Source organism: Halalkalibacillus halophilus DSM 18494 (assembly GCF_000423105.1).
Lineage (GTDB): Bacteria > Bacillota > Bacilli > Bacillales > Alkalibacillaceae > Halalkalibacillus > Halalkalibacillus halophilus.
Map to the genome: position 1 here is coordinate 336793 of NZ_KE383978.1, position 100416 is coordinate 437208.

Below are 100416 nucleotides of genomic sequence, written 5' to 3' on the forward strand. Positions count from 1 at the left end.
ATATTATTACGTATTACTTCCCACATACGGAGCATGTAGAGCGTTCTTATTTGTTTTTTGATTTTGATAGTGTACTAGATGCCCTACAAAAACGGCAGGTTAATAGTGTCGAATTAGAAAGTACGCCAACTGGAAAATTATACGGGAAGAGATTTATTGTCTCAGGAGAAGTTCAAGGTGTTGGATACCGTGCGTGGGTAAGAAGACAAGCCCTAGTAAGAGATTTGCATGGTTATGCGGAAAACTTGGATGACGGTACAGTCGAAGTGGTCGTTATGGGAACAGATGAAGATATCGTTAATGATTTTAAATTTGTTTGTTATAACGGATCCAAACGTTCTGAAGTAAAAGATGTTGAAGAATACGAGTGGACAAAGCCAGTGAAAATAAGTTTTGAGATTATAAGACCTGAGAAAAACATGTCAGTCGACGATATTCGCAAGTTACAATATGAAATAGAACAGCTAGAAGAACAGAAACAAAAATTAATAGAGCGTCATGAACGTCTGATTAATCGTAGAACATGGAGATATACTGAGCCGTTTAGGAAAGCTACGAAAAAATTATTGAGAAAATAAGGATAAAAACGGTTAATTTAGGGTAAATCTAAGTAAAGTGTCTGCAATCTTTACTTAAGCTAAATTAATCGTTTTTTGCATCAGGGGGCAAATAAAATGCGAGAAAACAATCAATGGTTAAATCATCTAATTAATGCAGTACCAGAACATGGAGTTGGCAACAGATTAAGCATGTTTTTAATTGCCTTAGAAGCATGGAGACGTGGAGTTACCGTTAAGTTTTATACAATAGACAATGAAGAAAACAAAACTTTAATAAGATGCTCGCTTTCTTACAATGGAAGGGAGCACCATTTTGAATCGTCAAAAGGTGACCTTCTATCTAAAGAGGCGTTTGATATTTGTGAAGATAAGGATATAACGAAGTCACATTTAGCTAGTGGTGGAGTAAGAGTACCAAAAGGCATTCGAATGAACGAAGAATCGGACCGACAAGAGATTATTGATTTTGCGAATTCTATTGGTTTTCCTGTTGTACTAAAGCCAATAAGTGAGAATGCGGGCCAAGGTGTTTTTTCAAATATCCAAAATGAGGATGATTTAATAAACACAATAGAATACTTACACACTACTTTAAACTATGAAGAATTAATTCTTGAAGAATTCATAGAAGGTAATGAATATAGAATCCTTGTCATCAATGGAGAGGTAGTAGGTGCAGTAAACAGATTGCCTGCTAATGTGATCGGAGATGGAGAAAGTACGATCGAACAACTCATCAAAGAGAAGAATCAATCCAAACGAACGAACCCTACTTTATCTAAAAAGAAAATACAATTAGACCGTGAAGTAACAGACAGACTAGAATTATTAAATCTAACAACAAGTGATGTCCTTGAGTCTGGAGAAAGATTATTTCTTCGAACAAAAACCAATGCGTCAACTGGTGGAGATCCAATTGATGTGCTAGATGACTTAGATGAGGAAACGTTAAATATGGCTAGGGACGCTGCAAAATCAATTCCTGGTCTTGATATTGCTGGTATGGATTTCATCATAAACGAGGAAACAGGAGCAAAGTCAATTATAGAGATTAATACGAAACCAATGATCGGACTTCATGTCTTCCCAATTGAAGGGAAAGCTAGAGACGTTGTAAAGCCGATTGTTGATTTCTATTTCCCAGAAACTGTCGGACAAAAACAAAACGATTTACTTTATTTTGATTTTATTGCTGCGATTGCACCACTTGATAATATAACGACGAAAGAAGTATACGTTCACCCAGTACCTATAACTGAATACATCGCTACAAAATTCGTAGTAGAGAGTGAACAATTAATTGGTGGAGAGTTGTCTGAAATTCGGTTGAGTGCATTAGGTAGCGGGTTGCATGGGTCTGTTCGAAAAGTAGGTCTTAGTCGAATTGAAATATTAGCAGTAGGAAACGACGCAAAAAAAATAGAAATTTTCAAAAAAGAATTATCAGAAATTTTAGATGGCGAGGAAGCATTCACGATCACGGAAGAGCAAATTCAGACTCCTGTTAGAGTAGGTTTTCATATTGAGCGAGATTCCGAAGAGGAACTAAGAGACAGATTATATGAGAATCGAAAAAAACGAGAAGAATTAAAAGGAAAAATCAATCAATATAAAAAAGACTACAGAAAAACATTGAAGAAAATCGAACAGTATAAAGTAAGAGAAGAAAAGTTGAATGAAAAAAATGATATTTTAAAGAAAGATCTGCGCTTTGCTAAGAAAGCATTCAACATTATTGAGTCCTATAAATACGAGCTCAAAAATGAAAAACGAGAAGTAGAAAAAGAGCGAGATTATTACAAAAAGGAACTAAATAAATTAATAACAAGTAGTTCTTGGAGAGTAACCTACCCACTTCGAAAAGTAGTAGGGAAGGTGAAAGGAAAGTAGTTCAAAGAGGTGAAAAGGATCGTGAGTAGAACATTTTATTTAACGATTGCAGGCCAAGTGAACGTAAAAGAAGAGCAAGATCTATTAGGTCAAAACATTAGTTTGATAAAGAAATTAACGGAAAACAGTGATTTCTTCCTACTGAATTTGAATTCTACACTTACCAAACATACTCCTAGTGAAGAAGTTGATGAAGATGTAAATGATCAAGCTGGGAAAATCAAAGATGTAGCGAAGAATTTAGAAGAGTTAAATGTTAATGCTGTAGCAACGGCAAATGAATATACGTTCTCGACGGGCCATGAAAACTGGAGCAAGATAGAGAAGAAACTTGCTAAGCGAGGAATTCAAACTGTCGGTTCTGGTAAAAACAAAAAACAAGCTTCTAAACCACTGGAACTTGTAATTAAAGGTGAAAATCAAGATCAAAAAGTATTCTTTTTTAATGGGATGAATTCTGTTCCAGATTTTCGTGAAAAAAGTATGTATGCAGAGCAAAAGGAAGAAGGAGTTAATTCCTTAGCTCCTAATATGTTAGAGAAGGAAATCGAACTTCTACGAGAAAAAGAACCTGATAGTGTCATTTTGGTTATGCCGTATTGGTATAGTAAATTAGATCATTACTATTCCCACCAAGATAATATTAGAGAAAAATATAATAGCATACTATATGCAGGTGCTGACTATGTGTTTGGCTTAGGTTCCCCATTTGCACAGGGTGTAGACCGTACAGGTAAAGGTACAGTTGCCTACTCTTTAGGCGATGTATTTCCTAATAAAAATAAAGATTCGTATGCAAATCCTTATAGTTTAGTAGCAAATATAAAATTCATAGAATCGGAAAATGGGTGGCAAGTTATTCCTGAAATTTTCCCGATTAAAAGAGTTGAATCAGAACATGGAGCGGAAATACAACCCTTAACAGCTATAGATTGTGCAGACATGGAAGAACAATTTAGTGAACAAAAGCCTCTCAAAAAAGATTTGTATGATTATAGTTTCAGAGAGTCAGAAAATGGATATTACTTTGTAAAAGATTTTAAAAAGAGTGTTCTTGAAGATGTAGGTATGCCGGTTAACCGGTCCTTATATAGAAGGTTCAAGCATGCTGGGTTGTTACAAACGATAGATTTTGAGTTCATTCAAGAAGTTCAAGATTATTGGCATAATATTTATCAACAACAAATAGACCCAATAATACATGTAGCACATTTAAATATGTATGGTAAGAATGAAAAACGAATAATTCCTACTCGTGTGTGGAAAGATGACCTGGAGCCATATTTGAATTTTTCTAAAAATAAAGGTTTGTATTCAGATAAGAATATCTATGATTTATTAATTGCAACAGACCAAATGCCAGAAACAATAATTAAAAGGGTAAGAGATCAATATTTTAATAGTTCTTATGTTGCTTTAAATGAAGATTCAGCTTGGGAAACCATGATTTCAGTAGAACAAGATTTGGTGATCAAGCCTTCGACTACAAACAATGGCGAAAGTATAAAAAAGTTAACGTATCATAATGGTTCCTTGTTATTAAATGGCCAACCAACTTCGATACAACAACTAGAGTTTATGTATGGTTCGAATTTTATTGTACAAAAGAAAATAAAACAACACCCAATTATGGCAGCGCCCCACGAAGAGTCTGTGAATACAATTCGTTTAGTTACTCTCAGATGGAAAGAAGAGATTCATTTTCTATTTGGAGTCGCACGTTTTGGTGCAAATGGTTATGTGAATGACAATTCTCACGTAGGTGGAGTCTCATTCGGTCTCGATTCAGAGGGTCGTTTGAAGTATGACCCGTTAGATGAAAGTGCTAACGTTAGAAAAATTCATCCTACTACAGGGTTTAAGTTTGATGAGAATTTTCAAGTTCCAAACTATGAAGCTTGTAAGGAATTTGTAAAAGAGCTGCATAAATATATGTTGTTCCATGACTTTATTAATTGGGACATTGCTATTGATGAAGAAGGTAAACCAATATTTATTGAGAATAATTTCACTAAGATTGTCTGGATCTTTCAATTAGAACTCTCAGAACCATTGCTTGGTGATTTTACGGAAGAAATAGTGAAGACAGTTAGAAAAGAGATTGATCGTGGCAACCCAAAAAGGGATTTCGACCCAATTGAAAAAGAGTAAACTAGTACGATAAGCTTATCATGGTTAAAAGATGATAAGCTTTTCTGTTTATTTTTCCTAGATTTTCATTGTTTATTTTAAATTCAAGAGTATGATGGAAATAGAAACAAAAAATCTAAAAGGAGTATATATTATGACTGGTTTTTACAAGATAGGATTTATGGGGTACATACAAAATGGTAGAGATAACGACAAACCAATTCGATTTTCCAACGAATTACTAGACCTTTTAAATGAACAACATTATAACTTTGGGAATATTAATTTGGATCAAAAAGAGTCATTAGAAAGCGGACTCATACAATCGAATGAATGGAATATAAATAAGATTAGTTTAGCTAATAATAGTTTACTAAATAGAAACCAAAAACTTCTTCATACATTAAAAAATATAGAAAAGAAATTCAATGCAGAGATCTTCGGTGTTGGAGCAGATTTTGATCAAGCATCACACCCAGTGAAAATAACTCTTAGCGGTGAACATAATATTCAAGAGGTCTTTGTACTTACTGGGTTGGAGCATGAAGGACAGCCGAAGAATAAAATATTTAGAAGGAAAAGCCTGATTGTAAATCAATTCGATTTAAATGAAATGAAAAACAATATAAAGTCACTACGCAAAGAACATCCTGAATCAATTATTATTGTTTATCCACTATTACAATTTAAGGATAGCAATTCATACGAAAGAGAATTATTTCAACTAATTGATAATGGCGCAGACTACGTATTCGGTACTGGGAATGATAAACAACTACCCATCGAAAGAAATGAAAAGGGTACGGTTATTCAATCTTTAGGTAACATACCTAGTAAAGCAGAAGAAGATCCAGAGGATAATTATAATTTATTTGTAAGTTTGGATTTTAAGGAAAACGAAAATGGATGGGAAGTTTCACCTCAATACGTTCCACTTGTTCAAGATAAAGAAATAAATTCTGTAACCATACGTACGGCGAAGAAAGATGAATGTAGAAAATTAGAAGAGAGCTTTGAGGAACTTGAATTTGATAATGATTTATTTGATTATGGATTTACTGCCACGTTCTTTGGAGGATATTTTACAAAAGAACATAAAGTAAGCACACTAAAAAAGTTTGGATTATATCCAGAAAAATCCTCTTACAAGAAATTAAAATACGCAAACTTACTTAATGAGATTGACTTTAATTTTTTAAGAGAAGTTCAACATTATTGGAAAACTAACTATGATAAAAAGATTGATACACGACTTCATGTTGCTTTTCATAATATGCACGGAATAAAAGACGTGAAGATCATTCCAGGTGATATTATGCGAAAACAATTGCTAGAATATTTTAATTTGAGTCGTGAAAAAAATATGTATAAGGATAAAAACACCTATGACAAACTAATTAGTACGGACAAAGTACCAGCCACAATTTTAAAAAGAGTACGTAATAATTATTTTGATGCAAATAATAACTACCTGTCACAAGAGGAAGCATATGAATATTTAAAGCAACTTAAAGAAGATTGTATCATCAAACCAAGTAACACGAATAATGGGATTAGTATTGAAAAGTTAGCTGTAAGTGAAGATAAGCTTGAAATTAAAGGAAAAGAAATAAGCATGAAAAAAATTGAAAACATTTTTGGTTCTAATTTCATTATTCAAGAAATTATCAAACAGCACCCTGAAATGAAAAGACCACATGCCCCGTCCATTAATACGCTTCGAATGGTAACGATGAGGTGGCAAGGAGAAATTAGGTATATGCTTACTTTTGCGAGGTTTGGAGCAAACAATAGCGTGAATGATAATGCTGGTACTGGTGGTGTTTGTGTTGGGGTAGATGATAATGGATACTTAATGGATTCAGCAATTGATGAACATGCTAATGTGCATACTCATCACCCTACTACTGGATTTAATTTTAGTGATGATTTGAGAGTTCCGAACTTTGAAGCATGTAAGGAATTTGTGAAAGAACTTCATAAAGATATACTGCACCATGACTATATCTCATGGGATATTGCAATTAGTGAGCAAGCTGAACCAATATTTATTGAGGCAAACTTCAGTGGTGCAACGTGGATTTACCAACTAGCCTCCCAACGTGGATGCTTTGGAGAAATTACAGAAGATGTATTAAGTCACGTCAGAGAAGAATTTAGAAAAAATATAAAAACAAGAAGTAAAAAACCTGGCTATTTCAAAAAGAAATAACAAAAACAGGAGAGTAGAATTACTCTCCTGTTTTGTTTTTTAATATCTTGTATAAGCCGATGCAGCTAGAAATGTTATGCTGTGTAAAATCATTTCTTAATTCAATCGATTTGAATTTGTTATGAAAGGCACCTAGTGTTAATCTCTTATTCGGGAAATACATTACTTTCTCAGGTTTTAATTGCATTTGTAGGGCAAACTTCACAGAATGAGTAATAGTGTCTAATAGATCACTTGCTAATTGGTCATCCTTGTATTTCTTAGCAAGATGATAAACATTACATAAGCCTTCTGTTTTACAAGATACAGGTACTGACTTTGGTAAAGTTCCAACTTGTGGAGGAAATCCACCAATCCATTCAGTAGGATGCTCTTCTGATCGATATTGGCTATCCATAATTGAACGAGCCATCATTACTGCATGAGCATAATATTTAGAATCGTTTATATGCGGGTCAATGTTTTTAATACCATACAGTAACCAATGATCGTGATGGATCGTATCTGGAGTGGCATCTTTATTTTTGTCTAACACCATAAAATCAGTGGCTTTCTCTGCAACTTCGAGCCAGTCTTTGTTTTGGTCAAGTTCATACAATCTGATTAGTCCTAAAATAGCTTCTCCATTATAAAAATCGGACCTGAAATCAGTCACTTCTTTAGTTGAGAAGATTTGTTTGTGAATACTGAAGTCACCACTTTCGTTTTGGACTGCTTTAATCCATGTAGCGAGTTCCTGCATTAATGGAATATAGACTTCATCTTTTGTGATGGTCGTATATTTTGCTAGTGCGACAATTGCTAATGCATTTCCACCAAGCTTATTAACGTCCCTTTCGACAAGAACTTTAGCTTGAACTCCATTAATTTCTGTCGACTCCACACTATTTGCAAGGAAATCAGCTGCTAGCTTGATTTTTTCTAATAATTTTTCACCTGGTGTTATTTCATACGTCTCAAGCATGGAGTACATCGTACCAGCATGTCTTAAGATATTGTATCTGCTTTCCTTTTCATCAATTGCAGGCAAGTAATTATAATTAAATTTACCTTTTTTATTAACAACTTTACGGAAGTAATTGTTCTTTGTTAATTTTAATGATTCTAGGATTTCCTTTTTAGATAGTGACTCAGGTGCATGATTACCTCGATACAATTCTTTGTAATGTTCCCCGTCATAGTAATAGGAATCAGTAGTGAATTTATATAGATTGTCAATTTCTAAACCTTTTTCCACATTAGTAATTTCGGAATCTAGTTGGTTAGATAATGCTTCGTTTAGTCGACTTCTCTTAATTCTTCTGTTTTCGACGACACCATAACATTCTACTTCTTGAGGGGAGAATACAAGCTCAAAGTCTTCTCCAAACATTAAACCATTTACTCCAGAATTATAAATTACTTTTCCTTTTGAGAAATCGAATGAACTATTCTTTTCGTTTACTCCTGCAAATTCAGTAATAACATCAAGTTTTATATCTTTAGCTTCATGATCAGAAGGTTTATGATTTAAATAATTTTCTACAGCCGTTTTTATTGCTTCTGAGACATTCGTTCCTTTTCCTTTTGTTACTTTCGCTCTAGTTTCAAAATCTGATACGGATAAAAAGACATAAGATGTATCAGCTTTAGAGGAAACTTGTAACTCATCTAGTACGGATGAGTTTTTTTTCTGAATAGCTTGGAAAACCAATTCCATTGCGTTTTTCATAAATTATACCTCAACTTTTTTATAATTATTTTGTTAGTTTCTTCATAATTAACTATACCCAAATATTTTACCATATACCCATCTTTATTAGATAACAATTAACTGGCTAAATCGACTCATTTTTCAGAAATTATTGTAATTATTGGTAGATTTGTCGATAATAGAGGTAGGAGGTGGGAAAGGAAAAGTGAAAAAACTATTATTATACTTTTCTCTAGCATTTGTTTTAGTATTGTCTCAGGCGTTCTTACATAGTACCGTTTCAGGTGAAGAAGATGCAGATTCAAATGAAGAAGACCCTACATATGAAGAAGTAGATGAAGTAGAAGACGAAGAATCACAGGAAGAACAATCAGAGGATGAGGAAAATTCAGATTCTGGAACTTCTACCGATGAAACGGAACAAGAAGAAACCGATCATACAGAAGAAGATGCAACAGAGGAAAGTGACGCAGAAGACACAGAGGAATCGGATGAATCTCATGAAGAGACCGAATCAAATGAGGAAGAATCCGATGCAAAGGAAGAAGAATCGGAATCTAGTGAAGAAGAGACTGAGGAACTAGAGGAAGAAGAGCAGGAAGAGCAAGAAAAAGAAGAGGAAGAAAATGAGGAAGAAGCTCAAACTTTCGGAACGCAATCTGTGCAAGAGCAATACACGATTGGTGATGAAGGGGACCATGTTGTAGAGATGAAGCAAAAGCTTGTCGACATGGGCTTTGTTAGTTGGAATCCTCCTTCAAGGTTCTATGGTTCAATCACTGCAAGTTACGTGGAAGAATTTCAAGCATATTATGGAATGGACGTAACAGGTGTTGCGGATGAAGCGACTCGGAACAAAATGGATGAGGTGTTGAATGCACCTTATAAAAATGGTGACCGTGGAGTACCAGTAGTTGAGCTAAAAGAAAAATTAGTAGAATTAGAATTTGCTGGCTGGTCTAGTCCAAGTCAATTCTACGGTTCCATTACCGCCGGAGTTGTAGAAGACTTTCAAGCAGCTTATAACTTGGAAGTAACTGGAGTGGCTGATCAAAATACATTAGCAACGATTGAGCAGGCCTTAACTCGATTTACACCAGGTGATGAAGGGGAACATGTTGTCGAAATGAAGCAGAAGCTTGTTGATATGGGCTTTGTTAGCTGGAATCCACCATCTAGACACTATGGATCGATTACAGCAAGTTATGTATCTGAGTTTCAAGAGTATTATAATTTACCTGTAACTGGAAATGCTGATCGTACCACAAGAGAAAAAATGGACGAGGTTCTGAGTTCTCCTTATCAAGATGGTGATCGCGGAGAACCAGTTGTTGTTTTAAAGGAAAAATTAGTTGAGTTAGGGTTTGCAAACTGGTCAAGTCCAAGTCAATTCTATGGTTCCATCACTTCTGGTGTCGTAGCAGACTTCCAAAGTTATTACGGTTTATCTGCGACAGGTGTTGCTGATGGCCAAACATTAAATAAATTAGACGATGTGTTAAATAGCCAATACAGTATAGGTGATCGCGGGCAACATGTAGTTGAATTGAAAGAGAAGTTAGTAACATTAGGATTTGCTAATTGGAGCAGTCCTTCTGCAAGCTACGGTCCAATTACGGCTGGAGTAGTGGAAGATTTCCAACAAGCTTATGGACTACCTGTGAGTGGGATAGCCGATCCTTTAACTCGTGAAACCATGGAAGATAATATTGTAAAAATCTTTATTGATCCTGGACACGGGGGCCGAGATCCTGGTGCGATTGGGTTTGGTTTAACTGAGAAATATGTAAATCTAGATATTTCTCTAAAAATGAAACAATTTTTAGAAAATAAATACCGTGGAGCAGATATTATGCTCACAAGAACAACGGATGAATATCATGCACTTGAATCACGTTCAGTGATGGCAAATGAATGGGGTGCAGACTATTTCGTAGGTGTTCATAATAATGCTTTTAATGGAAATATGCACGGGTTCGAAACGTTTATCCATAACGGTTCTGTCTCTTCAGAAACTGTACAACACCAGCGCAATATCCATACACATGTATACAATGAAATGAGAAGTGATGGCATCTCTGATCGTGGAATGAAACGCTCTAACTTTAATGTCCTGCGTAATACAGACATGCCAGCGATTTTATTTGAATACTTGTTTATCGATAACCGTTCGGAATATGAATTACTTAGAAATAGCAGCTATCGTACCCACTTAGCTGAAATCACAGCAGATGCAATCGCCAATTCATTTAACTTAAGTAGAAAATAATATTTGGAGCACTTCGCCTAGTTAAGGTGGGGTGCTTTATTTATTTAGGAGAGGTGAGATGTTGCCGGCGTGGAGGGATCAGATTCGGGCGGAAGATTGATTATGCTGGCAAAGCGGGACTCTATTCAGGTGAGGAGAACTGGATGCCGGCATAGGGCAAGACCTTTCAGGTGAGAACCACCGCTTGCCGGCAAAGAAAAGCTTCATGCCGGCAAGCGTCTCTTTATGCCGGCAAAACAGCCCCGACCAACCTCAGATAACAGAAAGATTCTGTAACAAATTCATAAACTATTTGTAAAATTCACTGCTTTTGGCCTAGTGATTTTGTCGAAATGCTGTTGAAATTTAATGGAAAATGATAGATAATGAGTGAATAAGAGGAGGTGAAAAATTGAAGAAGATTATATTAAATGTAATCTTCATTTTCACTCTTGTGCTATTTGGTTCTGTATTCAGTAATGTAACCTATGCAGAAGAGAATAACGAAGAACAAGATGTAGAAGAGAACGAATCTAGCGATACATATGAAGAACCTGAGAGTGAAAATGAGGATGAGGATCATTCGGACTCTGAGGAAACAGAAGAAGCTAGGGAGTCAGAAGATAAGAATCAGGAAGATGAATCTGAGGAAAAATCTGACGAACAATCTAGCGAAGAATCTACTGAAGAAGACTCAACGGAATCTGAAGAGCAATCTAAGGAGGAAGAGGAGAATTTAGAAGAATCGGAGAATGAAGAATCCGAAGCGAATGAAAAAGAAGAAGAACAAGAAGAGCAAGAAGAGGTTGAAGAAGAAACCGAAACTGATGAATCTGAGGAGCAAGAATCTGAAGAGGAATCAGAGAGTATGTCTTTTTCAATTTCGAATGTAGAGCAGTACACAGTAGGTGACGAAGGGGATCATGTCGTTGAGATGAAGCAGAAGCTTGTCGATATGGGGTTTGTTAGTTGGAACCCACCTTCACAGTACTATGGTGATATAACTGCAAGGTACGTTTCAGAGTTCCAGGAGTATTACGGCTTACCAGAAACAGGGGAAGCTGATCAAGCTACACGCGACAAAATGGATCAGGTGCTGAATGTACCATATGCTTCAGGTGATCGCGGGGATCCAGTTGTTTCGTTAAAAGAAAAATTAGTTGAATTAGGTTTTGCTGGATGGTCCAATCCAAGTCAATTCTATGGATCTATCACAGCAGGTGTAGTTGCTGATTTTCAAGAAGCATACGGTTTAACTCCTAATGGTGTAGCAGACACAGAGACTATCAACAGAATCAACGCAGCACTTCAAGAAGCATCGATGTATCAAATTGGTGCGGAAGGTGAACATGTTGTTGAAATGAAACAAAAACTTGTTGATATGGGCTTTGTAGGGTGGAATCCTCCATCTAGGTTCTACGGTTCAATTACAGCTAGTTATGTAAGTGAATTTCAAGAATATTACGGGCTTGCTGTAACTGGTGAAGCTGACGCGCAGACGAGAGCGAAAATGGATGAAGTGTTAAATCCTCCATATCGTGATGGTGACCGTGGTCAACCAGTAGTTGAATTAAAAGAAAAATTAGTTGAATTAGGCTTTGCCGGCTGGTCTAGTCCAAGTCAATTCTATGGTCCAATCACTTCTGGTGTAGTAGAAGACTTCCAACAGGCACACGGTTTAACTGTTAACGGGGTGGCTGACCTTCAAACTTTAGCTAAGTTAGATGAACTAGTTGCTGAATCCAAAATGTATCAACTTGGAGATTCTGGTGAACATGTTCGTCTATTGAAAGAAAACTTAGTTCGTGTAGGTGTAGCTAATTGGAATAATCCATCTACCTCTTATGATGAAGACACGGTAGCTGCCGTGGAAGAATTCCAAGAGTATTATGAGATGGAAGTTACCGGAAATGCTAACGATTCAACAAGAGAAAAATTAGAAGAAGTTCTAAACTTACCTTACGTTGATGGTGATCGTGGTCAGCCAGTTGTTCAACTAAAAGAAAAACTAGTTGAATTAGGATTCGCTGGTTGGTCCAGCCCAAGTCAGTTTTATGGTCCAATCACTTCGGGTGTAGTAAAAGACTTTCAACGTGCATATGGTTTACCTGTTACGGGAATTGTCGATGAACAAACGTTTAATGAATTAGATACACTTTCTAATGCAGACAGGTATCATCGCGGCGACCGTGGAAGCCATATTGTAGACTTGAAAGAAGATCTGGAACTTCTAGGTTTCGTTGAATGGGATTCTATAAATGAATTTTATGATAACGAATTAGAAGCATTAGTTTCAGAGTTTCAAATGTATTACATGCTATCTGCAACGGGTGTAGCAAACGAACAGACGCTGAATAAAATGGCAGAAGTTCTAAGCGCTCCTTATCAAGATGGAGACCGCGGGCAACCAGTTGTTCAATTAAAAGAAAAATTAGTTGAATTAGGTTTTGCTGACTGGTCTGACCCGAGTCAGTTCTATGGTCCAATTACTTCTGGCACAGTAAGCGATTTTCAACGCGAATATGGTTTAAATGTGACAGGTACAGCGGATCAAAACACATTGGACGAGCTAGAGAGAGTTTTAAACAACAAAGCTAACTTCCAACGTGGTGACTACGGGGAACATGTAATCGGAATTAAAGAACAATTAGTGGAACTTGGAATCGCAGACTGGGATGAACTCACAAAGTTTTATGGAGATGATCTAGTAGCTGCTGTTTCAGAGTTTCAAGAGTATTACAGTATGTCAGTAACAGGGCACGCTGATTCAGACACTCGTTCCAAAATGGCGTCTGTTTTAGTCCCACCTTATCAAGATGGGGATCGTGGACAACCTGTTGTGACATTGAAAGAAAAATTAGTTGAGTTAGGTTTCGCTGGTTGGAGTTCTCCAAGTCAGTTTTATGGAAGCATTACTTCTGATGTTGTTAGTGACTTTCAAAGTTATTATGGATTGACCGCGAATGGAATTGCGAACCAAACAACACTAAACAAAATGGATGAAATTCTTAATTCCCCATATTCAATTGGGAATAGAGGTCAACATGTAGTAGATATGAAAACAGATTTAGTAGAACTTGGTTATGCAAGTTGGTCAAGCCCAAGTGCTAGTTATGGAGAAATCACTGCTAGTGTTGTGCGAGACTTTCAGGCAGATAATAACTTAATTGTTAACGGAATTGCAGATGAAGTTACTTTGGAAATGATTGAAAGATTACTAAACACTGCTCAAGTAACAGAGTACGGTCTTACTTTCAATCGTGCTTTAGAAATCCAAATGAACAGTGGTTGGCCAAAGTATGATGGAGCAGGTAATATTGATGCGGATGAAGCTAATGTTCGTTATTACTTGAACCCGTCGAACTTTTTAGAGGGTACAGCAAGTTTCTTACAATTTTTATTATTAGATGAATCTACTAATCTATCAGCAAGAGAATTAAACGATAGTTTCCTTCGTAATGTTGGAACATTATCTGGTACAGGTGCTGCATTTATCCAAGCTGGTGATCGCTACAACATTAATGAACTTTATTTAATGGCACACGCATTACATGAAACTGGAAATGGAACATCAACATTAGCTCGAGGAATCGGGGTTGATGGCTCAGGGAATGTAATTCGAGATAGTAGTGGAAATGTAGTTAGGGATATTGATGATAGTCGTGTTCAACATATTGTTTATAATATGTACGGCTATGGTGCTCATGATAATAATCCGATTGGTGGAGGAGCGATGTATGCATTCGAAAGAGAATGGTTCTCTCCAGAAGCTGCAGTAATCGGTGGAGCATCACAAATTTCTAATAATTATATTAGTCAAGGTCAAAATACACTTTACAAAATGAAGTGGGATCCAGAATATGCTTCAGATAACAACGCACGTGGGAAACAGTATGCTACTCACATTATGTGGCCGATTTTACAAGCTAACAAAATGTATAGTATGTTAGGTGACGATGTCCACAATTACAGATTGTTATATGATATTCCTCAATATATAAATCAACCAGGACCGGATGGCTCTGTACCACCACCGCCATCGACAGGACCAGTTGAACCGGAAGAACCAGAGTTGAGAGAATATCCAGAAGGAGTTATTGGAGAAATCACAACGAATCTAAACTTCAGAGAAGGTCCATCCACAGGTTATGATCGAATTGCTACAATTCCACAAGGGACAATTGTCGATTTGATTGGAACAAGTGATTCTGGATGGTTAAATGTTCGTTACGATGGTGATGAAGGTTGGGTATCAGGAGATTATGTAGATACACTGAACCTATCTATCGTTACCGGAACTAGCGTGCGTTATCGTACAGAGCCAGGTGGTAGTAACATTGGAGGAAGCTTATCTGAAAATGATTTAGTAACCTTAAGTCTTGATAGTGATAATCTAGTTGTATCAGAAGAAGCGGAATTAAGCGGAACAAATTACAACTGGTATCGCATTAAGGTAGATGGAAACGACTACTGGATGGCAAGTGAATTTTTAGAGAGAGTAGAATAAGAAAGACTTTTTGAGTGGCCCATACTTTTGGGTCACTTTTTTTTGGTTTAGAAGAGAATGGATGAAAAATTTTTGCGAAATCTGTATAATACAAGATATGTTAACTAATGAAAGTAGGTATACAGGATGAAATTGTTTGAACAAATTAAAGCAGGTAATGAAAAGATATCTATAATTGGACTAGGGTACGTAGGTCTTCCTTTAGCAATTGAACTCGCAAAGCACTATAATGTAGTTGGCTTAGATGTAAATGCCGATAAAATTAAGAAGTATAAAGATGGATACGATATTACGAAAGAAGTTGGAGATGAGGCTGTCCAAAATACTTCGATGCAGTTTACAGACAAGCCTGAGGATATTCAGTCATGTAAGTTTCATATAGTATCTGTTCCAACGCCGATTAACTCGGACAAAACTCCGGATTTAAACCCAGTAATTGGAGCGAGCAGAACAATCGGACAGAACTTGACGAAAGACTCTATCGTAGTTTACGAATCAACAGTGTACCCAGGGACTACGGAAGAAGTCTGTATCCCGATTCTAGAAGAAGAGTCTGGTTTGAAGTTCGGAGAGGATTTCAAAGTAGGTTATTCCCCAGAAAGAATCAATCCTGGCGATAAAGAGAACACATTGACCAAAATTATCAAGATTGTGTCGGGTTCCGATGCGGAAGCCCTGAAAGAGATTTCTGCTCTATATGCGTCGATTATTGAAGCTGGAGTGCATGAGGCTGAATCCATTAAAGTTGCAGAAGCGGCTAAAGTGATTGAAAACTCTCAACGTGACATAAATATCGCGTTTATGAACGAGCTATCAATGGTGTTTGATCGTATGAACATTCCAACGAAAGCTGTCCTCGAAGCAGCCGGCACAAAGTGGAATTTCTTGAAGTTTTCACCGGGCTTAGTTGGTGGCCACTGTATAGGAGTCGACCCGTATTACTTCACATATAAAGCAGAGCAACTCGGATATCACTCTCAGATCATTTTGTCAGGTCGTAAAATAAATGACGGCATGGGGAAACATGTCGCATCTAGTACGATTAAGAAAATGATCCAAGCAGGCCAAAATCTAACCGAAGCAAAAGTGGCTGTCCTCGGTGTGACATTTAAAGAAAATTGCCAGGATGTGCGTAATACAAAAATTATCGATATCATTAAAGAGTTAAGAGAATACAACTTGAATGTCGTTGCTCACGATCCAGAAGCAGATGCAGAAGATTTCAAACGCGAATACGGAATCGAACTCGTATCAGAACAAGAGTTGGATGAATTGGATGCAGCGGTTATAGCAGTAGGCCACAAACAATTTAAAGAAAACCTAACGATAGAGAAACTGAACGGCTTCTACAAAGCATCCGATCAAAAAGTACTGATCGATGTCAAAGAACTACTCGATCGCAAAAAATGTGAACAAGACGGCTTCTATTATTGGAGCTTATAAAGAGGAAAGGGTGGCTTAGGCCGCCCTTTTTCATTTGGATTCAGATTTAATGATTCCGTTTTATAATCTTTTTTAAAACTCTAAGTGGTGAGGTTAATCGCCAACTAATGCTTGATCTCAAATACTCGTTCTGTAATTTAACCGAATTTAACTCGTTCATAATACCTGCATTTTTATTAGTCAGCTTTTTATTCTTCTTCTTAAGTTTTCTAGTTTGATTCTTATACGATTCAATAGAATTTTTTAACTCATCAATTTCACTAGATTGGCGTTTAATAGTTCTTTGAGGAATTTCAGTTGGACCGATTGTGTTAATAGCATTAATACGTTTTAAAATATCAATAGTAAGATTGCCAAATAAGGGCTTTTGAGTTGTAAGTTGATATAACCAAGTTGCACCAAAGAAATTGGATTCAATAAATACTGGTTCTCCCTCTTTATCAATTGTAATGTCCCAGGATATAAAATCATGATGAAGAATCCTTTTATGAAGAGACTTTGCAAAAGAAATGCATTTATCATAATTGGGTATTTGTTTTAAATCGCTAAATGAAAAGTCTGTAGATGGGTGTTTATAGTAAACTTTTGCATTCTTATCTAATGCGAATTCATAAAAGCTTCCATCATCATTCACCCCAATACAGACGCCACCTCCTCCAGCATTGTCCTTAACATTGTTATTAGTACCGAATCTAGCAAAAGTTAATAAATGATGGATTATACCATCCCATCTTAAAGTAACAATTCTTAGTGTATTTACAGAATTAGGATGTGGCTCGGCTAATACTGGATGCTGTGAGATCAGCTCTTGAATAATATAGTTTTTATTGTAAATTCGATCTATATCGTTAATTGTATAATCTTTTTCATTCAGATAAAGGATTCCATTCTTTATGGTTAATTTCTCTATTCCTTCTCCGTCATCTGTTTGACTAGGTTTAATTATATATTCAGCATCTTCCTTTAATAATAGATTAGCTGCCTCCTCCTTAATTAATGGTGAATCACTAGAATTAAAGAACCTTCCATTAATATTCTTAATGATAGGAGATGGAGTTTTGTCTTTTTCAATTAAGTTATTGTATAAGTTCTTATCACTATAAGCACTCACCATATTCATGTCATTTAAATATGGGATGATTTTTTTGCGCATAACGTCATGAGGGACTACCCAAGGATCACGTTTATTGGTTAAATTATAAAAAGCGACTGGTAAAGAAGGTTCTACATCAAAACTTAAGTGGTCCTTCCAGAATGATTTCACCTCATTAATGAACACGTAATCAAGGCTTTCTAACAACCCTGCTTCCTTATAACGTTTGAATCTACCTTGCTTTGTCTTAAAACCTAATTCATTATAATTATGCTCCACGTTTTGAACACATCCTCATCCAGATTTACATAATTATTTTATCATAAGAAATAATATCATTATAATTTAATTTAGCTTTCTATTGCGCAAAAAAATTGAGGCGATTATAGATTGGGTAGAGCGTCTTTTGCCGGCACAGCAACCCGATATACCGGTGAACCACAGCCCGAATCAGGTGAAAGAATGCTTATGCCGGCATTGAGTGCTGGATGCAGGCAAACGACGAACTTCTAAAATCCCATGAAGATACAAAAAAGCCACGACACTCTCAAAAGTGGCATGGCCTCATGAATTTAATAACTATTATTAGCTTCTTCATCTTCAGAAGTAATCACATCTGCATCATGTTCAACATGTGTACTATCTTCCAGTTGCAAGTGTTCTTTAAGTTCGCTACGAGCATTTTCTAGTGATTCATCTCGAGCGATTTGAAAACTTACACCATCGATCATTTCGTGGTAGGTATCAAGCTCGACGGTTTCCATATTGTCGCGATCAAAGTTATTTAGATTACGAAACATTGGAATACCTTCTGACACTTTCACATTGGTGGTTACATGATCGCCAATTACTTTACTTATGTCATCAACCTTCGTAACGGTTTGGAATGACATTGCTTCATCTGCTAGTGCTTTCATGAATTCTTGTTGGCGGTCGACACGTCCGAGATCACCACGAGGGTCTTCCTTACGCATTCTTACATAAGCGAGGGCTTCCTCACCATTTACGTGTTGTTCCCCTTCAAAAAATTCTACGTAGTAAGAGTTTGGTGCCATGGTTTTCTGTTCGAAGTCAAAGGGTACATTAACAGTAACTCCACCTAGAACGTCAACCATTTCTATAAATGCGTCAAAGTTTACAGATGCGTAATAATCAATTGGTATATCAAGAAATCCTTCAACAGTATTAATCGTCATTTCTTTTTCCCCGTATGCATACGCGTGATTAATTTTATCTCTACGATCCATGCCAACGAAATCAACTAACGTGTCACGTGGAATACTTAGTATTTTAGATGACTGTTCTTCCGGGTCAAACGTAACAACCATTAATGTATCTGTGCGACCAGTTTGGCCTTCTGACTCATAATCTTCCACACCCATAATCAAAATGGAAAATGGATCGGAACTAATGGAGACGGCTTCATCTCGCAGTTCTGATTTCTCTCGTCCGTCTAAATCATCGTATGAATTGTTTGCTGCTTGCAGTGTTTGGTATATTAAATAAGAACCGAACCCAATGACAACTAAAAATACAGCCAAGGCTGAAAATAGAATTCTCCGGTTTCTTCTTTTTTTTCGTTGTTTCTTTAATTCTGTTCGGCGCATATGCTTCCCCTTTTAAAACATAATAATAACTCTATAAATTATAAAGTTTTTTGAAAGAAAAGGCAATCAATTTCAGACAATTATCGCCGTGATTTTTATTTATTTACAAGTATTTCTGTGCTAAGATGGTGGGGTATAGACTAAGAACTGAGGGATTCTGAATGGATTATTCAACACTAATTGGCGGTTTTTTTATCGCGTTAGTTGTTTCAATTATAGCTACACCTTTTATGAGAAAGTTAGCATTTAAATATAAAATAGTGGATTGTCCCGATGAACGGAAAATTCACGAGACAGAAAAACCATATTTAGGCGGAGTAGCAATTTTTATTGGTGTTACTGCTGCTTACTTAATCTTTTGGCCAACACATGAGCATCAACTAGCGATTATCGTTGGAGCGCTGATTATGCTGATGACCGGTTTATTTGATGATCTTGTAAACCTCAGACCAGTATACAAACTGGCTGGTCAGAGTGCAGCGGCTTTAATTATAGTGTCGTCTGGTTTACTGATTGAAAGAATCAATATTCCCTTATTTGGAGAAATAGAACTTAATAATTTAAGTATAATCATTACGTTTATTTGGATATTAGCTGTGTCGAACGCAATAAACTTAATCGATGGATTGGACGGGCTTGCTGCTGGGGTAACAAGCATTGCACTAACAAGTATTCTTGCGATGTCGATCATTGACGGCCATATGGCAGCAGCCTTTTTATGTGCGATTTTAATTGGAGCAAATGTAGGGTTTCTATATTTCAACTTCAATCCAGCCAAAATATATATGGGCGACTCAGGCTCCTTATTTCTAGGGTATGCTGTCGCGATTATCTCCATGCTCGGCTTATTTAAAAACGTAGCACTATTCAGTTTCGTCTTACCTGTACTCGTGATCGCCGTCCCAATTGTAGACACAACATTTACAATCATACGAAGACTTCGAAGTGGTGAGAGCATCATGCAGCCAGACCGCAAGCATTTTCACCATCAACTTATCGATGCAGGTTTGACTCACCGTGGCGCCGTAGTCATTATTTATATCTTCAGTGCCATGTTCGGTGTGTTATCGGTGTTATTAGGTTATTCCACATTAGGTGCGACAGTCTTATTCGCCTTCATTACTGCATTACTAATCCACATCATTGCTGAAATCGTAGGAATGGTGGGTGGAGGAAAACAGCCGGTACTTAATGCGATTAAGAAAGTATCGAAGCCACCGAATCAACGACCGAAGAAACGGTAGATATAAAGGTTGAATCTATCTAATGAAGTAACAATCTCTAAACTGTGAATACCTGAAGAAAATCCAGTCCTAGTGACTGGATTTTTTAATTATATAAAATAAGTGAAAGCTTTCCTTTCATGTGACCGCCCTCTCAAGGTATGGTATCATGGTTTGCAAAATTAGTTATATGTTCAATCAAAGGGGATGGTAGATTGAAAGATTTAGTTAATGAAATTCATGAAGAAGCTTTTATTATTGATGCTCATTTCGATTTGCTTTTTGATGTGGTAAAACAGCGGGAGACAGGTCGGACAAAGGTCATTGAAACCGACCACGTACCGAATTTTAGAAAGAGCGGCTTTAATTTGATTATTTCTTCTATTTTTGTAGATGATGCATTTAATCCTGAAATGGTTCTTCATAAGGCTTTAAATCAGGTGAGTGCCTTATACGCGGAAATCGATGAGTCGCCTGATGAAATCATGCTGTGCAAGAGTTATGAAGATGTGATGGAAGCCAAGCGAACTGGAAAAGTTGGTATTATGCTCTCTTTTGAAGGTGTCGAACCTCTTTATAACGATTTGTCATTATTGCGTGTTTTTTATGAGTTAGGTGTTAGGTTCGTTGGTTTAACATGGAGTCGTCGTAACTTCGCTGCTGATGGTTGTCATTTTACGATGGAGGAAGAGGATCGTGGTGGAGGGCTGACAAAGTTTGGTGAAGCTTTAGTTACAGAAGCGGAGCGACTCGGAATGATTATAGATGTAACGCATATTAATGACCGCGGTTTTGAGGACGTGTTTAGGTTTAACAATGGTACGATTATAGCTTCACATTCAGATGCGCGAGAAGTTACTGAAACCCCGAGGAATTTGACAGACAATCAGTTGAAGAGGATTGCTAGCAGAGGCGGCGTAGCAGGAATTAACGTTGTGAGTCTGATTGCTTCTGGAGATGCCAACAAGGGGGATGTTAATATATTGGTCGATCATATTGAACACATGAAAAAAACAGTCGGGATCGATTATATTGGACTAGGACTTGATTGTTGTGATGCACTTTACAAATACTTAACTGATGCAATGCTAAATCAAATGGAAGATAGACCATTTGATATTATTAGCCATGCTGAATTGAAGACGTTGACAGAGAAGTTGTTGGAGAGAGGGTTTGAAAAAGAAGAGATCATCCAAATATATGGTGGAAATTACTTGAGAGTGTATGGAGAAGTACTGAGGGGGTAACTTTAGAAAACCCTCGCTTAGCCCAAAAGCGATGGGAGTATATCCCACCAAACAAACAAAAAAGGCCGGTCATCTCCATGATGACCGACCTTTTACATTCCTTAAAAAATCCCTAATAACTTTTTTTTCTTCACTTCCACTGGTGGATCTACAATCACTTGCTCATTGTTCATAACTAACTCTGCGTTTTCTTGTAGGATGTCAGTTAGTTCTTGGCCGAAGCGATCTGTAATCACATCGTATGCTTCTTTCATGTGAAAACTACGTCCGCCTGTTGAGCGGTGCGCATCAGAGGCGATAAAGTGAACTAAATTAGACTCTAACAGTTGAAAACTAAAGTTTTGAATCTTCTTCCCGAAAACTCCGGCAACACTAGAAGCAGTTAGCTGAGTCAACGATCCGCGCTTTACGAATTCAAATAATAAGTGCGAATGCTTTAAGAAAGCGCCATTTCGTTCTGGATGAACGATAATAGGTTTCACTTGATTCATCTGTAAATCAAATAACGTATGTTTGGAAAACCTTGGTACGGAACTAGAAGGAAACTCTATTAAAGCATAGTTGGTATTTCCTCCAAGCGTCATGGCTGTATCATTATGTAAGTGTTCAATTGCTTCTCCGTTAATACGGATTTCCTGCCCGGGTAATACAGTTAAAGGAATTAGTTCTTTCTCGATTGCTTTTTGAAGTTTTTTTACTTCTTTTACGACGAGCTCTTGTTCGTTTTCATATCTTCCGTTTAAATGGTGAGGAGTAGCATAGATGGTTGAGATTCCTGCTTCTACCGCAGCTCTTGCCATGTCTAAACTATCTTCCATTGTTTGAGCGCCATCATCGACACCAGGTAAGATATGACTGTGTATGTCGATCATCTTACTCCTCCTTTCAAAAATTATAAAAAACCACATGGTAATCATACCATGTGGTTCATAAAATGCAAGGTAGCTTTCATTAATTTCCGTAATAATAGAAATACTCGCCTTCTTTGGTATCTTTGTCATTTAGGACAACACCTAGGACGTTCGCCTTCGCTTGAACTAATAATTCTTTTGCACGAGAAGCGGCATCTTTTTCCGTTTTCTTACTACGAACAACTAGTAAAACTCCATCTGTATGGTTAGCTAATACTTGAGAATCCGTAACAGCTAAAACAGGTGGCGAGTCGAAAATAACCATATCATAGCTTTCTTTTGCAGTGTCAATCAACTTTTGCATCGAACGAGAACCTAATAACTCAGAAGGATTTGGTGGAACAGGTCCACATGGTAATATATCTAAGTTATCCACTTTTGAATTCGTAACGCAATCTTCAAGTGTATGTTCCCCAATCAACAAATTACTCAAGCCAAATGTATTATTGATTCGAAAAGTATAGTGTACAGTTGGCTTACGTAAATCGGCGTCAATAAGTAGGACACTCTTACCTTGTTGCGCAAATGCTACGGCCAGATTCGCTGTTGTTAAACTCTTCCCTTCAGAAGGGCTACTTGATGTAATGACGATCGAACGCAATTCTGTATCAACTGCGGAGAATTGCAAGTTCGTTCGTAATGTTCTGTATTGTTCAGAAATAGGTGATTTTGGTTCTTCGTGTGTGATTAACTGACGTTGGTGATTCACACGTTGTACAGTATTCTTTCTTGCCATAGGTAACCCTCCTTATCGGTTTCTTTTTGATGAATACGATTCACGATCTGTTTGGAATGTCGAAATAACACCCATAACAGGTAAGTCTAAAGCCTTCTCAATATCTTCTTCATTCTTAATGGACGTATCAAGATATTCTAGTAGAAATGCTAAACCAATACCAATCATTAATCCTAACACTAACGCAATCGCAACATTCAAAGTGGGATTAGGACTAACCTGTGATGGGTTAGCGTCATGAGCAGCTTCGGATAACACTCCAACATTATCTACATTCATATAATTAGGGATGTCTTCACGAAATACATCCACTGTTGTATTTGCGATCTCAACTGCTAAAGCATGATCAGCGTCTACTACTTGTACGTTAACTACCTGTGAATTCTCAGCGTTACTAACATTGATTTTATTAGCTAATTGACCACTACTCATTTCCAACCCTAACTCTTCAACAACAACATTTAAAATTGCAGGACTCTGCAGTACTACGTTATATGTATTAATCAATTCAACGTTCGTCCGTATATCACCTTGTGTAATTTGTTGTTCTGATTGAACTTCTTCGTTGACGATAAATTGTGAATTTGCTTCATATTGAGGAGTCATCACAAAAGTAGTTACAATAAAACTGATCAACATAGCAGTAATCGTAATTAAAATAATAAGATTAAGGCGTTTTTTAATTATCTGCCAAATCTCTTGAAGTGAAATTGTTTCTTCCATTCCCTTTCCCCCGATAGACTTATATTTTGATAAATACCGACAATAGTATACCATAAATTACAATTAAACAGAAAATGAATTTGATTTTTTCCAATATAGGGAGTATTATCATATATATTAGAAGAACATTTTTATACAAATATTCTTATAAAAAAATGACGAAATATGTTGTTTGTATGCGTCTAGTCTGATAGTATTATTTCCAGTCGAATATTTCCAAGGAAAAATAAGAGAAAACAGCGTCGAATACAACAAACTTGGAATTAGGCACTACATTAAAATACATAGATAGAAAAAGAAAAGGATGTTCAGATTGACATACCAGAAGAGATTGACCAGCTTAATAGCCTTAGACACGCTGATTGTGCTATCGTCCATCTACTTAAGTTCGTTTATTCTCTACAACACATTCTCAACCAATTCAAACGCCATTATAGCCACTTCTATTATTCTACTCATTACACACCACTTTCTAGCACTTTATTTTGGTTTATATCGTAAAGCTTGGGAATATGCTAGTATCGGAGAATTAGTTGCCATTTTTAATGTGGTTACGATTTCTGTAGCTGTTGCCGCAGTATTTCAGTATACAGCATACGGGAATTTATTCCTAAGAGCGATGGCAGTCACTTGGATGCTTCATATCTTGTTAATTGGAGGGTCTCGTTTCGCTTGGCGTGTATTTAGAGACCAATTATTGGGTTCGATTAAGGGACAGAAGCGGACATTGATTATAGGTGCAGGTGCAGCAGGCGCAATCGTAACTCGTCAACTAATGCAGAGCACCGAGAGTGAATTACGCCCTGTTGCTTTCTTAGATGACGATAAAACTAAAGAGAAAATGCAAATCCATGGGGTTCCAGTTGTAGGTAAACTGAAGCATTTAAAAGAAGTTGCTGAGAACCATGAAATAGAACATATCATTATTGCAATTCCGTCCCTTGGAAGAGATGACTTAAACCGAGTTTACAGTAAATGTGCTGAAGTAAAAGTGAAAACACAAATCATCCCTAAATTTGAGGACTTAGCTACTGGAAAAGTATCAACGAGTCAGATAAGAGATGTGGAAGTGGAAGACTTGCTTGGACGAGACCCAGTTGAACTAGATATTGAAGGGATTTCAAGTTATATCACAGACAAAACAGTTCTTATCACTGGTGCGGGTGGTTCAATTGGCTCGGAAATTTGCAAGCAAATTGCGACATTTGAACCAGAGCATATCATTTTATTAGGTCATGGTGAAAATAGCATTTATCATATTCATCGTTATTTACTAGCACGTTACCATCGCCGTTATGAAATCACACCGGTGATTGCAGATGTCCAAGATCGTGATCGTATTATGGAAGTAATGCAAGAATATAAACCAGATGTTGTCTATCATGCGGCAGCTCATAAACATGTACCATTAATGGAGTTTAACCCAAGAGAAGCAGTTAAAAACAATGTGTTTGGTACGAAGAATGTAGCAGAAGCTTCAGATAATGCTGGAGTTGATAGTTTTGTACTCGTTTCTACAGATAAAGCCGTAAATCCCACAAACGTAATGGGAGCAACAAAGCGTGTGGCAGAAATGATTGTACAAAACATGGCCCAAAAGAGCAAAACGAAATTTATTGCCGTAAGATTTGGCAATGTACTAGGAAGTCGTGGAAGTGTTATCCCATTATTTAAGGATCAAATTCGTAAAGGTGGACCAGTTACGGTAACACATCCAGAAATGACTCGTTATTTCATGACGATTCCAGAAGCTAGTCAACTCGTTATCCAGGCTGGTTCGATTGCTCGTGGTGGAGAAATATTTGTATTAGACATGGGTGAACCAGTTAAGATTGTGGATCTAGCGAAAAACTTGATCAGGTTATCAGGCTATTCATTAGAAGAAATAGATATAGAATATTCTGGAATTAGACCTGGGGAAAAGATGTATGAGGAGTTACTAGGGGAAGATGAAATTTCTAAGAAACAAGTTTTCCCTAAAATTCATATTGGAAAAAGCACTCATGAAAATGTTGCATCGATTCACGATGATATTAGTAACCTGAAGGAAATTGAAGTCAATCACTTAAAAGATGAACTTTTTGAACTTATAAATACAGAAAAAAAAGACAAACAACAAGTCAGCGAATTAGCATAGGGGGATTCACTAGTGAGTAAAGTGAAAAAAGCAATTATACCAGCAGCAGGATTAGGGACACGATTCCTTCCTGCTACAAAAGCATTACCAAAGGAAATGCTACCAATCGTAGATAAACCAACCATTCAATATATTGTAGAGGAAGCAATTGAATCTGGTATTGAAGATATAATTATTGTTACAGGTAAAGGTAAGAGAGCGATTGAAGATCATTTTGATCGTTCATATGAACTAGAAGATACACTAGAAGCAAAAGGAAAAGACGATATTTTAGCTAAGGTAAATCAGTCCTCAAACGTCGATTTACACTATATTCGTCAAAAGGAACCTAAAGGACTTGGTCATGCTGTTTGGACTGCCCGAAAATTCATTGGAAATGAGCCCTTTGCGGTTTTACTTGGTGACGATATTGTCCGAGCTGAAACACCAGGACTTAAACAGTTAATAAATGAATATGACAAAACAGAAAAATCCATTATTGGTGTTCAAACGGTACCTGATGGGGAAACGAATCGATACGGAATTATTGATCCATTAAAACAAGATGGGCGACTTTATCAAGTCAATAATTTTGTTGAGAAACCAGAACTCGGTCAAGAACCTTCCAATTTGGCTATCATGGGTAGGTATATTTTAAATCCAGAAATAATGGACTTCCTTGGGGAGCACAAAATTGGTGCTGGCAATGAGATTCAGTTAACTGATGCTATCCAAATGCTTAATGAGTTACAATCTGTATTTGCATATGATTTTGAAGGTAGACGTTATGATGTTGGAGAGATTAATGGATTCTTAAAGACTATGATTGAGATGTCATTGGAAAGAGATGATCTAAAAGATGAAATTTTAAGTTTTATGGATAAAATTGTGAGTTCAAATTATTATAACGTTTCTAATTAATGGAAAAATCTAAAGAATAAGCATGCGGAGTGTAAAAAATTTGAACTTGGAAGGTATAAAGATCGGTAATAGCTTTTATGCAATCTTAGGTAATTTAATGTTAGCTTTTTCACAATGGTTTATTATTTGGGGAATTGCTAGGACGTCTAGTTTAGAAATGTTAGGTATATATACATTTAGTGTAGCAATATGTGCACCTTTAATTTTGTTTTCTTCACTACAAATGAGGAATGTATATGTAACAGATGCAAAAGATGAAAACTCAATTAATGAATACTTAGTTACAAGACTTCTAACATCTATATTCAGTTTAGTACCTATAACTCTTATTATGATTAGTTTACAATTGGATAAATTAGAAATTCAATTATTGTATCTAGTATTCTTTTTGTACACCTTAGATTCGATTTCTGATATATTTTACGGGGTCTTTCAAAAAGTCAATTTAATGAAATACCTTGCAACTTCACAAATTTTAAGAGCAGCTATATTAATATTATCACTCTTAATCTATTATCTATTAGATATCAGTATAATAGTATTTTTAACTTTACTTGTATTCACCACAGCTATGCGTGTTATGTTTTATGATTTGAAAAAGGCAAAAAAAATAGAACAGATTAATGTTAATTCAGTTTCTATTGAGAAGATAAAAGGGATTTTGATTTTATCTTTACCTTTGGGTGTTGTGTCCTTATTAGTATCATTAAATATACAAATACCTCGTTATTATTTAGAATATTTCACTACAATAGAGCAAGTTGGAATATTTGCAGCTATATTCCAACTTGCTAATATTGGATTGATTTTGGTGAATTCGATAGGGCAGTTAGTCGCACCAAAGTTGGCGTTATATTTTAAAGATAATATAAAAAAATTTGTTAAGTTTTCACTTATAACAATGATCCTCATCAGTATATTTTCTGGAATAATTTTACTTATAGTTTATTTATTTGGCAATAATATTATTCATATTATCTATGGATCGAATTTTTCTGATGCCGGGAATATTTTTTTTGTAATAATGTTAGCCACATCAGTAGGTTATCTAAGTACAATTTTAGGAATTATTACTACAACTACTAGGAATTTTTCAAAACAATATATTTATACTTATATATCTTTTTTTTCAACGTTGATCTTTGGATGGTTTTTAATACCTATTTATGGTTTGGAAGGAGCAGCATATACTTTAATGATTTCATATATGCTTAAAATATTTTTTAACATCAAAGTCTTATATAAAATTATTATTACTAAGAGGGAAGGGTTATCTTGAAGATTGTACATATATTACCTTTATATAAAAGAGCAGGAGCAGAGGTTTTATTTATTAATAACCTTGTAAACCATAATAAAAATAATAAATTCGAAAATTATGTAATTGGTCTTGGTATATCTGAAGAGTTTAAGTTTTTATTGCAAGACCAAAATATTAAATATATAGATATAGGGAAAAATAAAAAACAATATATACCTAATTTATTCAAAATATTGAATTTTATAAAGTCAAATAAAGCTGATGTTATTTATGGACAAAACTTGAGCGGAAATATTTTGGCTACATTTCTGGGTAAATTCATGCTAAAGAAGAAAGTTATTTGTCATGAACGTGGAGGGGCTTGGTTAATACGCAAACCCGTTTCCAAAATATTAGTAAAATTTTGGGTTCTTTTTTCCGACAAGATATTTTGCAATTCTAATGCTTCGAAAAGAATTTTAGAGTTGAAATATGGAGCTGACAAAAATAAAATAAAAATTATACACAATGGGGCGTATATGCCAAATTCAACAGTTAAAGATGTAAATAAAAAGAAAAAAATAGTATTTGTAGGTAGACTGGAAAAATTAAAGTCTCCAGCAACTGTAATAGAAGTGATAAATATTTTGAAAAAGGAACACGGTATCAAGTACGAGTGTGACATTATTGGTGATGGCCCTTTGAAGAAAGAACTTGAAAGTTTAAAAAACAGCTATGAGTTGGACAATATCAGGTTATTAGGAAGTGTTAATAACGTAAAGGATTATTTGGAAGATGCAAGGTACATGATACTTCCATCAATAAGGGAACCCTTTGGTAATGTATTAGTTGAATCAGCATTAAATAACGTTATACCTTTAGCAACTAAAATAGATGGAATCCCTGAAGTTGTAAAGGATGGAGAAACCGGTATTCTTTTTGAACCTCAAATTGCAATCTATGATAAAGACTTGCCTGAAGTAGTTTATAATCCTATGACTGATTCTTTAGTTAAACCCATGGAAATTGATCCATACTTGATAGTAAGAGAAATCTTAAATTTAGACAGCAATTTTTTGAAAAGAGAAGCCATCATTCAATCGGGTTATAAGCGAGCTTATGAGAATTTCACAATTTCTTCTTACAATGAGAGGTTAAATTATGCAATTGAACAGTGTTTTAAATAGTACTAAAACCAGCAAAGGATTTTTAATTGTATTAATTATAATTTTTACTGTAAACTTACGCTGGACACAAGAGAACTACTTAATAAACAATGGTACATTGCTTATTGTTTTGATGTTATCGTTAGCTCTAATAAAAAACATAATCAATTCAGATAAGAAGATTCACATTAATTTTTTATTACTATTACTTGGTATATTTGTTTATTATCTATATTTGTTTTTAATTAACAGTGTTTACACATTTGGTTATCAAGAATTTAATATCGAAAATAACATTCACTTACTCTCAATGTTAATAATTTCACTTGTATTTTTAATTTATATATATACACAAAATTTCTATAGATCTTTTTACTTTTTTTCAAAATTTATATTTTACTCTATGTCTATTTTATCTCTTTATGGAATTATAGTATTTATGTTTGGGAGTATCTCGCAAGAGGATAATATAGTTATTCAATCAATAAACCTGTTCGGATTCTCATTTAGCCAAGTACTAGTTGAAGGTAGAATGTCCTCTTTGGCAGGGAATTCGAACACTATGGGTAGTTGGCTGATGATATCGATATTATTATCAATATATTTGTATAAAAACAACAAATCTTCAAACTATTTAATTGGGATATTATTACAAATTATAGCTTTATATTTGAGTTTTTCTAGAACTTCTATTTTAGCACTGTTATTAGGGGTAATTGTACTTTTTGCCTTAGTTTTATTATATAAAAAGAAGTTATTAATTAAATTAAGGTTTATTATTTTTATTATAATACCATTAGCAATTTCCTCTGTGTGGATTGGAGCTATAACATTCAGCGATTTAACTGGAAGACAGGATTTTTGGTACTGGGGTATTACAGAGCTAATTAATTCAAACCCTATAATTGGTCAAGGATATGGATCTTCGGAGGCATTACTCAGGGGTTATGGATCTGACTCTACACTCCACAATTATTATTTAACTGTATTATATGAAGGTGGAATTTTAGGGCTAGCATTAATAGTTTTTATTTTATTAATGATTTACATAAACTTATATAAACTATTCAATAATGATGATTATATTTTTAGCAAAATAATAATATTTTCGATTTTTATAACAATTACTGTTCATCAGTTTTTTGAAACAACTATTTTCAACTTAACATTATTACATTTTTGTTGGTTAATAATAGTAACAAATATTTATAAAATAGGAGAAATCAGTCGTTATGAAAAAAATAGGTTTAATGGACGAAACTGTAGCGAATCTAAAAAGCGGACCAAAAGTATTTATGAGTAGATTAAGGAGTATAATTGATGAGAAAGGTAAATTTGATAACGAAAACTTTGACACCTGGATAAATTTATCATTTAAACCAATACCTAATTTTGTTAGAAATAAAAAGAGCGCTAGTGGTACAAAAATAGTTGTGAGATTTGATGGTATTTATAATATGAGGTTACTACCAAGCAATTCGCCTCTACCAAAAGCAATAATAAGTAAAATTAATAACTTATTCCTTTTATATAAAAATAATATACTAATTAAGAATTATAATTATGCTGACAAGGTGATATACCAAAGTGAATACTCAAAATTTTTAATAGAGGAATTTTTATTTAAAAGAAATAATATAGAAAGAAAAGAAAGTACAATCATTAAAAATGGAGTAGATTTAAAGCGATTTAAACCTAAAGAAAGAATAAAACAAAATGATGAATTAAACATACTAGTTTCTCATAGGATGGTTCCACCTAAGCGAGTACATTTAATTCCAGAAATATCTCGAGAGCTTAATTATATGGGAATTAATCATAAAATACATGTAGTGGGAAGTGGGGTAAAAAACCCATGGGATAAATTTATTGATACCGAACAACGTATTCAAAATAATATATTAAAAACAAATACCCAATCTAATTTTATTTTCCATGGTTATGTAGATCCAGATGAGTTACCACAATTTTATTCTGAATGCGATTTAATGTTAAATCTTTCATACGCCGATCCATGCCCTAACGTAGTTGTAGAAGCAATGGCTTGTGGTTTACCAGTGATAGCCCCAAATTCAGGAGGGATTAGAGAATTGGTACCATCCAAAGAATTGTTGGTTAATGAGTTTGATAACATAAACCCCAAGTGGGTTTCATGGAACTATAATGATTTGCCAATTATCGGGCCGAAATTGTATGCTGATAAAATTCAAAATGTAATGGCAAACCTAAGATTATATAAGGAACTAACTATCAAGAATGTTATAGAAGAACACGATATTGTAGAGGTCACTCAAAAATATATGACATTTGTAGAGGGAGACTAAGGAATGAAGCGAATTAAATCTTTAATAAAAACTTTTTTGTTAAATTTTTACAAGAACAAAGGTGTAGAAATTGGTGAGAACACTGAAATTATGGGATTTCCTAAATTCGGCCCAGAGCCGTATTTAATCAAGTTGGGTGAAAATGTAACTATATCAAGTAATGTTACATTTTTAACACATGATGGTGCTACCAGAGTGTTAAATTATGGTGAAAAAAAATATATGAAATTTGGATATATTATAATAGACAATAACTGTTTTATTGGCGCTAACGCAATACTAATGCCGGGTATACATATTGGTGAAAATGCAATTATTGGTGCTGGATCAGTAGTAACTAAAGATGTGCCAATGAATGCAATAGTAGCAGGAAATCCTGCAAAAGTTATCTCTAATATTCAAAAGTTTGAAGATAAAATGAATAGTTTAGAATTGAAATTGGATTACAAAAAAATGAAATTAAACAAAAAAGAGTATTTAATTAAACATGTAATGAAGAGTTAGATAATCTATATATAAGTCGAACATGAGATAATGCAAAAATATTGAAATTTTATTTAATGTTTTTTTACATTACCTTATCTGTAAATTTAATTCCATTTTAAATTCAGCATATTTAAACAAACACTTTTCTTTAGATGGTTGTGATTAATGTTGATGTTTGTTTAATAAACTAAACTTAAAAATCTAAGCTATTTATTAGTAAGTTATGAATTTTGTTTTGGATAAATGTCGAATTAAAATTGGTAATAATGAGTATTGTACTTATCTTTCACTAAACATAGAAAAATAAATACAAACCGGAGGTACAAATGGATATTAATAGAATAAAAGAAGAAATAGATTTAAATGACTTTATACAAATTAATACAACATCAAGGAAATCGGAAGAGTTTAAAATTCTACCCCAAAAAGTTATTGGCGGGAAGACAATACATTGTTTTTTAATTACCTCAGAGATTCATCTTAAAAAAATATTAGAAACTTTTGATGGTTTGGTAGAAAAGTTTTTTATAGATGTTGAACGCAAGCAAGAATTAAATTTAGCTACTTTAGCAAAAAAATATGTAAAAAAAACTAATATTATTTATATAAAAACTAATGATTTAACAGTTGAATCTACAGATATATTAGTAAGCAACTATTTTAAAAATGAGATTTTTGGAAAAAAAATTTTGATATATGGTTACGGAAATATTGCCAGTAAGGTTGCCCTCAGATTAGCTGAAAAAGGATGTAATGTATATATAACTGGTAGAAATATTGAGAGAATAGAAACTATTATAGAAGGTCTTAATTGTATATTACCTAAATATAATAATACCAAGATTAGTAGATTTCAAAATCTTGAAATCTATGAAAATACCTTCGATGCTTTAATATCTTTCGTTTCAGTAGACAATGTCATAACATCTGACTATGTAAAATTATTAAAAAATAATTCAATATCTCTGGATGGAGGAATTAATAACTTTAGTGATAATTTCATAAGTGAATGTTTAAAAGAAAACAAATATTTATTGCGTTTAGACGTAAGAGTTGCGTCTAATTATTTATTTTTAAGTACTCATAAAGATGTAAAATATTTTTTTAACAAAGTGATTGGAAGAAAATATTTAAATGGATTAAGTGCAGTTGCTGGCGGTGTTTTAGGTGAAGAGGGAGAAATAGTTTTAAATAATATAGATAATCCAACACAGGTTATTGGAATAGCAAATGGGATAGGTGGTCTAAAGGATGAGGCAGAATTCGATCAAAGGGATAAACAAAAAGTTAATGAAGCCCAAAAATGGTTTATTAATTAAAAAAAAAGTTCTTGACATTTTTTTAAGTTTATTAATTATAGTAATAATCAGTCCTATTCTAATTTTGATGTCGCTCATTGTTTTTATAGTTGATGGAAAGCCAATTATGTTTAAACAGGATAGGGTTGGCATTAATGAAGAAATTTTTAAAGTGTATAAATTTCGAACAATGAAGAGAATTAATGAACAGCAGAAAGAAAACAATTATGATTATGAGTGGGAAGAAGGTGTTCCTTCTAGTTTCGTATTTAAGTCCTCCTCCAGTAATCCGAACATTACAAAAAGTGGATATTTTATGAGGAAATATAGTATAGATGAGTTACCTCAATTCTTCAATGTTTTAAAAGGTGAAATGTCTATTGTAGGACCAAGACCAGAGATTCCGGATCTAACTAAATACTATAATCATTACCAAAAACAAAGATTATTAGTAAAGCCTGGCATAACAGGGTTAGCACAAGTCCGAGGAAGGTCTGAAATTTCACATGGTGAAAAAATTGAATATGATTTAGAATACATTAGAAACATGAATATAAAAAGGGATTTAAGGATTGTATACAGTACAATAATTCAAGCTATTTTTGGAAAAGGATCATTTTAAAGAGGATGTGTATAATTTGACTATTCTTATTACCGGTGCATCAGGTTTTATTGGTATGCATCTATCGAAAAGATTATTGGAAATGGAATACAATGTAGTTGGTTATGACAATATTAATAATTATTATAACCCAATGTTAAAAAAGTCGAGATTAGATGAGTTAAATAAATATGAAAACTTTAATTTTTATAAAGCTGATTTGATAAATTATAATACACTAGAAAGTGTGTTCAACAAATATGGTGATATAAATGTTGTAATCAATCTCGCCGCACAAGCAGGCGTTCGTTACAGCATTGAAAAACCACAAGCATATATTGACTCAAATCTTAAGGGATTTGGTAATATCTTAGAAGCTTGCAGAAATTATGATGTAAAACACTTGATTTATGCATCCTCAAGTTCGGTTTACGGGGCTAATACAAAGATGCCATTTTCTACAAAGGATGAAGTGGATCACCCTGTTAGTCTTTATGCTGCAACAAAAAAATCAAATGAGTTAATGGCTCATTCCTATAGCCATTTATATGGAATACCAACAACTGGTCTTCGGTTCTTTACCGTCTATGGTCCATACGGTCGACCAGATATGGCTTATTATTCTTTTACTAAAGACATTATTGAAGGCAATACGATTAAGATCTTTAATAATGGAGAGATGATGCGTGATTTTACGTACATAGATGATATTGTAGATGGTATTGTAAGATTAATCGATCAACCACCACAGCCAGACCCGGATTGGGACCGTGAAAATCCAACTCCTGAATCTAGTTATGCACCATATAAGATTTATAATATAGGTAACAATCAACCAGTTAAGTTAATGGATTTTATTGAAACTTTAGAAAAGCATATAGGTAAAAAAGCTAAGAAAGAGTACCTACCAATGCAACCAGGTGATGTACAAGCAACCTATGCGGATATTGATGATTTAACAGAAGCGACTGGTTTTAAACCAACAACTACAATTGATGAAGGCTTGAAGAAGTTTGTTGATTGGTACATGGACTATTATAAAGTAGGTGGAAAATAATGAAAATAACCATCGCAGGAACAGGCTACGTCGGCTTATCCAACGCCGTACTTTTAGCCCAACACAACGAAGTAACAGCACTAGATATCATTCAAGAAAAAGTAGACTTAATCAATAACAAAAAATCTCCAATTCAAGATGATGAAATTGAGCGGTTTTTAGTTGAAAAAGAGTTGAACTTAAAAGCCACCACTGACCAAAAAGAAGCACTTTCAAGCGCGGAATACGTAATTATTTCTACTCCAACGAACTACGAACCAGAATCCGGTTATTTTGATACAAGTACGGTGGAGACTGTCATTGAAAATACAATGAAGTATAATTCTGATGCAGTCATGATTATTAAATCAACGATTCCAGTAGGTTTCACAGAAGAAATGCGTAAACGTTATGAAACGGACCGCATTATCTTTTCTCCTGAGTTTCTAAGAGAAGGGCAAGCGCTATACGATAATTTATATCCTTCTCGTATTATTGTAGGAGAAAAATCTGAACGAGCTGAAGTCTTCGCTAATCTTCTGGCTGAAGGTGCAATCAAAGAAGATATACCTATCCTATTCACACATTCGACAGAAGCAGAGGCAATCAAATTATTCGCGAACACGTATTTAGCTATGCGTGTATCCTTCTTTAATGAATTGGATACGTATACAGAAGTAGAAGGACTTAACACAAAACAAATCGTAGAGGGCGTTAGTCTCGATCCACGTATTGGCAACCATTACAATAACCCTTCCTTTGGGTATGGCGGCTACTGTCTACCAAAAGACACAAAACAATTACGTGCAAACTTCGAAGGGATTCCTAACGATATAATAAGTGCCATCGTCGACTCCAATAGTACACGTATGACACATGTTGCGAATCAAATTATGAATCGTGGACCTAAAGTTGTCGGTATTTATCGATTAACCATGAAAACAGATTCAGATAACTTTAGACAATCAGCGATTCAAGGTGTGATTGAACGTTTACCAGAAGGTGTAGAGATTGTGATTTATGAACCATCCTTAGAAGAAGAGACATTCGATGGTTACCGAGTCATAAATCAATTCGATACTTTCGCAAGCGAAGCAGAAGTCATTGTTGCGAACCGTTTGTCAGATGAACTTGATCGCGTCAAAGAAAAAGTGTACACAAGAGATCTTTATAGTCGGGACTAATTATGAAGCAAAGAGGGATAACATGAACTGGCAAGATTCTTATAACAGATGGAATCAATTTGATGCGTTAGAACCGAACCTTAAGCAAAATCTAGTAGAAATCAAAGAAGATACGAATCGTTTAGAAGATGCCTTTTATCAAACATTAGCTTTTGGGACAGGTGGTATGCGGGGAATCCTAGGTGCAGGTACGAATCGTATGAACATTTATACCGTTCGTAAGGCCGCAAAAGGGATTGCAACTTATCTAGAATCAAAAGGGCAAGCATGGAAGAAGCGTGGAGTAGTCGTTGCTTATGACTGTAGACATATGTCTGAGGAGTTTGCGCTTGAAACAGCTAAAGCATTAGGTGTACATGATATCCCTACTTATGTATTTACGTCTTTAAGACCAACTCCTGAGTTGTCTTTTGCTGTGCGTCATTTAGGGTCGGCGGTTGGGGTCATGATTACTGCAAGCCATAACCCACCTGAGTACAACGGGTATAAAGTGTATAACGAAACTGGTGGGCAAATGCCACCGGAACAAGCGGACCTGCTAATCGGTTATGTGAATGAAGTGGAAGATGAACTACAAGTGGAAGTATTAAAAGAAGAAGCTTTACAAGAAAAGGGCTTATTAACATGGATTGACGAGTCTGTTGACGAAGCTTACTTAGAAGCTATTAAAAAAGTTACCCTTCAGTCTAATATAATCGCTTCTGAATCTGATTTTCAAATCGTGTTTTCTCCATTACATGGAACGGCGGAAGGTCTAACTCAAAAAGCACTTAAACAGGCTGGATTTAAGCATGTCCATACAGTGGAAGTGCAAGCAAATGCTGATCCAGAGTTCTCTACAGTGGAATCTCCTAATCCTGAAGAGCACCAAGCTTTTGAATTGGTAATGGATAAGGGAGAAGCTACAAGTGCAGATGTGTTAATAGCAACAGATCCGGACGCAGATCGTTTAGGTGTAGCAGCGATCAATACAAAAGGAGATTATCAAGTATTAACAGGAAATCAATTAGGAGCTTTACTACTTGATTACTTATTAACACATCGTGAAAGTGTACCTGTTAACGGAATGATGATTAAAACAATCGTTACTTCTGAGCTAGGTAAAGCTATTGCAGAGTATCATGGGATAAAGTCGATGGATGTATTGACTGGCTTTAAATATATTAGTGAAAAGATTGAGTCATTCGAACAAACTGGAGAGCATACCTTTCTATTTGGTTACGAAGAGAGCTATGGCTTTTTAATTGAGCCATTTTCAAGAGATAAAGATGCCATCCAAGCTACTGTTCTCGCCTGCGAAATGGGCGCTTACTGGAAGTCGGAAGGCAAGACTTTGTTCGAAGCGTTGGATGCACTATTTGACCAACATGGTGTCTACTTAGAAGACTTGCACTCCATGAAATTAGAAGGATTAGACGGGGCGAAACAAATCCAGAACATCATGGAAGACTTCCGCTGTAAACCAGTTAATAATGTTAAAGGACTAAAGCTAGAAGCAGTAGAAGACTATCTAATTGGCAAACGCACATGGATGCAATCAGGTGAATCAGAAGAAATAGGTTTACCATCAGCAAACGTGGTTAAATTTAAGTTATCCGATGATTGCTGGTGCTGCTTACGACCATCTGGAACAGAGCCGAAGATCAAGTTTTACTTTGGAGTTCGTGGGGATGATCGGAAACAGGCAGAAGAGCGGTTGGAGAAGTTGAAGAGTAGTGTTTTAGAAAGACTTTAAGACAATATTTTATAAATTTAAAGTTACTTCTGTAAAGGAGTATCTTTTTTTGTGCTTAAATATGTCAGATTTCATTATGTTGAGTCTAAAGTCATGGTAATCTTTCTATAAATACATACAGTTAAACTAATTTATGGAAGGTGATTCAGTGTATTGTGAAAAATGTGGTTACCAAGTGACCAGGCAAAACTTTTGTGAAAATTGTGGAGCACCTATAGAAGGTGAAGGAGTAACTCAAACTCTCAAGAACAATAATGAAACAAAGGTAAGGGAATCAGGAAACAATTATTTCATCTACCTTATGAATCTATTAAAGAATCCAACCAATGCTGTTACTACCAATGAAAGTTCATTGGTCTTTGGAGTATTGGCGTTAGTGTTACTTACATTTACTTTCACACTCGGCCAATACTTTTTACTAGATAGGATGTATAGTAGAATGTCCAGTGGCTTTACAGATGAGTCATGGCCACTATTGGGTCTGTCTACTAGGATATTTATCGGTGGACTGTTAATTGTTGGATCCGGTCTTCTAGCATTAATATTAACGCTGAAAGTTGGGAAAGTAGACCTTTCTCTTCAACGTATAGTTGCACAAGCTGGAGCACTAGCGGTACCTTTTATCGTTGTAACTTTATTATCTATGGTAACAGGATTAGCATATTCTGCAGGATTGACGACATTTTTAGGGTTAGGTGGATTAATTGCCTATGCTTGTTTGTCAGCTGTGATACTAAGCCTTTATCACCTGGTAAAAGAAAACAAGACGGAACATTTTATTTCTCTAAGCTTAGGGAGTTTTGCATTAACTGCAGTTTTTATTTATCTAACGTTTGAAATATATTTCGGAAGAATGGTAGAAGATTTGATGTCGATTTTTTAGTTTTGAAGATAAGTTGATTTCATAAGTCTTTTTTAGATTCAAAGTCTAATATAAAGTTGGTACTAAGCTACGTATCGACTCTAGTTATTAATTTACAAACAACAATTAATTCCCTTATGCTATAATGTGATAAACAATTTTCACACTAACTAGGAGATCATAAGGAGAATTCTATGCATTATTTAAAAAAGATTTTAATAGAAACAAAAAATTACAAAATTACTTATCATGAAAATAAATCAACTCCAAGTAATAAATGTGTTATCACATTTGGCGAAGTGGACTCTCCCTTAGATGAAACAGGATTTGCTGACAAACTAATTATGGATCAAGGGTTTGATTACATTTATGTCGCTCAGAAGAAATTTACTCATTACCAATTCCTATCTGCCGAAAAGTTTAAAAACGTAGTCCACAAATATGTTAAGAATAAAGAAGTTTATACATATGGCTCGAGTTTAGGTGCCTATTCCGCCATTTATTATGGTGGTATGATAAACGCAAACATTTTAGCCATGAGCCCTCGGATTCCTGCCCATCCAGTCATTGATAATTTAATGGATCAGAGATTTAAAAATCGTGGATTTAAACATAAAGATCTTAGTGATTTAGATAAATCCAATAAAAACGTTTGCATATTTTATGATGAAAAGAATCATATTGATTCCTATTATGTGAACTTTTTTATTAAGGAAGCTTATCCAAATGCAAGCTATTATAATTTAGAGGCTGCTGGACATTACACAGCTAGAGCCCTGTTATTATCTGGTGAACTAAAAAATGTTGCGCTGTCATTTTTCAGTGATCAAGAAATAGATTTTGAGTTGGATTATCAGGCTATATATGAGTGGCAATATAGTAAGGCAAAGAGTAGGATAAGAAAAGGAAAGCTAGGCCATGCAGAAGAAAATATTTCTGCTCTTCTTTCCAATGATTTTGCAAAATCTGAAGATGTACAAAATTTAATCACAGAATATAAAGCAAAATTGTTAGCTAAATCTATAAAGAAGTCCAAAGATAAAACTAAAAAAATCCACCCTATTATGACTCAACAAGAAAAAGATAAAATCAATCAAGCTGTTATCATATCGTATGTTGGTGATTTAATTTTACTTAGAGATCAAGTCTTGAATTCTTATAATTTTGAAACGAATCAATATGAATTTGATGAAATGTTCACTCACGTAAAGAAATATTTGAGTATTTCAGATTTTAATATGGGCGTTTTTGAAGGTGTTACAGCTGGGGATGGATTAGAGTATAGTACTAGTGATTATAAGGACAATATACCTGTGAAATTAAATTTTCCTGATCGTTTTGCATATGCAATAAAACAGGCTGGATTTGATTTTGTAACTACTGCTCAGAACCATTTCTTAGATTACGGGGTTGATGGGGCTAGACGAACCTTGGATACCCTAGATAAAGTTGGCTTAAACCATCGTGGTTCGTACCGTAATCAAGAGGAAAAAGATCAGCTACCGATTTATCATATTAAAGGTTTGAAAGTAGCAATCTTAACTTATACGAGAAATAGTAATGGATATAAAAATAGTTTCTTTCTAGATAATGAAAACAAACATTTGACTTCTCTAATAGTCTCCCCTAAAGATGAAAATTTTGAGAAGGTTAAGCAAGATGTGATTTCTGATTTTGAAAGAGTTAAAAAAGAAAATCCTGATTGTATTATTGTTCATTCTCATATAGGTAAACAATTCGTACATGAACCTGACAAATCCCAAAAGATTTGGGCTGATATTTTTGTAGACGCAGGAGCAAACGTTGTATTGAATGATCATGCACATGCGGTTCAGCCTTATGAATGGAGAAAGAGTCCGAAAGATGGCTCTTCTGTTTTAATACTTCATTGTCCAGGTAATTTTGTTAATTCTTATATTGATAAAAATGGGGATGCATCTGCATTATCACAGATATATTTGGATCCTAAAACTGGTAAACCATTTAGTGTAGGGTGTGTACCATTGTGGGCACATGCTTATATAGATGGAAACTATCGAGCACTCCCGGTTCATGACGTTATGAATGATAGGGAATTGAGAAAAACGATAAGTGTATATGAATTTAATAGAATAAAAGAAGTACAAGAGCTTGTAACTGGGACCATGTTAGGTGAGAAAATTAGTATTGATCAAATGCAAGAACAATATTATTTAATGGCAGAACGAGCTAATAAAACTAATAAAGGTTATGTACGCTCTAATGTTCAGCCTTTAGAGCTTTCAAAAGAAGTGAAAAAGAATAAAATCTACAATTTGATGAAGAAATCGAAGAAGGTTACCTTTGTAGGAGATTCTCTAACAGAAGGTACGAAAAATGGTGGTTATGGATGGTTTGAACCTTTGATAGAAAACTTTAAAGAAGTTGAATATAATCGCTTTTCAAAGGATGGATTAACAGCAAAATCCTTAGTGAAATATGCAGGTGAGGTAGCAGAGAATGAATCTGATTTATTTGTTATTGCTATTGGAGCGAATGATGTAAGATATAGAGATCCGAAACTCTGTACAATGACGAAGGAAGAATATATCAAGAATATAGACCAACTCGTTTCTGCAATTCAAACTAAAAACAAAAAGGCTAAATTTGTATTTATTGCTCCTTGGACTACTGATAATTTTGATAAGCTATCAAAGCTACCAAAAGTAGAACGATTTAAGATGCTTAAGGAATACAGTGATGAGTTAAAAGCATACGCTAACTCTATTAATTCACACTATATAAATCCTAATGTATATATCAAAAATCGAATTAAGACTAGAAATCCTAAAACTTGGCTGCTAGATTCCATTCACCCAAATGCTGGGGAAGGAATTAAGCTATACAGTGAAGCTGTTATAGAAGCTTCTTCAAAAGAAAGTGCTTTTATTAGGAGAGCAATTAAGAAAGTTATTCGTTAAAATTATCGCTATTTAAAAATCCGAACCTTCATTCGAAAAGGTTCGGATTTTTAAATTTCACTAAATTATAATGGAATATCATTATTTCTCAATTTAACTTTAATTTCTTTTCCAGCATAATCTATGAATTCTGCAATGTTATCGACTAGTGACTCATGGTATTTTTCACCCTTGGAAGCATTCGCCTTGGTAGAGTCTCCCATCATTCCTGTTCCTTTAGTTTTCTCTTTATATGTTGAAACATCACTTGCTGTAATAAAATGATCACCTTCAACTAAAGGATCATGTTTTAACAAACGGTGGCTAGCAGGGATATTCTTAGAAGATTTTGAAGCGTCGCACAAATCCGGTAATAGATAGTACATTTGCGAAGTTTCAAGTTCTTCCGCATGACCAATCCCGCCAGGTTCCACCTCATTTAATTCTTTTCCTTTTTCATGATTAATATAGAAGGGGTCTGCTATAGCAAGGAAAGCAGCAGTTTTATTTCTTAATCTAGTCATCGCAATTCTGATTGGTGCCAAGTTAGCCTCACGGTGACCATTAATAATTATTATTTTCTCAAAACCATGGTGAATTAAACTCGCACAAGTATCTTCAACAACACTGGTCAATGTTTCAGGTCTCAGTGTAATCGTACCTTTATATGCCATGTGATGTGGTGCCCATCCAGTCCATATAGGTGGCGCGATTAATGTGTTCGTTTTTTTTGCTACATCTTCTGCGACTTTCTGTGAAATATACGCATCCGTTCCCAATGGTAAGTGTAAAGCATGTTGCTCTACACTGCCACATGGAACAATAATCGTTTTATTATCTTTCAAATAATCCTCTACATCTTGCCATTTATTTTCTTGTAACCATAAATTCATTTCCATCACCTCTTTATATTTATTACTCTGTCTGGCTAGTCATTCTTGCCATTTCATTTTCATCTAAATAAGTCCAACGATTCTTGGCATACACCACATACCATATCGTTAGTAATATTAACCAAGAGACCCCAATATATATGGCTAAAGGATCAATATAAGTCAGTATCCAAATACATGCAATTGCTGCAAAGATAGCTAATATTGGAATACCTTTTATATTGATTGGATATTTAAAAGTTGGATTCAGATCTTTTCTTTTCACTCTCACAATGACTAGCGCTATATTCATGAGTGCCATCATCAACCAGTTAGCAAAAACTGCTGCAGAGACTAATAGACCAATGGCATTTGCATAACCAAATGCGCTTGTAAACGTTGCAAGTAAAGCAATAATTCCCGTGAAAATTATTGCATTATTAGGTACTCCAGATTTCTCACCTACCTTGGCAAAAATCTTAGGAAATGCATTTTCTCTTGCCCCTGCATATAGCATTCTGGATGAACCTAGCAAACAACCAATAGTTGAAGTGCCCGTAGCTGTAAGTGCAGCAATGGCAATTAGGACTGCTCCCAGCCCAGGTAAAAGTGACTCGATTGCTAAAGATAAAGGAGCACTTGACTCAGCTAAATCAACAGGATTTGCGGAAGAGACAACGCCATAACCCGTTATAATATATAAAACAACAGTCGTTACTAGAGCAGATATCTGTGCTAAAGGTAAATTTCTTCGTGGTTTTTTAGCTTCTTCACCTAATGTAAGAACAGCTTCCACTTGCATTTGTCCAAATGCAATTAATGCAGTGGCGGCAAATACACCTGTCCAACCGTTTGGCATAAAACTTGAATACTCAAAAGGTCCGACGGGGTTTGCGGAAATTGCAATGATAGCAATAGAAAATAAAGCAATCACCTGAATTATTGAGAATACCGTATTTACTTTTCCGGTTAATTTGATTCCTACTAAAAGAAGTAATGTTATTAAAATAGAAACTATTGGCGCAACTATTGCTGGAGGTAGGCCAGGAAAAATAAAATTAAAATAACCTGCGAAACCTAGATTTACTGCACCTGCTGCAAAGGCAAAAGATAGAAAATATAAACCAGCGCACCAAAGTGCAATTAATTTACCTAGGTGTTGCGATATACTACCAAATGCAAATTTTGAGTATGCATAAGATGCCCCTTGGTATGGCCAATTAGAAGCAAGCTCTGCATAACTCATTGACGATAATATGGCAACAATACCGGCAATGATAAAAGCAATAAAAAGCGCAGGTCCTGCCTCAGCCACTGCAGGTCCAATTACCGTGAATATTCCACCACCGATAAGCGCTCCTACTCCGATACTCCACAAATCAACAAAACCTAACCCTCTTTTTAAATTTTTAGAGTCGTTCGTCACTACTGTATCCATCGGAATCCTCCATTCCATATTGTGAAATTAATAATCCACTATATAGAATTTTGACACAAGAAGTCGAAATTCCTGCAAAATATCAATTATTTTTTAAATTATCTGTAATTTCTTTAGAAGTCTCTTTTAAAAGTTTTATCAAATGAGATTCTGATTGATCAAAATCTTTTTCTAATCCTACAACACTTAACGAAGCAATAACTTCAGTTGAATTTGGCCAATATATAGGTACGGCATAAGCTATAGTTTCTTCAATTAGCTCACCCTTGCTGATACTATACCCTTGAGTTTTAATTTGGTTTAATTTTTTATTTACTACTTGTATATTTAGTGGGGTAGAATTCGTAAAAGACTTGAATTCCGTATTTTGAAGAATCCAATCTCGATCAGTAGAATTCATGTACGCCAGCAGTACTCTTGGGCAAGCAGCTGTATATAGTGGTGCTCTTCTACCTATAGCAGGGTATAGACGAATTTGTCGCCAAGATTGAAACTGTTCTATGTAAATAGCCTCTTGATTGTCAAGCACTGCCAATTGGACGTTTAGGTTTAATTGATTTCTTAATACTTTCATATATTCTCTTGCATATTCTCTTACATCAATATTACTTCTAATAATCGAACCTTTTTCTAGAAAGGAATAACCTAAGGAATACCATGTCTTATTATTTATTTTATGCTTTTTTATGTAGCCGAAGTTTTCTAAGGAAGTGATGATTCTAAAAGAGGAAGATTTCGGTATAGAAGTTTCTTTTACAATTTCATCTAATGTGAGTTGGTATTTTCTTTCTGAAAAACAATCTAAAATGGACAAGGCTTTATCTATACTTGTGTTTTTTTCCATTATTATGAAGACCTCCATTTAGCTATGGTTAATATTTTATAATTTTATCATAGATTTATTTAGTGGTAGTAGGGAGAATTAGCTGGGGGTTATTTACTCCATTTTTATACAATCAAAAAAGTAATTCTATTAATATGCTAGAATTATTAACAAGAAAGTAAATTCTATTTTTACATATGTGAGATTTAGGAGGAAGCAAATGAATAATAACAATTGGAAAAACTCCGTCGTCTACCAGATCTACCCACGAAGCTTCAACGATTCAAATGGGGATGGGATCGGCGACTTACAAGGTATTATCAAAAAACTAGATTATTTAGCTGATTTAGGTATAGATGTAATTTGGTTAAGTCCAATCTATGATTCTCCGAATGATGATAATGGATACGATATTCGGGATTATTATTCTATTATGCAAGAGTTTGGTACGATGGATGATTTTAATCTTTTGCTAGAAGGGATTCATTCTCGTGGTATGAAGTTGATGATGGATGTGGTGGTTAATCATACTTCAGATGAACATGAGTGGTTTCGTGAGCATCCTGAATATTATTTTTGGCGAGAGGAGCCAAATAACTGGGGATCTGTATTTGGTGGTTCTGCTTGGGAATATGATTCGGATCGGTCGCAGTATTACCTGCATTTATTTTCAAAAAAACAGCCGGATTTGAATTGGGAAAATCCTGAGCTTCGTGAACGTGTGTACGAGATAATGCGGTATTGGCTCGAGAAGGGTGTAGATGGTTTCCGCTTGGATGTTATTAATTTTATTTCGAAGGATCCTGCGTTACCTGATGATCCGGAAGGCGATGGGACTGCTTATTTTATGAATGGTCCAAGGGTGCATGAGTTTTTACATGAAATGCACGAGGAAGTGTTGAAGCATTATGATGTGATGACTGTTGGGGAAATGCCTGGTGCAACTCCTGATGATGCGGTGAAATATACGGCCCCTGAGCGTGAGGAACTGAATATGATTTTCACCTTTGAACATATGGATTTGGATCAAGTAGGAGGAGAAAAATGGAACGTAAAGCCACTTGATTTGGTGGATTTGAAGGAGAATTTGGAGAAGTGGCAGCATGCGCTTTATGGGCGTGGTTGGAATAGCCTTTATTGGAATAACCATGATCAGCCGCGCGTTGTTTCTCGTTTTGGAGATGACAAGGAATATCGTGTGGACTCGGCGAAAATGCTTGCAGCCTGCTTACATATGATGCAGGGGACGCCTTATATTTATCAAGGGGAAGAAATTGGCATGACGAATGTGCAGTTTGATTCGTTGGATGAATATGAGGATTTAGAAACGTTAAACATGTATGATGAGAAACGTGCGGAAGGTTGGTCGCATGAACGAATCATGCAGGCGATTTATTGGAAAGGACGCGACAATGCGCGAACACCGATGCAATGGTCGAATGAGCTGAACAGTGGGTTTACTGAAGGGGAGCCATGGTTGAAAGTGAACCCGAATTATCCTGAGGTTAATGTGGAGAAGGATTTAGCGAGTGAAGATTCGATTTACCGATATTATCAAGCGTTGATTAAGCTTCGAAAGAATTATGAGGTTATCACACATGGGAATTTTTCGTTATTTGACCGAGACCACCCCAGCGTGTTTGCTTATAAACGGAACTGGAATGGAGAGTCGTTGACGGTTTACTGTAATTTTTCTTCAGAGGAATTTCGTTATGAACGACCAGCAGGGAAAGTGTTAGTATCTAGTGGACAAGTGGTTGAGGATCATGAGTATGTGAATTTGGGTGCTTATAGTTCTATTGTGTTTTATGATAATTAAGTTAGTGGCGGTCACAGGGGCAAATTCCTGTGATCGTTTTTTTATGACCAAAAGTGGTACAACTTTTATTCTTAAAGCCAGTTTACCTTCATATGTTCTAATAGAGACATGCAAATTTTTAGACCGAAGAAGAGTCATGAGGAGGAATTTTTAAATGGCTAATAAAAAATGCCCTAAATGTTCGAAGATGCAATTAGGTGGTAATTTTTGCGAAAAGTGTGGAACCCCTTTGCCGAACGGTGCACCACAAGTTAACACGAAACAGGGACAAGCATCTTATCCAAGTAGGCGTGATGCTCAAGGACAAGAAACTGGGAATAAGGAAAGTTCAAATTATTTTTCATACCTACAATCGACCCTTCAAAATCCCACTCAATTATTTACTTTTAATCAAAATAAAATGAGTAATGGTGTTATCTCTATCCTATTATTGTTAATAACTTTTACTTTAGGTTTATATTTTTTAGCGAATAGTTTATTATCTCCGAATGAACAATCCCTACCATTTTTCGAAATCTCTAGCCGATTGTTTTTTAGTGGGTTTCTGGTTGTGGTAAGTGGATTTATAGCATCACTTGTGGTGTTAAAGTTTGTGAAGGTAGAGTTGTCTGTTAAAACGTTGATTGCACAGATGGGAGCATTTGCTGTTCCGTTTTTAGCATTAACCAGTGTTTCTGTAATCACCGGACTTTCCAAATCGGTAGGACTCACGTTAGTACTTGCTATTGGAGGGTTGTTTGTTTTTATATTCGTTAGTAGTGTTGTGATCACCATGTATCACTCAATGAAAACAAATGAGAGTGGACAATTTGTTTATCATGCGATTTGTAGCTTTGTGTTGACGGTTGTGTTCCTATACATTGTGTTTCGTCTATATGTAGGGGGAATTGTTGGTGAGTTGGAAGGGTTGTTTGTTTGGTAGATAGTAAATTTTTAAATGAAATTTATACTTAAGACATTGCCTGTGAGGTAATGTCTTTTTATGTTGGTTGAATAATTTATATAGTGATATAAAATCATAAAAAAATATCGCAACTTATATAAATTTCTATCTTGTGATATAATTTATTATAAATAGGTTGTAAAAGGAGGGTTCAGTGTGATGAAGCCGTATGAGTTACCATTTCTGCCAGTGAAATTCGAAGCTGAAGTTGAATTATCTTTTTATAAGAAGGTAGTTGAAGCTACTTCAAAATTGGAAAAACTAAAACAAAAAATTAATTATTCTGTGGTCAACGAATCTTTTATTCAACTACTAACCCTCCAAGAATCGGTTCAATCGACAAGAATCGAAGGAACTCAAGTGACATTTAGTGAAATGTTAGAAGACGAAGTGAGTGAACAGTCACCTGACTGGGAAAAGGTAGAGGTAAGAAATTATCGTCGTGCCTTGAAATTAGGCGTTGAAGCAATTAAAGCAGGGTATCCAATTACGGAGCGCTTATTAAGAGATATGCACCGAGAGTTAATGAAAGATGCTAGAGGAGCTCAAGGTACAGAGGGTGATTACAGAAGGATTCAAAATTTCATAGGTCCTTCTAAAAATATAAAAGATGCTTCCTATATCCCGCCCGAACCGCAAACGATGGGTGATTATATGAGTAATTTAGAGATGTATATGAATGGTCATCCTTATATTGAGGAGGAAGATTTGCTGCATCCATTATTGAAGTCGGCTATCATTCATGCTCAATTCGAATCCATTCATCCATTTTTAGATGGGAATGGTCGTTTGGGTAGAATTCTAATTGTCCTTTATATGCTTCAGTCAAAATTAATTGATTCTCCGTCGTTCTTTCTTAGTGAAGAACTAGAACGTGAAAAATTTAAGTATTATGCAATGCTGAATGGGATTAGAAGAATTGGTAAAAAGCAACCTGACTGGGAGAGCTGGATTCATTTCTTTTTAGATTCTACAATTAGAATGGCTGATCACCAATACAATAAGTTGGACCGAGCAGAGAAACTTTATAATGAGGGACTTGATCAGTTAAGTATCTCGTCAACAAAATATGTATGGAAAATGATGATGACGTATCCGATTGCTACGGTGAAAACCATAGAATCACGCACAGGATTGGCTGCAACGACCATTCGTAAATCTTTTAGAGAGCTTGTTGAAAAGCAATTAGTATATCAAGATGACCGCGTTCGAAATAAAAAGTATTATCAGTACGATTTAATTCGGATTATGTCTGAGAATAATTAGAGTTCAATGGGGAAGGGGTAGAAGTTGTGAAAGTACTAGGAGTCGATATTGGCGGGACGAAAATCCGCTTTGGAATAATTGATGAACATGGAAAAGTGTATGTGGATGAACGGATTGAAACGGGCTTTCCTTTATATGAATTGTTGGAAGAGCATGTTGTGAGGTTAGTGAAAGAGTACCCGGAAATTGAAGCTGTTGGTGTTGGGACAGCTGGATTCGTCGATGCGAAGTCTGGCCGAATTGTTTATATGTCGGAAACGCTACCGGGGTGGACAGGTACTGAGGTGAAAAAGCAGTTAGAAGCGGCAACGGGTTTACGAGTTGAAGTAGAAAATGACGCTAATTGCGCGGCATTGGCAGAAGCGAAATTCGGGTCGGGACGTGAGTATGAACGCAGTGTTCTGTTAACGCTCGGGACCGGACTTGGCGGTGGGATTATTGTCGATCGCCAGATATTATCGGCCGGACCGAATGGTGGAGCTGGTGAAATTGGACATATGATTCTTTATCCAGGTGGGGAGATGTGTTCCTGCGGGCGTCGTGGTTGTTTTGAACAATACGTGTCTGGGACTGCTTTGAAGCGACGAATCGCAGAAGCGGAATTAGATATGACCCCGATGGAATTGTTCCCTGCTGCTAAAGTGAATGAGCAAGCGGAGAAAGTCGTGCGAGATTTCACATTCGACTTGGCATGTGTGATCAGTTCCTTGCAAGCTGCATTGGACATGGAGGCCGTCATCATTGGTGGCGGCGTGTCTGAGTCTGCATCTTACTGGATGAGCTATTTAGAAGAGCAGCTTGATGGAGTTATGCTGAACAAGCTTGATGTGAAATTAGCTTCGTTTGAAAATGAGGCAGGAATCTTGGGTGCGGCGTTGTTGGTGTTGTCGGAGTAGGGTGTTTTTCGTAATTAGTAGATGATTTTGGGTAATGAGTAGAACGTTTTCGATAATGAGTAGAAGTTTTTGAATAATGAGTAGAACATTCTCGATAATCAGTAGAAGTCTCTAAATAATGAGTAGAACAAATTCATATTAGAGAAAAAGCGATTGCTCGAAAAGAGCAGTCGCTTTTTTATATGGTTTAAAAATAATTAAAATTCAGAAATTTTAAAATTAATATTGACAAAAACGAACATAAATAACATAATTGACATTAATAGATGTTAATATCAAACAGAAACGGTGATAAAAATGTTACCTTTAGCACGCAGGCAATGGATCCAGCAAAAAATTAAAGAAAACGGAAATGTGGACATAGTAGAAATATCTAATGAATTGAATGTATCTTCGATGACTATTCGAAGGGATTTAAAAGAGTTAGAAAAAGAAGAAAAGGTAATTCGCACACATGGTGGAGCAATTTCCACACAATCTATGACATTAGAAGTACCGTACTCATCAAAAGAGGGTAGAAATTTAAAAGAAAAACAGGCGATAGCTCTAAAGGCAAGTACAAATATTCCAGAATACTCTACTATCATTTTGGATTCAGGTACCACCACTTTAGAACTAGCAAAACTAATAAAGTATCGCAAAGACCTTACTGTAGTAACAAATGACGTTAAGATCGCTAACGAATTAATTGATAGTGAAGTGAAAGTAATAGTAATTGGTGGAGAAATGCAAAATGAAATCGGAGCACTGTTTGGAACTCTAGCAGAGAAGATCTTACAGAACCTTAATGTTGATATAGCTTTTATAGGTGCTCATGGAATCAATTACGAAAATGGTCTTACTGCTCCTGCAGTTGAAAAGGCTTCGCTAAAAAACCTTATGATAGATTATTCAAATGAACAATGGTTGCTAGCGGATTCAAGTAAGTTTAATAAAAAGTCGTTTGCAACTGTTTGTGATTTAAGTCATGTAAGCGGTGTTATTACAAATGAAAGCATTCCAAAAGAATTAAAGCTTAAGTATGAAGAGAAAATAAGAATCGTGTTAGGGGGGTGATGAAGATTGAAAGTAGGCGTGATATCTGATGATTTTACTGGGGCAAATGCAACAGGTGTTAATTTAATCCAACTTGGGTTAACTGCTAAAACTGTAGTGAACAATGGTGAATTACCTTCCGATCAGGGAAATGTTGCAGTTTGTGTAGATACCGATAGTAGGTATGTTACTCCTGATGATTCTAGAAAAATTATCGACCAAACACTTCAAAAACTTGAGGGTTGGGGTGCAGATGTTATTTGCAAGAGAATTGATAGTACCCTTCGAGGAAATATCGGTTATGAATTGGAAGCACTATTGAAGGCAAGAAACTATGAGCCGACGGTAGTTATGATGCCCTCCTACCCTTCTTCTAATCGAAAAGTTTTAGGTGGATATTTAATAGTAGGTGATCAATTACTAATTGAAACCGATGTAGCAAAAGACCCTTTAAAGCCAATTACTAGCTCACATGTTCAAACTATTATTCAAGATCAAGTAGATTTAAAAGTACTAACTATTGAAATGGATGTCATTTTGAAGGGTGTGGATGCTGTTACTGAAACCTTAAAATCTCATGTGGCTAACCAAGCAAATATTATAGTTTGTGATGCTTTAACTGATCAACATATTGAAATTGTTGCAGAAGCTATGGAGAAGAGGAAACACTGGTTTATTCCAGCTGATCCGGGCCCTTTAACAAAACACTACATTAAACAAAAGATGTTACATTCATCAGAAAGTTCAAATGAAAACCACAGAATAGTCGCAACAATAGGTAGTGCTACAAAGATTTCAGAATCACAAGTGGAACATTTAGCACAGCAGAGTGATGTAGAGGTAATATATGTACAACCTGAAAAATTAGCATCATTCACATCTAGTTGGCAATACGAAGTGGATCGAGCTACTGAATCAATTAGTAATTTATTAATAGAAAACAAAATTATAGTTGTAACAACGAATCATCCCGACTTTAATCTCGTTGATTTAAAAGCAAAGGGACAAGAAGAAAATGTGGGTAGTGACAAACTAGCAAAACAATTATCAAACGGGTTAGCAACCATCACCAAAAATGTAATTGATAAAAATTCATACGACTTCAATTGCTTTTTTAGTGGAGGGGACATAACTGCTTCCTTTTGTGAAGTAACAAACTCAAAAGGGATTAAGTTAATAGATGAGGTTATTCCGTTAGTTGCGCATGGAGAACTATTTGGGAATCCCAACTATGAAAAAATCAATGTTATTACTAAGGGTGGAATGGTTGGAGAGCCTCATTCCATTGATGTATGTATCCGATACTTAGAAAATTTTACAAACCAAAGGAGCTTGAATTAAATGAGCAAACAAATTATTGCGATCCCTTTAGGGGACCCAGCAGGAATCGGTCCAGAAATTACAGTGAAATCATTAGAGAAACAAGAAATTTACGATGTATGTAAACCATTAGTAATTGGAGATAAATCCACGTTAAAGAATGCTATGGAGTTTTCTAATGTAGATTTAGAGATTAACTCAATAGAGTCACCAGAAAAAGGACTCTATCAACAGGGAACAATCGACTGCATTTCACTAGATAATGTAGATAGTAGTAAGTTACAAATTGGTGAGGTTAGTGCTAGTTCTGGAAAAGCAGCCTTTGAATATATTGAAACTGCTATTAATTTGGCAATGGAAAACCAAGTAGGTGCAATAGCTACTACACCAATCAATAAAGAATCACTTCAAGCGGCTGAAGTTCCTTACATTGGACATACGGAAATGTTAGAAGGATTAACAGATACGCAAGATCCTTTAACCATGTTTGAAGTTAGAAGTATGCGTATTTTCTTTTTAACTAGACATGTGTCCTTAAAACAAGCAATTGATCAAATAAATCCAGAACGAGTGCATAACTACCTTGTTCGATGTGATGAAGCTTTAGATAAGCTAGGGGTTTCGAAAGCTGATAGAACAATTGCTGTAGCAGGGCTAAACCCTCATGCAAGTGAGAATGGACTATTTGGTAATGAGGAAGCAGAAGGAATTATTCCTGGAATAGAATCTGCAAAAGAAAGTGGCGTCGATGCAGTTGGACCTGTCCCGGCAGACTCGGTCTTTCACCATGCATTAAATGGCAAGTATGCAGCAGTACTCTCTCTTTATCATGATCAAGGGCATATTGCTGCTAAGATGACCGATTTTGAGAAGACAGTATCCATTACGAATGGACTACCATTTTTACGAACATCAGTTGATCACGGAACTGCTTTTGATATTGCTGGTAAAGGAATCGCGAGCAGTGTAAGTATGGAAGAATGTATAAAACTTGCGGCAAAATATAGCGAAACATTTAGAAAATAAGAAGGAGAGAGGCATATGAAAGACTTACTTATTGGCGTCACTTTAGGTGATGCCACGGGTATTGGCCCGGAAATAGTCGTAAAATCTTTAGTGGATCCTGAAGTAAGAAATCAGGCTACATGGTTAATGGTTGGGGATTACCGAATTCTTCAACAAGGACAAGAGATCGCCGGTGAAGATTTAGGTGTAGAAATAATAAAGGATGCAGAAGAGGCACAATTAAATTCTGGTACAGTTTATTTTATTGACCTTCAAAATCTTAGCCCAAAGGATTTTCATTTAGGTCAGTTATCAGAAATTTCTGGTAGGGTGACAGGTGAGACATTGAAATATATTTTGGGATTAGCTAAAAACAAGGTCGTTGACGGGGTGATGTATGGTCCGTTGAATAAAGAAGCATTGCATGTTGGTGGTTTTCACTTTCAAGATGAATTACACTTCTTTGCTGATTTATTAGATTGTAAAGAAGGTTTTAGTGAAATTAATGTGATGGGTGATTTGTGGGTTACAAGGGCGACTTCTCATATTCCGCTAAAAAATGTAAGCGATAACATAACGAAGGAAAAACTTATTCAACGAATTAAATTTGCGAATAAAACTCTCACGGAAGCTGGTATTACGAATCCGAAGATTGTTGTTTCGGCTTTAAATCCTCATGCAGGTGATGGAGGAATGATGGGAACTGAAGAAATTGATGTCATTTCACCAGCTATTGCTACTGCACAGGAAGAAGGAATAAATGTTTCAGGTCCATATCCGGCAGATACATTATTTTTAAGGCTAGAAAAAGAGCCATTCGATTGCTTATTAGCAATGTATCACGATCAAGCTCAAACAGGTATGAAATTACTTGGGTTTAATAAGGGTGTAACTATGAGTGGAGGCTTACCTACTACTCTGACTACTCCGGCTCACGGTACAGCATTTGATATTGCTGGAGAAAATCAAGCAGATCCTGGTGCCACTAAAGCAGCAATTAACATGGTGGTTACAATGGCTTCAAATAGTTCTTCAGTAGGGAACTATACCAAATAATATTAAGGGGATGTTACGATGTCTAAATCAACAAAAATTATGTTAAGCACTATTTTGTTAGGAATGATTTTAGTTTTAGGTGCATGTAATGGGGAAGATTCTCAAGCAGATTATGAAGATTATCCTGAACAACAAATTGATGTGTATGTAGGGCATGGTCCTGGTGGTGGAACAGATACCTTTGTTAGAACTGTAGCGAATTTAATCGCAGATGATATTGATGCAGATTTTAATGTTATTAACCAAGAAGGTGGCTCTGGTGTAGTTGCTATGCAAAATGCGATGCAACAACCTGCCGATGGTTATACACTTATTGGAGATTCAGCATTTGCTGTAACAACAGCAGCTGGGACGAATGAACATGGAATTGATGAAGTGACACCAATTGCACGAGTTCAAAGTGATACTTATGCTATTCAAGTAAGATCGGATCGTTTTGAAGATATTGATGAATTAATTGCATACGCAGAAGAAAACCCTGGAGAATTAAATATGGGAGCAGTTGGTACGATGGGTATTGATGAAATTACAGCTAGACGCTTTATGAATGAAGCTGGTGTGGATATGAACTACATCCCAATGGAGGGTGCAGGACAAATGCACTCCGATATATTGGGTGGACATATTGATTTAATGTTAGAAGAAGTAGGTCCTACCATCTCTTATATTGAAGAAGAGGAATTTAAGCCATTAGTCTTTTTCGCAGAAGATCGTATTGAAGATTTTGACGATGTACCGACTACTGTTGAAAAAGGATGGGATCTAACAGATGGTGTGGAAAGGTATTTCTTAGCACCTGCTGATACGCCTCAAGAGATTATTGATATTTTAGAGGACGCAACACAACGTGCGATGGAAACGGAAGAATATCAGGAGTATGAAGAAAATTCATATTTACATCTTAGAGACGGTTGGATGGGATCAGAAGAATTTGAAGAGAAATTAGAACAAGACATTGAGAATTATGAAGAAATAATTTCAGAAATTGAAGGTGAATAAAAATTAAAGGGAGGGTTTCCTCCCTTTTAATTAAGGGGGTTTACCATGAAAGCTAATATCACCCTGTCCATCATAACTATAGGCTTTTCGATATTTTTCTTATATCATGCTTTTCAAATTCCATCTAGTGCAAATGCTCAAATTGGATCGTCTGGGTGGCCGATTATTATACTTACATTCACGCTAGCTATGGGTATTTTACAGCTTGTTATTGCTTTAGTTAAAAAAGATGATGAAGCTCAGATAGAAGACGCAGATGCAGAAGAAGGCCTGTTAATTAAATATAGGCACTTTTATATTTTGTTGTCTATAGCAATCTATTTAGTTCTTTTGCCAGTGGTAGGGTTTGTTGTTGTAACACCTATTTTATTTATTTTCTTGGTTTGGCTACTCGGAATGAGAAAGATAAAAGATATTGTGTTAGTTAGTCTTATAGGTAATACAATATTCTTTGGAATTTTCATTTTCTTATTAAGCATTCCATTCCCAAGAGGCATTGGTTTTTTTCGATCATTTAGTTTATTAATCTATTAACCTAAAAGTGGGGATCACTATGATAGAGGGCATTTTATTAGGACTTGAAAATTTATTCGAACCATTTCACCTAATTATCTTATTGGCTGCCATGCTTATAGGTTTTCTTGGGGGAGCACTTCCGGGTGTAAGTGGTACGATGTTAGTAATTATTTTACTTCCAATTTCTTATGGATTGGACACTATATCCGCGTTTATTCTTTTAACAACGATTTATGCAGCTTCTGTCTTTTCGGGTATGATTAGTGCGATCTTATTTAGAACGCCAGGAGCCCCAGAGGCAGTCGCGACAGTATTAGATGGATATCCAATGACCCAACAAGGAAAAGCAGGACAAGCTTTGGGTATTGCGATTTTTAGTTCGGCTACAGGTGGAATTGTTGGGGTGCTCTTTTTAATGACACTAACCCCTTTATTGGCGTCTTTTGCGCTACAGTTTTCTTCACCAGAGTATTTTGCATTAGCTGTTCTTGGTTTAACAGTAGTGGTTTCATTAAGTGGAGGGGCCTTGATAAAAGGGTTTATTGGAGTTGGCTTAGGTTTATTTATAGCCACCATAGGAATGGATCCTTTAACTGGCGCTCAGAGATTCACATTTGATTCCGTTAATTTACTAAGTGGGATTGATTTCATCCCTGTCTTAATTGGTCTATTTGCTATATCAGAGGTACTAAGAAAAAGTAAAGAAGATCAGTCTATCAAACAGCAAATGCAAAAAATTTCTACTAAAATTTTCGATCTGAAAATATTTCGTCAAATTAAAAATACAATGTTTAGGTCAATTTTGTTAGGGATTTCAGTTGGTATTCTCCCTGGTGTAGGAGCTACAACTGCAGCTATGCTAAGTTATAGTGAAGCTACTAGGTGGTCAAAAAATCCTGAGAAATTTGGAACTGGTATACCTGAAGGAATTGCAGCTCCGGAGTCCGCAAACAATGCTGCTGCAATGGGTGCAATGGTGCCGCTTCTATCATTAGGTATCCCAGGAAGTGCTACGACAGCAGTTATTTTAGGAGCATTTATTTTACATGGATTGCAACCTGGTCCGATGCTAATCTCCAATTCTCCTGACCTAGTATATACTATTTTTATATCTTTACTATTTGTTAACATATTAATTATTATTTTCTCAAAACCATTTATCAATTTATTTTCAAAGATCATGAAGTTACCTTATACTGCACTAGGTCCAGTTATCGTTATTTTCTGTATCATCGGGACGTATGCGGTAAGAAACTCGGTATTGGATATTTGGATTATGCTTCTATTCGGTTTAATTGGTTACTACTTAGATAGACTCAAGTTTCCAATTGCCGCAATAATTTTAGGAATTGTGTTAGGACCGATAGCGGAGGTTGAATTTAGAAGAGCACTACAGATGTCTTCAGGAGATCTAAGTATTTTCATGACTAGACCAATCAGTGCGGTACTTCTAAGCTTAGCTTTAATCGCTTTAATCATTCCGTTAATTAATAAATGGAGAGCTTATAAGTCAAGCCAGGCATAAGAAAGGTGGGTATATGAAATAAGTTATGTATTTATAATTTTGCCCATATTTATGGTGTTCCTTTTAGGGTTTATAATTGGGAAATTTAAAGCATTGGATTTAAAGACTTTATCTTTCCTTGCTATAAATGTACTTTATCCATTGTTAGTCTTTTATACCTTTTATCAAAACCCTATTGGAATCGAACACATTACCGTTTTTATTATATTTCTAACGTTGATTATTTCAATGATTGTAATTATATCTCTTTATGCGATGACGTTTAAGATAAGTCGCCAAAAAAAATATGCAATGTTTTTGACCGGAATTTTCATGAATGCAGGGAATTTTGGTATTCCACTAGTAGTACTTGTTTTTAACGAAGATATAATGACTTATGCTTTAATGGTTATGGTTGTAATGTCAGTATTTATGAATTCGTTAGGGTTATATTTTGCAACAAGTGGAGCCAATAGTTCTGTTACCATGAAGCAATCATTGTTGAAAGTTTTCAAAATGCCTATGTTAATCGCAATGGTATTAGGAATGCTTACTCAAGTGTTAAATATTACTTTAACAGATCCCATATTAAATATAATTGCTATGCTATCTGATAGTGCAATTCCACTAGTTATGATTATTCTAGGTTTACAATTGGCAAAGATTACTTTTAGAAATGTAGATTATCTATCAGTCTCGTTTATCGTTCTACTACGGTTAGTGATATCTCCCTTAATCGTTATCAGCTTACTTACATTTATTAACCTTGATCCAACCCTTGCTATAGTGGTCATTGTTCTTGCAGCTATGCCCTCAGCAGTGAACACTACAATATTCTCGATCGAATATAAAGTTGCACCGGACTTCTCGTCAGCGGTTACATTTTTTAGTACAGTTGGCAGCATAATCACCCTACCAATATGGTTGAGTATATTATTATAAGGTTGAGGTTGGGAAAAGCGACTGCTCAAGGTGAGCAGTCGCTTTTTTATATGGTGTGAGTGGTGCAAATTGGTTAATGGGAGTATAGAAATCGATTATGGGACTATAGAATGCAATAACGGGAGTATAGAATTCAATAACCGGACTATAGCAAAACAGCACACGCTAACAAAATAAAAAAAGAAGGGGAGCGGGCCCCTTCTTTTCTAATATCCTGGTTTTTTTAACAGTTTGAATATATTCTTTTTATAGGCTTCGACGCCTGGTTGGTCGAATGGGTTGACGTCTAGCATGTAGCCGCTGTAGGCGCAGCTTAGCATGTAGAAGTAGAGGAGGTATCCGACGTGGTAGTCGTCTAATTTTGGTAATGTTAATGTGATGATCGGAACGCTCCCATCCTGGTGTGCTTGGGCTGTTCCTTCGTATGCTTTTTTGTTGAATTCATGTAGGCTGAGTCCTGCTAGATAGTTCAGTTGATCTTCGTCTGAATCGGCTTCGAACATTTCTAAGTCTTCGTCAACTTCTTCTACATTTAAGAAAGTCTCGAACAAGTTACGCTTGCCGTCCTGAATGTATTGACCAAGTGAATGTAAGTCGGTCGTGTAAGAGACGGACAGAGGTAAAATTCCTTTTCCATCTTTCCCTTCACTTTCACCAAACAGCTGCTTCCACCATTCTTGAATATAATGCAACTTTGGTTCAAAGCTCGCGAAAATTTCGTTAGTTTTGCCTGCTTCGTATAAGTGATTCCGCAGCAGGGCATAACGAATCGCAGGATTGTACTCAACGTCGAGTTCGTATAGTTCTTTTTCGGCCGTTTGGGCTCCGTGTAAAACGTTGTTTATATTGATTCCCGCAACCGCAATAGGTAGTAATCCTACTGGGGTGAAAACGGAATAGCGTCCGCCAACGTCATCAGGTACCACAAAACGTTTGTAGCCTTTTTCCCGGGCAACAGTTAGAAGTGCGCCTTTGTTTTCATCAGTTGTCGCAAATATGCGGGAAGAAGCTTCATCGCCGTACCGTTTTTCCATGTATTGTTGTAAAAAACGGAAGGCGACAGCTGGTTCCGTGGTCGTACCTGATTTGGAAATGACGTTAATCGAAACATCTTTTTGATCAATGTACTCTAGTAATTCTTTCAAATAAGCTCCACTAACTTGATGCCCTGCATATAGCACTTCGACTCCAGCTTTCTGGAAATAGGGTTGTAGAGCTTCGATCACAGCACGTGCCCCAAGGTAGGACCCGCCAATTCCAATCACGACTAATACGTCAGATTGTTTTTTGATAGTATCCGCGGTTTGTTGAATATCTTGCAAGAGATGCGGATCAAACGAAGAAGGGAAGTCTAGCCAACCTAAAAAGTCTGAACCTGCGCTTTCTTTCCTGTACATTTTAGTTTTAATGTCTTCGATTTGTTGAATGGTTTCGACGGATAATAAATCAGATTCCCCGTCTGAATAAGATAATTGTATCAATTGTTTCCTCTCCTTTAGTAAACGATGAAACCTTGTTTTCCTAGAATGATATAGTCACCTGAAAGGGTGCAGTTTGCTTGCAGAAGGGCATGTTTTACTGGACCATCTTTTAGCTGTAGCTTAGTGATTTCATCCGTTGTATTCATCACTATCGTAATCTCATTTTCGCCGCTCTCTCGCTTGTAAGCTAATACACCTTGTGAATAATACTCAGGCATAAATGTAATACCCGCTTCTGGTTGCATACATTCGTTGGTTTTCCTTAAATCTATTAATTTTTTGGTGAATTCTAGCATCTCGTGATCTTGCTGGGATTCATCCCAAACCATACATTTCCGGCAACCTGGGTCTTCTCCGCCTGTTAATCCAATTTCATCCCCGTAATAAATACAAGGCGATCCAATAGACGTAAACAGGTATAAAAATAATTGCTTTGCCTGATCTACGTTTCCTTCACATCTCGTTAAGATGCGCGGGGTATCATGACTTCCTAATAAATTAAAAGCTACCTCGTTTGCATTCTTCGGATAGGCAGCAAGGGAGCGATTGACTGCATGTTGTAATTCCGTGTGATTCTTTAAATCTCTTACAAAGAAATCGAGAGCGGCTTCGGTAAGTGGGTAATTCATCACTGCATCGAATTGGTCCCCTCTAAGCCATGGCAGCGAATCGTGCCAAATTTCTCCTAAAATATAGACGTCTTCTTTGACGTTTTTTACTTCATTTCGAAAGTCTCTCCAGAAATGATGGTCTACTTCATTGGCAACATCTAAACGCCAGCCATCTATATCAAATTCACGAATCCAATACGTAGCTACATCTAGTAGATATTGCTTCACTTCATGGTTGGACGTATTTAATTTCGGCATCTTAGGTTCATAGGCGAATGTTTCATAGTTTGGAATTGGTTGATATTCAATTGGAAAACTGTGAATATGAAACCAATCGACATACTTTGAATTTTCACCATGGGTAAGTACATCTTGAAACGGTTCAAAGTAGAAGCCAGAATGATTAAAAACAGCATCCAACATTACTTTTATTCCCCGATCATGACAAGCTTTAATCAATTTTTTGAATGTTTCTTTATCCCCAAATTGAGGATCGATTTCCATATAGTCCATCGTATCATATTTATGATTGGTATTGGCTTTGAAGATTGGTGTGAAATAGATCCCATTCACGCCTAAATTCTCAATATAATCAAGGTGATCGATGACGCCCTGAAAGTCTCCCCCAAAGTAGTTGTCGTAATCTGGTTCGTCGCCCCAATCATCCGTGATCTCGGGATTAATCGATGAATCACCGTTCGCAAAACGCTCTGGGAAGATTTGATACCATACGGTGTTTTTTACCCAACTAGGAGCTTTAAACACATCACCTTTATTTAAATATGGGAATTTGAAAAAGGCATGAGGTAGATCTGTAGGAATTTCAGATAAGAATCCTTTTTCCGCTAAAAATTGCGGGACGGTTCCATGGTCTTTTAGTGAAAATAAGTAATGGGTTCGGTTTCGAACTGGTTTGATTTCCGTTGTCCAGTAATCGAAGCGGTCGTCTTGATAACTAACTTCCATTTTTGATTCGTGGAAGACAGGTCCATGGTCATCATATTCAAATGGGTCCCCGTAAAAGAGGGAGACTTGTTGTAGGTCGTCACGTTTAGCTTGGAGTCGAACATGCAAGGTTTCTTCGTCATAAGCGTAAACAAAAGGTTCCGTCGATCGATGAGCAATAGCTTCTTTATTCATTTTTCTCCTCCTAGTTGTTGCTGAAATAGTTTTCATTAGCATGCCATATTCTAACAGCGTTTTCAATTCGATTGGTAAAAGGGGGTGTTTTAAAAAGTAGATGGTTGAATTAAATTTTCAAAAAAGTATTGCAATTATGTGACAGTCATGGTTTAATATAAATACATTAGTGCAAACGCTTTCATTCTATAAAATGTAAATTAAATCAGCTAGAATAGTATGCTTGATTTTATTTTTTGCAATTTGTGCAAACGATTGCATAGATTGTGAATTTTATAGAGTGACAACGCAGAATTCATACATAACAGGAAGCAGGAGCGCTAAAAAAGTACTTAACTTCCAAGGGGGATTTGATTCATGAACAAGCGCTTATTAATTTTGTTAGGCTTGGTTTTATCACTTTTATTGGTTTTAGCGGCTTGTGGACCAGACCGCGATGATGATTCAGAATCGGATGATGAGAACGATACAGAGGAAACAGAACAAGATACAGAAGGGGACGAAGAGGATTCCGAGGAAGCTTCTTCAGACGGAGACTCGAATGAGATTACAGCGGAAAAACCAGAAACATTAACACTATGGGCCGATGAAGACAAGGCAGTAGGAATTGAAGATATTTTAGATCGCTTTACAGAAGAACACGGAATTGAGATTGAAGTAACAGAACTTGAGATGGCTACTGTCCAGCGTGAACAAATACGTTTAGATGGCCCAGCAGGTACTGGACCAGATGTATTAACTTTGCCTCATGACCAAATCGGTCAGCTGGCGAATGAAGGAATTATTTCTTCTTTAGATTTAGATGAAGAAACGATAAGCCTTTATACTGACTCTGCTGTAGAAGCGGTTACGTATGAAGGAGAGTTATATGGTGTACCTAAAGCAACAGAAACACCAATCTTTATGTTCAACCGTGACTTAATGGATGAAGCTCCAGAAACGTTTGATGAGTTATGGGAAATGTCACAAGAGATGCAAGAAGAAGATCAATATGGCTTCTTAGCATTGTTTGATAACTATTACTTTGCGCATTCCATTCTTGCAGGTCATGGCGGTTATGTTTTTGAAGAGCAAGATGGAACAATGGATCCAACTGCACTTGGTTTAAACAATGAAGGAGCAATTGAAGGTGGAGAGTATATTCAACAGTGGTATACAGAAGGGTTATTCCCAGAAGGTATCATTGGGGAACAAGGTGGATCTACAATGACAGGTCTATTTGAAGACGGAGAAGTTGCATCTGCTATGGATGGTCCATGGGCTGTTCAAGGTTTACGAGATGCAGGAATTGATTTCGGTGCTGCTCCAATGCCAACACTTCCAAACGGAGAATACCCTCAAACATTTGTAGGTGTGAAATCTTGGAACGTAAGTAGTTACTCGGAACATCAAGAATGGGCAACGGAATTAGTGAGATATTTGGGGAATGAAGAGAACTCTTTAGAGCGTTATGAGATCGTTGGAGAGATTCCTCCAGTTGCATCACTAATTGATGACCCAGCAATTTCTGAAGATGAAGTATCAGAAGCAGTAGCAATTCAGTCTGAACGCGGTGTGCCAATGCCGAACATTCCAGAGATGGGGCAAGTTTGGGAACCAATGGCAACAGCGTTACAGTTAATTGTTCGCGATGAAATGACACCAGAAGATGCATTGAATGAAGCGGTAGATACGATCCAAACAAATATTGAATCTAATCAAGAGTAAGACAAAAGAAGAGCAGTTCTTCTTATATGTGAGTGAAGTGCTGTTTCTTCTTATCAGGTTGAGGAGCTTGATTCGGGCAAATGAATCGTCGAATCGGGCGAGCGAGTTTGTATGCCGGCAAAGGGCGGGCCGAATCGGGTGAGCGGGTTCATATGCCGTCAAAGGAAGGTCCGAATCGGGTGAACGGATTCGAATGCCGGCAAAGAGCAGGTCGAATCGGGCGGATAGCAATTTTTACAGGTGGATAGCTGCGTTGCCTAGGCTGGCACGAGCTATCCATCATACATACTAGTTAGAAATAGAAGGGAAGTTGTCCAGATGGAAACCAATCAACCTCAGTCGAATCGTCGAAAGGTGGCTTTAGCCTTATCGATTATTCCTGGATTCGGACAATTTTATAATAAACAATACATAAAAGGTTCGTTCTTTTTTGTTTTAGTTATCGCATTCTTTGTCGTCTTCAGCGACTTATTGAATATAGGTTATTGGGGACTATTCACACTTGGAACGATTCCGATGGAGGACCATTCCATTTTCCTCATGGTCCAAGGAATTATCGCTGTTTTAGTTACGGCTGTAGGGATCCTGATTTATGTTATTAACCTCATAGACGCTTATAAAAATGGCAGGCGAGTTGACTTAGGACTTGAGAGGAGCTCGGTTCGAAAGCAGTATCACAATTTAATTGATTCAGGGTTTCCTTATTTAATGTTAACGCCTGGATTTCTTCTATTAATTTTCGTCGTGATCTTCCCAATATTATTCGTCATTCTATTATCATTCACGAATTACAATATGAACAATTCGCCCCCTGCGAACTTAGTAGATTGGGTTGGTATAAAAAATTACATTGATATTTTCCAGTTAGATTTATGGAGAAATACGTTTTTAAGTGTATTTTCATGGACGATTGTTTGGACGTTTTTAGCAACCACATTACAGGTTGCTTTAGGAATTTTCTTAGCTGTATTGGTGAATCAGAAAGAGTTAAAATTTAAACGCATTATCCGTACCGTGTTTATTTTACCGTGGGCAGTTCCTGCATTCGTATCGATCTTAGTCTTTGCTGGGATGTTTAATAACACGTTTGGTGCGATTAACGTCGATATACTTGCGTTCGTTGGAATTGATCCTGTACCTTGGATGACTGATCCATTTTGGACTAGATTTGCATTAATCATGATCCAAATGTGGCTAGGATTTCCGTTTATTTTCGTTATGGTAACAGGTGTGTTGCAAGCTATACCTGATGATTTATATGAAGCGGCTGTCATTGATGGAGCATCGATGTGGCAGAAGTTCAGACAAATTACTTTTCCGATTGTCATGTTTGCGACAGCTCCGATTATGATTACGCAGTATACATTTAACTTTAATAACTTCAATGTGATTTTCCTTTTCAACGGGGGTGGCCCCGCGGTATCCGGACAAAATGCTGGCGGGTCAGATATCTTGATTTCATGGATTTATAAACTGACATTGGAGCAATCACAGTATGGAAAGGCCGCTGCTATTACGATGTTATTATCGATTATGGTAATTTCCGTTGCTATTTGGCAATTTAGAAAGACGCGCGCATTCCAAGAAGAGGATTTGATGTAAATGAGTATGAAAAAACAGACGCTTATACGCATGACAATCACATATTTGATTATCTTTTTTATGGCAGTGGTTATCATATATCCTGTTTTGTGGATTTTTGGTTCATCGCTTAACCCGGGTAACAGTTTGTCTGGATCTAGCATGTTCCCAGCGGATGCAACATTAAAGCATTATCGTGAGTTATTCGATTTGGAACAAAGTTACTACCTATTATGGTACTGGAATACGCTTAAGATTTGCTTGATCACAATGTTAATCACGGTCACGATGGTTGCTTTGATGGCCTACTCTTTTTCAAGGTATCGTTTCCTTGGTCGTAAATATGGATTAATGACATTTTTGATCCTACAGATGATTCCGAACTTTGCAGCTTTAATTGCAATCTATGTGCTAGCTGTAGTGACAGGGTTAATTGATACCCATATTGCACTCATCTTGATTTATGTTGGCGGGTTACTTCCTATGAATACGTGGCTTGCGAAGGGTTATTTTGAAACGATTCCTAAAGAATTAGATGAATCAGCTAAAATTGATGGCGCCGGTCACTTCCGCATTTTCTGGAGTGTGATCTTGCCTTTAGTTAAGCCGATCTTAGCTGTCATCGCGTTATTCGCATTTATTACGCCATTTACTGACTTCATTTTGGCTCGTGTAATCTTACGTAGTGAATCGAATTTTACATTGGCTGTAGGATTATATAACATGATTGCCAATAATTTTGGTGCAGAATTTACAAAATTCGCAGCAGGTGCTGTATTAATAGCTATTCCAATTAGTATTGTCTTTTTATCCCTGCAACGTTACTTAATTTCAGGTTTAACTTCAGGAGGAACAAAAGGATAACATTCAATTAATGAACAAAAGAAGGTGTCGAACATGGAAGATACAAGTTTTGCAATACATCCAGGTAAAGAATCAGCAGTAAATGAGGAAAGGTATTATGACATTGGAAATGTTTTAGTCGAAGATCTAGGTGACAGACATGTTTCGTTTGTATGTGAAAAAGGGTTCGTCCAAGTGTTATTTACCTCAGAAAAAATTGTTCGAATTGTGATGAACCCTAATCAACAACCACTTTTAGATGATAGCTTTGTAGTGGAAAATACTATAGATCCGGCCAACGTGACGATTGAAAATCAAGTCGACACAATCACGATGAAAACTTCCAATATTGAGGTGAAGATTACTAAAAATCCACTTCGCATTCAAGTGCAAGATGTTAATGGAAACACGATCGTGAGTGAATCTGATTATGGAATGGTCATTGGTAATCAGGGAAGTGTTGCTTGTTACAAAGATGCGAGTCCAGATGAATACTATTATGGTTTCGGAGAAAAATCTGGTTTCTTAAATAAACAAGGCGAAAAACTAGAGATGTGGAATAGTGATGTGTATGCGCCTCATAATCCAGAAACGGACCCCCTTTATCAATCGATTCCGTTTTTTATGACGTTACGAAACGGGAGTGCTCATGGGATTTATCTCGATAACACGTATCGTTCTTCCTTTGATATGCGAACGGAAGCGGATGGGAACTATATATTCCAAGCAGCTGGTGGCCAACTCGATTATTATGTTTGCGCCGGTCCAACTCCAAAAGAAGTAATCGAACAATACACTTCTTTAACTGGAAGAATGCCAATCCCACCGAAATGGGCAATTGGTTATCATCAGTCTAGGTATAGTTATGAATCTGCAGAAGAAGTGAAAGAACTAGTCCGTACATTCCGGGAAAAAGATATTCCATTAGATGCCGTCCATTTAGACATTCATTATATGGATGGGTATCGTGTGTTCACATTTAATCAAAATCGTTTTCCTGATCCTGAGAAACTTATTAGAGAGATTGGTGAATTGGGCGTAAAAGCTGTGCCAATTGTAGACCCTGGCGTAAAAGCTGATGCGGCTTATCAAACTTATTATGATGGCGTCACCAATGATTTATTTTGTAAATATATCGAAGGAGATGTGTTTTTTGGTGATGTATGGCCAGGCAAGAGTGCATTTCCGGACTTTTTAAATCCCAAAACACGCAACTGGTGGGGGAAGAAACACGAATTTTATACAGCTATGGGGATTGAAGGTATTTGGAATGATATGAACGAACCAGCTGTCTTTAATGAAACGAAAACGATGGATGAAAAAGTAGTTCACCGCGGAGAAAACTCAAACCGTTTACACAAAGAGGTACATAATGTATACGGAAATCTCATGGCCGAGGCGACTTATGATGGAATGAAAGATCTGATGGATGGAAAACGTCCATTTTTACTGACAAGGGCAGGTTTTTCTGGAATTCAAAAGTACGCAGCCGTATGGACAGGAGATAATCGTAGCTTCTGGGAGCACTTAGAGATGGCGATCCCGATGTGTTTGAATCTCGGTGTGTCTGGTGTGCCATTTTCTGGAGCAGATGTTGGAGGATTCGCACATGATTCTAACGGGGAGCTACTCGCTCGCTGGACCCAATTTGGAGCATTTACCCCTTATTTCAGAAACCATAGTGCGATCGGATTTGCTAGGCAGGAACCGTGGTCATTTGGTGAGAAGTATGAAGAAATAGTTCGCGATTATATTCAGTTACGATACAAGTGGATGCCTCACTTGTACACGCTATTTCAAGAGTCGTCCCAAAATGGAGTTCCAGTCATGCGACCTATGTTTATGGAATACCCAGATGATCCTGAAACGTACACTATTTCAGACCAATTCTTGATTGGTGAAAAGGTACTGGTTGCCCCGATTTTACGTCCTGGAGTGACTGATCGAATGGTTTATTTACCAGAGGGGACTTGGTACGACTATTGGACGGGGGAAATGTTTGAAGGAGATAAGCGAATCATTACCCATGCGCCTTTAGAAAAATTACCGATTTTTATTAAACGTGGCGCAATTCTTCCTGAAGGAGAAGCTGTTACTTCTTCATCACAAAGTAGTGACAAAATAAAGATACATCTTTATCCAGAAGAAGCGAGAAGCCATTATACATGGTATGATGATGATGGAAGCACCTTCGCTTATGAAGAAGGAAAGTACGCGTTATATCTCATTGATTTGCAGTTGGAAAATAGTCAGGTCAATGTCCAGTTTAACTGTACACACGCCGGATTTGATTCAACTTGGAAGTCTGTAGAGTTTAAATTACATGGAGTAAATGAAACCGATCGTGTAGTTATTAATGGAAACGAAGTGGATCATCGACAGCCGATTGTTTTAAAACGTTCGCATCTCAAATAACCTGAGGAGTATCGATATGACACCAACTATAAAAGACGTAGCCAAATTAGCAAATGTTGCCCCTTCGACGGTATCTCGTGTGATTGCTAACAACCCGAAAATCTCAGAAGAAACAACACGTACAGTAAGAAGTGCGATGGATAAACTTGGATACCATCCGAATTACACCGCTAGAAGTCTAGTGAGTAAAAACACTCAGACAATCGGAATTGTGATGCCAAGTTCTGCTGAAAATGTTTTTCAAAATCCATTCTTCCCAGAAGTTATTCGTGGAATTAGTACAAAATCACATGAGAAGCGGTATGGATTATATATGACAACAGGCCACTCCGAAGAGGAAATTGTCAGTGGCGTACATGATATAGTGCAAGGTCGTCGTGTAGATGGATTGGTTTTATTATACTCCGCAGTCAATGATCAACTCATGGATTATTTGTTAGAAAAGAACTTTCCTTTTACTGTCATTGGGAAGCCATTTCAAAACGAAGATCAAATTACTTTTGTAGACAATGATAATGAGCAGGCATCCTTGGAGGCGACGGATCATTTAATTGAACAAGGGCATGATCGAATTGCCTTTGTCGGTGGTGGGATGGAACTTGTCGTTACCGTGGATCGAATTACAGGTTACCGAAAAGCACTTGAAGCAAATCACACTACATTTCGTGAAGACTATATTGTACATCACGAGTTCTTGCAAGAAGGTGGACGAGATGCGATTCGCGAACTAATGTCATTAGAAGAACCACCAACTGCCTTAGTCGTATCCGATGATATTATGGCTTTTGGTATTGTTGGTAGTTTAGAAGAGATGGGACTTCATGTTGGAAAAGATATTTCAATGGTTAGTTTTAATAATGTAATCTTTTCGAAGTTATCTAATCCAGCACTAACTTCAGTGGATATTAATATCTTTCAATTAGGTTATGAAGCAGCGAACTGTCTGTTTGATTTAATTGAGGAAGAAGATGCGAAACCGCGAAAGATCACAGTGCCTCACCAGTTAGTTGTGAGAAATTCATAAAAAGTGTTAGGTGCTTGGAAAAATAAGCATCTAACACTTTTCCTATTTCCCCCAGCATATTGAAAAATGTTATAGCTCGGAAGAATGTGTAGATCAAATTATGAAGTATTTAAAGGAAAATAAATATATTTAATCGAAAGGCAGAAGCTCAAGGAAGGGGTTTCTGCTTTTTTGTGAGAAAGACGTGGAAAAATTTCCATTTTAAATTTTCTAAATTTGGTGTTGTAAAACGCTTTCATATGTTGTACACTTCAACTAAATCGATTTACTAAACCGATTTAGTATAAATCACAATAGATAATATAGTGAGGTATGAGTAAATTATGGGTGAAAAAATGAGAGCGGTTACAATGGCTGATGTCGCGCTGCATGCTGGTGTCAGTAAGAGTACGGTCTCCCAATATTTGAATCATCGATATGATTATATGGGGGAACAAACAAAAGAACGTGTAGCTGCTGCAATTCAAGAGTTAGGATACAAACCCAATATGCTGGCACGTTCCTTGAAAAGAAAAAACAGTACGACAATCGGTGTAATCGTAGCGAATATTTCACATGAATTTTCTACACAGATTATTCAATCGATCGAGAAGTATTGTAACGAACTCGATTATCATATTATCGTTTGTAATGCAGAAGATGATCCGGTGAAAGAGAAAAAGTATATTGAAATGTTAAAAGCAAAACAAGTGGATGGAATTGCGATTTTCCCAACGAGTACCAATGTAGAAATTTATAAAGTATTGAAAGAAGAAAGCTATCCGATGATTTTTATCGACCGTGACGTTGTAGATGCGGGTATATCTTCGGTTATGTTAAATAACCAGAAAGCTTCGCAATTGGCTGTCGAAGAGTTTATCCAAAATGGTTACTCAAGAATGGGGATCATAACGACATCAACGATTAATAATGTTACTCCTAGGGTTGAGCGTATGGAAGGCTTTCGAAAAGCGATGAAGGTTGCTGGGTTACCAGTTGATGAACAACTAATTCGAGGGGTAGAAATCAACCAAATACAATCCGAGCTACATAGAATGATGCATTTGGAAGAGCCACCAGACGCACTACTCGCCGGAAATGATTTAGCACTTATAGAAATTTTGAAATATGTAAAAGCAAATCAACTAAACATTCCTAAAGATTTAGCGGTAATAGGAATAGATGATGTTTCGTTTGCATCCTTCTATAATCCTGAACTTTCAACCATTGTCCAACCCACACAGGATATGGGAAGACAAGCTGCTAAATTAGTTATAGATCAGATTGTAGAACAAAAATTACCAGAAGAATCGATTTATCGATTTGAGCCAACATTAAAAAGAAGACAATCATACTAAAAAGGGGGGATTCAATGGCGATTTTGAAAACGATTACAGAAGAGGTAAGCGAAATAGTTAATCAGGTAGAGGAAAAAGAACTTTCCCAAGTAGCCGAAAGAATCGATCGTTCTGGCCGAGTGTTTATTGCTGGTAATGGTCGTTCAGGTCTTGCAGGTAAAATGTTTGCCATGCGCTTGATGCACCTTGGATACAATGCGTATGTAGTGGGTGAAACGATTACTCCTGGAATTACTGAGAATGATTTGTTGCTTGTTATTTCCGGATCAGGAAACAATAAAACCTTAACGCATTATGCAACGAAAGCAACGGAAGTGAATGCAGATATAGCACTAATATCCACTCGAACTACTTCATCAGTTGGGGAGTATGCAAAGCAAACATTAGTCATCCCGGCTGAAACAAAGAATGATCAAGGTGAACGAAGAACCATTCAACCATTAGGAAGCCCATTTGATCAAGCTGCTCACTTAGTATTGGATAGTATAATCGTTCACCTAATGCAATCCTTTATGAGTCAAGAGCAGCGGCAAGGATTACATGGAAAGCATGCGAATTTGGAATAGGTGGTGAGAACATGAGTGAATTCTTTGGCAAGCACCCAATCGTAGCGGTCGTTCGACATGCCGATGATCAAAACATAGTGCCAATTGGAGAGGCATTATTAGCGGGAGGCATTGATTCCATTGAGGTAACAGCAGAAACACCTGATGCCGATTTATTAATTGAAAAACTCGATAAAGAACTAGGTGATCAGCTTTATATCGGAGCAGGAACCGTGTTAGATCCGGAAACGGCAGAGAAAATGGTGAAAGCTGGAGCTGATTATATTGTTTCTCCAACTCTGAATGTAGAAACAATCAAATCCACCAAACGGTTAGGGAAATTATCGATACCAGGTGCATTCACTCCAACTGAAATATTAGAAGCATATGAAGCAGGAGCTGACTGTGTAAAAGTATTTCCTGCTGGGATCCTTGGTAGCGATTACATCAAGAATTTAAAAGGTCCTTTACCACAAATTCCTGTGATGGTTACGGGTGGAGTCGATTTAGGCAACACCATGAAGTATATAAAAAGTGGTGCTGTAGCAGTTGGTATTGGTAGTCAGCTAGTAAATGCAAAAGATTTGAAAAGGGAAGAAGATTTTCGTCAATTGACAAATAAAGCTACGTTATTTACTAATCTTTTTGAAGGTTAGAATTTATAATTTTATCTAAAAGGGGAGAACACAAAATGAAACGTTTAATGATGTTAATGGCAGTTTTAGTGCTAACGGCAATGATTGCTGCATGTGGTAGTGATGATGGTGAAGAATCATCTGGTGATGGAGATGGTGGCGAAGACTCAATCAAGCTAGTCGCTGCGCATAACCAAACAGATCCAGATAACCCTTACCAAGATGGATTAGAAGCATTCAAAGAAACAGCTGAAGAAGAATCTGATGGTCAAGTGGAAGTAGAAGTACATGCTGGAACAATTGGTACAGAAGAATCAGAGCTAGTTGAGAAACTTCAAACTGGAGCTGCAGATGTTGTATTAGTATCTCCAGGGTTTATGACATCTACAGGAATTGACGAAGTAAACTTATTCGCTTTCCCATACCTTTTCGATAGCTACGACCATTGGGAAAGTGTTGTTCAAGGTGAAGTCGGAGATCAAATGGCAGATATCATTAATGAAGAGTCAGGAAATGATTTCAAACTACTAGGTTACTGGACAGCTGGAGTTCGTCATTACTATGGTAACGAACCACTTGAACAAATGTCTGACCTAGAAGGTAAATCCATCCGTACACAAACGTCTGGTGTTGTATCTGACTTCTGGGAAGAAACAGGAGCAATACCTACACAAGTTGCATGGGGTGAATTATATCAAGGACTTCAACAAAACGTTGTAGATTCTGCAGAGAACGCTTATCCTTATTTCGTTCAACAAGACCACCACACAACGCAAAATGGTCAATATATTACTGAAACAGGACATGACTATACAACTCGCTTTTTATTAGTAAATGGAAACGAGTTTGATCAGTACTCAGAAGAACAACAAGAAATTATTTTAAGTGCAGCAGAAGCATCTGTAGAAGCAGAGTGGGAAGCACTTTACAGTCAAGAAGATGAATTTAAAGATATCGCAATTGAAGATGGCGCGGAAGTGAATGAAATTGATCGCCAGCCATTTATCGATATCGCTGAACCATTACAAGATGAAGCAGCTGAAGAATATGGTGTAACGGAATTACTTGAACAAATTAGAGATGCACGATAATCAAAGTGACTTTATTGGATGGGAAGGGGCACAATGTGTCCTTTCCTTTCATTTAGGAGGTGCAACATGCAAGCAATCGTTAAATACATAGAAAAAACGCAGATTCTAATCGGTCTGGTTGCTCTATGTACATTCTTTTTAGTCATTTTGTTCCAAATTGCCATGCGTTATTTAAGTATATCAGTCATCTGGACAGAAGAAGTTGCGAACTATTCATTTATTTGGGCTGTCTTCATGGGTGCAGCTGTCATGGTTAATAGACGAGAACATTTTAATTTTGATATGTTACAAACCAAGTTAAAAGGCAAGAAGAGATCGATGTTGAACATTTTCAATGACGTAGTTTTATTAATATTCAATATAGCGATTTTCTATTATGGAATCGAAGTTGTTCAACAGTTTTGGGATTATAACTGGGTTGCACTTCCTTCTATGAAAATGGGATATGTTTGGATTTCTATTCCAATCATGGCAGGAACAATGATTATTTATACCATCTCCCATTTAATAACACATGTGAAAAATTTTAATAAAGGGGAGGTGGAATAGATGGGTTATTTACTCGTAGGAACATTTATTTTATTTTTGTTAATTGGAATTCCAATTGCATTCGTTATAGGAATTGTTGCATTGATGGGTATTGTTAGTATTGAATATATACCTGAGATGTCTGTGCCAATGCGAATGATGAACGGGCTTAACTCGTTTGTTCTGCTTGCAGTTCCTTTATTTATACTAGCTGCGAACTTAATGAACTCCGGGAAAATTTCTGAGAAGTTAATTGAGTTTGCTTTAGCTATTGTTGGTTCCATTAAGGGTGGCCTAGCACAAGCAAACGTCTTGGTTTCCATGATGTTCGCGGGTGTTTCTGGTGCTTCTCAGGCAGATACTGCAGGCGTTGGTAAAGTCTTAATTCCAAGCATGAAAAGAAATGGATACGACAATGAAACGGCAGTAGGTATTACAGCAGCCTCTTCTACAGTAGGTGTAATAATCCCACCCAGTATACCGATGATTATATTTGCTGGTTTATCTAATGCATCTGTTGGGGCGTTATTTCTAGCGGGAATCGTACCAGGTGTGTTAGTAGCTCTAGCGATGATGATCTTTGTATATATCATTGCTAAAAAGAAAGACTTTCAAAGTTATGAACGTGTTGAAGTGAAAGAATTCTTTAGACGGATGATTCATGCCTTACCTGCTTTAATAACGCCAATCATTATTGTTGGAGGTATTACAACAGGCTTCTTCACCGCTACAGAATCGGCAGCAGTAGCATCCTTGTACACATTTTTAATTAGTATGTTCTATTATAAAACATTGAAGATGAAACATATGCCGAAAATCTTGTTTGACACGATGGCACTGAGTTCTCTTTCTTTATTCGCCTTAGCGGCAGCAAGTGCACTTGGTGAATTAATGAGTTATTACCAATTAAGTATGCTCGCTCAGGAATTCTTTGCTGATCATGTAGATGCAAGATGGGTGTTTATCTTAATTACAATTGCGTTCTTCCTATTTATCGGAACATTCATGGACGCTATTCCAGCAATGATCTTGTTTGTTCCAGTTATTTTACCTGCAGCTCTTGAATTTGGAATTGACCCAGTACACTTAGGGTTGATTGTTGTTATGACGTTAGCAGTCGGACTGATTACTCCACCGTATGGCTTGTGTCTGTTACTCGCTGCGAAAATCGGGAATTTACCAATTGAACGATCATTTCGTGCGGTAATTCCGTATATGATTATTGTTCTTGCGGTGTTGACATTTGTTGCGTTCTTCCCTGACGTTGCGATGTATATTCCTGAAATGTTAAATCCAGATTTATTTTAGATAGGGTGAGTGAAAATGGCTGAAATGGATAAGAAGAAAGTTGCAGAAGCGGCATTAACCCAGGTAGAATCCGGCATGGTAGTGGGGCTAGGTTCTGGCTCCACCCTTGCCTTTTTCATGGAAGCATTAGGAGAATTAATTTCGGATGACTTCACTGTGTATGGAGTTCCAACTTCTGTAAAAACGGAGAAATTAGCTAGTAAGTATAATATTCCATTAGTTGAATTAACCGATGATCTCGTGATTGACGTAACGATTGATGGAGCAGACCATATTTATGAAGACGGAAGTATGATTAAAGGTGGCGGTGGATCTCTCGTCCGTGAAAAGATTGTCGCAATGCATTCGCAGCGCAACGTGTATATTTCTGATGCCTCAAAGTTGTCTAAGCACGTGGCACAGGTTATTTTACCTGTGGAAATCGTTCCTTTTGGGTATAAACGAACCCAACTAACCGTGGCAAATCAATTAGGAGCGAAAGCGGAGTTAAGAATGCAAGGGGAAGATCCTTTTATATCGGATAATGGCAACTATATCATTGATTGTTATTTAAACGATACCGGATTGTTGAATCGGGTGGATCGTCAGCTTAAGCTCTTAACTGGAGTTGTGGAAACTGGAATTTTCACAGATTTGGCGGATGAAATTTTAATTGCAGATAACGAAGAGGTTTATCGGTATTTATAAATGAGTAAAAGAGGTGAGACAATGAGTGATGTGATAACAATTGGAGATGCGATGATTGCATTTAATCCAACAAAAACAGGTCCGATGAGATATGTTAATACATTTGAAAAAAATATAGGTGGAGCAGAGCTTAACGTCGCGATCGGTTGTTCTCGCCTTGGACTATCTACTTCATGGATTAGTCGATTAGGCAAAGACGAATTTGGCACGTATATTAAAACGTTTGCTCGTGGAGAAAACATTGATGTCAGTCAAGTGAAACTGGTAGAAGGCACACCAACTTCTTTAAATTTTAAAGAAATTATGCCAAGTGGAGACGTGAGGACATTTTACTATCGTGAAAATTCTCCTACCCTAACGATGAAACCAGAAGAACTGGATGAAGAAGCATTCAAGTCGGCAAAAGTATTACATTTAACAAGTATTTTTCCTGCTATTGATGATCAAAATCTAGCGATTACAAAACAGGCGATCAAATTAGCGAAAGACCATGGAGTAAAGGTAGTATTCGATCCAAATATTCGACTTAAATTATGGACAAAGGAAAAAGCTCGTGAAGTAATCTTGGACTTATTACCAGATGTTGATTTATTAATTGCTGGTGATGAAGAGATGAAAATAATTGTGGGTGAATCAGATCCTGATCGAATTCAAGAAAAGTGCCAGCAATTCGATTTTGAGTACTTAATTATTAAACGTGGTGAAAACGGAGCAACAGGTTTTCATCAACAACAAAAAGCAGAAGTTAAAGCTAATAAAGTGAAAAGCGTCGTCGATACAGTTGGTGCTGGTGATGGATTTGACGCTGGTTTTATATATAGCTATTTGAATGGTTATAGTTTAGAGAAGGCACTCCACTTTGCAAACACGATTGGTGGAATGGTAGTAGAGGTCATCGGAGATAATGAAGGGCTACCGTATTTAGAGGAAGTACAAATGCACATGGGTGAAATAGAAAGAATTGAACGTTAGGAGGATACAAATGAAATTACAATTAGCTTTAGACCGTTTAACATGGGATGAAAGTATGCATGTAGTTGATCAAACAAGTTCATCTGTTGATATTATTGAAGTTGGAACAGGAATAATAAAAGAATACGGAATGGCAATTGTTCGTGAAATGCGTAAATTATATCCGAATCATACAATCATGGCGGATATGAAAACCTGTGATGCGGGAGGGCATGAAGCTAAGCAAGCTTTCGAAGCTGGGGCTGACATTGTCACTGTGATGGCTTTCTCTTCTCCTTTAACTATTCAAGACACCATTGATGTTGCTAAAACTTACAGCGGTCGAGTGATGGTGGATTTGTTAGAAGTTAAAGATCAACAAGTCATTGAGAAATTAAATGCTCTAAATGTTGATCTAGTAAGCTTACATGTAGGAAAGGACCAACAGAAAGAAGGCGGATTTGAAACTGGATTGTATGAATTAGTTAAGGGTCAACAATTTGAAGTAGCTGTGGCAGGCGGTATCAAGCTAGATACATTAGATGATGTAATGACAGGAAACCCTGATATCGTAATTGTCGGAAGTGCGATTAGTAAAGCGGAAGATCCAAAATCAGTTGCTGCAACTATACAAAAGAAAATAAGTAGAGAAGTTTAATGCTACGTATCGGAACAGTCGGTACTAGTCCTATTACGGGTAAGTTGATAGAAGCTTCAAAAGAGGTAGATGATGTAGAAGTAGTAGCGGTATGTTCACGTACAGAAAAATCTGCCCACGCTTTTGCGAAAAAGTTCTACGTGGAAAGAGCGTTTACTGATTTAAATCAAATGGCCACTGATTCAGAGGTTGATGCAGTATATGTTGCGACTCCGAACACTATGCATTTTGAACATGTCATGAGTTGTTTGGCAGCTGGAAAGCATGTGTTGTGTGAAAAGCCATTGTTTATGACAGGTGAGGAGCTTGAGCAAGCTTATCAAGAAGCGGACCGCCAAGGCGTCGTTTTACTGGAAGCGATGCGACATATTCACGCGCCAAACTTTAAAAACTTAATGGAGTCTGTTTCAAAAGTAGGGAATATATCTTCCGTTTACTTGCATAGAATTCGCTACTCTTCAAAGTATGACCGCTATCTTGCAGGAGAGATAAATAGTGTATTTTCAAAAGAACTTGGTGGGGGAGCTACAAGAGATCTTGGAGTTTATCCGCTGGCAACTTGTGCGGCTTTATTTGGAGAACCAAATTCTGTTCAATTTACCCCAACACGATTAGAAAATGGAGTCGACGGAGCTGCAACCATTGTGTTGAAATATAACAGGTTTCACTGCACCGTGATGTGTTCTAAAATTAGTACATCCTATAATAAGAGTGAAATTCATGGTGATCAAGGAACGTTAATGATGGATAATGTCGCTCCAATAACTTCTTTGTCCTTCACATCCACAAGTGGGGAGTCAATTGATGTAGGAGTAGAGGATCTATTACCTAATATGAGCTATGAATTAATCACTTTTAGAGACCTTGTTAATCGTAGTGATCTGAGGTCGGACTCTTACAACTATTATCGATCAGTTAGCAGAATCCTGGTGAAGATTCTAGAACAATGTGAGAGCTAATAGAGGCAGGAATACTTCTTAGTATTTCTGTCTTTTTGTATATATAGGTTCAATTCTTTTGACCTATAAAAATTATTTTGAAATAACCGAAAAATAATTCAAATTTCGTGTTTTGTATACAAGTTGCTCATATTCATGCAAAATTTGTTATTATAAATATTATTGATTCTTTAATGAAAAGGAGAATGTGTATGGATTCGAAAACTCATTGCTCCGTTGAAGGATGCTCAGATGCCATTAAGGCTAGAGGATTATGCGTGAAACATTATCAGCGGCTTATACGAAATGGAAGCATTTTTAAACAAGAAAAGTACAAAAACAAAACATGTTCTGTCGATACATGCGAAGAAACTGTTGTAGCAAAAGGGTATTGTAAACATCACTACAATAAATTACGAAGTATGGGGAAGATCGGGACAAAAAAGCGATGTCAGGTTTCGAACTGCAATGAACCTCACCACGCAAAAGGCTATTGCACGCATCATTATTACTTACATATGAAAAAAGCGAATAATTAGTGAGAACCAAAGGGTGATATTCCATCCTTTGGTTTTTTTAGTTTGGTTCTTGATTTTAGTGCTGATTATTTCTCTATAACTAGTTTCGATTAATTGAATATATACCTTATCTAGTTTAGTGTAAAAGAGTACTACATAATATGACAGAAAGAAATCAGGTGTATATATTTGATCAAAATTTACATATTATTATTGTTAGTCATGCTCATGTGGGGGATGAATCTTTCTGCGTTGAAAGTATTGGTCGACGCGATTGACCCGGTTATGCTTACAGGTGTCAGAGTATTTGTTGCTGGTGTTGCTGTGCTTGCGATCTGTAAGTTCATGGGGATCTTACGTTTGCCTTTAAAACATGAGTGGTTGATTATCATCTACATATCTATTTTTAATGTTGTTTTACACCATTCTTTTGTTGCTATTGGGCTGAACATGACTAGTGGGGTTAATGGGGCTCTTATTTTAGGGTTAATGCCACTTGTGACAGTGATGATGACAGTGGTAATTCTTAGACAGAAAGTTTCTTCTTTGAGAACATTAGGTTTCCTTCTTGGTTTTGCGGGGATTGCGGTAACAACTTTGACGGGGGAAGAAGGTTTGGCTGGAATATCTTTAGGAGACTTTATTGTTTTACTAGGAGTTCTTGTTCAAGGGTTTAGCTTTGTATTGATAAGCAAGCTTCAACCAGCTTCCGATCCTAGACTAATTACAGGATATATGTTCATTCTAGGATCGATTTTTGTCTTCCTATTTAGTCAAACATTAGGTTCAGACATAGCTGAACTCGGTAAACTTGTAGATTGGCATTTAGGATTCGTCTTTCTATTTAGTGCTGTTGCTGCAACTGCATTTGGACATATGAGCTATAATTATGCGATTCGAAAGGTTGGCCCTGCTGAGTCAGCTGTGTTTATTAATTTGAATACCTTATTTGCGATCCTAGGTGCTTCTTTATTCTTAGGGGATGTCATTACGTTTTATCATTTAATAGGTTTCATGCTCATTTTGACAGGCGTTTTCTTAGGTACTGGTAGTTTAGAGCATATGTTACACAAACGTAAAATGAAAAATGTTTAACACCTTAACAAATCAGGAAAACTGTATATATAAACCAATTGAGGTGGTGTTGAATATGACTGAACGTAAAAAAGATCGTACAGAAGAAGGCAAGAGTATAGATGAAAAACGTCAAAGTGTCTACGAGGAACGTAGAACAGAGTTGCATCAGTTTAAAGACGAACAGTTAGTAGACGATATTCCTTTAGAAGAAGTTAAAATAGAAGAACAAAACCAGAAGCAGAAAAACAAACCATATTCACAGAGTACGTCGCAGACGGAAAAGAAATATAAGAATAAGGAAAAGAAAGATAAAAAATAGAGTAGTGAACCTGTCTTCTATCGAATGGATAGAAGGCAGGTTTTTTACATACGAATTTATTTGGACAAATCTTTCCCTGCTATAAACCTTTCAAACACTTCTTTTGATGTGTAAGTAGGGGTGAAGTCGAACTCCTGCTTTAGTTTCGTGTTATCTAATACTGGGCGGTAGCGAAGAAAGTCTACTTGTTCGGGGCCGTACTGGGTTAGGGATAATTTTTTTAGAACCTTTAAACTACTAGTAATTAGTGGTGCAGGAATGCGTATTACTTTTTTGTTTAACGATTGAGCTATGTCATCAATGGTCATTTTTCCGTCCCTTGCAACATTGAAGATTCCCGTTTTCGGACTGTTAATGGCTAGTGCTAAACATGCTACAATGTCTTGGTCCCAAATGAATACAAAGGGGCTGTCAGAGCCTTTAATTCCGAGTAACTTCTTCTTTTTAAATAGATCCGTTATTTGATTATTCACGTTTTCCCCAAGAATAGTGCCGATACGAAAGATGACTTGTTCTAACTCGGGATGGTTTTCTCGGTAGACGTGAAGCATTTCTTCGACTACTCGTTTGTGATAAGAATATGCGAATGTTTGGTTTCCTCTTATGGAATCATTTTCTGTCAACCACTCTGGGTGGTCTCTATGGTAGCCATAAGTAGCACCACTTGACGAGATGATGACTCGTTTTACATGGTTATTCACACATGCATCGAGGATATTTTTCGTACCGCCAACATCTACTGCGTATTCGAAGTCCCGATTGCTTTTTTTACCTGGGGTGACGATGGTTGCAAGGTGAACTACTGTGTTAATTTCATTTGATTGAATAACTTCATTTACTTGGTTTGAACGCACATCTAACTTTACATATTTTGTGTAGTTGTCTAACTGAAAATCAGGTGATTCTTTTATATCGGTCGCAATAATGTTCCAAGGTTCTGGGCGTGATTGGTTTTCTTTCATTAAAATTTTTCACGAGTTGACTGCCGATATAGCCCATTGCGCCAGTGACTAATACATTCATGAGACTTCTCCTTCTGTAAGTTCTTCTTTCGGTGGACGTTTGGACCAAAAGCTTGCTAGAGTTAAGCCGGCAATAATGTGCCAAATCGCTCACCAAGCCGCTACTATTGCCATTCCTCCAAGTCCATCGAAAAAGTTAAAGATTAGAATTAAACCTAGTCCGGAATTTTGAATCCCAATCTCAATGGCAATCGCACGTCTATCTTTTTCTTTCAATCCAAATGTTTTTGCGGAAAAATAGCCAATTCCTATTGCTAAAAGATTGTGTAAGAATACGGCAAAAACTACCATCCCTACAAATTCTATAAAGTATCCAAAGTTTGCTGCGAGGGCTCCAAGGACAAATAAAATGAAAAAGACGATGGAGAATTGTCGCATCCTTTTGCTCGCTTTTTGGGACCAAGCCGGATATTTATAATTTACCCACATTCCTATCGTCAGAGGCACACCTAATAAAATGAACACTGTTACAAGCAAATCGAGTGGATTGATCGTAAATGTTCGTAAGATTTCATTTGTGGGACCATACATAGACCCCCAGAATATAGTGTTTAATGGTGTCATGAAAATGGCAAACACGGTCAATACTGCTGACATGCTAATCGATAAAGATGTTCTACCTTTACTAAAATGTGCTAGAAAATTAGAGAGGTTTCCTCCTGGACAAGCTGCGACTAAAAACATTCCTAAAGCGATACTTGGTCTTGGCTCTAATATAAGTACTAGTAGAAATGTTAAAGCTGGTAGCAATAAAAATTGTGCTGTTAAACCAATAATGAAAGGTTTAGGTGTTTTTAAGGTGCGTTTGAAATCATTCGGTTTTAAATCTAATGCCACACCAAACATAATAAAACCGATTAAAATATTCATCAGTAAGAGGGTGGTGGCATTGAAATTAAGCTGTACCTCATCGATTCCCATGGCTTACTTCCCCTTTGGTTCAGCATGCATGTTTTTAAAGTATCTTAAACCTGGTGCCCACATATGTTTCACTGGATCAACATCCGCATGGATTACTGTCGGTTGATCTGCTTGAAGGGCAGCTTGTAATGCTAGTTTATATTCATGCGGATCATTCACGCGTGCACCAATAGCCCCCATACTTTCAGCTAACTTATCGAATTGAATTTCACCAAGGTCGGAATTAATATTCTCCGATTCGTCGAGTGATTTTTTGACAATCGTTTTCACTGGGCGTAACGAGAAATCTTGACTCATTTTCACCATGCCCCATTGTTTATCGCATACAACGATAAAGATTATTTTTAATTTATTACGAACCGCTGTTTCTACTTCTTGCGGATGAAAGCCCATCGCACCGTCTCCGGTAATGCATACAACCGGCTTGTTCGGCCCAGCTACTGCAACACCTAAGGCTTGCGCCACTCCAGCACCGAGCATTCCAAATTTAAAAGTGGAGAAGAGTGAACCGGGTTTTTCTATGGATGAATAAAAGTTTGCCCAAATCGTCGTATTGCCCCCATCTGCGACAATTGGGGTGTCAGAAGGTAGGACTTTATTTGCAAGCGCTGCAACAAGAGCCGGATTCATCGGTGTTTCTAAGTCTTCTAACTTTTGATCAAGCTTTTTACGGTTACGATTTTTATCTTGGACAAAAGGTTCGATTTTTTGTTTACGTTGATTTAAATGGAGTTGATCTTTTTGTTTAACCAGTTTATGAAAGAGTACTAGTAGAAACTTTTGAATATCTGCCTGAATAGCTAGCTCTACTGGTTTATTTGCTCCTAATGTAGAAGGGTCAATATCCACTTGTATTACTTTTTGATCAGCATTCCAATACGGAGCTTTACCCCACCAATCGGTTTCTCCAACTCGTGAACCAAGAATCAGCACGACATCCGCTTCTGTTCTAATTTTAATATTTGTTTCGATATGAACCATTGGCATGTTCAAGTCATTACTTTCTCGCATCACACCTCGACCAGCCCAGCTCGTTGTTACCATCATCTGCATGAGGTCCGCAACTTTTTCTAGCTGATCGTATGCTTGTGCATGAATCACACCACTACCAGCGTGTATAATTGGAAATTTTGCTTGAAGTAATAGATCTACGGCCTCGTTTAGTTGGGCTTCGGAAGGTTCAGGATTTGTGTGTAGGCGATACTGATGTCGGTCCCACAAGTTTACAGGGTCTTTGAAGCTTCCATTAATTATATTTTCAGGAATATCAATATGCACGACACCAGGTCTGCCGTTATAACATTCACGAAGGGCCATGCGCATTAGTTCTGGAATTCGGTCAAACGAAGGCACGGCGACGCTAAATTTCGCAAATTGTGAAATAGTATTTGTTTGGTCAAAACATTGATAGGTTCCATTGCGATCAGGATACATAATTCCGGTTCTTCTGGAACTTGTAATGACAAGGACTCGGTTACCTTCTGCTTGTTCGACCACAAGCCCTGGTTAAATGTTTGCAACCCCAGGCCATTACTCGCCATACACACTCCAAGATTTCCTGTTGCACGTGCATAGGCGCCTGCCATATGTGCAGCGCTTGTCTCGTGGCGAGGGGTAATTAAATCAATTTGATGGGGTTTTAAGTTCGAATAAAACCCAAAGTAGGTCCCATCAATAATTCCAAATATCTTTTGCACCTTTTATATTTGAAGCATTTTTGCTACTACTTCTCCGCCAGTCATTTCAGCCATTCGATCACTCCTAAGTTAATTTGTTGGAAGACGCTAAGGTAAAAGCTTTTTATATAAAATATGGATGTCCTTTTCTGTTGGAATTTGTCTGTTTGTTAAAATCCCATTTCCTGATCGTGCATCTTGTGTTAGTTGAGGGATGGCTTTTTCGAGTTCTTCGTCTGTGAAATACGCTTTTCCTTGATCATAAGTAGCAAACTGATTGTTTAAATCTAGAACGCGTTCTACTACATCTTGCGGATGGTGTTCTTTGCGTTCTGGGTAAAGAATTTTAGCGATTTCTCGGATGCGTTTTTTGGATGATGGAGTAGAAAAGTCTAAAACAAAAGGTAAAAGCATGGCGACACTTAATCCATGTGGAACAAAAAAATCTAGCTCCAAGAGGTCTGCCAGCAGCATGGGCCAAATTAGTTGAAGCGTTTGAAAAAGCAATTCCGGCATTTGCACTAGCGATTAATAACTCTTCTTTTGCGTTAAGATTAGATGGGTCTTGATACGCAATGGGTAAGTAATGGTTGATACCTTCTATTGCTTTTCTAGTATAATCATCTGTTAGTTTTGTTGCTTTTGTGGATAAGAAAGCTTCGACTGCATGAGTAAGTGCATCCATTCCTGCATAAGCTAAAACATTTGCAGGAAGGTTCTCCATTAAAGAAGCATCTAAGATTGCGAGGTCTGGGATGAGATCGTGGTGACCAGGGTTATGCTTGATGTTCGTTGCTACATCTTAATTTTATTCACATCTGAACCAGTACCAGCAGTTGTAGGTACTGTGATAAGGGGTAGACGGTCAATTTTATCTAACTGGGGTACATCTTGAATGGAATAGGAAGGATTTTTTTCTTGAAAGGAGGTGGCTTTAGCTAAATCCATCGCGCTACCACCGCCAATTCCAATAATGCCATCCACATTATGTGTTCGAGCAATTTCGGTTGTATGACTAAGGTGATTACTTGTCGGTTCACCTTGATAGTCTGTGAAAATAATGTGATAGGTTTTGAAATTCTTAAACATCTCTGTGAATTTGGCTTCCAAATAATTATTATGTAACGCACTTTTACTTACGATCATTAATACTTTATTTAGTCTAATTTCCTCTAGATAATGGGATAGCTTATGAATGGCGTACACTTCTACTTCGATACGTGATGGTAAGTCCAACCTCATTTGTTCACACTCATTTAACTATATGTATGCGCTTTCAAAATACTTATTCACGATAATAGAATTCTATCTTAAGTATAACGAAAGAAGGAGGAAAACTACAAGATATTATTTTAAAAACTCAAAAAATTCAGAATAAAACTTAACTTTTTATTTTTTGCTTCGAATGTTCGTAATAAGAATCCCGCTTAATATAAATATACTTCCTATTAATATATTCCATGTAATGATTTCATCTAGTAATAACCATCCAAAAAATATCCCGAACACTGGAACAAGTAGAGAAGGCATGGTTGCCCCAATTGTATCTACGACGCTTAATAGCATAAACCACACGGTGAAGCATAAAGCAGAAGCTAATACACCTGTGAATACGACGTAATAGATACTATCAAATGTCCAATTGATGGTTGCATCACCCTCAGCTAGAAATGCAACTATTGAAATTGCGATTGCACCGAAAAGCATTTGGTAGGCGTTTACTTGTAAACGTGGAAGTTTATTTAAGAAGATTCGATAGTAAATATTAGAAAAAGCCCATGAAATTGCAGCGATCACTATTAAAAATTCACCAAATAGAACTTCAAGTGTTACATTTCCAAGGAGATCTGAGAACAATATAATGGCTAAACCAAACATTCCGATTACTAAGCCTGTCCAACGTATTTTAGATGTTTTTTCTTTTAAAAGAAGATTTGCTAAAACTCCACTCCAAAGAGGCATAGAATATAGTAAGAGGGACGACTTCCCTGCATCAATGAACTTTAAGGCATACATAACAAGTAAAAATACGATTGCAGTTTGAAGCATACCTAAAACCAATAAGTGAAAAATTTTATCTCGAGGAGGTAACCCTAATTTATAGATCATCACAACAAGAACCATAACGATCGCACCAAGGCCAAAGCGAAAGGCTGAGAAAGTAAACGGCTCCATATAAAGTAACGCATCTTTCATTAGAACCCATGAATAACCCCATATGATAGTAATAATTAGTATTAAAACCCACTGAATTGATTTTCTTTCCATCGTTAATCACACCCAACTTTTCACAAAGTATAGCATAATATGCAATGTTTTGATTTTTAAATTTTCTGAATTCAACATTGCTATTCGACACATTTTTCACTATAATTGTTCATATGTTTAGTGTAAGCGCTTACTTGATATTTTTATAAAATTTTGTGAGGAGAAAATTAGGATGTTAAAAAGCGTTACTTCATTTTTTGATCGAATGGTCCAGCGTTATTTACCTATTGCATTTTTTATTCGCACTTATTTTAACAGTCGTTGTATTTATTTTAGGACTTATATTTACTTCAAGTGGACCGGTCCAAATGGTCGAGCATTGGGGGACAGGCTTCTGGGATTTACTAGCATTTGCGATGCAGATGTCACTGATCGTTGTTACAGGGTACATATTGGCTAACACGCCATTAATTAAGGGGTTTCTTATTAGATTATCTAATTTTGCAACTTCACCCGGTAAAGCGATAATACTTGTGACAGTCGTCGCATCACTAGCATGTTTAATTAATTATGGTTTTGGGTTAATTGTCGGCGCCTTATTATCACTCCATGTGGCAAAACGTGTTCCATCCGTCGATTACCGAATTTTAATTGCTGCTGCTTATAGTGGGTTCTTATTGTGGCATGGTGGCTTATCAGCTTCAATTCCTCTTACGATTGCACAGACGATCACTTTTTAATGGATACAGTTGGCAGCATACCGATTACAGAAACCTTATTTAGTCCAATGAATATCTTCATTGTGATTATTCTATTATTGACACTTCCAGTTATGAACTGGTTAATGCATCGAACGAGTGAAAATCCAACACCTGTAGACCGAGAATTTTTGAAAACGCAAACGGAATTTACGGAAACAGAAGAAGTTAAAGCAAGGGCGGATATGACCCCAGCTGAAAAACTAGAGAACTCCACGATTATATCCATGATTATTGGTGGTCTCGGTTTAGCGTTTGTGGTTTACCACTTTGCAAATAACGGCTTAGATTTAAATATCAATATTGTAAACTTCACGATGTTATTTTTAGGGATTATTCTTCATGGTAACCCGCGCAAATACTTAGACATTGTTTCTGATGCTTACAAAGAATAACGACATTTGTTCTGAGAGTCCAGAAGCAACCATCATGCCCATAATCCCCGCATAAAATGGGAATTGAATAATAATTCCGCCAGCATTTTTTACTTAAGGGATATCATGGGCTTCTGTATGATTATCTTGATTTGGAGTTTCATCCCGATCGCAATCGGCTTACTGTTGTTTTAATGGAGAGTAAGAACCGGTTTAGTTTCTAAAATTGTACCGAGTATACGCACCTTGATTAAAATGTCTAAGAGTAGGGTAATATGACAATAAATAAGAAAGGTGTGGTAAAATGATCGGTGGTATTTTTAGAGGTATTTTCAAGTTATTTATATTCAAAAAGATATTTGGATTTATAAAGAATCGTTTTAGTGGAAATAAGAACAATCGAGGAAACGGTCAGTTTTAAAATATTAGCAGGAATCCACTTGAAAAAAGAGTGAATTCCTCTTTTATTATAATTCACTGTAATCAATATGAATCTCTACGATACCAGAAGAAGGAGGTGCGATAATAGATGGATTAAAATAAAGGGTTATATAGTCTTGGTGTATGGTGAATGGAATGTCTTCTCTAAGTAATTCCGCCGCAACCGTTTCCCATTCTCCTTCATAAAGTGTATCTGAAAGCGAATGGTCTTGTATTTGGTCCATTACTTGTTGGTGGAACTTAGATTCCTCTACATCTAGATTGCTAATCAATTCTTTAACAGGAATCTCGCGTTCTTTTATTAGATCATAATTTAATGTTTTTATTTCGTAAACTCCTTGTTGCTCACCTTCATAAATGAATTCTTCTGCTTTGAGAGAAATAAATTCTTCATTCCAAAATGTTGGTTCATCTAAGATGAGATCAATTATTTGATCAGAGGCTTCCCCTTGGTAATTAAGAATAGTCTCTTCGACATGCTCCCAGTTATCTATAAATGGTTCTACAAACTGTGCTGAGATAAGGGAATCCACATCCTCGTTTTCAATTATAGGGTATTGGTATAAAAAGCGTAATCTTGCTTCTTCAACCGTTGCTAACCTTTCATATAGTTCTAAGTCATAATACTGGCCTTCAAGGTTTCGTTCTTCGTCAATTATGGCAGACTCATTTAGAGTTTGTTCTATATTCTCATTGCTCGATACATACTCTTCTTTTGCAAGATAGGATAGATTTCCTGTTTCTTGTTCGATTGCATGAATCATACGCTGATCAAGTCTAGGTCTCCATATAAAGTAAGAGGATCCCTCATATTCCGTAGTGTCTAATAATTCTCCCGAGCTTCCCGTATTATCTCCGTTCCGTTCTGAGATAAATTGTTGTATGTCATTCAATTCTGTAAAGTCGTCTTTTGTTAAGTTAATAGGGTACTGGTCAGCCATTTGAAATTCATGACCATCGAGTTTCCATTCTTGATCAGGTTGACTTAAATGAAGGTTATACGTACCCGCTGGACTATTTCCTGCTTCATCCCCGAGTTTAATGAACGATACTAAAAGGTTATTTTCTTCCTCACTCAATTCAAATCGCGTATCGATAGAGAGGGGTGTTGCTAATCTACTTGAATGATTATTTGCAATAATATCTAAGATTCGATTCATTTGAGATTGAATGAATTCCTCTGTTGCGATGTCAATTAAATACGTCTGCACGGTTTCCTCTATGTAGTCATAATCTTCTGTAGCACTTTTAGGATCATTAATGATCGAGAGAAATTCTTCTTGATCATATGAACCATCTAACACCAACTCATTTTGAACTTCGTGTATCTGGGTATATAAATTTTCGAGCAGTGTAAGTGTTACACCAAGTGCCTCTTCTTGATTTAAAGCAATTTTTTCTGTTTCATTGCTTTCTTGTTGGTCAACTTCGGATTCGTTTGTGGATTTTTCCTCAGTTTGTTCTGACTCTACCTCGCGTTCGCTTAAATCTTCTTGGTCAGAACAACCGATTAAATGGAATAAAAATAATAATACAGTTAGTAGCCTCATAAGTTAAAACAGTCCTTTCCCATGCAGTTATAGGAATCAAAGGAAAATCCTGATTTAAGTATATCAGACTTTAGTAACGAACTATATCAAAATTAGGAGTACTAGATAGGGTTGTGTAGAAAAATGGAGGTTAATCTGAAATGAAAATGCTTGAAAGGAGCTTTTTTAATTCTCTTTTACCTAAATACTCATCGGTTAAGATAGGCTTCAGGTCATACTTTCTTACTTCGTCTATGATGACAGGGGAGAGTTCTAAGCTCAGTAGTAATTCATATGCCTTTGTAAGGGAAGAGAGGCTTAAAAACCATTGTACTTGAGGAACAGTAATGTATTGATCAAAAATCATACAAAAGTCAATTAAAGCATCTACATGTGCTTGACCATCGAATGTGTGACAGCTTGGACAGTTCCAGCCTGATTTTGGGGTTTCTTCTAGCCCGACATAGTGACACATGGAACAGACGATCCCAGGTTTATAATTGGATATACTAAAGTCATGTTCTTTTAAAAAGGCCGCTGGATCAAAAGGTTGATACTGATTCATAAGAATAGATTCTAAAGAATTTGGATTCATCTTTTATCCCTCATTTCTATTATTTTTATTAGTTTATAAAATACAGAGAGGATAATCAAATAGCGTTAAGTCGTTTATATTACCTTATTTTTCACAGGTGTATCTGAACCTAACAATCCTAATACGTTTTAGGTTAGTTATTTTCATTAAGGGTAAATTTAAAAATATATATAATAAATTTCCATGTTTAATTTTATGGCTGTAAAGGAATCAAGTATAGATAGAAGCACCTATTTTTTTGTCTCATAAGAGTAACCTGAAAAAGTGTTATGATTGTGGATGAGAAGAATAGAAGGGGTGCTTTATGAGAAAAGTATTTGTATTATTACTGCTTATTTTAATTAGTATGTTGGTAGCGTGTAGTTCAAATGGAGATCTTCAAGGTGTGTGGGAAGGTGACCAATACGATCTAGAAATTGATGAAGATGTGATTAGTATTGTTGGTCATGTTCCTCTTGAAATTGAGTATGAGCACGTTTCTGGTGATGAATATGAAGTAACTTTCTTAGATGAAACAGAAACGATTGTTTTGGAAGTGGATGGAGATCAATTGACTATGGAATCTGTTTTTTCTGGTGAAAGTGAAGTGTTTGAAAGAGCTGAATAATTGGTATAAAGGAGGAAAAGTTATGTTATCTGGAAAAAGTCCTGGTTTAGCAGTTGTACTATCATTTTTCATATCTGGACTTGGTCAAATTTATAATGGTCAAATTATAAAGGGACTAGTTACGATCGGAATCCAAGCTATTAACGCGGTATTAATGTTTGTCATTATTGGTTTTGTCACTTATTTCCTCGTGTGGGTTTGGGCAATGTATGATGCGTACAAAACGGCAGAACGAATCAATGATGCTTCTGGAAAAGGAAGTAGTTTTTAAATAGATTAACATAAAAATGCTTCATGACTATGTATCAGGTCATGAAGCATTTTTTAGTAATTTTAAAATGGAAAGCTATTGTAGAGCATAGATTCTAGGCCAACAATAAAGTCCATCATAAACGTATTTAAGAAGAAATAGACTATTAGTGATGTTAATACAACTGTTCCAAGAGCTAAGTATACATTTTGACCTGTTCGATCAACTGCAGATGCATGTTCATATACCAAAATGGTTGGAATAATATATAAGAATAAAAATAAAGTGCTTGATGTTAGGACAAGAGTGAAGACTGGTGCGCCAGCTAGCCCTGCGATTATAGCTACTGCATGTACAGCTGTTAATGGCACTGCTAAACTTCCAAACTGTGAAACTATTGTTTTAAAAGTAGCCGTTGACTTAGCCAATTTCATCATCACAACGATACTTACAAGCGCCGTTGCTAGTAAAAGTAATGTGAAGAACATTAATCTTGAGTTAATCGCGAAAAATGGTAAAGATCCACCGAAATTACCCATGTAAGTAGAGTAAAGTGAATTAACTAAGAAATAAATGCTTAAGGACAATGTTAAAGCGTACAACACGATGGTGATTAGGCTATTTAAAAAGTGGTTATCATTTGTGGATAGACCATCTGTTGGATTTTTTAATAATCCGGTAAAATAATTTCCATAATCTTTTAATCCGTTTTGTACTTGAGCTATTCTTTCATTTTGTGGGACAGTAGTTGTAGCTGCTGTTTCGCTTGCTGCTGTAGCTTCCTGGTGTGACTGTTGATTCGAGGCTTCTAAAGCACCTCCGCACGACCCGCAAAACTTTCCTTCTGATTGTGTCTGATTACAGTTTGAACATACTAACATATTTTATTCCCCCTTGAGTTAATCTCTTTGAGTTTCTAGGTAGTCAATTTCCGTTATATAAAAGTCGCCATCTTCAATCACAGTATATGATTTCATTCTGTCGTAATCTGTTTGAACGTTTAAGTGATTCGTAAAAATAAAGCGTTCATTCGTTGTAACTTCGTATACACCTTCACTAATCTCTTCTGTGCTTATAATTTCATTTTCAGTAAATTCATAGGAGTAAGCGGAGTCCTCTAAATCATCTACATACGTCTTGATCTCTTCGTATGCATCACTATTGTAGTCGAGCATGTTTTCAACTTGTGAAAAGTCTTTATTATTGACGGTATCCTCATAGTTGTCTCTAAATGCGAGAATATGTTCGCTAACTTGATCGAGTTGATCATTCTCAACCGCGTTTTCATCAGAAGTTTGATCGATCTCGTCTTCTTCTGTTGTTGACTCATCTAAAGCTGTTTCTTGATCAAAGTAAAAAGGTAGTCCGAACCATCCGCCAGGGTCGTTTTGGGTAATTGTATCGGAAGAAATCACGTCACCATTTTCTGTCTGTAGTTCAGCATGTAATTCTACTTCTTCTTCAGTAGGAAAAGGTCCTAATTCGTCAAATTCTTCTAGTGTTTTACCAGTAGATTCTCCGTTTACGAATAACTCTGCTGAAGGTTGGTTCGTATCAATTCCATATACATTTCCATCAAAATTCATATAAATTTCTTGTTCTTCATTCGGATACGTAGTAAATTCTTGTTCGTGTTGAAAGTCTCCGAACATGGATTGTACTTCTCCTGCTATCGTGTATTCACCTGGATATATCGTTGCGATGGAGCTAGGTTCATCAGCATCGATGGTAGATTCCGCCCCATTAAAGGTTATTTTTGCGTCGTTCATAGAGCTAACCACTGTAAGTTGTTCAGGTTCAGCTCGAAGATTGTATGAGGTAAAAAGTCCGAAAAGCTCTTTTTCTGGTTTGACGGTAAATAATTTTCCACCATACACACTTTGGAATTCCCTACTTAAATTGCTGCCAATGTGACTTTCTTCTTCTAATAATGCTAAGTATTGATCTTTAATGGCATTCCATTCATTTTCTTTTATGTATTGAAAATAGGAGATTTCATCAATTGCTGCAGAGGAGTCCAGTTCAATCATGGAGAAAAACGATGCCTCGTCATTTGCTGCAATAGCTTCGTCCATTGCTTGCAAATCTTTTGATGGATCATAGTAAGCTTCTAATCCTTTGTAGGCACCGAAAATTACTACTATTAAACTAATTAATGATGCGATAGTAAGCTTAGATGTCTTACTTAATGTTTTTTTAGCTTTAGGGGTAGCTCGAGTTTGCGGTGATTTCGGTTTGTTTGTTGGTAATTCTTGTTGAGAAGATTGATTTAACGAGGAACCACATGAGGTACAAAAAGAACTGTTATTATCAACTTTATACCCACACTCCGTACAAAAATTCACATTTATTCACCCTTTCTAAGAATAATAGACTGATTATATTGTCTTATATATTCTAAGTATAGCAGAATGTTACATGATTTGTAAGGAGTGTGGGATTATTTACACTGTTTTTATATAACGCATGACGACAACACCTAACCCAAGCATGAATGTAGAGCCTACAAACCAGGTTAAGGGGTCAGAGAATAGAGATGAGCTTGAAGCATTTGCGATTTCCTCATTCGGATTTGACTCTTCCGTTTGAGCAGAATCTACTTGTTCCTCTTCGTCTTCTTTAGAATCTGTATTTTGTTGACTGGTACGGATAGTTAAAGGTGTTGCTCTGATCGTATCGAATTTATTACTGTTTGATCCAAGTAGCTCAAGGTCAAAGGATTGTCCGTCAGTGTCTTCTTCTAACTCTTCCTCTAGATTCTCTTCCTCATTTTCAGCTAAATCATTTTCTAATTCATCTGATTCTTCGGATTGATCTACAAGGTCATTCGTATTTTCATTTTCAGAAGTGTTATTTTCCTCAGAAGTAGTGGCAGAATTTTGATTGGAAGTATTGCTGTTATTTTGGTTCGTAGTCGAACTAGATTGGTTGCTAGTATTAGATGAAGATTGATTACTAGTTGAATTACTAGAGTTAGAACCAGAATTACTTGTGTTGCCAGATGAATTGTTATTTTGGTTAGAGGATGAATTGTTTGAATTAGAATTTGAATCAGAAGAATCGTTTGAGTTATTATTCGATTCTTCTTCAGGCTCGGGTTCAGGTTCTTCCTCAGGTTCAGGTTCCGGCTCAGGTTCAGGTTCTGGAGTTGGCTCACTCGTGTAAACTGTCAGTGTTCTGCCGGAATTGAGTTCAAAAGTTTCCCCGTTTGAAGTCGCGAAGGAGCGACCTGAAATGCTTACGATAAAACTACCACCATTACTATAATAACCACTAATAGAGTCGTCAGAACCACAGTTTTCTGGGTAGGCGTATGAATTTTTATGTAGGTCTCCATCGATTGAAAGCACACATGGATTCTCTTCTGCGTTCACTTGGCTAAAAGTTATGAAACTTAAAACTATAACGGTGAATATGAGAGATAGCTGTCTCAAAATAAATCCTCCTTATGAATTTTTATTATCATTCTATTTCATGTTTATGTGTTGGTTTATGTGGATACTATTCCCATTATCCAATTTTATGAGGAAAGTTGCAAGTAATTGTCAATATTTCACTTGATATTAGGTATCTAATCTAGTATGTAATGAATGGTTCCGGCGGGAAAGTTGTTGAATCGGGCGGAGTGATTTGTAATGCCGGCAATAGAGTAATGGATTTAAGCGGAAGAAGAGTTATGCCGGCAAAGAGTGCGAACGCTACAAAGACATGGCACACAATCTTTAGAATAAGAAAAACCTTGCGAATTATTTCGCAAGGTCTCCGAATGAAAGTCTATTCTTTTACTAAGTGAATCAAATGCCAAGCACCTTCTTTTATAATAGGTTCGATATTTTTAACTTTTAGATCAGCTGATTTTGCTAGTTGTTGCATTTCAACTTGAGACGGTAGGCTGAATAGGTTGTCGTGTGCTGTAAAGAATGCGTTGAACGAGTTCACGAATGCTTCACCAAATTTAGCTTCTGTAACGGGAGTCATAATCGAGATTTGTCCTCCACTTGGAAGCCATCCGGCGATTCGTTGAAGGGTAGCTTCGCGTTCGTGATTTGGGATGTAGTGTAATAGATTATGCATGAGGACGACATCTACCGCTTCTCCTTCTAAACTCCAATCTGCTAAATCGACATTTTCAAATTGAATGTTAGAGATTTGTTTTGATTGTGCTTTTGCGATTTCGATTACGTCTTTATTTAAATCTACGCCGATTACGGTAGCTTTCGGATATTTGTGTGCAATCGCACGCGTGTAGCCACCAGTGCCGCAACCGAGATCTACAACCACACCGTCTTTTCTAGAACTGATCATTTTTAGCACTTGTTTGTAGGCGAAGTTTTCTAGAGTCGCTGACGTGTCTGCAACTGTTTTACCAAATCGCTCATGGTCAAAGTGAGCTCGTCCTTCTTTCTTGATATAATCTGGGTACGCTAGAATAGTAGGAATATGAAGCTCCATCATTTCTTTTAAAAGTGCCCCCACTGCATGACTCGTTCGATCATCTAGGAACTCGCCGCAATTCTTTTTCGAAGTTTTATATTTACTTCCTTTTTTCTTTACATGACCAATTGCTTCACCAACTTCTACCCATCTTCTGACAAGGTCTTCTTCGTAATTATATTCCTTACTAACTTTTTCTACAGTTTTTCCTTTTTTGAAAGCTTTAAATAGTTCGGTTTCATAGCCGACATAAACATGCCACACACTTAAAAATGGTTCATTTTTCTTCATCCATTTATGTGCGTAATAGGCGTCTTTCCATTTTTTAATATTCATTTTAGTTCTCCTCCCATGGGTAATCCTCAGTGCGGTTGAATAATGGACATTCTCGTTGGGCTTGGCTTAATGTTGCTTTTCTTGTAGGAAGTCCACCAATTTGGATTAATCGGTCTTTATATGTGAATGGTTTCATACCAAGGCCAGATACGTTAAGAACTTGTTTATAGTGAATGAATGGATCTAGCTCCATTCGTTTTACAGCTCTTGCGCGATTTTTTTGAATGAATGCGCCTTGATAAGAATATGCATGTGCTGATAAGTTGCTTAATTGTAATAAAAATTGCGATCGTTTACGCCTTACGTCTTCATAATGCTTTAGTAAATTTGTCTGATTAAATTGTTTAGTTTGTTTCATCCACCCTAAGAGCATCCCTAAAATATCCGCATCTTGAATTGCCATATTCATTCCTTCACCTGCCATGGGATGAACGGTGTGTGCTGCGTCACCTAAAACGGCAACATTGTTTTGAACATACCGGTCTATATGGTATTGGTAGGGGATCATCAGTTGAATTTTAGAATAATCTTTAAGGGTTTCTACATAACTTTTTAAATCAGGTGCTAGATTAGAAAATCGTTCGTGAAAATATTCAATTCCTTTTTCTTTAAAGGATTTATACGTGTCTTTTTTTATTTTAAAAACGGTACGAACTTCATCTGGTAAAGGGAAAAGCCCTAAAAATTCTTGGTCCGTTGTAATGATTCTTCCTTGTGTTAGTGGTGCGGGTCTTGGAATCGTGACCGTTAAGAAATGATGATTATAATAACTTGGGTCAAATGTTGCTTCGATACCGTCACGAGTAGGGGAAGCGCGACCTTCCGCACCTACATAATATTGCGCCTCGATGTTGTATTCGTCTTTACCTTGTTTGACGACTGCCTTACCATTTTCAAATCGAAGAAAGCGAGTCGGCTTTTTATAAGTGAAAAACGCATCATACTTATACGCTTCTTCTAGTAATATTTCCTTCAGCCGCTCATGTGGGATCATTAAGGCGAAGTTAGATTGTGTTGGTAAAACAGTGTAATCCATCTTTGCTTTTGCATGTTTATTTAAAAATTCGTAATCACGGTCAAGTTCATGAAAGGAGAGGTCAGGAAGCTTATGTCCACTTTCTAATACTTGATCTATAACCCCAACATGTTCTAGTATTTCGAGTGTTTTTGGCTGTAGTAATTCTCCTTTATAAATGGGGGAGTCTTTTGGCATTTGTTCGACGACAGTTACGTTGATTTCATGTTGAACAAGTAACACGGCTAACGTTAACCCGCCAACGCCTCCTCCGCTAATTAATACTTCTGTTTTCATTCACATCCCCCTAGTTCTTTCTCATGCATTTAGTTAGCTATTCCTTTTTATGCCTTCTACTAAACTTCGACATTATTTGGACAGTAATTTACAACAAAAAAACGTTTGCCCAATTATGAGCAAACGTTTCTTCCTATCTATATGGTAATTAAGGGGATAGTTATTTAACTACTTCTTCTGTTTCTTGATCGAAAAAGTGTACTTTATCCATGTCGAATCCTAAAGTAATCTTATCTCCAGCAATATGTTCTGAAGAGGCGTCGACACGAGCTGTGAATTCATGTTCACCTAATGTGGAATATAAAAATGTTTCAGACCCCATTAACTCAGCTACAGTTACCTTCGTTTCAAAATAAGTAATATTCGTTACTTCGCGACCTTCTTCTTTGTCGTGAATGTCTTCTGGTCGTACACCAAACGTAATGTTTTTGTTTTCATATCCTTGATCAACTAGTTGCTGATAGCGTTCGTGTGGCATTTGCAGAGTTGTTTCTCCTACTTGAATGGCACCGTTTTTAAGTTCGCCTTCAAAGAAGTTCATAGCTGGTGAACCGATAAAACCTGCGACAAACTTATTATTCGGGTGATCAAATACTTCTTTTGGTGAACCAACTTGTTGGATGAAACCATCCTTCATTACGACTAGTCGAGTAGCCATTGTCATCGCTTCTGTTTGGTCGTGGGTAACGTAGATTGTAGTTGTTTGCAGGCGCTGGTGTAGCTTTTGAATCTCGGCACGCATTTGAACACGTAATTTAGCATCTAAGTTTGAAAGCGGTTCGTCCATTAAGAATACTTTTGCATCACGAACAATCGCACGGCCTAATGCTACACGCTGACGCTGACCACCAGATAATGCTTTTGGTTTGCGGTCTAAATGATCTTGCAGTCCAAGAATCTCTGCAGCTTTGTCAACTTTTTCTTTAATGTCTGCTTTTTTAAATTTACGTAATTTCAAACCGAATGCAATATTATCGTATACAGTCATGTGTGGGTATAATGCATAGTTTTGGAAAACCATTGCAATATCACGATTTTTCGGTGGTGTATCGTTTACACGTTTGTCATCGATATACAAGTCGCCATCTGTAATTTCCTCAAGTCCAGCAATCATGCGCAATGTAGTAGATTTACCGCAACCTGATGGCCCAACAAATACGACGAACTCTTTATCATCTATATGTAGGTTAAAGTCATTTACGGCTTGCACATTCTTGTCGTAAACTTTATTGATCTTGTCTAATTTTAATTCTGCCATTTGTTCATCACTCCCTAATCACATTGTAGCTTACTGGTTAGTTTCTGCCTATCAACAAAGTGCACAATAATTTAGGGAGAGTGATGTGCAATGTGCTAGTTGTGAGTGATTGAAATTAACGGTACATTAGAAGAAGTAATGGAATAGAAAGTGTGATCAAGTGAAAAGATTAGTATTCTATTGGGCACCAGCTATGTGGTGGGCGGCGGTTATATTTTATACATCCTCTCAGTCTTCAAGCGATCAAGATGTAAAACCTATGATGGGAGACGTCATTGCAGTAGAGTGGATGCGCCCACTCGTGAGTTGGATTTCTTTTTCCTACCATGGCAGGGAACGAAGTGTTGCAGAGTTAGGATTAGAGCCATTTTTAGAGTTCATGATTCGTAAGTCAGCCCATTTTGGTGTGTATTTTTTACTAGCGTTATTAATTTACTGGGCAATATCAAAAACAGTGTCGATTCGTAAGCGAAATCTAGTAATCATGACGTTTTTATTAACTGTGCATTTTGCAACAGTAGATGAATTAAATCAAAGTTTCACTCCTGAAAGAACACCTTATATTTTTGATGTGTTAATCGATGCAGCAGGCGCTCTTGCCGCATTGCTGTGTGTAATTGGATGGAGTTTTTGGAAAAAGAGAAGAGGAAGAGGTTGAAGATATGACAATCGTGTTAGGAATTGATGGTGGCGGTACAAAAACAAAAGCGGTTTTAGCGGATGAAAAGGGAGTAGTTCATGCGTCAGTTGAAGTAGGGGGGACGAACCCAAATGGAGTGGCCGAAGTTGTACTTCGTGAGCGTGCAGAAACGATTTTCGCTAAACTAGAAGCAGAGCAACCTACATTATATCAGGAAGTTTCCTTTGGATTCGCCGGAATTGCAGGCGTTGGAGACTCTCGTAAGAAAAGTTTGTTGGAAGATATTTTTCGAAAAGAAGTAGACGGGAAATTCCCAATGCAAGTGGAGAATGATGGTGTGAATGCCTTATTTGCCGGAACACTGGGGGAACCAGGAATTGTTCAAATTGCAGGAACAGGATCGATTACTTTTGGTGTAAATGACGATGGGAAACATATAAGAGTTGGTGGTTGGGGTTATTTAATAGGAGATGAAGGAAGCGGTTTTGAAGTGGGGCGTCATGCTTTGAAAGCTGTTTTTCAAGGATTTGATGGAAAAATAGAAGCGAACGTTTTGACCGCAAAGTTGCTTCGTCATTTTGAAGTCTCTGAAGTTCCAGAATTAATTCCTCACATTTATCAAGTGGAAAGTCCACGTACAACGATTGCTTCCTTAAGTAAAATTGTTTTAGAATCTTTTGATGAAGGAGACGATGTGGCGGAAGGAATAATTGACGATGCTGTTGGAGAGTTAGCCCGTTCGATTCTTACAATGTTAGACCAACATTTTGTCGGAAAACAATTAGTGGTTTTGGCAGGTGGAATGTTTGTCAGAAGAGATGTGATTGTTTCGAAGTTGCAAGAAAGACTAGGGGCGCGAGCTGATTTGAAGGCGTTGCAACTAGAACCAGTAGCAGGGGCAGTGATCTCCGCATTGAAAGCTGTGAATGTGCCAGTAGAAGCGGGATTTGAGTCAACATTTTTCAGTGGGTGAAAGGTAGGGGGATATATGCAATTTGATCGAGTGGAACGAATTTTAGAAGAAGCTGTTGAGAATGGGAGACTGCCAGGCTTTGCTGTGGCAGTTGTCTCGAGTGATCAGATTTATTTTGAAAAATACAGTGGTATTTTACATCAAAATTCACTTGAGAGTGTAACAGATGACTCCTTGTTTGACTTGGCTTCTTTAACAAAAGTGGTTGCAACCTTGCCTGCGATTCTGAAGTTGGTGGGTGAGGGGCAAGTCGTGTTAACGGATTTAGTAAAAGATTATTTGCCTGATTTTGAATCAGAAGAAATAACCGTGAAAGACTTGCTCCAACACCGGAGTGGATTACCTGCTCATATCCCTTTTCATGAAGAAAAAATTACAGCTCGCCATCAAGTGATCGAGAAGATTAACGAACAAGTTGATCAAATGGAGGGCGAGCGTAAGGTTATATATAGCGATTTGAATTTTATTTTATTGAAATTTTTGGCTGAAGAGGTGAGTGGGGAGGATTTTGAGGCCTATGTAAGTAGAGAAATCTTTCAAACGCTTCAGATGCATACTGCTATGTTTAATCCCTTGGAAAAAGGCTTTGCTGAAGGGGAAATAGCAGCAACCGAACAGAAATTAGAGGGGTCGAGTTTTATCAGAGGAGAAGTCCATGATGAGAATGCACGGTCATTCGAAGGCGTTTCAGGTCATGCAGGGTTGTTTTCACGATTAAGTGACTTGATTGTGTATGCACAGGCGTGGTTAAGAAGAGAAGCGGCGTTTAGTAGTGAGGAACTTTTGCAGCAAACGATGACAGATGTTGTTCATGGTAAGCAAACACGCGGACTAGGCTGGCAATTTAATCGCGGTATCGAAATCATGGGGAGAAACTTTTCAGCAGAAAGCTTCGGACACACTGGGTTTACTGGAACGTCGATATGGTTTGATGAATCCTTGAGGTTTGCGGTCGTCTTGCTTACGAACCGTGTGCATTTCGGGCGAAGTAATGATATTTCCGGGCTTCGAAAAGAGTTACATGATGAGATTTATTCCGTGATGGGTTCTGGTGAGTGATTAGGTTCTGTGATTAGGGTTCAGAAGGTTCAATCGGTATTCGGAGAGTCAATCAACCGTTAGGGAGCATCAATCAACCGTTAGA

General features: G+C 36.7%; 85 protein-coding genes and 2 pseudogenes (1 of these 87 only partly in view). 59 read left to right on the forward strand and 28 right to left on the reverse strand.

Translation table 11 applies throughout. The annotated features are described in order from the left end of the window. From G532_RS15405 to G532_RS0113430, 4 genes are all read left to right on the forward strand, one after another. Positions 1-578, forward strand: the 3' portion of a protein-coding gene (locus G532_RS15405) for an acylphosphatase (protein WP_051189186.1). It extends 1009 nt beyond the left edge of the window; 578 of the gene's 1587 nt are visible here — the last part of the coding sequence; the start codon falls outside the window, past its left edge; it ends in the stop codon at positions 576-578. 96 nt (positions 579-674) lie between these two features. Beyond that, positions 675-2450, forward strand: a complete 1776-nt coding sequence (locus tag G532_RS0113420) for an ATP-grasp domain-containing protein (protein ID WP_027965257.1) — start codon at positions 675-677, stop codon at positions 2448-2450. Positions 2451-2471: 21 nt separating this feature from the next. Continuing rightward, complete coding sequence (locus tag G532_RS0113425; protein ID WP_027965258.1) at positions 2472-4601, forward strand: sugar-transfer associated ATP-grasp domain-containing protein; 2130 nt, start codon at positions 2472-2474, stop codon at positions 4599-4601. 133 nt (positions 4602-4734) lie between these two features. Continuing rightward, the gene (locus G532_RS0113430; protein ID WP_027965259.1) at positions 4735-6792 is read left to right on the forward strand and encodes a sugar-transfer associated ATP-grasp domain-containing protein; all 2058 of its coding nucleotides are present in this window, start codon (positions 4735-4737) and stop codon (positions 6790-6792) included. 19 nt (positions 6793-6811) lie between these two features. Here G532_RS0113430 and G532_RS0113435 read toward each other — a convergent pair whose 3' ends face one another. After that, a complete protein-coding gene (locus tag G532_RS0113435; RefSeq protein WP_027965260.1) occupies positions 6812-8503 on the reverse strand; it encodes a glycoside hydrolase family protein in 1692 nt (563 codons plus the stop codon). A 187-nt stretch (positions 8504-8690) separates the two neighbouring features. On the opposite strand from G532_RS0113435, the gene G532_RS15920 reads away from it, so the two are divergent. The 3 genes from G532_RS15920 to G532_RS0113450 all read left to right on the forward strand — a co-directional run bounded on the left by G532_RS15920 (position 8691) and on the right by G532_RS0113450 (position 16683). Beyond that, a complete protein-coding gene (locus G532_RS15920) occupies positions 8691-10754 on the forward strand; it encodes a peptidoglycan-binding protein (RefSeq protein ID WP_084500811.1) in 2064 nt (687 codons plus the stop codon). 391 nt (positions 10755-11145) lie between these two features. Continuing rightward, positions 11146-15240: a peptidoglycan-binding protein gene (locus G532_RS15690; protein ID WP_027965261.1), complete on the forward strand. Its 4095-nt coding sequence runs from the start codon at positions 11146-11148 to the stop codon at positions 15238-15240. 126 nt (positions 15241-15366) lie between these two features. Continuing rightward, positions 15367-16683 (forward strand): nucleotide sugar dehydrogenase, encoded by a 1317-nt coding sequence (locus G532_RS0113450; protein ID WP_027965262.1) that lies wholly within the window; start codon positions 15367-15369, stop codon positions 16681-16683. 46 nt (positions 16684-16729) lie between these two features. Here the strand turns inward: G532_RS0113450 and G532_RS0113455 are convergent, their stop codons facing one another. Then, entirely contained in the window at positions 16730-18055 is a 1326-nt protein-coding gene (locus tag G532_RS0113455; RefSeq protein WP_027965263.1) for a sugar-transfer associated ATP-grasp domain-containing protein, read from the reverse strand. Positions 18056-18348: 293 nt separating this feature from the next. Beyond that, positions 18349-19383: an LCP family protein gene (locus G532_RS0113460; protein WP_027965264.1), complete on the reverse strand. Its 1035-nt coding sequence runs from the start codon at positions 19381-19383 to the stop codon at positions 18349-18351. 161 nt (positions 19384-19544) lie between these two features. Here G532_RS0113460 and G532_RS0113465 point away from each other — a divergent pair, with 161 nt between their 5' ends. Together G532_RS0113465 and G532_RS0113470 are read left to right on the forward strand one after the other, a co-directional pair. Beyond that, entirely contained in the window at positions 19545-20627 is a 1083-nt protein-coding gene (locus G532_RS0113465; protein WP_027965265.1) for a glycosyltransferase family 4 protein, read from the forward strand. Between the two features lie 194 nt (positions 20628-20821). After that, entirely contained in the window at positions 20822-21853 is a 1032-nt protein-coding gene (locus G532_RS0113470; protein ID WP_051189187.1) for a dipeptidase, read from the forward strand. A gap of 101 nt (positions 21854-21954) precedes the next feature. On the opposite strand, the gene G532_RS0113475 is transcribed toward G532_RS0113470, so the two are convergent. The 3 genes from G532_RS0113475 to G532_RS0113485 all read right to left on the reverse strand — a co-directional run bounded on the left by G532_RS0113475 (position 21955) and on the right by G532_RS0113485 (position 24223). Continuing rightward, a complete protein-coding gene (locus tag G532_RS0113475) occupies positions 21955-22725 on the reverse strand; it encodes a tyrosine-protein phosphatase (RefSeq protein WP_027965267.1) in 771 nt (256 codons plus the stop codon). Positions 22726-22804: 79 nt separating this feature from the next. Beyond that, positions 22805-23500, reverse strand: coding sequence for a CpsD/CapB family tyrosine-protein kinase (locus G532_RS0113480; protein WP_027965268.1), 696 nt, complete (start codon positions 23498-23500; stop codon positions 22805-22807). Positions 23501-23512: 12 nt separating this feature from the next. Further along, positions 23513-24223: a YveK family protein gene (locus tag G532_RS0113485; protein ID WP_027965269.1), complete on the reverse strand. Its 711-nt coding sequence runs from the start codon at positions 24221-24223 to the stop codon at positions 23513-23515. Positions 24224-24536: 313 nt separating this feature from the next. Here G532_RS0113485 and G532_RS0113490 point away from each other — a divergent pair, with 313 nt between their 5' ends. From G532_RS0113490 to G532_RS0113555, 14 genes are all read left to right on the forward strand, one after another. Then, a complete protein-coding gene (locus tag G532_RS0113490; protein ID WP_027965270.1) occupies positions 24537-26360 on the forward strand; it encodes a polysaccharide biosynthesis protein in 1824 nt (607 codons plus the stop codon). Positions 26361-26372: 12 nt separating this feature from the next. Then, positions 26373-27260 (forward strand): UTP--glucose-1-phosphate uridylyltransferase GalU, encoded by an 888-nt coding sequence (galU, locus tag G532_RS0113495; protein ID WP_027965271.1) that lies wholly within the window; start codon positions 26373-26375, stop codon positions 27258-27260. Between the two features lie 40 nt (positions 27261-27300). Continuing rightward, the gene (locus G532_RS0113500) at positions 27301-28539 is read left to right on the forward strand and encodes an oligosaccharide flippase family protein (RefSeq protein ID WP_027965272.1); all 1239 of its coding nucleotides are present in this window, start codon (positions 27301-27303) and stop codon (positions 28537-28539) included. After that, positions 28536-29687, forward strand: coding sequence for a glycosyltransferase (locus G532_RS0113505; protein WP_027965273.1), 1152 nt, complete (start codon positions 28536-28538; stop codon positions 29685-29687). Before G532_RS0113500 ends, G532_RS0113505 begins: the two co-directional genes overlap by 4 nt. Continuing rightward, complete coding sequence (locus tag G532_RS0113510) at positions 29662-30969, forward strand: O-antigen ligase family protein (RefSeq protein ID WP_027965274.1); 1308 nt, start codon at positions 29662-29664, stop codon at positions 30967-30969. The genes G532_RS0113505 and G532_RS0113510 overlap by 26 nt, the downstream gene beginning before the upstream one ends. Further along, complete coding sequence (locus G532_RS0113515; RefSeq protein WP_027965275.1) at positions 30899-31990, forward strand: glycosyltransferase family 4 protein; 1092 nt, start codon at positions 30899-30901, stop codon at positions 31988-31990. Before G532_RS0113510 ends, G532_RS0113515 begins: the two co-directional genes overlap by 71 nt. Before the next feature lie 3 nt (positions 31991-31993). Continuing rightward, entirely contained in the window at positions 31994-32494 is a 501-nt protein-coding gene (locus G532_RS0113520) for an acyltransferase (protein WP_027965276.1), read from the forward strand. A gap of 308 nt (positions 32495-32802) precedes the next feature. Further along, entirely contained in the window at positions 32803-33795 is a 993-nt protein-coding gene (locus tag G532_RS0113525; RefSeq protein WP_027965277.1) for a hypothetical protein, read from the forward strand. Next, complete coding sequence (locus G532_RS0113530) at positions 33728-34396, forward strand: sugar transferase (RefSeq protein ID WP_211220366.1); 669 nt, start codon at positions 33728-33730, stop codon at positions 34394-34396. Before G532_RS0113525 ends, G532_RS0113530 begins: the two co-directional genes overlap by 68 nt. A 16-nt stretch (positions 34397-34412) precedes the next feature. Then, positions 34413-35432: an NAD-dependent epimerase gene (locus G532_RS0113535; protein ID WP_027965279.1), complete on the forward strand. Its 1020-nt coding sequence runs from the start codon at positions 34413-34415 to the stop codon at positions 35430-35432. Next, a complete protein-coding gene (locus G532_RS0113540) occupies positions 35432-36595 on the forward strand; it encodes a nucleotide sugar dehydrogenase (RefSeq protein ID WP_027965280.1) in 1164 nt (387 codons plus the stop codon). Before G532_RS0113535 ends, G532_RS0113540 begins: the two co-directional genes overlap by 1 nt. A gap of 22 nt (positions 36596-36617) precedes the next feature. After that, a complete protein-coding gene (locus tag G532_RS0113545; protein WP_027965281.1) occupies positions 36618-38330 on the forward strand; it encodes a phospho-sugar mutase in 1713 nt (570 codons plus the stop codon). A gap of 148 nt (positions 38331-38478) precedes the next feature. Continuing rightward, positions 38479-39213, forward strand: coding sequence for a zinc ribbon domain-containing protein (locus G532_RS0113550; RefSeq protein ID WP_027965282.1), 735 nt, complete (start codon positions 38479-38481; stop codon positions 39211-39213). A 173-nt stretch (positions 39214-39386) separates the two neighbouring features. Next, positions 39387-42131, forward strand: a complete 2745-nt coding sequence (locus G532_RS0113555) for a CapA family protein (RefSeq protein ID WP_027965283.1) — start codon at positions 39387-39389, stop codon at positions 42129-42131. A gap of 65 nt (positions 42132-42196) precedes the next feature. On the opposite strand, the gene G532_RS15695 is transcribed toward G532_RS0113555, so the two are convergent. The 3 genes from G532_RS15695 to G532_RS0113570 form a co-directional block, all read right to left on the reverse strand. Next, positions 42197-43003 (reverse strand): creatininase family protein, encoded by an 807-nt coding sequence (locus G532_RS15695; RefSeq protein WP_051189188.1) that lies wholly within the window; start codon positions 43001-43003, stop codon positions 42197-42199. A gap of 22 nt (positions 43004-43025) precedes the next feature. Further along, the gene (locus G532_RS0113565; RefSeq protein WP_027965284.1) at positions 43026-44420 is read right to left on the reverse strand and encodes an APC family permease; all 1395 of its coding nucleotides are present in this window, start codon (positions 44418-44420) and stop codon (positions 43026-43028) included. Between the two features lie 82 nt (positions 44421-44502). Next, positions 44503-45264 (reverse strand): IclR family transcriptional regulator, encoded by a 762-nt coding sequence (locus tag G532_RS0113570; protein ID WP_027965285.1) that lies wholly within the window; start codon positions 45262-45264, stop codon positions 44503-44505. A 199-nt stretch (positions 45265-45463) separates the two neighbouring features. On the opposite strand from G532_RS0113570, the gene G532_RS0113575 reads away from it, so the two are divergent. From G532_RS0113575 to G532_RS0113630, 12 genes are all read left to right on the forward strand, one after another. After that, a complete protein-coding gene (locus G532_RS0113575; RefSeq protein WP_027965286.1) occupies positions 45464-47062 on the forward strand; it encodes an alpha-glucosidase in 1599 nt (532 codons plus the stop codon). Between the two features lie 154 nt (positions 47063-47216). Beyond that, positions 47217-47984, forward strand: a complete 768-nt coding sequence (locus tag G532_RS0113580) for a zinc ribbon domain-containing protein (RefSeq protein ID WP_027965287.1) — start codon at positions 47217-47219, stop codon at positions 47982-47984. Positions 47985-48164: 180 nt separating this feature from the next. Beyond that, positions 48165-49271 (forward strand): Fic family protein, encoded by a 1107-nt coding sequence (locus tag G532_RS0113585; protein ID WP_027965288.1) that lies wholly within the window; start codon positions 48165-48167, stop codon positions 49269-49271. 26 nt (positions 49272-49297) lie between these two features. Then, complete coding sequence (locus G532_RS0113590) at positions 49298-50167, forward strand: ROK family protein (RefSeq protein WP_027965289.1); 870 nt, start codon at positions 49298-49300, stop codon at positions 50165-50167. A 297-nt stretch (positions 50168-50464) separates the two neighbouring features. Beyond that, the gene (locus tag G532_RS0113595; protein WP_027965290.1) at positions 50465-51223 is read left to right on the forward strand and encodes a DeoR/GlpR family DNA-binding transcription regulator; all 759 of its coding nucleotides are present in this window, start codon (positions 50465-50467) and stop codon (positions 51221-51223) included. A gap of 6 nt (positions 51224-51229) precedes the next feature. Next, the gene (locus G532_RS0113600) at positions 51230-52543 is read left to right on the forward strand and encodes a four-carbon acid sugar kinase family protein (protein ID WP_027965291.1); all 1314 of its coding nucleotides are present in this window, start codon (positions 51230-51232) and stop codon (positions 52541-52543) included. Next, positions 52544-53548 carry a 4-hydroxythreonine-4-phosphate dehydrogenase PdxA gene (gene pdxA, locus G532_RS0113605; protein ID WP_027965292.1) on the forward strand — a complete coding sequence of 335 codons (1005 nt, stop codon included), beginning with the start codon at positions 52544-52546 and terminating at the stop codon, positions 53546-53548. A 15-nt stretch (positions 53549-53563) separates the two neighbouring features. Then, positions 53564-54583, forward strand: a complete 1020-nt coding sequence (locus G532_RS0113610; RefSeq protein WP_027965293.1) for a 4-hydroxythreonine-4-phosphate dehydrogenase PdxA — start codon at positions 53564-53566, stop codon at positions 54581-54583. A gap of 18 nt (positions 54584-54601) precedes the next feature. Continuing rightward, positions 54602-55582, forward strand: coding sequence for a Bug family tripartite tricarboxylate transporter substrate binding protein (locus tag G532_RS0113615; protein ID WP_027965294.1), 981 nt, complete (start codon positions 54602-54604; stop codon positions 55580-55582). Between the two features lie 45 nt (positions 55583-55627). Next, positions 55628-56116 (forward strand): tripartite tricarboxylate transporter TctB family protein, encoded by a 489-nt coding sequence (locus G532_RS0113620; protein ID WP_027965295.1) that lies wholly within the window; start codon positions 55628-55630, stop codon positions 56114-56116. Between the two features lie 19 nt (positions 56117-56135). Then, a complete protein-coding gene (locus tag G532_RS0113625; RefSeq protein WP_027965296.1) occupies positions 56136-57623 on the forward strand; it encodes a tripartite tricarboxylate transporter permease in 1488 nt (495 codons plus the stop codon). Between the two features lie 39 nt (positions 57624-57662). Further along, complete coding sequence (locus tag G532_RS0113630) at positions 57663-58544, forward strand: AEC family transporter (protein WP_027965297.1); 882 nt, start codon at positions 57663-57665, stop codon at positions 58542-58544. Between the two features lie 206 nt (positions 58545-58750). Here the strand turns inward: G532_RS0113630 and G532_RS15425 are convergent, their stop codons facing one another. Together G532_RS15425 and G532_RS15430 are read right to left on the reverse strand one after the other, a co-directional pair. Continuing rightward, positions 58751-60025 (reverse strand): glucose-6-phosphate isomerase, encoded by a 1275-nt coding sequence (locus G532_RS15425; protein WP_035513141.1) that lies wholly within the window; start codon positions 60023-60025, stop codon positions 58751-58753. A gap of 14 nt (positions 60026-60039) precedes the next feature. Further along, a complete protein-coding gene (locus tag G532_RS15430; protein WP_051189190.1) occupies positions 60040-61776 on the reverse strand; it encodes a glycoside hydrolase family 13 protein in 1737 nt (578 codons plus the stop codon). Between the two features lie 357 nt (positions 61777-62133). On the opposite strand from G532_RS15430, the gene G532_RS0113645 reads away from it, so the two are divergent. From G532_RS0113645 to G532_RS0113730, 17 genes are all read left to right on the forward strand, one after another. Next, positions 62134-63483, forward strand: coding sequence for an extracellular solute-binding protein (locus G532_RS0113645; protein WP_027965298.1), 1350 nt, complete (start codon positions 62134-62136; stop codon positions 63481-63483). 318 nt (positions 63484-63801) lie between these two features. After that, positions 63802-65085 carry a carbohydrate ABC transporter permease gene (locus G532_RS0113650; protein WP_027965299.1) on the forward strand — a complete coding sequence of 428 codons (1284 nt, stop codon included), beginning with the start codon at positions 63802-63804 and terminating at the stop codon, positions 65083-65085. Continuing rightward, positions 65086-65928: a sugar ABC transporter permease gene (locus G532_RS0113655; protein ID WP_027965300.1), complete on the forward strand. Its 843-nt coding sequence runs from the start codon at positions 65086-65088 to the stop codon at positions 65926-65928. It begins immediately after the preceding gene. 33 nt (positions 65929-65961) lie between these two features. Continuing rightward, the gene (locus G532_RS0113660) at positions 65962-68322 is read left to right on the forward strand and encodes a glycoside hydrolase family 31 protein (RefSeq protein ID WP_027965301.1); all 2361 of its coding nucleotides are present in this window, start codon (positions 65962-65964) and stop codon (positions 68320-68322) included. A 16-nt stretch (positions 68323-68338) separates the two neighbouring features. After that, positions 68339-69346 (forward strand): LacI family DNA-binding transcriptional regulator, encoded by a 1008-nt coding sequence (locus G532_RS0113665; protein WP_027965302.1) that lies wholly within the window; start codon positions 68339-68341, stop codon positions 69344-69346. A gap of 335 nt (positions 69347-69681) precedes the next feature. Further along, entirely contained in the window at positions 69682-70683 is a 1002-nt protein-coding gene (locus G532_RS0113670) for a LacI family DNA-binding transcriptional regulator (protein ID WP_027965303.1), read from the forward strand. A gap of 14 nt (positions 70684-70697) precedes the next feature. Next, positions 70698-71249, forward strand: coding sequence for a 6-phospho-3-hexuloisomerase (gene hxlB, locus G532_RS0113675; RefSeq protein WP_027965304.1), 552 nt, complete (start codon positions 70698-70700; stop codon positions 71247-71249). An 11-nt stretch (positions 71250-71260) separates the two neighbouring features. Continuing rightward, positions 71261-71884, forward strand: coding sequence for a bifunctional 4-hydroxy-2-oxoglutarate aldolase/2-dehydro-3-deoxy-phosphogluconate aldolase (locus G532_RS0113680; protein WP_027965305.1), 624 nt, complete (start codon positions 71261-71263; stop codon positions 71882-71884). A gap of 35 nt (positions 71885-71919) precedes the next feature. Beyond that, a complete protein-coding gene (locus tag G532_RS0113685; RefSeq protein WP_027965306.1) occupies positions 71920-72954 on the forward strand; it encodes a TRAP transporter substrate-binding protein in 1035 nt (344 codons plus the stop codon). A 66-nt stretch (positions 72955-73020) separates the two neighbouring features. Further along, a complete protein-coding gene (locus tag G532_RS0113690; RefSeq protein WP_027965307.1) occupies positions 73021-73503 on the forward strand; it encodes a TRAP transporter small permease in 483 nt (160 codons plus the stop codon). Beyond that, positions 73504-74790: a TRAP transporter large permease gene (locus tag G532_RS0113695; protein WP_027965308.1), complete on the forward strand. Its 1287-nt coding sequence runs from the start codon at positions 73504-73506 to the stop codon at positions 74788-74790. 15 nt (positions 74791-74805) lie between these two features. Beyond that, complete coding sequence (gene rpiA / locus G532_RS0113700) at positions 74806-75477, forward strand: ribose-5-phosphate isomerase RpiA (protein ID WP_051189191.1); 672 nt, start codon at positions 74806-74808, stop codon at positions 75475-75477. Between the two features lie 21 nt (positions 75478-75498). Next, complete coding sequence (locus G532_RS0113705; protein WP_027965310.1) at positions 75499-76449, forward strand: sugar kinase; 951 nt, start codon at positions 75499-75501, stop codon at positions 76447-76449. A 10-nt stretch (positions 76450-76459) separates the two neighbouring features. Next, complete coding sequence (hxlA, locus tag G532_RS0113710) at positions 76460-77086, forward strand: 3-hexulose-6-phosphate synthase (RefSeq protein WP_027965311.1); 627 nt, start codon at positions 76460-76462, stop codon at positions 77084-77086. Then, on the forward strand, positions 77086-78045 hold the full coding sequence (locus tag G532_RS15435) for a Gfo/Idh/MocA family protein (RefSeq protein WP_051189192.1): 960 nt from the start codon (positions 77086-77088) through the stop codon (positions 78043-78045). Before hxlA ends, G532_RS15435 begins: the two co-directional genes overlap by 1 nt. Positions 78046-78731: 686 nt before the next feature. Continuing rightward, a complete protein-coding gene (locus G532_RS0113725) occupies positions 78732-79637 on the forward strand; it encodes a DMT family transporter (RefSeq protein ID WP_027965312.1) in 906 nt (301 codons plus the stop codon). A 55-nt stretch (positions 79638-79692) separates the two neighbouring features. Continuing rightward, on the forward strand, positions 79693-79938 hold the full coding sequence (locus G532_RS0113730) for a hypothetical protein (RefSeq protein WP_027965313.1): 246 nt from the start codon (positions 79693-79695) through the stop codon (positions 79936-79938). Between the two features lie 56 nt (positions 79939-79994). On the opposite strand, the gene G532_RS15445 is transcribed toward G532_RS0113730, so the two are convergent. From G532_RS15445 to G532_RS15460, 8 genes and pseudogenes are all read right to left on the reverse strand, one after another. Next, the gene (locus G532_RS15445; RefSeq protein WP_245570147.1) at positions 79995-80900 is read right to left on the reverse strand and encodes an NAD-dependent epimerase/dehydratase family protein; all 906 of its coding nucleotides are present in this window, start codon (positions 80898-80900) and stop codon (positions 79995-79997) included. Positions 80901-81050: 150 nt separating this feature from the next. Further along, positions 81051-81881, reverse strand: a complete 831-nt coding sequence (locus tag G532_RS15450) for a bile acid:sodium symporter family protein (RefSeq protein ID WP_245570148.1) — start codon at positions 81879-81881, stop codon at positions 81051-81053. Positions 81882-81884: 3 nt separating this feature from the next. Then, on the reverse strand, positions 81885-83378 hold the full coding sequence (locus tag G532_RS15455) for a thiamine pyrophosphate-binding protein (protein WP_281170544.1): 1494 nt from the start codon (positions 83376-83378) through the stop codon (positions 81885-81887). A gap of 59 nt (positions 83379-83437) precedes the next feature. Beyond that, positions 83438-83578 (reverse strand): annotated as a pseudogene (locus tag G532_RS16320) (thiamine pyrophosphate-binding protein); the annotation flags it as partial. An 87-nt stretch (positions 83579-83665) separates the two neighbouring features. Next, on the reverse strand, positions 83666-84013 hold the full coding sequence (locus tag G532_RS16325; RefSeq protein ID WP_483788254.1) for a hypothetical protein: 348 nt from the start codon (positions 84011-84013) through the stop codon (positions 83666-83668). Further along, the gene (locus G532_RS16390; RefSeq protein WP_483788253.1) at positions 83904-84281 is read right to left on the reverse strand and encodes a hypothetical protein; all 378 of its coding nucleotides are present in this window, start codon (positions 84279-84281) and stop codon (positions 83904-83906) included. The genes G532_RS16325 and G532_RS16390 overlap by 110 nt, the downstream gene beginning before the upstream one ends. 71 nt (positions 84282-84352) lie before the next feature. After that, positions 84353-84799, reverse strand: coding sequence for an iron-containing alcohol dehydrogenase (locus tag G532_RS16330; protein WP_027965315.1), 447 nt, complete (start codon positions 84797-84799; stop codon positions 84353-84355). 147 nt (positions 84800-84946) lie between these two features. Further along, positions 84947-85825, reverse strand: a complete 879-nt coding sequence (locus G532_RS15460; protein ID WP_035513054.1) for a DMT family transporter — start codon at positions 85823-85825, stop codon at positions 84947-84949. A gap of 227 nt (positions 85826-86052) precedes the next feature. Here G532_RS15460 and G532_RS16335 point away from each other — a divergent pair, with 227 nt between their 5' ends. Beyond that, the gene (locus G532_RS16335) at positions 86053-86505 is read left to right on the forward strand and encodes a TIGR00366 family protein (RefSeq protein ID WP_169513916.1); all 453 of its coding nucleotides are present in this window, start codon (positions 86053-86055) and stop codon (positions 86503-86505) included. Between the two features lie 47 nt (positions 86506-86552). Beyond that, positions 86553-86918, forward strand: a complete 366-nt coding sequence (locus G532_RS16340) for a TIGR00366 family protein (protein WP_281170547.1) — start codon at positions 86553-86555, stop codon at positions 86916-86918. Here G532_RS16340 and G532_RS16155 read toward each other — a convergent pair. The 3 genes and pseudogenes from G532_RS16155 to G532_RS0113785 form a co-directional block, all read right to left on the reverse strand. Next, positions 86901-87011 (reverse strand): annotated as a pseudogene (locus G532_RS16155) (TIGR00366 family protein); the annotation flags it as partial. The gene G532_RS16340 and the pseudogene G532_RS16155 sit on opposite strands and share 18 nt — an antisense overlap. A 353-nt stretch (positions 87012-87364) precedes the next feature. Further along, complete coding sequence (locus tag G532_RS0113780; protein WP_027965318.1) at positions 87365-88888, reverse strand: DUF3298 domain-containing protein; 1524 nt, start codon at positions 88886-88888, stop codon at positions 87365-87367. Positions 88889-89018: 130 nt separating this feature from the next. After that, complete coding sequence (locus tag G532_RS0113785) at positions 89019-89462, reverse strand: hypothetical protein (protein ID WP_027965319.1); 444 nt, start codon at positions 89460-89462, stop codon at positions 89019-89021. Between the two features lie 304 nt (positions 89463-89766). On the opposite strand from G532_RS0113785, the gene G532_RS0113790 reads away from it, so the two are divergent. After that, positions 89767-90069: a hypothetical protein gene (locus G532_RS0113790; protein WP_027965320.1), complete on the forward strand. Its 303-nt coding sequence runs from the start codon at positions 89767-89769 to the stop codon at positions 90067-90069. A gap of 22 nt (positions 90070-90091) precedes the next feature. Further along, positions 90092-90340, forward strand: a complete 249-nt coding sequence (locus G532_RS15470; protein ID WP_035513056.1) for a DUF5683 domain-containing protein — start codon at positions 90092-90094, stop codon at positions 90338-90340. Between the two features lie 62 nt (positions 90341-90402). On the opposite strand, the gene G532_RS0113800 is transcribed toward G532_RS15470, so the two are convergent. From G532_RS0113800 to G532_RS0113825, 6 genes are all read right to left on the reverse strand, one after another. Further along, positions 90403-91200, reverse strand: a complete 798-nt coding sequence (locus G532_RS0113800) for a hypothetical protein (RefSeq protein ID WP_027965322.1) — start codon at positions 91198-91200, stop codon at positions 90403-90405. Positions 91201-91218: 18 nt separating this feature from the next. After that, positions 91219-92664, reverse strand: coding sequence for a TcaA NTF2-like domain-containing protein (locus G532_RS0113805; RefSeq protein WP_027965323.1), 1446 nt, complete (start codon positions 92662-92664; stop codon positions 91219-91221). 99 nt (positions 92665-92763) lie between these two features. Beyond that, entirely contained in the window at positions 92764-93753 is a 990-nt protein-coding gene (locus G532_RS16160; RefSeq protein ID WP_027965324.1) for a hypothetical protein, read from the reverse strand. 340 nt (positions 93754-94093) lie between these two features. Then, positions 94094-95089 carry a class I SAM-dependent methyltransferase gene (locus G532_RS15475; RefSeq protein ID WP_035513058.1) on the reverse strand — a complete coding sequence of 332 codons (996 nt, stop codon included), beginning with the start codon at positions 95087-95089 and terminating at the stop codon, positions 94094-94096. 1 nt (position 95090) lies between these two features. Beyond that, positions 95091-96401: an FAD-dependent oxidoreductase gene (locus G532_RS0113820; protein ID WP_027965325.1), complete on the reverse strand. Its 1311-nt coding sequence runs from the start codon at positions 96399-96401 to the stop codon at positions 95091-95093. A 160-nt stretch (positions 96402-96561) separates the two neighbouring features. Further along, entirely contained in the window at positions 96562-97659 is a 1098-nt protein-coding gene (locus G532_RS0113825) for an ABC transporter ATP-binding protein (protein WP_027965326.1), read from the reverse strand. Between the two features lie 160 nt (positions 97660-97819). On the opposite strand from G532_RS0113825, the gene G532_RS0113830 reads away from it, so the two are divergent. The 3 genes from G532_RS0113830 to G532_RS0113840 are packed head-to-tail and all read left to right on the forward strand — an operon-like array spanning position 97820 to position 100331. Then, entirely contained in the window at positions 97820-98317 is a 498-nt protein-coding gene (locus G532_RS0113830; protein ID WP_027965327.1) for a VanZ family protein, read from the forward strand. Positions 98318-98321: 4 nt separating this feature from the next. Further along, positions 98322-99272 (forward strand): N-acetylglucosamine kinase, encoded by a 951-nt coding sequence (locus G532_RS0113835; protein ID WP_027965328.1) that lies wholly within the window; start codon positions 98322-98324, stop codon positions 99270-99272. Positions 99273-99287: 15 nt separating this feature from the next. Further along, positions 99288-100331: a serine hydrolase domain-containing protein gene (locus tag G532_RS0113840; RefSeq protein WP_035513059.1), complete on the forward strand. Its 1044-nt coding sequence runs from the start codon at positions 99288-99290 to the stop codon at positions 100329-100331. Positions 100332-100416: the final 85 nt, after the last annotated feature.

What these genes read in the sequence shown, in the direction of transcription:
- G532_RS0113655 (WP_027965300.1), top strand. Translation starts at nt 65,086, where the DNA reads ATGAGTATGAAAAAACAGACGCTTATACGCATGACAATCACATATTTG.
- G532_RS0113835 (WP_027965328.1), top strand. Translation starts at nt 98,322, where the DNA reads ATGACAATCGTGTTAGGAATTGATGGTGGCGGTACAAAAACAAAAGCG.
- G532_RS0113580 (WP_027965287.1), top strand. Translation starts at nt 47,217, where the DNA reads ATGGCTAATAAAAAATGCCCTAAATGTTCGAAGATGCAATTAGGTGGT.
- G532_RS0113435 (WP_027965260.1), bottom strand. Translation starts at nt 8,503, where the DNA reads ATGAAAAACGCAATGGAATTGGTTTTCCAAGCTATTCAGAAAAAAAAC.
- G532_RS0113645 (WP_027965298.1), top strand. Translation starts at nt 62,134, where the DNA reads ATGAACAAGCGCTTATTAATTTTGTTAGGCTTGGTTTTATCACTTTTA.
- G532_RS15445 (WP_245570147.1), bottom strand. Translation starts at nt 80,900, where the DNA reads ATGAAAGAAAACCAATCACGCCCAGAACCTTGGAACATTATTGCGACC.
- G532_RS0113685 (WP_027965306.1), top strand. Translation starts at nt 71,920, where the DNA reads ATGAAACGTTTAATGATGTTAATGGCAGTTTTAGTGCTAACGGCAATG.
- G532_RS0113450 (WP_027965262.1), top strand. Translation starts at nt 15,367, where the DNA reads ATGAAATTGTTTGAACAAATTAAAGCAGGTAATGAAAAGATATCTATA.
- G532_RS16330 (WP_027965315.1), bottom strand. Translation starts at nt 84,799, where the DNA reads ATGAGGTTGGACTTACCATCACGTATCGAAGTAGAAGTGTACGCCATT.
- pdxA (WP_027965292.1), top strand. Translation starts at nt 52,544, where the DNA reads ATGAGCAAACAAATTATTGCGATCCCTTTAGGGGACCCAGCAGGAATC.
- G532_RS0113545 (WP_027965281.1), top strand. Translation starts at nt 36,618, where the DNA reads ATGAACTGGCAAGATTCTTATAACAGATGGAATCAATTTGATGCGTTA.
- G532_RS0113570 (WP_027965285.1), bottom strand. Translation starts at nt 45,264, where the DNA reads ATGGAAAAAAACACAAGTATAGATAAAGCCTTGTCCATTTTAGATTGT.
- G532_RS0113520 (WP_027965276.1), top strand. Translation starts at nt 31,994, where the DNA reads ATGAAGCGAATTAAATCTTTAATAAAAACTTTTTTGTTAAATTTTTAC.
- G532_RS0113540 (WP_027965280.1), top strand. Translation starts at nt 35,432, where the DNA reads ATGAAAATAACCATCGCAGGAACAGGCTACGTCGGCTTATCCAACGCC.
- G532_RS0113510 (WP_027965274.1), top strand. Translation starts at nt 29,662, where the DNA reads ATGCAATTGAACAGTGTTTTAAATAGTACTAAAACCAGCAAAGGATTT.
- G532_RS0113680 (WP_027965305.1), top strand. Translation starts at nt 71,261, where the DNA reads ATGAGTGAATTCTTTGGCAAGCACCCAATCGTAGCGGTCGTTCGACAT.
- G532_RS0113705 (WP_027965310.1), top strand. Translation starts at nt 75,499, where the DNA reads ATGAGTGATGTGATAACAATTGGAGATGCGATGATTGCATTTAATCCA.
- G532_RS15450 (WP_245570148.1), bottom strand. Translation starts at nt 81,881, where the DNA reads ATGGGAATCGATGAGGTACAGCTTAATTTCAATGCCACCACCCTCTTA.
- G532_RS15470 (WP_035513056.1), top strand. Translation starts at nt 90,092, where the DNA reads ATGTTATCTGGAAAAAGTCCTGGTTTAGCAGTTGTACTATCATTTTTC.
- G532_RS15430 (WP_051189190.1), bottom strand. Translation starts at nt 61,776, where the DNA reads ATGAATAAAGAAGCTATTGCTCATCGATCGACGGAACCTTTTGTTTAC.
- G532_RS0113650 (WP_027965299.1), top strand. Translation starts at nt 63,802, where the DNA reads ATGGAAACCAATCAACCTCAGTCGAATCGTCGAAAGGTGGCTTTAGCC.
- G532_RS15435 (WP_051189192.1), top strand. Translation starts at nt 77,086, where the DNA reads ATGCTACGTATCGGAACAGTCGGTACTAGTCCTATTACGGGTAAGTTG.
- G532_RS0113485 (WP_027965269.1), bottom strand. Translation starts at nt 24,223, where the DNA reads ATGGAAGAAACAATTTCACTTCAAGAGATTTGGCAGATAATTAAAAAA.
- G532_RS0113695 (WP_027965308.1), top strand. Translation starts at nt 73,504, where the DNA reads ATGGGTTATTTACTCGTAGGAACATTTATTTTATTTTTGTTAATTGGA.
- G532_RS0113480 (WP_027965268.1), bottom strand. Translation starts at nt 23,500, where the DNA reads ATGGCAAGAAAGAATACTGTACAACGTGTGAATCACCAACGTCAGTTA.
- rpiA (WP_051189191.1), top strand. Translation starts at nt 74,806, where the DNA reads ATGGCTGAAATGGATAAGAAGAAAGTTGCAGAAGCGGCATTAACCCAG.
- G532_RS0113530 (WP_211220366.1), top strand. Translation starts at nt 33,728, where the DNA reads ATGAGGCAGAATTCGATCAAAGGGATAAACAAAAAGTTAATGAAGCCC.
- G532_RS0113690 (WP_027965307.1), top strand. Translation starts at nt 73,021, where the DNA reads ATGCAAGCAATCGTTAAATACATAGAAAAAACGCAGATTCTAATCGGT.
- hxlB (WP_027965304.1), top strand. Translation starts at nt 70,698, where the DNA reads ATGGCGATTTTGAAAACGATTACAGAAGAGGTAAGCGAAATAGTTAAT.
- hxlA (WP_027965311.1), top strand. Translation starts at nt 76,460, where the DNA reads ATGAAATTACAATTAGCTTTAGACCGTTTAACATGGGATGAAAGTATG.
- G532_RS0113460 (WP_027965264.1), bottom strand. Translation starts at nt 19,383, where the DNA reads ATGCGCCGAACAGAATTAAAGAAACAACGAAAAAAAAGAAGAAACCGG.
- G532_RS0113475 (WP_027965267.1), bottom strand. Translation starts at nt 22,725, where the DNA reads ATGATCGACATACACAGTCATATCTTACCTGGTGTCGATGATGGCGCT.
- G532_RS15460 (WP_035513054.1), bottom strand. Translation starts at nt 85,825, where the DNA reads ATGGAAAGAAAATCAATTCAGTGGGTTTTAATACTAATTATTACTATC.
- G532_RS0113840 (WP_035513059.1), top strand. Translation starts at nt 99,288, where the DNA reads ATGCAATTTGATCGAGTGGAACGAATTTTAGAAGAAGCTGTTGAGAAT.
- G532_RS0113585 (WP_027965288.1), top strand. Translation starts at nt 48,165, where the DNA reads ATGAAGCCGTATGAGTTACCATTTCTGCCAGTGAAATTCGAAGCTGAA.
- G532_RS0113785 (WP_027965319.1), bottom strand. Translation starts at nt 89,462, where the DNA reads ATGAATCCAAATTCTTTAGAATCTATTCTTATGAATCAGTATCAACCT.
- G532_RS0113610 (WP_027965293.1), top strand. Translation starts at nt 53,564, where the DNA reads ATGAAAGACTTACTTATTGGCGTCACTTTAGGTGATGCCACGGGTATT.
- G532_RS0113730 (WP_027965313.1), top strand. Translation starts at nt 79,693, where the DNA reads ATGACTGAACGTAAAAAAGATCGTACAGAAGAAGGCAAGAGTATAGAT.
- G532_RS0113670 (WP_027965303.1), top strand. Translation starts at nt 69,682, where the DNA reads ATGAGAGCGGTTACAATGGCTGATGTCGCGCTGCATGCTGGTGTCAGT.
- G532_RS0113595 (WP_027965290.1), top strand. Translation starts at nt 50,465, where the DNA reads ATGTTACCTTTAGCACGCAGGCAATGGATCCAGCAAAAAATTAAAGAA.
- G532_RS15475 (WP_035513058.1), bottom strand. Translation starts at nt 95,089, where the DNA reads ATGAATATTAAAAAATGGAAAGACGCCTATTACGCACATAAATGGATG.
- G532_RS0113430 (WP_027965259.1), top strand. Translation starts at nt 4,735, where the DNA reads ATGACTGGTTTTTACAAGATAGGATTTATGGGGTACATACAAAATGGT.
- G532_RS0113800 (WP_027965322.1), bottom strand. Translation starts at nt 91,200, where the DNA reads ATGTTAGTATGTTCAAACTGTAATCAGACACAATCAGAAGGAAAGTTT.
- G532_RS0113465 (WP_027965265.1), top strand. Translation starts at nt 19,545, where the DNA reads ATGGATTATTCAACACTAATTGGCGGTTTTTTTATCGCGTTAGTTGTT.
- G532_RS0113525 (WP_027965277.1), top strand. Translation starts at nt 32,803, where the DNA reads ATGGATATTAATAGAATAAAAGAAGAAATAGATTTAAATGACTTTATA.
- G532_RS0113820 (WP_027965325.1), bottom strand. Translation starts at nt 96,401, where the DNA reads ATGAAAACAGAAGTATTAATTAGCGGAGGAGGCGTTGGCGGGTTAACG.
- G532_RS0113555 (WP_027965283.1), top strand. Translation starts at nt 39,387, where the DNA reads ATGCATTATTTAAAAAAGATTTTAATAGAAACAAAAAATTACAAAATT.
- G532_RS0113790 (WP_027965320.1), top strand. Translation starts at nt 89,767, where the DNA reads ATGAGAAAAGTATTTGTATTATTACTGCTTATTTTAATTAGTATGTTG.
- G532_RS16390 (WP_483788253.1), bottom strand. Translation starts at nt 84,281, where the DNA reads ATGGAGAACCTTCCTGCAAATGTTTTAGCTTATGCAGGAATGGATGCA.
- G532_RS0113575 (WP_027965286.1), top strand. Translation starts at nt 45,464, where the DNA reads ATGAATAATAACAATTGGAAAAACTCCGTCGTCTACCAGATCTACCCA.
- G532_RS15695 (WP_051189188.1), bottom strand. Translation starts at nt 43,003, where the DNA reads ATGAATTTATGGTTACAAGAAAATAAATGGCAAGATGTAGAGGATTAT.
- G532_RS0113420 (WP_027965257.1), top strand. Translation starts at nt 675, where the DNA reads ATGCGAGAAAACAATCAATGGTTAAATCATCTAATTAATGCAGTACCA.
- G532_RS0113780 (WP_027965318.1), bottom strand. Translation starts at nt 88,888, where the DNA reads ATGAGGCTACTAACTGTATTATTATTTTTATTCCATTTAATCGGTTGT.
- G532_RS0113660 (WP_027965301.1), top strand. Translation starts at nt 65,962, where the DNA reads ATGGAAGATACAAGTTTTGCAATACATCCAGGTAAAGAATCAGCAGTA.
- G532_RS0113565 (WP_027965284.1), bottom strand. Translation starts at nt 44,420, where the DNA reads ATGGATACAGTAGTGACGAACGACTCTAAAAATTTAAAAAGAGGGTTA.
- G532_RS0113515 (WP_027965275.1), top strand. Translation starts at nt 30,899, where the DNA reads ATGAAAAAAATAGGTTTAATGGACGAAACTGTAGCGAATCTAAAAAGC.
- G532_RS0113620 (WP_027965295.1), top strand. Translation starts at nt 55,628, where the DNA reads ATGAAAGCTAATATCACCCTGTCCATCATAACTATAGGCTTTTCGATA.
- G532_RS0113825 (WP_027965326.1), bottom strand. Translation starts at nt 97,659, where the DNA reads ATGGCAGAATTAAAATTAGACAAGATCAATAAAGTTTACGACAAGAAT.
- G532_RS0113665 (WP_027965302.1), top strand. Translation starts at nt 68,339, where the DNA reads ATGACACCAACTATAAAAGACGTAGCCAAATTAGCAAATGTTGCCCCT.
- G532_RS0113625 (WP_027965296.1), top strand. Translation starts at nt 56,136, where the DNA reads ATGATAGAGGGCATTTTATTAGGACTTGAAAATTTATTCGAACCATTT.
- G532_RS16340 (WP_281170547.1), top strand. Translation starts at nt 86,553, where the DNA reads ATGAATATCTTCATTGTGATTATTCTATTATTGACACTTCCAGTTATG.
- G532_RS0113615 (WP_027965294.1), top strand. Translation starts at nt 54,602, where the DNA reads ATGTCTAAATCAACAAAAATTATGTTAAGCACTATTTTGTTAGGAATG.